This is a genomic window from Nostoc mirabile CHAB5784 (assembly GCF_020829645.1).
Taxonomy (GTDB): Bacteria; Cyanobacteriota; Cyanobacteriia; order Cyanobacteriales; family Nostocaceae; genus Nostoc; species Nostoc mirabile.
The window spans coordinates 1-98,501 of record NZ_JAIVFS010000027.1 but is presented as its reverse complement, the minus strand read 5'-3'; the positions used below and the strand labels follow the sequence as shown (position 1 = coordinate 98,501).

Below are 98,501 nucleotides of genomic sequence, written 5' to 3'. Positions count from 1 at the left end.
CGGCTACCTAGAACATCGAAGCAAAACACCAATTGGTATCCAGGTACTGTGGCGAGGTTGGTTAAAATTACACGACCTCTGTGAAGGTTGGCAGCTTGCAAAACAGACTTAACGGGAAAAGTCAGTTTTAGCGATGGGTCGTCGTCCCCTAATTGGCACAGCACTCCTGGAAGATTATCATCTCAGCATCGATTTTTGTGAGGAAGGGACAGTGCTGGTAGATGATATCATCTAAAAAAAATCCCTATGACCTGCTATTAGTCAAGGTCTTAAGGATTTCTTTGCTTACGGGACTGGTGCGGCTCGAACGCACGACCTGACGCTTAGGAGGCGTCCGCTCTATCCAACTGAGCTACAACCCCAACTATGAAGCATATATAATTATAGCAGTACTTTTACCGAGACTGCCAAAAATTATCCCAACTGCCGCCTACTTCTAAACCACAAAGAAAACTTTCTGCTTTCAAGATTATTTTAGATTTTCTCCCATTTAGTTCTCGTAACTCTAAATTTAACTTTCCTTGCATGGTGTCTCGGCAACAGTATTTTAAACCATCCTCTGTGGGCGCACGCAGAGGTGTACCAGGTAAATCTGTGGTTCCTGTCAATTCAATTTCATAATTAGAGTTAGTAGCTTTCATTTGCCATCTACCCCAAGGCTGAATTTCCCAGTCTACTTGTGAATTCCAGGGAACGAATTCATAAAACTTGCCTTGATAGTGCAACCCAATCATCGCTACAGATTCCATCCACCACAGCACACCCCGCCGTCCACCGCCAGCAGTTAATGCTAAATCGGGTTCGCCTTCAAAGCAATTACAATTTAGCCAAAACCATTTTTGAGGAAAAGCACCACCCCAATTTTTCTCGCCGTAGGCTGGGGCGTTGGTGAATTCGTAAATTTTACCATTCCAGTCAATTTTTCCACTGGCTAAACCGTGAGCCATCAAAATTTGCCATCCAGGTTCAAAAATCTGCAAAAATGACAGCCAGCCTGCGGTTGATTGCTGAATGCTATTTTGATTACCCCAACCGTATACAGGTTGAATTTCATACTCCCAACGGCAATAATTATTGGTGGCGCGATCGCCCTTGGCGTTGGCGAAGCCATCGCGAATTATTCCCTGATTCAAGGTGGCTGTAGCTTGATAACCCTCTTGAACATGATGCTCAAACTCTGCTGGGAGCAAGTATAGAGGAGAAATTTGCAAATCTGTTTTACCCCAATGGCCTAAACCTAAGACATCTCGACTACCCCAAAATTTATTCACATCAGGAAAAGTACGGCATAAATACTCATCATTCGGGCCGAGGATTTGGGCTGCACCACCACTGTGGGGTTTACCGCCAATGGGATCTTCGATGGAGTACATAAAGGCGAATGTTTGCCCAATTTCCGGTAAAGTGACGCGGTAATACCAACCTTCAAAAAAGCGGCGACTACTACCATCCCAGTGATAACCAGAATGGGGCGTTTGAATTGATTGGAGGAGATTTAGAGGAATAGTTAACATATATCTATATAGTTGCCGATTTTTTCAGTATGCGCGATGACCTCGATATCAATCATGCTTATGAAATTCTTGGGTTGGAACCGGGTGCATCACAAGCACAAGTAAAGCGAGCTTACCGTCAACTGGTGAAAATTTGGCATCCCGATCGCTTTCTTGAGCAAAAGCAAAAACAGGAAGCTGAGGAAAAAATCAAATCAATCAACTCAGCTTACAACAAGCTCAAATCAGAAAGTCCATCTGAGCCTCCTATTCCTGAAAATCCATCTTCATCTTCGCCTAAAAATCCTACAAAAATATCTGTGAATCGTTGGGATGCTGAAACTTTCTATAGTTTAGGAGTAGAGAATGCTACAGAAGGAAGGTATGAGGATGCGATCGCAGATTTTACCCATGCAATTCGTCTCAATCCTCACTATGTTGAGGCGTATAAATATCGTGGGCTAGTTTGCTCTCAACTGGGATACGAATATAGAGCCGCTTCCGATTTAAATAAAGCTGCACAAATAGAAGAAGAGTTAAGAAATCCGGGCGCTGCACGTACATCGCGATCGCCTAGATATGTATCCAAACCTAGACCTCTGCTAGAAAGATTTTGTCAGAGGATTAAAAAGATATTGCGGCTAAATCGGCGTTGGAGATAATAAGTTGCGTAGAATACATATCATTAGTAGGGGCACAGCATTGCTCATTGGTGTCAACTTAAGCTAAAAATAGCTTAACTGCTGGGCTTCCTCAACCGCCTGGAACTAAAGTTCTTTGGCTTTTAGCTAAAGTCTACTGAACTAGACTAAAGATTTTTGCGGATATTTAGTAATCTTTAGATTACTTTTGCTATTAGCAAGGAACTTAAGTTCCTTGCGGGACATAACTTTTACATTAAGTTGACACGTATGAGCAATGCTGTGCCCCTACTGCGTGTTGATTTAGACGGTGACACCATACCTTGAGTTAGAGAATACTTATACTTGGGAATACTAAGTAAAGTTATATTTGCTGCTGATTTATTTAGTATTCTTAAATATGCAACGCCTAATATCTGTACGCACCCTCAAAGGGCATTCAAATAAGGTGATGTCCGTCGTCTTCAGTCCTGATGGGCAGACTTTAGCTAGTGGTAGTGATGACAAAACCATAAAAATTTGGCATTTAACTAACCAGGAATCACGCACCCTCAAGGGACATGGAGAGTCTTCTTGGTCTGGAGGGGTAAATTCTGTTGCTTTCAGCCCTAATGGCAAGATTCTAGCCAGTGCTAGTGATGACAAAACTATTAAATTATGGGAAGTTCTAACAGGAAATGAAATCTGTACCTTCACAGGACATGAAGAAAAGGTTTACTCTGTTGCCTTTAGCGCGGATGGAAAAACTTTAGCCAGTAGCAGTAAAGACAAGACGATCCAACTTTGGTCAATAGAGACAGGGAAGAAAATACACACACTCAAAGGGCATTCAGATGACGTTTTATGCGTCGCTTTCAGCCCAGATGGAAAAACTTTAGCCAGTGGTGGTGCTGGTAATGACAAAACCATCAATATTTGGCATCTGGATAAACAGAAAGTTCTTACCCTTACGGGGCATTCCGATTGGTTTGGAGGGATAAATTCGGTTGCTTTCAACCCAAATGGCAAGACTTTAGCAAGTGGTAGCTGGGACAAGACGATTAAGCTATGGCATCTAGAAAGCGGTCAAGAACTTCGTACCCTAACTGGGCACTCTGATCATGTTTGTTCTGTCGCTTTTAGCCCCAATGGCAAAATTATAGCTAGCGGTAGTAAAGACAAAACGATCAAGTTATGGCAGCTAGATACAGGCAATGAACTCTGTACTTTTTCAGGATCTGAAGATGCGGTTTACTCCGTTGCCTTTAGCCCAGATGGTAAGACGCTGGCTAGTGGCAGTGGGGATAAAACTATTACCCTATTCCCCGTTAGCAAGGCTGTCATTCTTTTATAAATGACCTATAAGCATAATCTATTCAAGTTGATTAAAAATTTAGATAACTGAAGTAAATTGCGAATTTCTTATCAATGCATCACCTAACAGTTTAATAACATCTATCTTTGGGATAATCTTTCTTTCGATTAAGTATTAACTTCCTGGAGATAGAGCCACTTGTCTGATCTCAGAGGTTATCCTGAGAATTACCAACAGTTGAGTAGCAAATAAAACTCAATATTTATCAGCAACATAAATTTTTAAGCTCATTAAAACCTCTTGTTCTTACAAAACTTTAGTTTGTCAAAATCATATCGAGGAGTTAAATCAACAGCTATGTCTATTCCCAATGAACGCGAAAGCAAAAACAGTGAAATCAAGCAAGAATCTTACACTGATACTAATGGTAATATTCACACTGACTTAACGCGAACCACTGAAACAGTCAAGAACAGCACAGCTAATCCCAACTCTTACAGTAACGGTTACGTACAAGGTCGAAATACTGAGCGTAACTACCAGCAAGCTGATTTAGCCGAGCGTGACAATAACAATGCTAGTCGTGGTTTGCTGTTGGGTATTATCATTACTTCCCTACTTAGTTTGATTGTAGGTGGCGTCTGGTACTTCAACCAGCAGAATAACGCAGCCGTTGACAATACTGTGCCTGTCGCCGTTCCTGTACCAAGTAATAGTAGTCCAACTCCTAGTGCTTCTCCTCAAACAAAAACGACGATAATCGAAAGAACCAGGGAAGTACCTGTTCCTGTTGCTGTTCCTGTTCCACAACAGCAGGTTACACCTCCATCTGCACCTCGCCAACCGGATATTAACATTACTATTCCACCCCAGCAGCCTGCCGCAGAAAAAGCGCCTTCTGCAATCCAGCCAACCCCTAAAGCGACACAAAGTCCAACTACTAATACTGTTGCGCCAGGTACGAAAAGCGACACCTCTAAAACCACTCCACCTCAAGGAGTAGACCAGTCAAACAGTACATCTAATAGCGGTTCTTCTACCGCAGATGATACTACTACAGGCGGTTCTGCTCAATAACGGCTTCTGAATCAGCCCACTTGATAATGCTGGCATTAACGTCAACATCTAACAAGTGGGAATATTTTTAAGAAAGATTTCTGAATTGTTGCGAAAAATTAATGGTACTCAAGTTTAGTAAACGTGTCTTGTAGCTAAACAAACATGATGCTAGATTAAGAGCAAGGTACAAACAGGTTAAGAGTTAAAGAAAAACTTTCCAGTTAGAGCCTGTACCTCCTGCTCTAATGTTCTTGCGATCGCTATGCTTGGTTGTGGCATCCATTGAATGAATGTGTTTTCGCCTTAAGTTCAATGAGTTGTTTTGGAGGTTTTAAAACGCACAGCCAGAAAATGCCTGCCTAATTGGAATGTAAGGATGTGCAATTCTGAGTAGAGCGATCGCCAATGCTGTTCACCTTAGTTTGAGTTAGTTACTTCTGAATTCTCCAATCTTCAAGAAACCGCCCCAAGCTGCTGATATTTATCCACCGTAGCTTCAGGCGGTTTCTGCTTTGAGTGTTATGCATTTAAATTGCACATTGATCAGTAAGGGCTGTCCTTTGTCATTTATTTAGACCAATGACCAATGACCAATGACCAATGACCAATGACTAATGACTAATGACTAATGACTAACTAACGTAATTACAGTCACTTCTGGCGGACAAAATAAACGTCCTGGTTTATAAGTTCCTAAGCCCCGATTGACATATAGTTGATTTTCTTCTACTTTGTGAAACCCTTGCGCCCACTCCCAATATCGCACGACTTTAGAACAGTCTCCTAAGAAAAATGTTACCCAACGCCGTAATTTTTTGGGAATTTGTTTGAGTAGCTTTTTATAATAAAATACTACAGGGCCAATGCCTGGAATTACGATGTGACCACCGTGGGTATGACCAGATAGTTGCAAATCTACCCGCCATTGTTGCAATATCTTTGCTGTATCTGGGTTATGAGATAAAACGATACGCGGTGTAACCGAGTCTAGTTGATTCATGACTGGTGCAGGGTAGAATTCCCGTGACCAATAATCAGCTAGCCCAACAAGGGGTAATTCTTTTCCTAATGGATAGGCGATTTCATTCCAAAGCACATGCACGCCAATGCTAGTTAACGCCTGTGTAACTTCTGCTTTTGAGTGGCTGTAATAGATATCGTGATTACCAAGTACGGCGTAGATACCACAGCGACTTTGCAGATGTTTGAGTCGATGCACCAATTGGTGAATCGGCGTCGGATCGTCAGTTACGTAGTCACCAGTTAATAGAATTAAATCTGGTTCAGCTTCATTAGTAAGTGCGATCGCTTTTTCTAACATGTCTTCCGACAGGCGCAAACCATCGTAGTGAAAATCTGACAACTGCACTAGCGTTGTACCTTGTAAAGATGCTGGAAGTTCCGCAATCTTAACCGTGATTTTATCTACTCTTAAATGTCCCGTAAACAACCAATGCATAAGGCAACCGATACTCCTCATACCAGCGCTTATAGCTTACCAAAATTAAAATGTAACTTGATAAACTGCAATAATTTATGTCATCTACTCCAGATACAATTAACTAATTGATTGAAATTCTGAAACTAAACTAAGCAGGACTCACTCGAATTTGCAGGTACTCATTAGCCAGAATACCTGCTGTGATTCTGTTCTTGAATTTTTAAATTTGGATTACTTATTCACCCTGTAGGGTGATTATAGTAACTTCTGGGCGGCAAAATAAGCGTCCTGGGAGGTAAGTTCCCAAACCACGATTGACATATAGCTGATTTTTTCCCAGATGATGTAAACCCTGTGCCCATTCCCAATGGCTGACTACAGAAACATTTTCTGACAAAAATGGAAATCGACGCTGCACTTTTTTAGGTATTTTTTCTGCAAGCTTGTCGTAAAAAAACATTGCAGGGCCAATTCCGGGAATCACGATTTGACCACCGTGAGTATGACCAGATAATTGTAAGTCAACTCGCCATGCTTGCAGTATCTCCGCAGTATCTGGGTTGTGGGATAAAACGATGCGGGGTGTGTCGGGGTTTAGTTGATTCATAACTGGTACAGGATCAAATTCCCGTGACCAATAATCAGCTAGCCCAACAAGGGGTAATTCTTTTCCTAGTGGATAGGCAATTTCATTCCAAAGGACGTGGATTCCAATGCTAGTAAGGGCATCGGTAACTTCTGTTTTTGCGTTTTTGTAATGTATATCGTGATTGCCAAGAATAGCATAGATACCACTGCGACTTTGCAGATGTTTGAGTCGAAGTATCAGTTGGTGAATCGGCGCCGGATCGTCAGTTACGTAGTCACCAGTTAATAAAATTAAATCTGGTTTAGCTTCATTAGTAAATGCGATCGCTTTTTCTAGCATTTCTTCCGATAGCCGCAAACCGTCGTAGTGAAAATCTGACAACTGCACCAGCTTCTGACCTTGTAACGATGCAGGCAACCCTGTAATGTTAACCGTCAATTTCTCTATACTCAACGGCCCAGATAACAACCAATGCATAAGACGTTCACTAAAGCTCAATCATAGCGCTAACAGCTTAACGAAACATCCTCGATTTGTGTGTAGAGATTCAGTACAACTTATTAAAAATTTAATGAAAACTAATCAAAAGCCTGAAATCTATACATAGTAAAACTTTTCAGCCTAAATTCCACTTTTTTGCACAGATAATTCGATTCAACCCAAATAAGAAAACCCCTCTGCTTTCGTCGTAGTAAAGTCATTACAACGCAGAGGGATTTCATTTTTTATTTTTGTATAGCGTATAGGCAGATTTTAAAGATAATGCTGGCAAAAAACCAGTTTCTCTGATGTTGTGTTTATTCTAACCTGCCTACTCAGTTCAGCCTAGTACAGTACGGCGTAAATAAACCACCCATTCCAAATCGCCAAAAAGTCTGCCCTATAAGCTTTTTGACTTTTGACACTTCGACTCCTTTCGACTGTGCCCTTACTTCGACGCCGCTCAGTACAAGTCGGCTACGCTCAGGACAGGCTCAAGGCAAGTCGCTCAGTGTTAACTTTTGACTTTCGCCTTGCGGTACTAGTCCCAATCAGGAATCTCAGCATCTTCTCCACCAACCCCGATTCCAGTGTTAAAGATTTCGGCATCAGTAAGATTGAGATCATTCATTGATGCTTTATACACATTAGAATCGTGAATCGTAGCGCGAGTAAAATTTACCCCGTTGAGATTGGTTTGCTTCAAATTCACATTGGTTACATAAGCTGATGTTAGGTTAGCACCTGCCAAGTTTGCACCAGTTAAGTCAGCACCTTCGAGGTTAGCCCCTACAAGGTTGGCTCCTTGAAGCTTCGAGCCTCTCAAGTCAGCACCAATTAAATGAGCGCCACTGAGGTTAGCTCCCGATAGATCACACTTGATACATGTCCCAGTTGAAAGCAGCTTTTCTAAGTCCTGCGGATTCTCGGCTCTAACCGAGGTAGTGAAAAATAGGGGAGTTGCTAAGGCCATGGCCGCTAATAGCTGGAGTTTCATAATTTTCCCCCTTAAATAATCAAGTTGCGTCCGTTCTGTCCCTCACAACTCTATTATCTCATTAAACTTCTTTAGGTCAATCTATCTCCTGACAAGTTAGTTGTGATATGAGACAGGGATAACGGTAATCTAAATATGCCGTTAATTCTGATTTTTGGCGATTTTTACTTGACAATCCTGCAAAAACTGCCAGTGTTAAATCACTGTTAAATCTTTTTAAAAGTTGCACTACTCGCCATAATTTGGCTATTTTGATAAGTATTTATACTTTTTAGTAAATACTGTTAGTTTTAGTCCTCAGAAATTCTCGCATATACTGATTAACCAATTCAGGTTGTTCTTGCTGCACCCAATGGCCACAATTGGGTATGTACTTGATTTGAAAATCCCTGACGTATGCTGCGGTGTCGTAGGTTAGTTCCTTGCCGAGTGCAGTGTCATTTTCTCCCCAAATCATCAGTGTTGGCACTTCCAGAACGCCCCAACTTGGATTTAGCATTCTCTGTTGAAAAATATTACGGTAGTAGTTCAACATTGCTGTGAGGGCACCGCGTTTTGCAGCAGCATTTTTATAAGCGTCAATATCCGCTTTGGTGAAAGCACTTTTGTTAACTGCTGTACCTTTAAAAACTGTTTCAATTGCTTGGTAGTCTGAAGATTGTAAAAGTAATTCTGGTACCCACGGTAGTTGAAAGAGGAATATGTAGTTGCTACGTAGCAACTGTTGAGGAGTGCGTAAGCCTTGGGCAAATTTCGCAGGATGAGGCAGGTTAAGAATAATTAATTGTGCTAACATTTCGGGGTAAGTGTATGCAAAATTCCAAGCGATCGCACCTCCCCAATCATGTCCAACTAATACACATTTTTGGTATCCTAATCCTTTAATTACTCCCTCAACATCTTTGATAAACTCATTCATTACATAAGCTGATTGCTCATTTGGTTTATCACTATCGTTGTAGCCACGCAAGTCAAGGGCGACGACTTTAAAATCTTGGGCAAATTCTGGTATTTGATGCCGCCAAGAGTACCAAAACTCAGGAAACCCATGCAACATCAACATTAAGGGGCCTTCACCTTGGGTAACGTAGTGTAGTTTTACCCCATTGGTAGTTATATATTCGTGTTTCCAAGAACTTTCTATTAGAGACATAATTAATCCCAATTCAGCATTAAAAAACACTAAATGATAATAATTTACTTAGCAAGTGTAATATTATTTTGATCAGCCTCACATCTATTGAAAGACAGTATTACGATAGTGATTTTTTGCAAAAATATTAGACAATTTGCCCTGCGGTAGATGTGAATCGTGGGTAAATTTTGGTAAAAGGTAGATATAATACTTCTCCCCAATTACCATGACACAACAGTTGACAAACCATGCTTCATTGTGGGTTGAGCGACTGGGACGATTTGGCTATATTTCCAAGGGAGTAGTTTACGGTATAGTTGGACTACTGGCAGCACAGGCAGCTTTTGGCAGGGGTGGTAAAACAACTGATACCCAAGGCGCTCTCCAAACAATTGTCAACCAGCCGTTTGGTAAATTTTTGCTGGCTTTAGTTGCAATTGGCTTGATTGGATACGTAATCTGGCGTTTTGTACAGGCAATTAAAGACCCAGAAAATAAAGGTAATGATGCCAAAGGTTTGGCAGTACGAATTGGTTACGCAGTTAATGGCTTGATTTATGCAAGTTTAGCATTAAGTGCTGTGAAAATCGTTATGGGTACAGGCATCGGTAAAAATAGTAGTGATTCTACTGAAGATTCGACAGCACGTTTGCTTTCTCAACCCTTTGGTCAATGGTTAGTTGGAACTGTGGGGGTGTTTGTAATTGCTCTAGGCTTCTATCAGTTTTATCAAGCTTTTAGTGGCAAATTTTGTAAAGAACTCAATTTAACTGAATTAAGCAACACAGAAGCCCAATGGGTAATGAGGATTTCCAGATTTGGTTTAGCGGCACGGGGTATAGTATTTTGTATTATCGGCTGGTTTTTAATCGAAGCTGCTAGACAATCGAACGCCGCTACCGCACAAGGTTTGGATGAAGTATTACAGACGCTAGCGCGACAGCCTAATGGAGCATGGCTTTTAGGTATTGTGGCGTTAGGTTTGGTTGCCTATGCCATTTACACAATAATACAGGCGCGGTATCGTCGGCTAGTCAATGTTTAGATGGTGCAGTGCCGAGAATTTCAATTTATAGAAATGGCAATAATAGAAACCCGTGGTATTTGGCTGACTACTACTGATAGTAAGGTTCTCAGGTCAAAGCAACGCATTGCTGAGGCGATGGATTTTCTGGCCGAGACGGGATTTAATGTGGTGTTTCCCGTTGTTTGGAACAAGGCAGTAACTTTATATCCTAGTCAAACAATGCAGCAGACATTTGGAGTCGAAATTGACCCTATGTCTGTAGGTCGTGACCCTTTAGAAGAAGTGATAGTTGAGGCGCGGCGAGTTGGGTTGAAAGTCATTCCTTGGTTTGAATACGGTTTTGCCAGTTCCTACAATTTGAATGGTGGTGTACTTTTACAAAAAAAACCGGAATGGGCTGCGCGTGATTGTAACGGCAATTTACTGAAGAAAAACGGCTTTGAGTGGTTGAATGCACTCGACTTACAGGTGCAGGAATTCTTCTTGAACTTGGTGCTGGAAGTTGTAAAGAATTATGATGTGGATGGTGTTCAAGGAGACGATCGCTTCCCTGCATTCCCCTCTGAAGGTGGCTATGATGAGGGAACTGTAGCACGTTATCATCAGCAATTTAATCACAATCCGCCACAGAACCCCAAAGATAGGCAATGGTTACAGTGGCGTGCAGATATTCTCAGTGATTTTTTAGCGCGTCTCTACCGGGAGGTGAAAGCGGTGAATCCTAATTTGCTAGTAGCGATCGCACCTAATATTCATGATTGGGCATTTCAGGAATATCTGCAAGACTCACCCACATGGCTGAAACGGGGAATAGTTGATATGATTCAGCCGCAGATTTATCGCCGTGACTTTAGGAGTTATTCTGCGATCGCTGATAAACTGGTAAACCAGCAGTTCACAGATGCGACGCTGCCCAAGTTAGCGCCGGGAATACTGATGAAGCTTGGCAGTTATTGTATTAGTCCAGAATATTTGGTGCAGGCAATTGAATACAATCGTCAACTTGGCATTCAAGGAGAGGTATTCTTTTTTTACGAAGGTTTGCGCGAGAATAACAATACCCTAGCTAAAGTTTTGCGAAATGGGCCTTATGCTAAGTCTGCATCATTTCCTACTCTGTCAGATTTGAGTGCGGGTGGTGTGAGTAACAAGAGGACATCTTCTATTTGGCAAAAGGTGGAAAGGTTTTTGAGAAATCTTTAGTAGATTGCAGTCGGTCTGTGATGGTCTTTATCGGGCTATTTCTCTTTAATATCAGGTTTATCCTCTTCATAAACCAATAAGTCCCCTGGCTGACACTTCAGGGCTTTGCAAAGTGCATTCAACGTGGTTTCGTCAATTCTGGTGAGGTGGCGACGAACTTTTAGCCTGGAAACCGATCGAGGATTCATTCCAGTTAAGAGAGCCAGTTCTTTGTTACTAATATTGCGTTCAGCCATCATGACTGCCAATTTCCATCGAATCACTACTTAAATGCTCAGTTAATATCCGTGATCTAGCAAGGCAGATGCTAACACTTTGTTTCAGCAATTATTATTTATTAGACCGTTAAAGTCTTTTATTAGACCGCAACGGTTGTAAAAATCCTCGATTCCGAATAAACTTGGTATGTACATATGACAAAGCGATCGCGCCTCTCGCCTGGACAACTTGAGTGCGATCGCTTGCTCACCAACTATAAATAAGGTGATACTAACTATGATAGAACCTCTTTCAGTTCCAGATTTACTCAAAGCGCCTATACCTGATGCACCTCAAGGCAAACAACCCGTCCGCCTTATAGCTTGCGGTGCTACCAAAAGCGTGAATAGTATTGTTCACCACTTGCATGTTCTTGGCTTTGCCGAAGTGAGCGAATGGACTCCACTTTTACCATCTCCTGTCAGTGGTGAGGTAATTAGAATCTTAATTCGTTACATTAATGTTAGCGGTTAAGACTTAAGTGCTTTCGCCTCTAGCTGATAGTGCTTAGGGGCGATTGCCAAAATTGAAACTACACAGTCACTTGCAAATGGAACGAGTAATTAAGACTCTCAAACAGGATTTACCTACACTTTTTAAAAAAGACATTTCCTATGACATTTATACACAGGATATTTATTTTAAAGACCCGGTAAATACATTCAAATATAAATTTAACTATCGCATTATATTTTGGACATTGCGATTTCACGCTCGGCTATTTTTTACCCAAATTTACTTTGATGTGCATGAGGTTTATCAGTCAGCCGAAGATACGATTTTAGCAAAGTGGACAGTGCGGGGAGTGTTACGCGTTCCCTGGAAAGCTGGTTTGCTTTTTAATGGCTATTCAACGTATAAACTCAACCAAGATAATTTGATATACGAGCATATCGACACTTGGGATAGAAAACCAGGGGAGATTTTACAACAGTTTTGGCAAAGGGGAGGAGAGAGCTAATTAGCTGTTAAATATTCGTTTTTGAGACGAAGAATAATTAAGATTGAAATAGTTTGTGAAATTTAGTTTAAATCACCTCTTCCTCTTGACTAAGATAATGATAAACTGTTGATAAAAGTTAAGGTCAGACAAAATGGAGAAAGCAGTAAAGTTAGAAGAAGCTCTGGAATTAGTAAAGCAGCTTTCATTAGTAGATAAGGTACGCTTGATTGAGCAAGTCGCACCACAAATCGAAAGAGAGTTGGCAATGATTCAGCCTAAAATGCGAAAGTCTTTGAGAGGGTTGTGGCGAGGTAGCAATATCAGTGAGTCAGACATTTCAGAAATTAGAGAGCAAATGTGGGCAAACTTCCCTCGAAAGGACGTTTGATGTCTAATTTGGTAACGGATACTCATGCTCTGATTTGGTATTTAGAAGATAGTTCGCGTCTTAGTCCTGCTGCTAACCAGGCTTTTGAGGAGTGCGAAGGCGGTGAAATTGTTATTTACATACCAACCATTTGCCTTGTAGAAATTGTTTATTTACAGGAAAAAGGACGTATATCAGCGGATATGAAGTCTCAGTTAGATGCTGCATTAATAGCTGGGACTAGTGGGATGATTCTAGCAAATCTTACAGATGAGATAGTTACAGCATTGGCAACAATACCACGAGACAGTGTTCCTGATATGCCTGACAGAATTATTGCAGCCACTGCTAAGTATTTGGGTTTACCTCTAATTAGTAGAGACAGTAGAATGCCTTTATCTGGGGTAGCTATAATCTGGTAGGATGAGAATCTTTGTAATTGGGTATGGCAAAGACTATTGGAAAAATGACCCTTACTTTTAACTCAGATATTTACAGTCAATTGCTGTCTCAACATCAACCTCGGATTATCAAGACAGAAGAGAAAAACGAGAAATTTTTAGAAACTGTTGAAGAACTGCTTTCTCGTTCCCATCTGACTCCTGAAGAAGATGCTTTGTTGGAATTATTGGTAAAACTGATTGAAGATTTTGAAGAGAAACACTATCAGCTTAATGTTTCAACACCTCAATCAAGGCTCAAGCATTTGATGGAAGCCAGGAGTTTGGAACAAGCTGATTTAGTAGAAATTCTTGGTTCGAGGGAGATTGTTGCTAAAGTCATTAATGGTGAGTTAGAAATGACGAAAGAACAAGCTGAGGCTTTGGGAAAGTTTTTGCACGTTGATGCAAGTTTGTTTATTTGTTGATTTTCTTTTCCCTATACCGCCAAATCTCGACAAAACCCTCAGAGTGCTTAGTCTTTGAGGGTTTTGTTATGTGAAAAATACTGAACTAAAAGTTACCAGTTAAAAGCTTTTTTCATGCCATAAGCTGCCAACCCTATAACAGCACCCGCTGCTACAACTGGAGCTGCCCCAATACCAATAGCAATACCAGCAGCAGGAGCGAGTACACCAATACCCCCTATGTAGCCGCAGCACCACCTCCTAGCACAGCACCACCTGCTGCAAATCCTGCTGCTTCTCCAAAATTATTGTCATCATTTTTTGTACTCATTATTAACACCTCAATGTTTTCTGTATCTATTCTCTATAGTAGTAGCTTTTATATCCAACAGTATTATTACTGTACTGAATATATTTTTTTATTAACTAACAAAACCTTTGGTCTATAAGCACTCTGAGGGTTTTACTGTAGAGAATTAGCTATATCGCTATAATCCCGCCCTCTCAGAACAAGATGTGGTGTGGGTGTTGAGGCGACCTCAAAAGTACCGTAGGGAGGGCAGTTAAACCAATAATGTTTTCCCACCAATTGGTTGATGATATAAAGTCATTAGCTTACTAGCATTTAAAGTTTCAACGGCATAAGCTTTTCCTGTTAAGTCGCTGAATTCTACTTCAAAAACTCCAGGTTCATATTCTTCTACAATCGTTCCTACTTGACCGCGATGCAATCCCAATTCTGGTAAGTCTTCGGTTAGGGCAACCACATCTAATAATTTCATTGGTATTACCTCATTGCTTAGATTATATAACAGGTGACTAGACGGGGGAAGCCTTCATTATTACGCACTATCCAAACGCTTTGAATAATTGCTTGTTTATCTGAACGATTCAGGAGAAAATCAATAATGTATTTTTGACCGTATGGATTCCTTTTACCAGGGATAGCATCATAATTTGCTACTGCTTGTAAAAGTATGGCTTGTAATTCTTCTGCATCATCTAAATTTAAGTCTAGTGCAGATTTAAATACACGGGCTTTGTGTTTTCTCTCTGGATGTTCTGGGTTGAGACAGTAACCCGCGATTTTATCTATTTCAACGATAGCGCATTCAGGGTTAGGAAGTTTCATAATACGTTTGCTACAACCTTTGACTCACCCATACTACAATTCAACAGTTAAATAAAAATTAAATAGTCTCAAACTAGGGATAAAATTTAGAGATAGGATGGTTTAGTTTTATATAATGCACCCTACTTTGAAAAGACTAAGATTTCATCGCCGGATACTGTTTCAAAACCTGCTGCAAATATTGCCCAGTATAAGACCTGGGATTTTTTGCAACTTCCTCCGGTGTTCCCACAGCAATCAATTCTCCGCCTTTGTCGCCACCTTCTGGCCCCAAATCTATCACCCAATCAGAACAACGAATTACATCTAAGTTGTGTTCAATTACTAAAATCGAATTACCTTTATCTACCAATCGTTGCAACACATCCAATAATTTGTGGACATCGTAAAAAGATAACCCTGTTGTCGGTTCATCTATTAAATAAAGTGTCTTACCTGTGGCGCGTCGAGATAGTTCTGTTGCCAATTTCACCCGTTGCGCTTCACCTCCAGATAAGGTAGTTGCAGGTTGTCCTAGTTGGACATAACCCAACCCGACATCAAATAAAGTTTGCAAACGCGCGATCGCTTTGGGAATATTCTGGAAAAAGTCTAAACTTTCTTCAACTGTCATTCTCAGTACATCAGAAATTGACTTATCTTTGTACTTCACTTGCAAAGTTTCGCGGTTGTATCTTGCACCTTTACAAATTTCGCATTGCACGTAAACATCCGGGAGAAAGTTCATTTCAATAACATTCACACCCTGTCCGCTACAAGCTTCGCAACGTCCACCTTTAACGTTGAAGGAAAATTGTCCAGGTTTGTAGCCCCTAGCTTTCGCTTCTACTGTTTGGGAAAATACATCTCGAATCGCATCGAAAATTCCTGTGTAAGTTGCAGGGTTAGAACGTGGTGTGCGTCCAATGGGAGATTGATCGATAACGATCGCTTTATCAATTGCATTCAATCCCTGAATTTTATCCAAATGTCTGGGTAAGGGAACTTTCTTAGTTAAATGGTGTTGCAGAGATGGGTACAGTAATTCGTTAATTAGGGTAGATTTGCCAGAACCAGACACACCTGTAATGGAGACGAGTTTACCTAGTGGAATGTCTACATCTATATTTTGTAAATTGTTACGATGGGCATTTTTAATTCCCAAACTGCGCCCATTTCCTTCTCGACGTTCTGCTGGTGTGGTAATTACTCGCCTTCCTGATAAATATGCACCCGTCAAGGAATCTTCTGCTGCTAATAACGCCTGAAAATCACCTTGGGCGATAATATTTCCGCCGTGAATTCCTGCACCAGGGCCAATATCAACTATATGGTTAGCTGCGCGAATTGTTTCTTCATCATGTTCAACGACAATTAATGTATTACCCAAATCGCGCAATTTAGTTAAGGTTTTGAGCAACCTGCCATTATCTCGTTGATGCAAACCAATACTCGGTTCATCTAAAACGTAGAGAACTCCTGTTAAACCAGAACCAATTTGCGTTGCTAGACGAATTCGTTGGGCTTCGCCACCAGAAAGGGTCATGGCGGGACGATCAAGGGTGAGATAATCTAAACCTACATCTAACAAAAATTGCAATCTTGCTTTGATTTCCCGGAGAACTAAATCAGCAATTTGTAACTGACGATCGCTCAACTTAAATTGCTCAATTCTCTCTCGACAATCTCGAATTGATACAGTCGTCAATTCTAAAATTCCATATTGTCCCAACTTCACCGCCAAGGCTTCCGGTTTTAACCGTTTTCCCAGACAAACTTCACACGGTTGATCAATTAAATACTGCTCTAATTTTTGCTTAACTAATTCAGAACCACCCTCATATTGCCGTTGCAAAATTGGAATAGCACCTTTAAAACTCTGCTTCCTCTGTGCCTCTGCGGTTCGTTCATCTTTCTCTCCAAACAAAATAATTTGCTGCTGTTCTTCTGTCAGCTTGCTCCAATTTGTCTGTAACTCAAATCCATAAATCTGTCCTACACTATAGAGTAATTCCAAATAATAAGAATTATCTTTTTCTGACCAAGGCGCGATCGCAGCATAAACTGGTGCTTCCCAGTCGGGTACTATCAAGTCTGGCGCAAATCTTCTTAAAGTCCCGATGCCATGACAGTGCGGACAAGCACCATAAGGTGAGTTAAAGGAGAATAATCGCGGCGATAATTCCTCCATTACCGCCCCATGTTCTGGACAAGCAAAGTTTTCCGAAAATACTAATTCTTCGTCATTAATCATTTGTCCTTTGTCATTAGTCATTTGTCCTTCGTTGGGACTAACAACAATGTTTGCAATACCACCCGATTGCTTAAGACACGTAGACAGAGAATCAACCAAACGCTCCTGAATATCAGGCTTTTTCACCAAGCGGTCAATTACCACTTCGATGGTGTGGGTAAAGTTTTTATCCAATTCAATGGAATCTGACAGTTCGCGGATCTCGCCATTGATCCGCACGCGGACAAAACCTTGAGAAGCCAGACTTGACAAAAGCTTACGGTGTGTGCCTTTTTTCCCACGGACAACGGGTGCAAGAATTTGGAAGCGGGTGCGTTCTGGTAATTCCATGATGCGATCGCACATCTCATCGATTGTCTGGGGTGCAATACAGCGATCGCATATCGGACAATGGGGTTCGCCAGCCCTACCAAACAACAGCCGCAAATAGTCATAAATCTCCGTCACCGTACCGACAGTGGAACGCGGGTTATGAGACGTTGACTTTTGGTCAATAGAAATTGCTGGACTTAAGCCTTCAATCGCCTCCACATCCGGCTTATCCAACTGTCCTAAAAATTGCCGTGCGTAGGCGCTGAGGGATTCCACATAGCGACGTTGCCCTTCAGCGAAAATGGTATCAAAGGCTAGAGAAGACTTACCAGAACCAGAAACGCCAGTGAATACGATTAGGCGATCGCGTGGCAATTCCAAGTCAATATTTTTCAGATTATGCTGCCTAGCACCCCGAATCCGAATGGTATTCTGGCTGTTGTGGCTGGGGTAGGGAAGATGTCCATTCAAGGATGCTGCTAGCTGTTTGTCTGACATATTGGGCGGCAAAGAAGGAGTTTCTTATGAAACAGTCCTTAATAATACTATCTTTAATCGGTTTATTGTAGAACAATAGTACTGTTTTAGTTAGTTGTCATTCCAGATTCATGGCGCAGACATCCTTAAGAGTCTGCTAATTTGGAAGCATCCCGATTAAATATCCTTCTGAGGGCGAAGCTATGGTATCGCAAATCCAACCGCCGACCCAGCCAGAGGTCATCTACCCAGATAGTGACGGACAACCAGTGGCTAATAATACCATACAGTTTGGCTGGATTGTAGAAATTAAGCAGAATCTAGATTGGCTATTTGCTGACGATCCAAATGTATTTGTCGCAGGGGATTTGTTTTGGTATCCGGTAGAGGGACGCAACAAAATTGTTAACGCCCCAGATGTGCTGGTGGTATTAGGTAGACCAAAAGGCGATCGCTTATGCTACCAACAATGGAAAGAAGAGGGAGTTGCACCACAAGTGGTGTTTGAAATTCTTTCTCCCAGCAACACCCAAACTGAAATGGATAAGAAATTACTTTTCTACGATCGCTATGGTGTGGAAGAGTACTACATTTACGATCCCGATCGCAATAATTTGCATGGATGGTTGCGTAGCGAGGACGGTTTAGATGTCATCCCCCAAATGGAAGATTGGGTGAGTCCTCGTTTAAAAATCAGGTTTGCTCCATCACCAGAGGGTTTACAGTTATATCGCCCTGATGGAGAACGGTTTTTAACTTATACAGAAATTTCTCGCAACGCCGAACAAGAACGGCAACGGGCTGAACAAGAACGGCAACGAGCTGAACAAGAACGCCAACGGGCAGAACTTGCAGAACAAGCCAGAAGAGATGCCATACCCCGATTATTGCAAATGAATTTGAGCATTGAACAGATTGCCCAAGCTTTGGCATTGTCAGTGGAAGAAGTGCGAACCCTTGCTCAGGAGTAATGCCGTGTGCAATTTTTTAATCGGGCCATTAGAAATTGAAGTTGTAGTTGAGATATTGTGATTATGCTAGCCAATACAGCCAGTTATGAAATCACTTGGGAAAAGTTACCTGATGATTTTGTTTTAGACAACGAGCCAGTGGATAACATTAATCAGCCACTCTTGGCTGCTGCTTTAACAGAAAGCTTGGAACTTGCCAGTAGACTACCCGCCGATGCTTTAACCATCACTAACTACGGTATCTGCGCCACCTTGAATAATCGATTTGTGGTCAAAGCACCAGATTGGGGATATGTATCATCTATTCGAGTCTCACGAGAAGAAGTGAAGCGCAGTTATACCCCACGACTCCAAGGTGATATTCCCCTAATTGTGATGGAATTTCTCTCAGATACCGAAGGTGGAGAGTATTCGAGTAAACCGACCTATCCCCCTGGTAAATGGTTTTATTATGAGCAGATTTTACAAGTGCCAAACTATGCCATTTTTGAACCAGACGGCGGAGTGTTAGAAGTTTATCGGCGAGATAATTTAGGATATTATCAACTGCAAACACCGGATGCAAACAATCGTCACTGGATTGCTGAAATTAATTTGTTTTTAGGCGTATGGCAAGGGAGCCGAGAAAACCGCACAGGTTATTGGTTGCGTTGGTGGGATGACAACGGCGAACTATTACTGTGGGGTTTGGAGTTAGCAGCAAAAGAACGCCAGCGTGCAGAGAGATTGGCCGCTCAGTTAAAAGCGCTGGGAGTCGAACCGGAGGTTTAACTCGGAAGTTCGACCTTTTTGCTCGGACATTGGTGTTTGGAACTCGGAACTTCCACCTTTTTGCTCGGCCATTGGTGTTCGGAACTCGGAACTTCCACCTTTTTGCTCGGCCATTGGTGTTCGGAACTCGGAACTTCCACCTTTTTGCTCGGACATTGGTGTTCGGAACTCGGAACTTCCACCTTTTTGCTCGGCCATTGGTGTTCGGAACTCGGAAGTTCGACCTTTTTGCTCGACCATTGGTGTTCAGAACTCGAAACACCGAGTTCTAAACCAATACAGTTCAGTTAGCGGCAAAAACCATAAACTGCGTAGGTTGGGTGGAGGAACGAAACCCAACCTACGACGCGGGTTTGTTGGGTAACACTTAAGTTCCACCCAACCTACGATTATCCTTAACTGTAGATTTCAGCTTAGAATCACTGCAACAATTAGGTTATAAAGTGCGATCGCATTTCTAATTTACCAAGCGATGTCTACGACGGGCTATTCGGCGTCGCCTGTTATGAATATTAAAGGGCGATCGCTTCCTCATCCTCCTCATCTCCCTCATCTCCCTACCGCCCCGGACACACCTTAGCCGCACCAGGATGGCTAGCCAAATAACCTTTAAGCCAACTGCAACCCTGCACCAGTAAATTATCTAAATTCAGATTCCACAGAATTATTGTGCTGTCTAAACTACCAGAAGCAAGAGTTTGTCCATCCGGGCTGAAGACGACGCTGTTGACCAAACTGCTATGCCCAATCAGGGTGGAAATTTCTTTGCCTGTGTCCCGATTCCACAATTTGATGGTGTTGTCATCACTGGCGGAAGCTAAAGTTTTGCCATCCGGGCTGAAGACGACGCTGTTGACCAAACTGCTATGCCCTCTCAGGGTGGAAATTTCTTTGCCTGTGTCCCGATTCCACAATTTGATGGTGTTGTCAGCACTAGCACTAGCGGAAGCTAAAGTTTTGCCATCCGGGCTGAAGACGACGCTCATGACCGGATTGCTATGCCCAGTCAGGGTGGTAATTTCTTTGCCTGTGTCCCGATTCCACAATTTGATGGTGTCGTCAGCACTAGCGGAAGCTAAAGTTTTGCCATCCGGGCTGAAGACGACACTGTTGACCGAACTGCTATGCCCTTCCAAGCGATTTTGTTCACGAATATTAGATAAAATTCTCTGTAAACTAAGCAAAGGGCTGTATGCTGGATAGTCTGCTAAAGATTGTTTATCCTTAACCAGACTTTTTAATGTTCCTGCCGTATCCATTGCTAATAACAGACCATCTATTTCCCTTTCATCAAATACTCGCAACGCATTTGTTCCGTCTTGTTCCAATCGCGTAGCCGTTAAAGCAACTTTTCTGTCTGCATCTGCCTTCTTTAGTTCCTCAAGAGAAGTTTTACGGGCATTGACTGCTACATTCAGAGCAGTTTGAGCAGTTTGTAATTCTTGTCGCGCCTGCTTTTGTTCTTGCCTTGCCCGATTTAAATCTGCAACAGCTTTTTCACGCTGCTGTTGTGCCTCTTGCCGTTGTTGAATTGCTTGATTTGCCTGTACTTCAGCTTGACTAGCCTTTTCGCTAGCTGCTACCACTTTGTTTTGGGCCACTTTCAGGTTTTGCTGTGCCTGATTCACATTGGCATTTGCGGCATTCAGTTTTGAGGTGGCATTACTAAGATTCCGTTTTACCTGTGCAGCTTGTTCCGATATCCTTTGATTGTCGCGTGATATTTTTTTATTGTCTGCTGATATCCGTTGGTTATCTTGCCTGGTTGCTGCGGTTTCTGTTTTTGCTTTTTTTAATTCGGTTTGGGCATTATCTCTTTCTGCCTTTGCTGTTCCTGCTTGTCCCAATTGATATTGAGCAAATATTAATGATGTAACTGCCCCCAGCACAGTCAGTCCTAACACCAAAGAACCAATGCGAATCCGTTGATTAGCTTTGTGGTTCGCCTCTGCTAAAACTTGCTTTGCCTGTTCCTCTGCTTCCAGCCTTTTCTGCACATCGCGCTTTTCTAATTCTTGGCTAGCAGCTAAAAACTGATAATCCAAATCACTTAAACTTTTACCGACTGCCCATTCTTGGGCATCGTGCAAAGTCTGTCCCCGTAACAAGCGCGACTCATCTTGACGTTCCGACTCAACCCAAGCCTTCAATGTATCGGAGTAGGGGCGCAAGTTTGCTAAAATCTTTTCGCACCATTCCTGTTTAAACACCTCCTTATATATACGGTTATAAATTCGCAGCTTCCCCTCCCGCTTCACCACCAAACCCGTCAACCGCAGTTGAGTTTGTTCAGGACTATCATCAGCTACTATCTCTCCCTGCTGCAAATGCTGATACAACCCCAACAATCGCCCAGTCCTCTGTTCCCCACTTTGCAAAATTCTGTCTCGAATCGTCTTCAAATGCTCCGGCTCATCCTGCGTCTCCCAATACTCAATAATCCGCTTTCTTACCACCCCTGCCACCAACCCCTCAATTTGGGATTTCTCCTCGTCTCCACGAGACGCGATAAATCGCGTCTCTACAGGGCATTCCTCAATTAACAACTTACAAACTTTTTGTGTCAAAAACGGCTGTCCTCCCGTCCAATTCAACACCGCTTGCATCAACTCTTGAGAATCACCCAGTTCTGCTAATCCCTGTGCTAAGGGTTGCGCCTCTTGGAGTTGAAAGCCAGTTAAATCAATTGCCTGCCCAATATTAAAAGGTGTCCGGCGTTTGTCTTGAATCAAATCTGAAGGTGTAGATACGCCAATTAAAGCAAAGGTGAGGCGGTTATATTCAGGATGGTCTGCTCGTCGGTTGTAGCAATCGCGGATAACGGCAAAAAAGTCATCCAAATTGAATGAAAGACTCAGAACGCTGTCAATTTCATCAATAAAAATAACAATCTTTTCAGTAATTGTTTTTAGTAATATTGTTTCAATAAACTTGCTCAAGTGCTGTACTGGTGAAAGCAACCCGTTATCAGTCCACCAAGTATCTAAATCAAAAGTTGTATAAATATTCAAACTTCCCACCAGAGTATCAATCACCCCGGCATACCACTGTTCTGGCGTAATATCTGCCGTCCCAATAGCTGTAAAATCAACAACAGCACAAGCAAATCCCTCTGTTTGCAACTGCTGCATTACCTGCACCCGCAAGCTAGATTTCCCCATCTGCCGGGAGTTGAGTACATAACAAAAATCCCCAGCCTTCAAGCCTTCATAGAGGTCATCGTCAGCTTGCCGTCTAACATAAGTTGGGGCATTTTGAGGTAGGCTACCACCGACTTGATATTGGTACTGGGTCATAAACAATTCAAAATTAAAAATTCCAAGCTAGTTTGGTAAAGGAGCATCCCAATGCAAGCAAATTTACCAAAATCGTTACAAGTCAATTGCGAATGAAGCGGAGCGGAATGTTCGCGCAGCGTGTCGCAGACAAGCAATCGCAACATCTGTACTTTGCGATTGCTTTGCTTCACTGCGTTCCGTACCCTTCGGGAACGCCAAGGGCGAACGCAATGACAAATTATGCTTTTCCATATTTTAGGATGCTTCTGTTTGGTAAAGTGTGTTAGTAGGTTGGGTTGAGGAACGAAACCCAACATTTTCCGGGCTTTGTTGGGTTTCACTTCGTTCAACCCAACCTACAATTATTCTTAACTTGAACTGTATTGAGTTTGGTAAAGTGTGTTAGCGCAGGAAATACGGCATTGAAAGTATTGGGATGGCGCGTTAGCCAAGGGCATAACACACCCTACTAGCGTGGCAAGCTTAAAATAGTGCATTAAACGTAGACGTAGGTTGGGTGGAGCGGAGCGCAACCCAACATATATCAGGATGTTGGGTTACGCAAAGCCTCCACCCAACCTACATTATTTTTGCAACATTTTAGCCTTGCCACGCCACTACAAGATTACGAATTACGAATTACGAATTAAATAAGCTAAGTGCTTTAAGACTTTAACGACAGTTTGTATGTCATCCCGACTATCTAAAGCAAACAAATCAGATAGAGCGTATTGTGTAGTTTCAGTTTTTAACAGTTTGATAAATCTAAATTCATTACCATTGGTGATAAACCCAAAAACAGGTTTTGCCGAAGTTGCATCTGCCAACATATAAGCCAATGCTTGTGGAATTGCTGGCACTAACGAGTAATCTGCTCGTTTTGCCTCAATAACGAGAACCCAAAGTGGAGGATGAAACACCAAGATATCAATACGTCCTCTGATAATTGTGCCTTCGTCTTCAGAAGAAATTCTTACCTCTTCTTCCGACGCGATGTAAAAAGGCGGTTGATAAAAACCTGCTAGACGTAATAGTGGAGATAGCACCACCATTTTGACTACAGGTTCTAAAATTTGGTAGCGGGATAAATGCAAATATTCTGCCTTGACTTGGTTGAGAGATTGCTTTTCTAAGTCACTCAACTCAGATAAATCTTGCTGCCACTCTGAAAAAAACTGTTCGTTGTCTGTACGTTGTAGCCCAAATTGCTCGATGAGTTGGGCTAAGGTTATATCTCTTCCTTGAATAAATTGAACCATTGTTAATCCTTTTAGTTATAGCGATTCAAAAAATGTTTGCGATAGATTACCCCACCCTAACCCTCCCTTTAGAAAGGGGAGGGAACCAGATTTCTGATCTCCCCCCTTAACAAGGGGGGATTAAGGGGGGTGATACCTGGATAAGCGGTGGGTTTTGTCTATGTGTCGCATTCTTTTTTCAAATTGGTATTAAATGCTAATTGGAGATGAAAGTCCTATTGCACTCCTAATGTACTTTTTTAATTTTTAATTCCCAACCGATTCAAAAAATATTGACGGTACAATTCACACAGAGGTATCACTTCATTACCTTGAAACTTAACTAACCCCATACTGCGGAGTTTAAACGCTTCAGTTGTGCCTACATCTACGGGGCGATTTGCCATCATCACTTGTTTAACCGCAGTTAGCAATTCTGCATCCTCTTGCAAATTCAGCCAATGGCGGCGTAAATGGTCACTGTAAGGCCCTTCTTGAGTTGCAGCGATTTTTTGCAGATTTTCCAACGTCATCCTACCACGGGCAATTTCATAAAGCGCTACCCGCACTAAATAAGGATGACCACCGACGAGTGTCATTAATTCTTCAATTTGTGAGTTAGACCAATTGAGTCTATGACGCTGTACCAAGTTTTGTACTTGTACTTGATTTAAGTCTGGCAACTCAATGGGTAAACCGACATTAAAAGGCGACTGATTTATATTGAGTGGAATATAAACTTCCTTAGAATGCACAATCACCAACCGGAGATTTTTCCAAACTGTCTCATTCTTTGACCGCTCATGCCAAGCTCGTAGTAATCCAAAAAAATCAGCCGCAATTATGGGATGCTTGAAGACTTCATCGACTTCATCCAAACCCAAAGCTATGGGGCTATTAATCGCGGGTAATAAATACCGTTGGAAATAATTTGTACATTTATTCTTGCTACCTAAAACACCTTTCCAATACTCGTCTAACTTATCGGGTAGATTCAATTCGTAGGTAATGCTGGCACAGAACCACTGCAAAAATTGATCTAAATTAGCGAGAAATTCTGCATCGGCTGACTGGAAATTCACAGGTGCTGTCTGATAATCATGTTGACTAGCATGATTGAGAACCCGCGACATCAGCGAAGTTTTGCCCATCTGCCGGGGAGCTTTGATGCGAATTAAGGCCCCTGGTTGAAGAATCGCTTCATAACAGTCTACCTCAATAGGCGATCGCTCTACATAAAATGCAGAGTTTAGAGATACCTGCCCTTCTGGATTTTCTAAGGATACTGCTGTTTTTATCTCAATATCTGGAATCGTTTCGTTAGCAGAGATAGCACCTTGGGGATTGTTCCGACTTTTCAGTACTGGGGTGGAAGACTCTGGAATACTTTCTAAATCAATAGCGCTACAGCCAAACTCGTAAGCATCCTCATAAGACCTATCAGCGCCCAGTGCATCATAAAAGCCTACCGCAAATTTAATCGCCGCCTTATCCCCAATTGCCCGATTCATCCCAACCACACAATTAATGTGTTGGTAAATTGCCTCAGCTTGTACCTCGCTATAGCAGGCATTTAATAATACACACTCAACTTTGTCTTTAAATAATTTAAATAGCCTTGCCAGTGACTCTGTACTCACCAGCTGCATTTGCCCTGTATTATTTTCCAAGGCTAAACCTTGATTTCCTCCACCATGTCCAGAAAAATGGATGATATGAGGATTATGATCTAAAAGCGCACGCCGCAAATCGTCAGGCCGCACTGCCCATTTAGTAATCAGTTCAAACTTATCTCGGCTGCGAGAGCGTTGCAACCCTTCCTGAATTTCCCTTACTTCCTCGTCCAAGCGTAGTTTATCCGTCGTCGTGGGATTAGCTGACACAATCAGGATTCTTTTCACAGCGCTATCAACTATTGAATGCAGGCTTCTGGCTTAGATGTAGTTTACTACAGCAGATAACAAGACTATTACTGATAGTGCATTACCGTTAACGAGTATTTGAACTGGATTAATCCACCTCTGAACTCCGTTGACGAGTATTTGAACTGGATGAATCCACCTTTGAACTGGGTTAACGAGTCTTTGAACTGGATGAATCCACCTCTGAACTGGGTTAACGAGTCTTTGAACTGGATGAATCCACCTCTGAACTGGGTTAACGAGTCTTTGAACTGGATGAATCCACCTCTGAACTGGGTTAACGAGTCTTTGAACTGGATGAATCCACCTTTGAACTCCGTTGACGAGTCTTGGAACTGGATTCATCCACCTTTGAACTCGGTTAATGAGTTGTTTATACTCCAATACAGTTCAGTTAGTGATGTTTGACCTCGGAAGATCCCCCCAACCCCCCTTAAAAAAGGGGGCTTAGTTCCCTCCTTTTTAAGGAGGGTTAGGGAGGATCAAGCCTTAACTGAACTGTATTGGTTTATACTCATGAAAATAACAGCAATTTTCAGAAGTGTGGAATACACATAATTGTAGGGGCACAATATATTGTGCCCCTACAGGTGTACTCTGTTCAATTGAAAACCGCTGTAATCCTTAGCCAGATGCGACCTAATTAATCTTAATCTCCGGTTTTTTCTTGGCAACCTGAGCTTAAATCAAAACTTTGACATTCTGTAGCTTCCAGTAATTGCCTAACCGGATTACCAGGCTGACAACTCATCAAAGTTGCCCCCATCGCAGCCAGTGTAACAACAGTAGCTAGTCCCAACCAAGTAGCTCGTTTTCTAGGTTTGATTGTCCTGATTAAATTATCTATCCCAGTGGCACTACCAACAACTTCAATTGACCCAAGTGCTTTTAAAGCAATAGCCGCATTAGCATAGCGACGTTTTCGGTTGCGTTCCACCATTTTCATCAACCACCGCCGGAAACGGGGACTGATTTGAGGAACTAATTGCTGGAAATTAAAGCGATAGTTATCATCAATTAATTTCCCAATTTCAACAGAACGAGTATTAGTAAGTAAGCAAATCAGCGTTGCTCCTAAACTATATAAATCTGATGCCTCAGTCAGGGAATGACCAAACTGTTCCTCTGGTGGCATAAAACCTGGGGTTCCTGCTACAAAGCTGCTCAGAGCTACTTTTGCACCCTGTATTCTAGCCAAACCAAAATCAACCAGATAAGCATTTAGTTGCTCATCAACCAAAATATTCTCTGGCTTAATATCCCGATGAATAATTGGCGGAATTTGCTTTTGTAGATAAACCAAAATCTCTAAAATTGACAAAGCAATTTGCTTTATTTCTTCTGGATTAAAGCCGCTCGTTAAGCTTAAAGATGGGGCATTTTTGTATTCCTGCACCAGATAAAAAGCCCCTGGTATTTCAAAAGAATCTACATAGCGAGGGATGCGAGAATGATTGAGTTGCTGCAAAATTTCGATTTCGCGCTGATATGCTTTCACACCTGACAAATCAGCATCCGCACGAGCAAAACAAAACTCTTTAATCACCACCTGTTGCTTAGAGTTGAGGACATTAGCTAAGTAAGTAATGCGTCCCCCTTCTCGGTTGCGTCCTAGTTCGCTGATAACTTGATAGCCTTGTTTGGAAAAATCTGGATGGTGATTTAAGGGAATTACCCCTTTATGTCCATTACGCACATCAAGCTCCATTACACACCATACGAGTTTGATAAGAGGCAGGGGGCAGGGGGTAAGGGAAAAGGTACAAACCTTGCCGAATTGTGGGCAAAAGTCCCCCGGCTCCTTTTCTCACTCTTGGTTGAAGCCCCACCCGCTTTTTGAAAAGTTTTTCTCCCCTGCTCCCTGCTCCCTGCTCCCCTGCTTTTTCATTCTGTCAAGGTGCAATTATAAAGATTAAGATCCACTCACCCAGATTGTTAGCCCCATTTCTACCCTGCATGGGTCAAGGCGCATCAGCAGAAAGTGCCTTTGGATTTGCGTCTTGGCGCGAAATTCTTAACTTTGCGCTAGCCAATCGACAATCTGGGCATTAACAATATCTGGAACTTCATCGTGGGGACAATGACCGGCATTGGGAATGGGAACAATTTTGATTTCTTTGCCATTCTCACGCGCCTCTTCGTAAATCTTTGCCCCAGTAATTGGTGTCCAAGGATCGTCAGCACCCCAAATTACTAATAAAGGACGTTCTACTTTGGGCAAAAGTTCCTCTGGGCTTGGGCCAGGAGGGGCTGTGAGAATGGAGGCGAAAACTTGTTGCGCTCCTGGGTCGCAAGAGGGAGTATAAAGTAAATCGACTAATTCATCGGTGACGGCTTCACGGTTTTTGTAAACTTGGTAGAGGGTGCGGCGAATTTGGGCTTTTTGGCGGATGCGGTTATAGACAAATTTACCTGTAATTGGCGATCGCACAAACCGATTAAAAGTTGCCATTACAATCCGTAGCGGCGGGTTAAATTCGTGGGGACGATGACTCAAGCCACCCGCAGAGTTAATTAAAATACCACCAGCAGCAATTTCTGGATGTTCTACCAGTACAATCAAGCTCAAAAGTGCGCCGATGGAGTTGCCAATAAATACAGCAGGTTCGTGTATGTGTGCTGTGCAGAAATCTTTTAGCAGTTCCACCCAAACTTCCACACTGTAATCAATCGGCGCTTTATCGGAACCGCCAAAACCTAAAAGGTCTATAGCAAACACCTGGTAGCCAGCATGAGCTAAAACTGGAATATTTTTGCGCCAGTGTCCAATGGAAGCACCGAAGCCGTGAACCAGTACCAGAGGGCGTCCTGTGCCCATGACAGTGTACTGGATTTTGTAGCCCTGCCAAGTCCAAATGAATTTTTCAAAGGCGTCTTGAGTTGCAAGCTGCTGTGTAGTTACAGTCATTATGAAGATTAATAAAGTCTTTCTTAAATATATTAATGTTCTCTGACCTAAAATCAAGTTTGAACAAAATCCTATTTTTGAACTTTATACGACCGTTAAAAGAAGTGCGTGTGTAGACTTGACCGGACGAATACAAGTATTGGCCTCATTGCTTACTAAGAAAGCTGACACGATTGATAATGAAGGTAGGCGTTATCTTCACAAATTTTATGTTTTTAACTTGGTTCGACAGCAACTCTTGGCTGCTGGAAATCGGCAGGAAACGAATACTAATTGACCCTTGGTTGGTTGGTTCGTTAATTTTCAGCAATTTGGATTGGTTATTTAAAGGTTCGCGATCGCAAAATCGCCCAATACCAGATAACATTGATCTGATTCTGCTGTCTCAAGGTTTAGAAGACCACGCTCATCCACCAACGCTCAAGCTGCTGGATCACAGCATCAAAGTTGTAGCTTCTCCCAATGCTGCGAAGGTTGTACAGCAGTTAGGTTACACCCAAGTAACAGTATTGGCTCATGGTGAAACTTTCACTTTAAATAATCAAGTTGAAATTAAGGCTTTTCCAGGCTCTCCAATTGGCCCCACTCTGGTAGAAAATAGTTATCTCCTCAAAGAATTGGAGAGTGGTTTAACTGTATACTACGAGCCTCACGGGTATCATTCCCCAGAACTTAAGCAAGCTGTACCTATAGATGTAGTGATTACACCGTTTATTGACATGACATTGCCTTTGCTTGGGCCGATTATTAAAGGACAAAATAGTGCTTTAGAAGTAGTAAAGTCATTACAGCCTCAAGTAATAATACCTACTGCGGCTGGTGGTGATGTGGCGTTTGAGGGATTGCTGATGAAATTGATTCAGACTAAAGGAACTGCTGAGGAATTTCGTTCGTTAGTAGAGAAAAACAATCTTTCGACGCGGATACTTGAGCCAAAACCAGGCGATCGCTTTGAACTACCATTAGAAAAACGAGCATTAGCAATCTAAGTTTGAGAGTAGATACTGGTTGCCATATTGCTGAACCCCACCCCCAACCCCCTAAGAGCAAGCGAAGAGCTTGCTCTCATGTATCTCATTTGATTAGGAAAAGCTATAGCGTTTGTGCAACTTTTTAATCAATATATGTTTACCTTATATGTTTACCTGACGTTGGGTACTTAGGATTTATTAGAGAAAATTGTCTCATAGTTTGCCATCAGACTATGGTTAAAAATTAATAACATGGACTTGCCAATTATTTACCACCCAGATTACGTTGCTCCGCTACCTGAAGGACATCGTTTCCCGATGTCTAAATTCCGGCAACTTTACCAATTGTTGTTAGCTGATGGTGTAGCGAATCAAGAGCAATTTCACACCCCCAAACGTCCCTCGTCAGAGTTGATAGAATTAGTCCACACTCCAAGCTACGTTCAAGCTTACTATGAGGGAACCCTAGATTCCAAAGCACAGCGTCGCATTGGTTTGCCTTGGAGTCCAGCATTAGCGAATCGTACCTGTGTGGCGGTAGGTGGTACGATACTTACTGCTAAACTGGCACTAAGTCAGGGTTTAGCTTGTAATACGGCTGGTGGAACTCATCATGCTTTTCCTAGTTATGGATCTGGTTTTTGTATTTTCAACGATTTAGCGATCGCCTGTCGCGTTTTACAAAAATTCGGACTCGTCCAAAAAATCCTAATTGTAGATTTGGATGTGCATCAAGGAGACGGCACCGCTTTTATCTTCCAAGACGACAACAGCGTTTTTACTTTTTCCATGCACTGCCAAGTCAATTTCCCCGGTACTAAACAAAACAGCGATTTGGATGTTCCTTTGCCGGTGGGAATGGAGGATGATGCTTATTTACAAACTTTAGCGAATTATCTATCAGATTTATTATCTAAAGTCAAGCCAGACTTAGTATTTTATGATGCAGGTGTTGACCCTCACATAGGCGATCGCTTGGGCAAATTAGCCCTTACTGATGCTGGCATTTTCCGCCGAGAAATGCAGGTTTTGAGTACCTGTATAAGTAGCGGTTATCCAGTCGCCTGCGTTATTGGCGGCGGTTATGCTGATGATATGAAATCCTTAGTATGGCGACACTCCCTGCTGCATCGCGCCGCCAGTGAAGTTTACCAGCAGTATAAACTTTGATGCAGCCGCTTAGTTAAGCAATTTTTCCTTTTATTTCTTCTCTCTGTGTACTCTGCGTCTCTGCGGTTAATTAAAAAAATGACTTTGACAACCAGCACTAGCCTTAACTGAATCGTATTGAGTTCTAAAATATAAAAACCTTGTGTGCAAAGGCAGTACTGGATGAACAACGGCAAACTTAGAATCTACGAACTAGCAAAAGAATTGAATTTAGATAACAAGAAGCTATTATTAATTTGCGAAAAGCTCAAAATTGTAGTCAAAAGCCATACCAGTACCATCTCAGAATCCGATGCAGAACGTATTCGTTCAGTAGCAAATAAACTAACAGCAAAATCCTCGAAAGCTAAAACAAACTCTGAAGATTGGGGCTATATGTTTATAGCTTCAGCAATTGATAGTTTCATCCGCCATCTTGAAAGTGAAGCTGCCCTGAAATCATATCCCGAATTTAGGGAGCGGCGCGATCGCGCCAATGAGTTAATGTATGAATGTGTCGGTAAAAAGCCTTCTCTATTTTATGTGCGTCGCAAAGGTGCGGGGAAAGAAGCAAGAGAAGAAATTTGGGATTTGACAATAGCAGCAGACTCCGATGATTTTCCATTACCCGCAAGACTTGAGAAGCTCAAAAAAACATTAGGATTTAGAGCGGCTGTACCAAAAGATGGACGCGGCGGTATAAAAATACTTTCGGCTCAGTTGTTACAACCCTCACGGGGACACGCTGATAGCTATGCTATACCTTGTCGCTTGCGTTTGCTACCTAATCATCAGCATCATCTCGACATTCCACCCGCAACATTGAAACGCATCGCAGCCGCACCAGTTTGTGGCGAAAATGTGCCTACAGAAGAACAGCTTAAAGCTTGGAAAGCATTTTTGCAAATTGAGGAAAAAATCGCGAAAGCACGTCAGTTTTGCGTGCGTTATGTAAGTCATAACTATAACTTCAAAAGACGAATCAGTTTTGAAATAGATGTAACTTCAGCCACCCTTGACGGGTTTTATCAAAATTCTCTCGATGTAGACAATTTTTGGGAACGAGCAAGACGCACAAAAAACGAAGATTTAAAACTTTTTGAAACTGCTCCCGTCGGCAAAAATTGGATTAGTGGTCGTCAATTAGGGACTGTTGAGGAAGTTGACCCCAACCGTTGTATTATCAGCCTCAGATTAGAACGTGACTTAGCTGAATTCATGGCAACAGAGCGTTATAAGTTGCCAGATACCGGATTTTTGTGTTTTGAAGCAGTTGGTGATATTCAGCAGATTCAGCGCAAGAAAAAAGCTTTAGATGATTTAAATAATGGTTACACCCAAAATCCATATTTGGGTAACTTTTTATTCGATGCTTCCCAGGCTAGACAAATCAAAACAACTATCGAAATTCAACCACAGGATTTGTTATTATCTTCTGCTAATCCTGGTCAAAAAGCAGCAGTAGAAAAGGTACTTGCCGCTAAGGATCTTGTTCTTATCCAAGGGCCACCAGGTACTGGTAAAACTACCGTAATTGCCGAGATTTGCTATCAAATTGCGCTTCGCGGTGGACGTACCTTAATCGCATCTCAAGCCAATTTAGCAGTAGATAATGCCCTGAGTCGATTAGTTCACAACCCCGTAATTCGCGCTGTACGAAAAGGCAGAGCCGAGAAAGTTGGCGAAGAAGGACAGCCATTTTTAGAAGACCAAGTGATTGGCAGATGGCTAGAAAATACAGCTTATGACTGCGAAAATAATCTCACTCAACGGCTCGAAAATATCCAAGTTTTCAGTCAATTACTCGCATCATCACAAAGATTTACAGCCTACTTCCAAGCCGAGGAAGAATTCAATCGGCAACAAATTAAATTCAAGAAAAATAAGTTAAAAGTAGAGAGCGACTTTAAAAACCAAGAAAAATATTACAACGAAACTGTAGAAAAACAAAACGAGGTTGAATCCCTAATTGCAGGACTAGAAAATATACTAAATACTGCACCAAATATAAACTGGAAAGCTCCAGAAGTTACAGATTTTTTGCCGCTTCTTAAGCCATATACAGAAGGTAACAGTTTAGTAGAAGAATTTTTAGCAAACGTTCGTCAAACTATCAAATATACTGATGAACTTGGCTTTGTGCGTCCGGCGCTTGGTGCTTTTGGTTTAGCGGTTTGGTTGCATGAAACTGTAGCAAGAGAAATTTCTGGATTTAAAACAGCTTTGACTTCTGCTCAAGAGGCAAGTAAAGCCATTTTAGAAGTTGCAGTATCAGTTGAGGTTGTTAAACAGAATTTCGCCTCGTTAAATCAGCTACAACCAGATTATCATGAATATCTTGCCAAACTGCAAAACATACAGCAAACAATCCAGATATGGGAAAACCGCAAGCGCGAAATAGATTATATTATCTCAGCAGTTAAGGAATGGAAATCTACAGCACCTTCTCATCTTTATCAAACTTTGAAAGATTGTCAGCAATCAGGTTTACCACTAACAGAAAATTTAGTTGACTTGCCGTTAGGTTTGTTGATGTTTGCGAATACCTTGAAATTACCAATAGTACCAAAAGTTTACAAAATTAATCTGCCAGAATGGGAGTTATTGACAAAGGCGATCGCTTATGAAATAGACGGAAGTTTTACTGACAGGCGGGGTAAACAGCATAATTTTAGTTATTTTTTACAACAAAATTTTAGTCAGATTCCAATGGTGCTATCAAAGAGCGATCGCACCCAATGGCAAGAAACCTATCAACAGTTTAATAATTATCAGCTACTCAACCCCAAACAGCGAAAATTATTAGTTGAAAATACCCAGGTTTTTTTAATTAGAATGCAACGGACTTATGGCGCATCGTGGGAATGGAATAACATCGACTCTACTCTCACCCAGATGACACAAGAATTGCTAGATACTATTCTTGTAAATGCACGTCAATGCGTTTTAAAAGTCAAAACAGAAACTGATCAACAGCTTCAGCATCTGCAATGCCAATTAAATGAACTTCAAAAAAATGAAGTTAGCCAGCAGCAAATATCCATTACTCAAGCGGAAGCCGAAAAAGCACAGCAAGATGCTAATTTGCAACTTGGACGAGTTATTAATATTTTACAAGAACTTAACCAACAAAATATACCTGCTCAATTACGCATTCTAACTGAAAAATATTTCGCAACACAATCAAATATTTGGGAGCAACCGCAAGAGTTTTCAAATCAAGTGCATTCTTGGGAAACTTGCATCAGTCAACTTGAAACCTTAATTTCATTATTAGAACCTTTTGCTGTGTTGGAGATAATTAAAAACTCTCTTTATGAGCATTTATCAAAGCTACAGCAAGAAACCGAAACTTCTGTACAGCAGCTTCAAAAATTCCGAATTAGCCTACGTGAAATAGAAGAGAAATTACAACCACACCCATCAGAAATTTTGATAGAAGAAAGAAGCTGGTGGTTGGCAGAATGGCAAAGAATACCAGATAAGTTTAAACCAGAAAAGTTTGCTAATGACTTGTTTAACATAGAGTTACTACGTAGCATAAACATTAGCTTTGAATCTTGGCAACAGCAACTCCAAAAAGATGAAATTTATCTTAATAAATATCAAAATTTTGTACAAGATTGGATAGGAAAATTAAGAAATCCAACAGAGCGCGATGCCTGCGGCGAGCTACGCCTACACAACGATTTAAGGCGCATATATTTAGATAATGCCAATGTCGTCGGTATCACCTGTGTTCAAGCTGCAAATAGAGGCTTTTCTGAAGAATTCAAATCCTTTGATGTTGTCATTATTGATGAGGTTAGTAAGTGTACTCCACCAGAGTTACTAATCCCAGCATTGAAAGGTAAAAAGTTAGTCATGGTAGGCGATCATCGGCAATTACCACCCATGCTTGATACCAGCACTTTGGAAGAAGTTGCTCAAACAATTGGCAACACACGAGAAGAACTACAATTCTTAGAAGAATCACTATTTAAAAGTCAGTTTGAATCTGCTGATGAAAGCATCAAACAAATGCTAATTACACAATATCGAATGCACCCATTTATTATGGGAGCAATCAATCAGTTTTATGATGGTAAACTAAAATCTGGTATTTTAGAGCCGGATACAAAACGCGCACATCATCTAGCAGGCGAAATCATCCAAGAATCTCAGCATCTTATTTGGGTAAAAACGCCTATAGAGAATCAGTTTTTAGAGCAAAGAAACGGAACTTCTTACTTCAATACTCAAGAAATTGATGCGATTGAACGTCTGTGTCAACAGTTCGAGACTACTTGGGCTTCTAAAGTTGCTAATGGTGAACCGAAAAAAGAAATTGCCGTAATTACATTTTATGGCGCTCAATTAAGAAAAATTGATGAGCGGCTGCAATCTGAACTTTTCCCTTCATTAGAAATTCGTACTGGTACAGTAGACCGATTTCAAGGTATGGAAAGACCTGTTGTAATTGTAAGTATGGTTCGCAACAATAGTAAAGGAGATGTAGGATTTGCTAAGAAGCCAGAACGGGTAAATGTTGCTTTTTCTCGCGCTCAAGAACTCTTGATAATTGTGGGTTGTCATAATTTGTTTACCCATCAATCAGGTAAAGTCGGAAGTATGTATTCTGAAGTTTCAAATATTGTCAGTCTTCATGGAGGTTTCGTTGATGTTTCTCTAATTATTTGAAAAGTTATTTTGTTGTTAATTAAAGGCTTAGGTGAGAAACAGCAAATATAAAAAGGTGAGAAAAAGTAATTTTTAAGCTCCTAGAAAGAAGTTACAATTAACAAACTGCCCTTCAAAACTGATTATTTTTCATTTAGAAACAGACTGGAGACTTTTATGACCCCAGCAGCGATAGCTACACCCACAAAAGAATCACCACTTTTGTTTGAAGGACTGACTTGGAGAGAATTCAAAGCAGTTGAGCAGTTATTAGACCGTCCAGGATATCGGCTGTCTTTCCTGGATGGTGTTTTGGAGATCCGAAGAATGCCTGGAGAACCCCACGAAACTGTTAAGGAAAGACTCGGCGCATTGTTAGAACTTTACTTGCTCATGGCAGGGTTTGACTTTACTCCAACTGGGTCAATGACCTTAGAAAGTGAATCGGGTGCTGTAAAGCGAGAAGCAGATAAATCTTATAAACTTGCCCCTGGTCGAGTGCGTCCCGATTTGGCAATAGAGGTGGTGTTTACCAGTGGCGGTATCAACAAACTGGAGGCATACAAACGGCTGTTGATTCCAGAAGTGTGGTTCTGGGAAGATGGAGTGTTAGAAGTTTATCACCTGCAAAAAGAAGGCAACGTACTTCACTATGAAAGGGTTTCCAGTAGTGAGGAGGTTAAAGGTATCGATCTGGATTTGTTGTTACGCTGCATTAATATGGTGAATCATGTTGATGCTATCAAGACTTTTCAGCAGGCGCTTCACAAATAGCTGGCGATTTCTGCTAAACCAATTGATGACAATCTCAAAAATTTGGGGAATGAAATTGAGGCGAAATACTGAGCAAATTAACGATTTTAAAAGCCGACACTTTTTGTCGTAAAATTTTGCTTTTGAGGAACTATAAAAAGGAGTTAAAAATGACTAAAGGTTTTGAAAAGCCAGAAAAAAACATACCAAAACAAGATTACCACAATAGAACTTTAGCACCAGGTTTTTGGGTTGCGTTGACCATCAAAAAAGGGATAGCACCCTTAGCTAGCTATGTCGGAGAAATACAAGCTGTTGATGAGCATGGTATCCGAATAACTCATATTGACTGGGCTATAGGAATAGCTTCAGGATACGATTTCTTCTTTCCGTGGTCAAATATTGAGGCTGCAACTATTGCAACTCAAGAGCATGACATAACAGGATTTGGAAGTCGTGCTGAAAAGTGGCAAAACTCAATAATATCTCAAGAAGAGGCCCATCAAAAGCCGCACTAACATAAACATTAGAGGAAGTTTTTCAAGAGATTAACAGCACAAATACAGAACTACATTCAAATCGTGCGTCTACATGGAGGTTTCGTTGATATTTATCGCCTCTTCTGCTAAACCGATTGATGACAATCTCAAAAAATTGGTAGACGAAATAGAAGCGCAAAGTCCTAGTCTATCAGTTTTAGCAGCGCGTGAATTCCGTTATAGTTTGCGTCAAACTCAGGTAGAAGTAAATATCAAGGAACCCCGCCAGTTTAACGTACTTGAAGAATTTATTATCCGCGCCGCTATTGAATTTCAACCTCCGCCAACAGAAGATGAATTAGCCTCTGTACTTGGGCTTGATTCTGTATTTATTAAAACTACTACTACAACTCTTCGTTCATTACAAACTCTATCACCAACATCGCCACTAACAGTTACTCCTGAAGGTCGCTCATTTTATGAAAAAGGGTCTGTACCACAGCCGCCATATCCTATACAAATTTATGCTATTACAGACCCTTTAAGCGACAAGATAACCTTTCAATCTGAATCCTTAAATGAGACAACGATAACTTTGCCTGACTTGGCAGACTTTATCACTCTTGATCATACAATTGCTGATATCTCTTCCTTACCGCTTGAGGAAATCCAAAAAAGTATTCAAGCTTCAGGTTTAGCACTTCATGTACCAGAAGAGGGAAAAATCGTCACTTCCTGTAGGGTACTAGCTTCAACTCAAAAAATTTGGAGAAAGATATCGCTTTTCGTTATATTTGATGCTCTTGAAGAGAAATTGACCATTCAAATAAGAAATGGAAAGCAAATTTTAGAGTCAGCATCAAATTGGTTAGAACTGCTACATACTGAAGGTAAAATATCTTTGCAAGCATTATGCAAATTGTCAACCGAAACCATCAATTTTCAACGTGAAGCCATTCTCAAGCAGAAAAATACTGAAATAGAAGCTAGGCTCGAAAAGATTCGCCAAAAGGCGCTAGAGGCTGCCACAAAAGCCACTGATGAGGGAGATAACTATAAAGCGTTAGGTGAAGCCGTACAGTTACGCGATGCACAAATTAGCCTAGCTTTTTCAGAAGTTTTAAATTCGGCTAAAAGTCAGATTCTAATTTATTCTCCTTGGGTGAATCAGGCAGTTGTCAATGAAAAATTTCTAACTTTGTTACAGAAATTAGCTAATCGCGGAGTTTGGATTTTAATTGGACATGGAATTGCGCGGCGACAAGAAGATGAAGATAAACTAATTCCACCAGAACTAGAGAAAAAACTTCGAGCGATCAAAACACCTGATGGTTTACCATCTGTACAGGTTTTTTGGTTGGGAGATTCCCATGTTAAAGAAGTAATAGTTGATAAAGAAATTCATCTTTGCGGATCTCATAACTGGTTATCCTATCGCGGCGATTACCTACCACGAGGTGAGTCAGTTTATAAAGTTACAATTCCACATCAAGTCCAGGAAGCTTATCAATTTCTTGCTAATCGCTTCCAAAATCATGCTCAAAAATTATGGCAAAATGCTCTAGAAAACCGTGATTATAAACTTGCTATAGAGTCTTTATGTGTGTGGGGTGCGCTAGGTATGGAAGATATTGCACTCAAAGAGATACAAAAAAATAATTGGTTTGAACTTCTGGCTGTATGGTTGAATGTAGCACTACAGGGATTAAAATCGAAAAATTTATCAGGTGATTCAGCAACTTTTAAAACTGCACTTTCGTTGCTGAGTCAAGTTTCTATTGAAGAAGCTTTTATTGAGCAATTGCAACAGGGATGGCGGAAAGTTATGGGCGCGATCGCAATTAATAATTCCAAAACTGCTTTAAACTTACTTAGTGATGAAGTCTGGGCGCAGTTTATACGCCTCAATATTGCCCAAAAGAGTGATTCACCTGATAATTTTATTTCGCAATATACCTAAAAAAACAAACATAGTATGAGACTTTTCGGTTTCAATTAACTGTTTGAAGTAACCAAATTTCTGAACATGCATGATGCCGAATTATACAGTGCGTAAATTTAATTAGTATATTTTCATACTTCAGTAGTAATAATTCTCCGAAAGACAGCCAATAAATCCGTCGTCCTGATTTGGGATGAATTATCAACAAAATGATTCTTAACCTTTGATTGACTTAAAGATAGATCCAGAGATTCGTCTTATTCGATACAATTTATAGGCAGAGAGAGCCGAGGAGAACAAGGTGGTTTTATTAAAAGGCTTTGAGATTGAGATGTACACTGGCACACCTCAAGGTGAAATCGTCGGTCTCTCCGACAAAATTGTTGCGGATTTGGATGGATTTATGCGGGAGCCAGATAGCCGCAACGTGGAATATATAACCGAACCATCCCATAATTACGAAAATTTATTGTGTGCCTTGCTGCGTCCGAGGCGGGTGTTGCGAAACTACCTCAATCGTTTGGGCGATTATACCTTGATACCGGGGAGTACTTTATCTTTGGGTGGGAGCGATCGCTTTCTCCGTTCCGATCCAGCAAACCCTTATCATGACTACATTGAGAACACCTACGGGACAAAAGTAGTCACCGCCAGCGTACACATCAATGTAGGCATCAGCGACCCAGAAGTATTAATGCGGGTGTGTCGGGTGATCCGTATGGAAGCACCTCTATTTCTCGCCCTCAGCGCCTCATCCCCCTTCCTAGATGGCAAAGCTACTGGCTATCACTCCACCCGCTGGGGCGTATTTCCGCAAACGCCTAGCCATGTACCGTTATTTGCCAGCCACGCCGATCATATCCAGTGGGTGGAAGATCAACTCGTTGCCGGAACCATGCAAAACGTGCGGCATTTGTGGGCATCAGTGCGACCAAATGGCGATCGCCGTCCTTATGACCTAAATCGCCTAGAATTGCGAATTTGCGATTTAGTCACAGATCCTATTGCCTTGCTAGCCATTACTGCCTTATTAGAAGCGCGTTTGTTGCAAATAATCGAAAATCCCAGCATTGATCCGTTAACTCAAAGTACCTTCTCTGGCGAAGAACTCGTCACCCTGACTGCTGACAACGAAGCTGCTGCTGCTGCTGGTAGTCTCGATGCTCATTTGAGGCATTGGCAAGATGGCAGAAGTATCCTAGCCAGAGATTGGATTTCTGAAATGTACCAGGATGTTTGGGCGATCGCTAAACAACAAGGCTTTAGTTGTTTCCTTTCCCCTTTGCACAAAATCCTCCGCGAAGGTAATGAAGCTCAACAGTGGTTGCAATTACACGCAGTCGGTTTTGACAGCCACCGCGTCATCACCCAGGCTATTGTCGTCACCCAAGAACGCGAAATCGAACTCGAAGACAAATTATGTTCGTCCCTCCTGGCTTAACCAAGACGCATTGGGGCTTGGGCATGGGGCATTGAGCATGGGGCATTGGGAAAACACTTTATTTATCCCCTTGTCCCCTCATCCCCCTCATCCCCTCACTCCAAATACGGTTCGGTTAAGGCAAGAGACGCGATAATTCGCCGTCAAGACAAAGGACTGATTATTGTAAAGACAGCGATTTATCGCGTCTTTGTGATCTAGGGCGTGTCATTAAAAAACCTTATCCGAACCGTATTGCCCCCACTCCCCACTCCCCACTCCCTACTCCCCTCTTCAGACAAATGGTAGATTTTCTTGGAGACACTACTAGCCCTAAAAGACATAAGCCCTTTCTATTTCCACATAAAACTTAATATTTACTGATTTTAGCCAAACATCCTCTCAGGCATTGTTCTGGGAGGGTTTACGCTTCGTTTTAAAAATCTAATCGATGGAGGATGCTTGATTATTATTAATAAAACCTATGAATACCCTCTACCCTTTGGTAGATTTTACATGGACAATAGATTGTTTGATACAATACGTAGATTATACGGACAATGCCTCAGGTAGTTTTAGTTAACCCGCAAATCCCTCCTAATACAGGCAATATTGCCCGTACTTGTGCAGCTACGGGTACAGAGTTGCATTTAGTGGGCCCTTTGGGGTTTGAAATTAGCGATCGCTACCTCAAAAGGGCTGGCTTAGATTATTGGTCTTACGTCAAGCTGCACTATCACGAATCGCTAGAAGCCTTTAAAACCGTACATCAGGAGCGTGGAGGCAGATGGTTGGGTTTTACTGTCGGTGGAAATTGTAATTATGTCAGCTTTCAGTTTCAACCTGATGATTGGTTGCTGTTTGGTAGTGAAACTACCGGCTTACCACCAGCAATTCTGTCAGATTGTGATGCTACTGTCTATATTCCCATGAGCCAACCGGGGGTTCGCAGCTTGAACCTGTCAGTCAGTGTAGCAATTAGCTTATTTGAAACCCGTCGTCAGTTAGGCTATTTACAATAGCTGTTTACCTAGATTACCATAAGTATATTTACTTATAATATTCCCAGATATCTATTAGATGAACGATTTCTGGCAGCAAAAATTTTCTTTATTACTGCAATAATATGTAAAACAAGATACCTAAAATTGGGTTATTTAGTAAATTGTAGTGGAAGATACTTACAAGGAGAGGAAGGTTGTTATAAGAAATTTGTATATAAAACTTGGGATATTGCCAAATTTGAATGATAGATTTTGATGAATTTGAAACATCCTAAATTGGGGAACAAAAGGGCTAAACCCCAGTCATATTGAAGATTTGGGCCATTTTAGTTCCAGCAACGCTAGAAAGTAGCCCCAAAGTAGCCGATAGATCATACGGTTGTTTTTTAGGGAATAATCAACGTAAAGTCTCGTGTTGAGAAGACTGATTGGGTAGAAATATCTTGAAGATATCTACAGTGGGGGGCATCACTTTTCCAGAAGTCGCAGCAATTTAATTCTCGGCAGCGACTATGGACTTGGCAAATAGTTTGTCCAGTCCCCGCGATTGACGCAAGACAAGCGCGGACAATGGTAAAAAGTAAAACGTCCTAAGTGGTGTGAGGAGTGGTTCGGACAAGTAAACACAGCAAAATTTAAGTTTTGCTAATGCGTGTGAACTTGTTTAAATCAGAGAAGCAGGTTAATCTTGCGTAAGCATCTCTGGTGAATGTGATCTTGATCTATCATTCGTTGTGATCTAAATCATTGACTAGTATCCAACTGAAAAATCGAGGTCAGTTAAGCGCTAGTGATCATAGGAGGTCGTCTTTGAAACGAGCATTAAAAAAGAGAGTAAAAGCTGTGTTGAACAATAACCCCAACAGCGATGATGCCCCGGTAGAACTGCTAAATGTGATAAATCCAAAAGTTAACCGCCGGGTGCGGACAAAAGCCGCCATGATTGGCTTGGCAATCTCTATGGGAGCAACCAGCCTTTTGGTGACTCGACAAAGCGATCAAGCCCAAGCAGCAGTGCCTGTAGGTAGCCAAAAGGCAACTTCAACGATTCCTGCTGTTGCTGACACTGAGGTGAAATTCGCCTCCACAAAGCTGGAGTCCCAAGCAGTCTCATCAGCGAGCGTGCCGGAAAATCCTGTTATCGTGGAACCAACGGCAGTCTCACAAGTGCCTGGGCTTGAAGCTAAATGGCAAGTCGCGGCAAATGGAATGTCTTTGCAAGTTCCTGCATCAGAAAGATTTTCTCAAGGAACAGCAGGTTATAAAAATTCCACCTACCTGAAGCCCCAAGTGGCACAGGGATTAAACAATACCTTAGCTGAAACTAGTTTCCCAACAGTCAATAATCTGTCTGAGTCTAGTGCTGATAGTGTTGGTATTGGAAATGCATCACTAACTGCCCAGCCACAAACAGTGGCAACGTCAACCGCAGCCAACAATGAAATAAATGCACAACTTAAGGCGCAACAAGAGTTCGCACTGAATCGCTTACAAGAAAAATCGAACCGTTTAAGAAATAGTCTGGCACAGTTGCGGTCTGGCGAGACTAAAGATTTATCACAAGCTGATATGGGGTTGGCTGCGCCGACGACTGTAGTTGAGAAGACTGTATTAGCCCAGTCGGACACTTCTGACGATGCAAGCAAAGCGAAGTTGATATCGAAGTTAAAACAGAAGACACAGACAACTGCACTAACACCAGCTAAACCAACAGTTATTGCGTCCTCGACTCGAACAGCATACGAAGTTAAGCCTGGAGATACACTAGCAGCGATCGCCAGCAGGTATAACACTTCCGTATCAGAACTAGTCAAGGCAAATAACCTCAATAATCCAAATGAACTGAAAATTAGTCAACAACTAATTATTCCTGCTGTTCAAATTGAGGCAACTGTAGCAAGTAACCCCACTGTAGCGAGTACTACTTTTGTAGAGTCCAGCAAAACTCCAAAAGTAGCCAACTCCCCTATAAATATTGGTAGTGCCAACTCATATCTACCTAGTTCACAATCACCAACTATTGCCGACAACAGTAACATTACCGTCCCTACACCGGTAACTGTTCAGATTCAGGCAAATAGTGCGACCGACTTAGAAACAGCCCCCCCCACAGCTAGTTCTTCTGGCGTCGGTGGTGACATTCCAATGCCAACAGCTTTTGCCGAAATCCAACAGCCTAAAACACCAGGAAATAGGGTAGCAAGGGTAAACAATAACAAGAATGACCGTTTGCGGGGCTTACAAGCGGAAATCCAGAGATTACAGCAGAAATATCGCGCTCAACAGTCTGGAAACTTAGTTGTGTCAGCAGCAGCTACCGAAACAAATAATGCTGCGATGCTCACTCCTATTTCTACTCCCAATAATTTCACTGCACCTAACTCTGCCGCTCGACCGAATAGTGTAGCGATCCAAATTCCAGTTCCTACACCGATTCAGTCTAATTATACTGCTCAACCAATTAAGACCCAATTCCGTACTACTGTACGCCCTAGCGAGGCAGTAAACCCAGAGTTCTTGCCTAATCTAGGTTCTGCTAGTCAGTGGACTCCCCCCCGCACTCCATCTGCTACAAAGGTCGCAACGCCTCCTGGAAAAGTAAATGCCTCTGACTCCTTAGGAAAGATGCGGGGAACTAGAGTTTCTCCACAGATAGTACCGCCTTTGGCAGCAGTGGATCAATATTTGCCCAGACCCATTGACGAACTTACACCTCCTCCATCTTCCTCAACCATAGCTTACACATGGCCGGCGAAAGGTACTCTCACTTCTGGCTATGGCTGGCGCTGGGGTAGAATGCACAAAGGAATTGACGTTGCTAACTCCACTGGCACGCCAGTTGTCGCCTCAGCTGAGGGGACAATAGAAAAAGCAGGCTGGAACAATGGTGGCTACGGCAACCTTGTGGAAATCCGCCATCCTGATGGCAGCACGACTCGCTATGCTCATAACAGCAAGATTCTGGTGCAACCTGGTCAGCAGGTGAATCAAGGAGAAACAATTGCTTTAATGGGTAGTACTGGTCACAGTACTGGGCCACACACCCACTTTGAAATCCATCCATCAGGCAAGGGTGCTGTTAACCCAATAGCTATGTTACCGGATCGCCTGTAAATCTTGGCTGTCTGTAACTAAGTTATTACCTTGTTAATTGAGGGAGTTTAACCTCCCTCTTTTGCTTTTTATCACCTTAACAGGGATGAAAACTGTAATAAAATTGCAAAAGGGGCTAGTCTTAAGCAAATTTGTATGCTATATTAGTTAATGATTTGGAAAGATATGGCTCAGTAGCTCAGTTGGTTAGAGCACGGGACTCATAAGCCTGGGGTCGTTGGTTCAACTCCGACCTGAGCCACTTTAAAATTTATAAGTAGTGAGCGATAAGTGAAGTTAGATAGAGTAACTTTGACTGCTCTGTAAGAGGCAGGTTTGACCTCTAATTCTCAGGACTCAGCACTAACTGTTTGATGAGTTTGTAACCAGTTGAGCAAATCAGCGATCGCACTAAAATCTAACAAAGCCTCACCCAGTGCTTCCAATTGTTCTAGAGAAAGACCCTGAATCTGTTCTCGAACCTGTTGTGGTAACTCTCCTACCCGTTTTTGTAGCTGTCGGAGTACAAGTGTTTGTGCTTGTTCCTGTTGTCCTTCCTCCTTCCCTCGCTCGTAGCCAATGCGCTCGCCTGTGGTAATGTAACTCATAGTACGCTCCTGCTCGAATTGTTTAAACTCCTGCCAAAATTCTGCTTCTAATCCTTTTGGTAAAATCATAACCCAATCGATAAAACGATAGAGATTACGAATATCCCTTTCTTGCAGCCCTTGTTCATACAATCGCCGAATTAAACTAAATTTCCACGTTTTCCTTTCTCCCAACTGTTTAGTAGTTTGCTGGGTTTTCAAATGTGCCATTACTACCGTCGCAAAGGGATTATCGCTCTTTTCTAACTCTGTCCATCGATTTTGATAATCGAGCAGTTTGACGGTTCCAAATCTAAAATGCAGACCACAATCGGGATAATTATAACTGTATTGATTTGGTCTCCAAGTCAAGTCAGCATCGCATAAAATTGCTAGGCTAATGGCTGGTTTAGCAAATTTGTCAAAAATTCGCAGGTTGTAGGAAAACATCCTTTGAGCAAAATTATCTTCCGATTTTGCCTGAATTTCAACATGAATCAACAGCCAAATTTCCTCTCCTTGAATTTGCCAGACTTTGACCAATTTATCTGCATATCTTCTGCCAAGTTCTGCTTCCCGAACTATTTGTTGAAATTCCTTATCAAGAAACTCGTGGGGACGTTCCCAATTAATTAGTGCTGCTGTTTGCGGAAAGAAAAATTGCATTGCTTGTGGGAAGTAAGCTTCTAGGATTTCTTTCCAGGGGGAATCATTATCGGCTCTTTCTCGTTCCTCGCTCATGAATTGATTGGTAGATTCATGTTCTTGATAATAAGATGGGAGCAACCGATATTTTTCAGCAGGTTAGAAGTTCCTCGGTCAAGAAAATTATATACAAAAGTCAGCAAACATAGATTTTGGGATCAAAACCACCTTTTGATGGTGCTATTTTACTTGAACAACTAAATACTTTATCGCTGAAAAATTTTTATCAGAACAACTGGAAATTCAGCTTTTTGTTACACTTTTGGGATAAAAATTTACAAGTAATCAGTGGTGAGCTATAGCTATCTCTTATATTCAGCACTATTTAATGTGGCGAATTACTTCGGCAACTGACCAAGCTTGAGCGATCGCTCCTCTGGGCTTGTGAGGTGCATCGCCATCAAAAATCTCAGAAATAGAACCAAGACAAGCGTCAAATAAGAAGTGATCTAGCAGAGGTTGCCAATCAAAAGGCAGCGATCGCTGTGGATAAAAACGTTGCCAAGCCCGAATATATGGCCCAATTAGCCAAGCCCAAACAGTGCCTTGGTGATAAGCGCGATCGCGTTGCTCTTGATTACCCTCATATCTGCCTTTGTATTCGGGATCTCCTGGATCAAGACTGCGAAGCCCATAGGGGGTGAGTAAGCTGACAGTTGCCAAATCTAATACTTGGCACCCTTGCTGTTCAGAAAAGGCGCAATGGTGCAGCGACAGCGCCAAAACGGCATTGGGACGAATTTGAAAATTCCGGCGATCGTCCGGCTCAATAGTATCGTACAAATAACCCAGATGAGGATTCCAGAACTTTTGCAGCGAGGTTTTCACGCGTTGTGCTTGTTGAGCATAACGCTGTGCTTGCTTAGTGAGACGCACTGGCGAGCCATACTCAAGCTGGCTCAATTGTTCTGCCCACTGACTCAGCCAACATAAAGCTGAATACCACAGCGCATTGATTTCCACTGGCTTACCGTAACGGGGAGTAACAGGATGCGCCCCAATAACTACATCCATCCAGGTAAGGGCTACACCAGGAGCATCCCAACTAACTAGCCCATCGGTAGCATCGACCTGGATATTGAAATGTGTACCACCAACAAATGCTTTGTAGATTTGCTGTACTACAGGAAATTGCTCCGCCAAAAATTCCCAGTCTTGGGTAGCTTCTAAATAAAGTCCTAAAGTTTCAATCCACCACAACGCTGCATCAATACTGTTATAAATTGGTTCTCCATTGACATCAGGAAATGCATTAGGAATCAAACCGTGGCGGCAATAATACCCAAAAGTCCGCAATACTCCTTTTGCCAGGTCAAAACGTTGTGGAACTAGTGCCAATCCTGGTAAGGCGATTAATGTGTCACGTCCCCAGTCATTAAACCAGTGATAACCAGCAATTACCGTAGGGCCAGCAATTGAGGCTCGATAGACGATAAACTGATCGCTTGCTTTGAGTAGTTGTTGCCAGAGTAGGGAGTGGGGAGTGGGGAGTGGGGAGTGGGGAAGAAGCAGGGGAGCTCTTAGCTGGGAGCAGGGGGAAAATTCCTCTCCTCTACACCCTTCCCCTTGTTCCTCTCCCTCTTCTGCTTCTTTGCCTCCCTCTCTCCATCCAAAAATCTGGGAGAGCCGTTTTTGCTCTGCCTCTACTGCTTCTGCAAAGGTTTCGGAGGTAAGAACACCTGGCATCGGGTCGGGAAAACCTACTCGTGCTTCTAGAGTAACTGTATCTCCTGGTTGCAGTGTGACTACCAAGTAACCAGGACTGTAGAGGTCTTCCTTGTCGCCTAATCCCCGTTTTCTCTCCTCAGGGAATCCATAATTCCAATACCAAACTGCATCTGTTTGATATATTCCTTGTGTCCAGCGTAAGTGCCAAGGTATACCTAAATGCCCAGAATTTTTTGCTTGCAGACAGACTTGCTGTTCCCCAAGCAATTGTAAGAACTGTAATCTTGGACTAGCAGTTTGCTGGTGGTGAAAGTCACGTTCTGCTATTAGCAGTCGCAGCCGTAAAATCGCTGTATGACTTCCGTTATAGCGATATTGGATTAAAATTCGATGGCAAAATTGGGAGTGAGAAGTATGATTCTCTTCCCTACTCCCTACTCCCCATTCCCTACTCCCTTCCCAACCATAAGGCATCAGCAATTGTCTAGTTAACTGCCAGTTATCTTGACCCCAAATCCATTTTGGAACTGGGTTAATATCAAAGCAGCGTAGCAGTTCGTAGCCTGTCGGCTCAATCTGACCATTACCCCAAAAATTTGTCCCCAGTGCCACAACGCTTCCTAATACTTCCAAGCTAGCTTCTAGGTGCGAAAACAGCAGAGTGCGATCGCAAGGAGGGTTTGTAGCGGCAAACAGCCAACCGTGATAAGTGCGCGTGCGGACATCCGAAACTGTACCACTGGCAAAACTTCCTAAGCCATTGGTAAGTAACCATTCTCTTGTATCTAAATCAAGCATTTGTTACTCAAAATCGTTATGAGTATGATATAGTCGTAACAGATCGTAATTAAACTGTGAGAGCGTGGATGGGTGAATTTTACTTGACCCGAATTCCAACGCTACTAAACGAATAAAGGAGAATTAGGTTAATGTCCCTCACTTACGGAACCGAAGGAAGCCTCCGCGTTGGTCAACAAGCTCCCGATTTCACAGCAACGGCTGTGGTAGATCAGGAATTTAAGACAATCAAACTTTCCGATTATCGCGGTAAGTATGTCGTCCTGTTTTTCTACCCACTAGACTTTACCTTTGTTTGTCCCACTGAAATCACAGCATTTAGCGATCGCTACGAAGAATTCAAGAAAATCAATACTGAAATCCTTGGGGCTTCTGTTGATAGTGAATTCTCCCACCTCGCTTGGATTCAAACAGATCGTAAGTCTGGTGGCGTCGGCGACCTGAATTATCCTCTAGTCTCCGACATCAAAAAAGAGATTAGCGCCGCTTACAACGTTCTCGATCCAGCAGCAGGCATTGCCTTGCGTGGTCTGTTCCTCATAGATAAAGATGGTATCATACAGCACGCCACCATCAACAATCTAGCTTTTGGTCGCAGCGTTGATGAAACCTTGCGGACACTGCAAGCAATTCAGTATGTTCAGTCTCACCCCGATGAAGTTTGCCCAGCTGGTTGGCAACCTGGTGACAAGACAATGAATCCTGACCCAGTGAAGTCTAAAGTCTACTTCTCTGCTGTCTAAATTTCCCTAGCTAGGATCTAATCCATCCTGTTGGAGTTGAAATCAACGAAAACCACAGATGAACAGAGATACACATTAAACAGTGTCAACCTCGGTATCTATCTGTGGTTTTTTCATAAAATAGTATTAAATAATCAGGGATAAAAATATGCTTAGTTCAACTGATTTTAGTGGGTTATTAAATGAGCGATTCTTCCGCAATTTTTTACCAGTTCCAGCGACAAATAAACTCAGGTTGGGAGTAGGAACGCCAGATTTTCAACTGCCAGATATTACCAATGGAACTTTAGTAAAATTGTCTGATTATAAAGGCAAGCAACCAGTCTTACTCGCCTTTACTCGCATCTTTACTGAAAAACAATATTGCCCCTTTTGTTTTCCTGACATCAAAGCTTTAAATGAAAACTATGAGCAGTTTAAAAATCGCGGTATAGAAGTTTTAATGATTAGTAGTACCGATGAACGGCAGAGTCAAATTGTTGTGAGGGATTTAGGCTTACAAATGCCTTTGTTGAGTGACCCCAGTTGTCGAGTTTTTCGTACCTATCAAGTAGGACAAGCACTGGGAGCGCCTTTACCAGCCCAGTTTGTATTAGATAAAGAAGGGAAACTCCAGTACTGGCATTTATTTTCTTTTTTGGATCACAATGCTAGCGTTGAGACTTTGTTAAAACAATTCAATTGAGTGTAATGTGTAAATGGCCAGGGCTATTTCGTTCTAAACATAAACCGCCCAGAACTAAAGTTCCGGGCTAATAGCTTAAGTCCACTAAAGTGGACTAAAAGCCTTTCTTAGTCGTCTTTAGACGAATGAGTGCTATTAGCCTCAGAATTTATTCTGAGGCGGGCTAGATGAGAATGAAATAGCCCTGGTAAATGGCAATGCCCACCCTACTAATAAAATTGTGAGGTTTTATGGCGCTGACCCTTTATCACTCACCGATTTCTCCTAACTCCCGCCGCGTCTGGATTACTCTGCTAGAAAAAGGACTTGAGTTTGAATTAGTAGAGATAAAACTGGATGGGGAGCAGTTTAAACCAGAGTTTTTGGCAATTAGTCCCTTCCATCACATTCCAGCTTTGGTGGATGATGGCTTTAATGCAATACGCTTGGGTTAAGCCAGAAAAATAAATTTGCGTAGGTTGGGGAGCCACTGCGCCCTTGCGGTTTCCCGACTTGAAGCATGTGGCGTTTGAGGAACGAAACCCAACATTTTCGGGCATTTGTTGGGTAACACTAAAGTTCAACCCAACCTACAATTATCCTTAACCCAAGCGTATTGGGCTTTAATGTAGTGGAATCTTTGGCAATTTTGGACTATTTAGAGGCAAAATATCCCACACCTGCGATGTTGCCTAAAGATGCCAAGGATTTAGCGATCGCACGCATGGTACAACTGGTAACTGTGAATGAGCTTTTGCCAGCAACCACCACGTTTTTACCTCAGATATTAGGCTTACCTGCGGAAGATCCAGAAAAAATCGAGCAGGCAAAGCAAACAATTTCAACAGTGCTGAAGCTTTTTGAGAATTTACTTGACGATCGCCCTTACTTTGGGAGTCAAAACCTAACTCTAGCTGAGGTTGTGGCTGGAACTGTAGTAATATGGCTGCCGGAAATAAGCATTTCCCTAAGTGATTATCCAAAGCTGAATGCTTGGCACGACCGATTAGCTACACGGACAACATGGCAAGCTACCGAGGCTACACCAGAGGCAATGGAAGCGTTTAAGTCAATCATAGAAGCGAGAAATAAGCAGCAAATTCATAACTAGTCAATGTAGAGACGGTAAATTTCCCGCCTCTACAAAACTAAATTTTTACAGCTTGACTTGCTGTAAATGACTGCGGGGATTATAAGTACGTATAGCCCGGATTTTTTCATAATATTCCCGCTCTTGCTGGCTGAGGTCTTTTGGTGGTGCGATCGCTACCTTCACCAACTGATCGCCACGTCCACCTTTGGCGAGAGGCCAACCTTTGCCACGTAAACGCAGCGATTGACCAGAACGCACTCCTGCTGGTAGCTTGACATTAACTAAACCATCGGGAGTGGGTACATCAATAGATGCTCCCAAGGTAGCTTCATCTGGTGTGATTGGCACTTCGCACACCAAGTTATCACCTTCCATTTGGAAGAACGAGTGCGGCTGAAGTTCGACTTTCAAGTACAAATCCCCTCGTTGTTGAGTCATCGGGTTGATTTGACCTTTGCCCCGCACGCGCAGACGAGTACCAGGTTTAGCGCCAGATGGGATACGAACATCAATTGTTTCGTTACCTAAACTAAAGCGCTTTTGCACACCGTTAAATGCTTCAGCAAAAGTTAGAGCGATCGCAGCTTCACTATCTTGGGAAGTACCCGTACTTGCATCACCAAACCCATAATCGTTAAAGCTGCTGCTAAAACCACTTGTACCACCTGTAGAACTGCGGTAAGAGTAATTTTGTGAGTAATTAGAGTAATTATTTTGTTGTGAGTAACTTTGTCGCCCACCACGAGGAGTAGCACCACCAAAGCGTCCTAGCAACTCATTAATGAACTCATCAAAATTGCCGTATTGACTGAAGTCAAAGCCACCCATATCAACACCAACGCCGCCAGATGAGAAACCTTCACCAGCCTGTTTCCAATATTGACCGAATTGGTCGTATTTTTTGCGTTTATCTGGGTCTGACACAACTTCGTAGGCTTCACTAACTTCTTTGAAGCGTGCTTCTGCCTGTTTGTTATTTGGGTTGACATCGGGGTGATATTTGCGGGCTAGTTTACGAAAGGCTTGCTTAATCTCCTCTTGAGTGGCAGTCTTACTAACTCCCAAAATTGCGTAATAGTCTTTGAAGTCGGTTGCAGCCATCTATCTACCAGCCTCCTATAGAAATTCCTGTTATGTTTTTTTTAAGATAAAAGATGTTAATTTGCTCGGTATAGTGCCAAGCAAACAGAATCTGACTTTAAATTAACAAAGAATATAGAAAATCAAGTGTGGTTCTCGCTCAACAAGCGATCGCAATTTCCGTACTCCGATTTTTCTGATAAGCGGATCAGCCTGTCTAGTCCCTCTTCCAGGCTTGGGGGAGCATCCCGAAGTTGACGGTGCATCCGCAAAATAATTTCTTCAGGAACCTGACGCGATCGCCTTTTATTACGTGCTAAACACAGCCACACTGGCGTATCCACCCAAATTCCCGTAATGTGGGTAAAACCCAAGTCACGGGCTAAAGCAATAACTTCACGGCGATGGCGGCGCTGGACATTGGTAGCATCGAAAATAGCTGTATTATTTGTAGAAATAGCTTGCTGAAATTGCCGTCCTACTTCTTGCCAAATTACCAGCCACGGCCCCTGAATGGCTTGGGAACCGAACAGTTGCCCCCGGATGCCATCCGTAGAAATCAGTGGCATCTGGGGGCATTCTGTCAGTAATTGTTTAGCGAAAGTTGACTTACCGCTACCTGGAAGACCAATCAACAAAATGAGTTTAGTCATTAGTCCTTTGTCCTTTGTCCTTTGTCACTTGTAACTATTAACCAATGACTAATGACTAATGACTAATGACTAATGACTAAATAATCGTTCCATCAGGAATTACAGCATTTTTCAGCACAACGACGATGCCACTGCGGATGTAGAAACCTTGACTTTCGCGGTCAGCTTCTTGCACGTTATCTTTATTGATAATTTTGACATCGTGACCGATACTGGCGTTTTTATCGATGATGGCACCGCGAATAATCGAGTCAGCACCAATACCTACAGGAATGTCACCTTGTTCTACGTTGGATTGGCGTTCTACAGAAGCTTGGTAAAAATCTGCACCCATGAGCAAAGATTCTTCAATGAGGCAGCCAGATTCAATTCGCGATCGCACTCCCAAAACTGAATGTTGGATGCGGCAATTTTTCAAAATGCAACCTTCGCCGATAATTGATTCTGTGATCTGGCAATCTAAGAGTTTACTCGGAGGTAAGTAACGAGCGCGGGTATAAATTGGTGCTTTTTCATCGTAGAAACTAAAAGGTGGCTGGGGCTGCTGAGTCAGTGCTAAGTTTGCATGATAAAATGCCTCGATTGTCCCAATATCTTCCCAGTAGTCATCAAAAAGGTAAGCTTGAACGTTGTAATCTTTAGAGGCATCAGGAATAATTTCTTTGCCGAAATCAGTCCTTTCTATACCTTCTCTCAACAACTTGAACAAAACCTCTTTTTTAAAGACATAAATCCCCATTGAGGCGATGTAAGGCTGTTGCTGGGCAAGTTCATTTGATAATCCCAGTACGCTTGTATCAACGCGCATTTGGATTAACGCTTCACCTTTTGGTTTTTCGCTAAAATCGATTACTCTACCAGAATCGTCAATTTTCATCAAGCCAAAATCTGAGGCGCGGCGCTCATCAATGGGGATGACTGAAAGAGTAATATCAGCCCCCGTTTCCCTATGGCGCTGGATAAACTGGCGATAATCCATCCGGTAGAGGTGATCGCCTGAGAGAATTAGATATTCTTCTACATCCCATTCTTCCATTAACCACAGATACTGACGCACAGCATCGGCTGTACCTTGGAACCAGTTAGGGTTTTCTGGTGTTTGTTGTGCCGCTAGCACTTCCACAAAGCCTTCATTGAAGCCAGTAAAGTTGTAAGTACGGGCGATGTGACGATTCAGGGAAGCTGAGTTGAATTGTGTCAGGACGTAGATTTTGAATATTTCGGAATTGATGCAGTTACTGACAGGGATATCGATTAGGCGGTACTTCCCCGCTACTGGTACTGCTGGTTTAGCACGGAGTTTGGTTAGTGGGTAAAGTCGAGTACCCGCGCCACCACCAAGAATGATTGATAATACTTTTTTCACAAAATTTCTCCCGACTGCCTTTCAACTCTCATCTTCAGTTTAGGACTGTCTGCCACCACAGGTAAGGGGGGATCAAATATTCTCTCTTATGAATTTTACAGAATGCTACTAATGATGGATAGTGGGGCTGATAAGGAGAAAAATAGAACATTTGTATTAATTTAGGTAAAAAATATAGGAAGTTTTGGCTACACCGCCCTCGCGTAGGATTTTATATCTGTGAGAGACAGCTTGCAAGGGGAGAGGTAAGTAGTCTGTGACAAACCTCGTTATAAAAATAAATCTAAAAAAGTTATATGTGTAATCCGTAAAACATTATTTTTATAGTGTATTCACTTACAGTCAGCTAAAAGCCACATATTAAGGTAACTTCCTTAAGATATTTTAAACAGGGTAACAGATATATGCCGAACTTTAGAATGGGTTGGTTGCCAGATCGTCCAGATTTTAGAGACTATTGCCTAGAGAAGATAATCAAAGACTCTAAGAACATAGAAGGAATTAGACTCGAAAAAGCAACTTTAGTAAATGATTGCAAGTTACAAATAGAGAACGGGACAGGGGTTCAAAAGAACGGGAGGGAAGATAAAAAGCAAACTAGGCTGCTCTTACCTTTCAAAGAACCAACAGACCAAAGTTCGGCAAGTTTGCAATATCCAATAAATATACATTTACCTTCCCATGTCGATTTGCGGCAATGGTGTTCTCCAATTGAGCAGCAAGGAAACCTTAAGTCATGCACTGCAATAGCTGGCGTTGCCTTAGTAGAATATTTTCAAAGAAAGATAATGGGCGAAGATATAGATGTCTCCAGCCTCTTTCTCTACAAAGTTGCACGTAAATTGATGCACTTAACTGGAGACACTGGAGCATCTACGCGCTTCACAATGAAAGCAATGGCACTTTTTGGCATACCTCCAGAGGAATATTGGCCTTATGAAATTGAGAATTTTGACGAAGAACCACCTGCTTTTTGCTATGCCTATGCCCAGAATTATCAAGCACTTCAGTATTTTAGGCTTGACTTACCTCAACTTTCAAAAAAACAAGCATTAGTTCAAATCAAAGCTTTTTTAGCTGCTGAATTTCCTGTAATGTTTGGGTTTACAACTTATAGTTCTCTTTTTAATAAGAAAACTGTAAAAACAGGAAAAATTCCTTATCCTACTATAGGCGAAAAGATGCTGGGTGGTCATGCAGTTGTTGCCGTTGGTTATGACGACAATAAGGTAATTGACCATCCCAAGGATAAGTTAATTAAGGATTATAACAAAAATTTTCCAACTCAAGGAGCTTTCCGAATTAGAAACTGTTGGGGTGAAGATTGGGGTAAGGACGGTTATGGTTGGCTACCCTATGACTATGTGTTACAGGGGTTAGCTACTGACTGGTGGTCATTACTGAAGAATGAGTGGATTGATGAGGGGCAGTTTGGCTTGATAGCTAAGGATGGTGTTCTCCTCAACGGAAGTCCTAATACAAATAATCAAGGAGATCCCAATGAACATACTCAAGGAGAAGACGATCAAGCCATTATCAAAGAATCAAGCAAGAATCAAGGATCAAATTCACGACGAAAACAGCATTCTAAATAGTTAAGTTGTTAAGTTTTAGTTAAAAGAGCATGTACCAGATTGGTAATTCAAATAATCTGATATATTTTTATTGGTTTGTAAATATTCTTCTAAGAATTTACAGCTATACTTTAACAAGTTTTCCACTTCGGGGGTAACATCTGTTCTAGAACTGCTTTGCCACTTCCACAGTCTTACAGTTCCATCATTACTGGAAGAAGCAATTATATAGCCATCACGACTAAACTCTAGCCGATTAACTTGCTGAGTGTGTGCTTTCAGAGTTGCTATTAAAGAACTTTCTCCATTAATAGCTTTATCTACATCCCAAACCTTTACAGTTTCATCAGTACCGCCAGAAGCGAGCATTTTACCATCAGGACTAAAATCTAAGCCGTATATTATGTTTTCGTGAGCATTCTGGATTATTGCTATCGGTTTTTTCTGTGGATTTTTAGTATTCCAAATAAATATATTACCCTTAGCGCCGGCAGAAGCCAGCAAATTTTTTCTCTTTAAACTGTATCTAACTATGTGCAAATCCTCTTGACCATGTGTACCAATCTTTCCTGGGGGAGTATCATTTTTTTTCCAATCCCAAATTCTGACACTACCATCATCACCGACGTAAGCAATTTTTGAACTGTCATTAGGGTCAATGTCTAGACTGTTAACTCGATGTCTTAGATTTACACCATATCTCTCCTTTTGAAGTAATTCTTTGATATTTAATGTGTTAAGGGGTTGAGGTGGATTCTCTTGAATATCAGTGTGCCAAACTTTTATGATTCCATCCCGATCGCCAGAAGCAATAATTTCATCATCTTGACTAAAACTAACATCATAAACAGTATTATTATGACCTTGAAAATTTTTTATTAGTTTATCTTCTTTCGCATCTATATTCCAAAGTTTGAACGTTGTATCTTGACTTGTAGAGGCTAAAATTTTACCATTATGGCTAAATCTTACACTCCAAACTCCCTTATTATGTCCGGGCAGATCGTATAATAACTTGCCATTCTTATCCCAAATCTTGATTTGCTGGTTGAAACTAGCAGAGGCAATTTTCCCGTCAGGACTAAAACTCACACCCCAAACCTTATCTTTATGACCTTCTAATCGATTATGCTCTTTCACTGAGTCAATTACTACTTTCAGTTGATTGAGTGCTTTAGAATTTTCTCCACCCAAACGCTGCAACTCTTTGAGCGCTTGGACACTTGCGATCATTGCCTCAAGCTGATTCCCTGTAGCTAAAAGTAGCTCAGATTTTCCAACTAATGCTCCAGAAGCAATCGCATCCCCTTGTTTCTTCTCTACTATCCGTTGTTGCAGCCGTAATCCCAATCCCAGAGATAAGACTATAAGTATTGCAGAAGCGATCGCAAATCTAGTTCTTTGTGATTCAGCTTTGGCTTTGGCTTCTGCTTGCTGTTGGAGTTTTTTGGCTTGCTCTAATTCTGCACGATTTTGGCGATCGCGCCTCTCCAAACTCTTATGCAAAAATTCTGTTTCTAATGGCGTAAGTCTTGGCTGAGTCTTATTCACCCACTCAGAAATTACAGCCAAGTTTGCACCCGCCAATAGTGCTTCATCTGATTTATTAAACCTTTGTTGCCATTCCTGACAATCTTCTTCTAAAGAACGACTGAGACGAATATTCTCCAGATTTTCAGAAATCCAAGTATTTAATAATTTCCACTCAGATAAAAGTGCTTCATGAGCAACTTCTATTGTCTTTTCATCAGTGATAATCAAACGTTGTTGAGAACCTGCCAGCAATCCTACAACCCGTTGTAATTGTTGTGAAGAATCTGAAATTGCTTCTAATCTATCCCAGCTAGCACGCCGCCGCGTCACTTCTCCAGCTTCACCTAACTGCACCAATTCCATAAATAAGCGACGCGCAAAGGCTTGATCTATAGTTGTTAAACTTTGATACAAAATTGTCGCTCGTTTATCTAAAGCTCCTTTAACTCCACCAATTTCTTCATAACCTTTGCGAGTTAAAAGCGGTTCTGGCGATTCAGGTTCTTCAATGCAAACTCGCCATAATTCCTTGAGCGCGTATTGCAGTATAGGTAATGCACCCGGACGGTTGACTACATCAGCGGAAATTTGCGAAACTAAACCATGCTCAAAGGTGACACCATGTAATTTTGCTGGTTTTTCTATTGCTTCTTCTAACTCAGTAAAAGACATCGGTGTGACGATGAATGATGTGGGAGGAATCCTATTGATGAGAGTAATAATTTCTATATAGTCAGCACAACGATTTAAGAAATCACCGCGAATTGTCAAAATTATCCGGCTTTCTCCCCCAGTGTTTTTTACTTCCTGTGCTACTAAGCGGATAAAAGCTTTGCGTTCCTCATCGTCTTGACAAAGTGTAAATACTTCTTCAAACTGATCGATAAACAATAAGTGCGGCTGATTTTGCTGTTGTTGTCGAGCTAAAATATCAACTAATTTTCCTAAAGGGTGTTCTCCTGGTGTAAAAGATGCGATCGCCCATTGACTGCTTCCTGGGAGGCGATCGCCTTTTAGTTGCGGCAACAAACCTGCTTTTACTAAGGAAGATTTACCACTACCTGAATAGCCAATTACAGCCAAAAACCGACTCTCTGCTAAACGCGAAATTAGGGTACGAACTGCTTCATCTCGTCCACAAAAATATTGCGCTTGCTCTGATTCAAAAGCATAAAGTCCCCGATAAGGATTTTCCTGATTGAAAGCAATTTTTTCACCTGTAGTAATATCTAATTGGGGATAAGTAACTAGGGTAATCGAACGTCCCCAACCCATGCGAATCGGCTCCTGTACCGAACCTTTAAGTTCGTTGCTGACAAAATCAAACAAGCGATCGCCACTAATTCGCCTACTACTACCTACATTTTCTACCGCCAATCCCTTAACAACTGCACCTGTGAAAATACTATATTCTTCACTTTTAATCACTCCGGCGCGTTCAAAGCCACGACAAGCTGTAATTAAGTAATAATCTTTTTGCGAACTGAAAGCGTTAAGAGTTCTTTCTATTAATTGTCTTTCTAAGAAATCTCCGCTATGACAGCAATCGAGTAGCATCACTAAACTACTCAACTGCGAATCTCGAATTAAGTCGTTAAGGCTATCTAGGGGAATACCATATTTTTGTTCAACATTTTCGTTATCCTTAAATTCAATCTGACAATCGGAACTTGCTAAATATCCCTTTTGTTGTCCCAAATTGTCGGAAATAGTAAAACCGTGTCCGCTAAAATAAATCAGCGCTTCATTATTAGCAGCTTGCTCTAGCAGGAATGTTCTCAAATCTTGGCCAAGTTGAGCGCCAGTAACTTTTGACGCTGCCATTTCATAGCCGTTTTTATCTTTATTCCAGCGCTGTGGTAGTCTTTGCACAGACTGAAAATCACCATATTGCTCTAATAGTTGCGCGATCGCCTCAGCATCATTTGTAGTCTTCGACAAACGCGCTAATGATGGGCTAAGATACTCGGCGATGCCAATAACAAGCGCGTATCGTGCCATTTAACACACCTTGGGTTGGTAAATGCGGGATAATCTTGACAGACACAATGATGGCTGTGTTACTAGAAACAACACCATCTGTTATTTTTCCGCAAGCAAGCTGAAATTTTTCAGACACGATACAAAAATTTAACCGAGGTAGCCCATGTCAGAAGTACAGCAACTCTTTTTCCAAGCAGATGGGGAGATTGAGCAGATTGAGATTAACGTCACAGCCACCGAAATAACTCAGGAAATTGACGAGGAAGATGATGGCATAGAATACAAGGATGTGCGAGCAGATGCGATCGCTCGGATGCAACAAGCTCGTCAAATGATTCGCTCTTATACTATCTATGCTCTAAGTGCTTTTAAAGACTTCAATACTGCTGAGATTGAGGAAGTAAGACTTAAATTTGGCATTAAGCTGGGTGGTAAGGCAGGTATTCCTTACATTACCGAAGGCTCTGCTGAAAGTAATCTGGAAATTGAGGTGAAGTGTAAGTTTCCAGAAAAACCAAAACCTGATTCACAGTAATAGCAAAAAATTATCTGCACATTATAGGGTTAGGTAATGCCCATTAAACACCTAACTTCGGTGTATTTATTCTCCTATTAACCAAACTATGCCTATTTGATTCAAAGGAACATTAAAGCGCATACCATGAGTGCATCCACTGGGTATTGTCGCTTGACCATGAATATTGGCGTTCCCGTATATTGCCAAATCCAACTCGCAATGACAAACACCTTTGTGCAAAATTGGGATGCTCTCAATTTGCCCGTACTATTCAAGACGTGGGGATAGGAAGACACAAGGATGCAGTATTATAGTTTTGGGCAAAGTGCGATCGCCTGCTAGGTTTTGCCTACGCAGCAATATTTACTAATAAATTGAATTGCTTTGCGTCTATGCACTCTCCAACAAGCGGGAGCGGTCTACATTCAAGCGGGAGCGGTCTACCTTCAAGCGGGAGCGGTCTACCTTCAAGCGGGAGCGGTCTACCTTCAAGCGGGAGCGGTCTACATTCAAGCGGGAGCGGTCTACCTTCAAGCGGGAGCGGTCTACCTTCAAACGGGAGCGGTCTACCTTCAAACGGGAGCGGTCTACATTCAAGCGGGAGCGGTCTACATTCAAACGGGAGCGGTCTACCTTCAAGCGGGAGCGGTCTACCTTCAAGCTTTTAAGCTGTTACGTATACAACTTGCATTATCAGGGCGGGCAAGATGCCCACCCCACAATCATATTGAAAAAAATATTAGTGCAAATTGAAGGCGCAACAGCTTATCAAGATTAAACATATTATTTTTATCAATATTTTCTTCATTGAAAGCGACGGGAAACTCCATCCCGCAAGTGGCGTGGAGAGGGATAGTCGCCCCGTCGCTTGGGGCATTGGGCACTTGTACTGCCCTTCTCTACGAGAGGCTGCGCCAACGACTACGCTCAGGAACCGCGACTTGTGCCGAGCGGAGCCGAGGTAAGCCGAAGTATTGAGCATTGCTAGTTTCTTCCCCATGCCCAAAAACTCCATCCCGCAAGTGGCGTGGAGTTTTTTATTCTCTATTCCTCTTATGTTGTGTTTAATTTAGTAAACACATATTTTGCTATGGTTTCTGTGACGCTAAACTATCTTATAATGCTCATACCATTTCTTTTTGAAGAGGCGCTTATAGCAATCCGATTTTAGATTTTAGCAGAGAAAAATAGGGAAGGCTTATGAATAAGACATCCTACAGAACGTACTGTTCACAACTCATTTAGGATTGCTATAGAATCATTTAGGATTGCTATAAGAGGTAGTGTATGGATATTTTAGTAGATAACTTGTTTATTGAGCCGAACAGCGCTCCAGAACACCAAAGTATTCCAGGATACCTGATCCGCAGTACAGCACGAGCGAACGTTGAAGATTTACAGGATATTAAAGAAGATAATACGCGCCCAACCATTCAAACGATAGTTGATCTCCTTTATGCAAAAAGTAAAAATTACCCCAAAAATTCTGACGATCTAGGGGTGGTAATTGCTATTCATGGATACAACACAGGAGGTGCAGATATTGATTTAAATACATTACCCGTAACCAATGAGGCGATCACAGATGGAATTTGGAAAAACTATCAAAAACTCTGTAAGTGTATCAAGAGTGATACCTTAATTTCTCAAAAGTCAGATAGTTTAGTGTTTCTTGGTTATCGCTGGCCTTCGGAAACTATTACAGGCCAAAATATTACTACTTCCCTAAGTACTTTACCCTTTCTACTGAAGGTTCTGCTAGGGGGAAGCTTAATTGTGGCGATCGCATGTGTGTTGCTGTTTTTCTGGTTATCTTCCCCAATCCTCGTTGTTCCGATTATTTTGGGAACATTCGGATTTGGTATTGTTTTTAGCCTGATTATTTTGCGCGTAATTGTATATTTTCGTGACTCTTATCGAGCAATCAACTACGGAGTTCACGATTTGGTTGAACTGATTCGCCAACTAGATAAAGGTTTGATAGAATGCTGCCTTCAGGAAGTTCAATCGGAGGAGAAGGCTGAAAACTATTGGAAACAACACCCGATTAAACTCTCTTTCATTGGGCATAGTTTGGGTAGTCAGGTAACTACACAAGCAGTCCGAATTCTCTCTGATGTCTTTGACCCTAATTCTATAGGCAACATCAATGACCAAAAAGCTGGGAAAGGGAAAATACCCCCTTCGCGAATTGGGCAGGTTTTTAGTTTAGGTCGCTTAATTCTTGTTGCACCAGATATTCCTCTACTGGCAATTACTTCTGGAAGATCCAATTTTTTACGGTCATCGTTACGAAGATTTGAAGAGGCGTATCTATTCAGTAACGAAGGGGATTTAGCCCTACGTCTTGCTTCTACGGCTGCTAATTACTTTTCCTTTCCAGCTAAGACCCGAACACAAGGGTATCGGCTGGGTAATGTTACTGTTCGTTCCAATAGCTATCACAGCAGTAAGTCAAACAAGGTAAGAGGGCAATTGCAGAGTAAGTATGGAATTGTCAACTGGAAGGATCAGAACTTACGCAAGCCGTTACATGAGATTAGTTCATTACTTAATTATTTAGAAATTAATGTTTTGAATAAAATGCGAAACCAGGGATTAGATCCAGCTAACCAAGAATATCAGTCCACAGTTGCCACAGCAATTAAAGATCAGGAGTCGTTGGCTGACTTATTTACTTACTTTGATTGTACTGAATATAAAGACCGAACAGATTATGCTAATGCACCCAATCGCGATCGCTACGTCATGATTCTGGACAAACAAACCTCGCCCTTAACTCTTTTAGAGTACCTGCAACTCGGTTGGGTATATTATCGTAGCAATACACCAGATGTTCACAGTGGCTATTTCTGGGGAAAATTTAGTCAGCAGCTAATTTGTCAACTAGCGTTTGTTGGCTTCGAGGAGTTTCTGGAGTTTCTGCTGGTTACCCCACCGCAAGATGTGGGAATCGAAGAACTGCCACCACTGGAACTTGAGGATAAGATTGCTTGGGCGAACAACCTTCAAACAGAGGCAGTTTCTGACAGACTACGTACCGAACAAAGGCAGATTGCGCTCAATTATCTCTCATGGATCATCGAGAAAAAGCAAATCCAAGCAGTATTATCACCGGAACGTTACTATATTGATGTCATGGGGGAAAAACGCGAAGAAGTTCGCTTTACAATTCTGTCAAAAAAATTACAGCAGCAGAAGGTCTAGATATCTATGAGCTGGCGTTGCTACAATAGAAAGTACAAGCGCACAGGCAGGTTAATCCTGCGCTTGTTCTGATTCAAAAGCATAAAGTCCCCGATAAGGATTTTCCTGATTGAAAGCAATTTTTTCGCCTTTAGGAATGTCTAATTGGGGATAAGTAACTAGAGTAATCAATCTATGCTTTTAGTGCTTTTAAAGACTCAATACTGCTGAGATTGAGGAGGTAAGACTTAAATTTGGCATTAAGCTACGTGGTAAAGCAGGTATTCCTTACATTACCGAATGTTCTGCTGAAAGTAATCTGGAAATTGAGGTGAAGTGTAAGTTTCCAGAAAAACCAAAACCTGATTTACAGTAACAGCAAAAAATTATTCGCACATTGTAGGATTAGACAATGCCCATTAAACACCCAACTTCGGTGTATTTATTCTCCTATTAACCAAACCTAATTGCTGCGATCGCTTCAAAGACTTCACCCAAGGTTGCTCTGACAACTGGGAAATGGCATTTGGTGACAGTGTTGCCGTGAAAATATCTTTGCCACTGCTAACACCATTGACACCAAAACTCTCTAAAACAGCAGTTGCAGCAGAGTTTAAAATTGGTTCAGTGTGGATGAAAACTGCCAAACTGGTTTCTTCTGAATCTTGAACATCATTCAGCACTGTAGCAAGAGCGGCATCTAGTTTCTGATAATTCATCAGCAACTCCTTGGTAAAGAGGGTAGACAATAGACCTCTTGCAAAAGTCGAACATCCGCCCGAAAATTTATTTTCGGGCTAATAGCTCAAGTCGGTTTAAACCGACTAATAACAATAATTTTAGTCCGTTTAAACGGACTTTTGCTATAAGAGAGGGACTTGAGTCCCTGGCGGATCAAGGATTTTCGCAAGAGGTTTAATTTCTGTCTACCCTAACTTATCAAATTTATAGGTTTTTATTGCCTACCCTTGTACAGAAATAATATCTACCTTTCTCAGTCTAATTACAGATTCAAAGCGTTAATCACTCCATAACCCCATTTCTCATCAAAGGTGCCTGGGGGTTTTCCAGGAATTGCACTATTTTTACGTAGCAAGTCTTTCACAGCAGCCGGATCAAGTTTAGGATCTCGCTGCAACAGCAGTGCCACTAATCCACTAACAAAGGGTGTCGCCATACTCGTACCAGCCTGCACCACAAACTTAGAATTAATCATCGATGAGCGGTCAAAATTTGCATCGGCGGAAAGGGTAGAAATAATCATTGCTCCTGGTGCTGCTACATCCGGCTTCTGTCCATCATTCCGTAGTGGCCCTTCACTACTGAACTCCGAAATAGTATGCAATTCTAAGCCCATTTCTCGCACTTGGTCATCAATATCTGTGTACTTGGTTCTAGTAGTATAGGCGGTAACAGTAATTGCACTGCTGGCGGCTCCTGGCGAACCAATTTTTACCGCATCCTTCACACTTTTACCTGTGAAAAACACTGATGAACTGTCATCTAGTGTCCACACATTCAAACATGTGTCAGTTGAAGAACAGTTGCGGACTCGCAGCTGCCAAATACCTCCCATGACTTGCGAGGGGCCAATACCGCGTATTTGCACAAAGAAATTATGGTCGCCGTTGGCTTTATCTGGCGCTGGTGTCGCTAATTGCACCCGTGCATCTGGTAACTGGTAATCTTGTGCGGCATTACCCTGAGTAATTATTTTTTGGAAGGGGGTGACAAAACCGTTAGGACTCCGCACAGACACTTCCAATTCGCTGTCTTTGGAATACCAAGCGTTTAACCAAACTATGCCTATTTGATTCAAAGGAACATTAAAGCGCATACCACGAGTGCGTCCACTGGGTATTGTCGCTTGACCATGAATATTGGCGTTCCCTTCGTTACCCGCAGCACAGCAAACAATTCTTCCTGGGCCAGTTTCGGCGTCAATAACTTTGGATAAAGAATCGCTACCATCATGGGCATCAGCGTGTCCACCCAAGCTGAGATTTACCACTGCTGGGCGTCCCAACTCTCTAGCAATTCGGAAAATGTAACGCACACCATCAGCAATGTGGGCATCCTGTAAATCTGACCTGACAACAACTAATTCCGCCTCTGGTGCGACACCGCCATAGTTAGCATCGGCACCGGCAGCAATTCCCGCAACGTGAGTACCATGACCGCTAGTATCCTGAGAAATTGTCAGTTGCGCTCCTGTAAATTCACCCCCATAGCGGCCTTCCGTCACTCCTGGCCCTGGCAGTGTTTGATCCCAAATGTGTAAAATTCGTCCGGCAAAAGCGGGGTGTTTCGGATCAATACCACTGTCTATAATGCCGATGATTACTCCTTTACCAGTCAGTCCGGTTTGATTCTTGAACTCCGGCAGTTTGACTGTTCCTAGTGCAGTGTCCATCCTCAAATGAAGTTTGCGTGATGGCTTAATGCGTTGGATAATATCTTCTTCAGATAAGACATCTAAACTCTCTATCGGTAAGAAAGCCGTCCGCACACTCCCTGAGTTTTGATTGACTTCAATATTATATTGTGATAGATAACTCAAGTCTGCATCAGGTTCGCAGTAGATAAAAACGACGCTTTTAGTGGGCTTGACTGGGCTTTTGTGAGCAATGATGCCAAGCGATCGCTTGTGTGTAACTAAAGCTTGATCTCCTTCGCTTTGATAGTCTTGAAATGCCAAAAGTAATCCGGGAGAAAGTTTTTCGTGTCTCATTTTTACCTCAAATAAGCTTAGGAGGCAGGTAGTTAACCAACTGAGTACTGAGTACTCAGTGCCCAGTAAAGTAAAAATATACTCAGTACTGAAGCACTTGGTATATGACCCGCTTTGAAAGTGGGCGGTCTTTTAACTAGCACTCTTAAGAGTAACCGCGCTCGTGGTGACTTTTACTAGGAGCGTCTAAAAGCACTCTCTCGACGGTAAATTAACAGATAATTAAGGATTGTGAAAAATAATCGTAATATGTCAAATAACAGTATAGTAAATAACTAGTTGATGTTTAAAAGCTGTACATAGCTTTCGTTACTGTCAATGATTACAAAACAAAAGATTGGAGAACTATGAGTATGAAAATTCCTCGTAGAGGTTTTTTTATAAAAGGTGGTTTAGCCCTTACTGGGTTAGCATTACCTAATCTTGTTCAGAAAGCTTACGCTCAAAGAATACTCGAGTATCCTGAAGCCGAGCCTAGTAAAAAAGCTGTTATTGAGTATACGGCTCATCTACAGGATCTCGGCGACACGAACTTTATTAAGCAACCTCTTTTATGTGGAACAACAGGGCAAAGTAGAAGGTTGGAAGGATTTTTAATTAGACTTGCACCTGGTTCTCAAAATGTGGGTTTGCGATACTTCGCACACATACAAGACCAAGGAGACACAAGCTGGAAATTTTTGAATCAGTATTGTGGTACTAAAGGCCAGAGCCTTCGATTAGAGGGATTTGCAATAGAACTTACGGGATTGTCCATCCTAAATTATGATGTTTACTACTCCGCACATCTTCAGGGCACAGGAGATACACCTTGGTATAGAAACGGCGAGTTTTGTGGTACGAGGGGGCAAAGTATAAGGGTAGAAGCAATTTCTATCTTTATTGCAGACAAAATTTGATATTCTGTGATTAACCCGGCGTTGCTAGGGAGCATCCCAATTTAGCAAAAATAGGACTTACGCAAAAATCGCCAACTGCGCTTAATTTATCGAACCGCCTTTGCTTCTCTACAAGAGGCTGCGCCAACAGAACCTGCGCGTTCGGGTAGCATCTGGTAGAGAAGAATCGGAAAGTGTGCGTAAGTCCTATTGCGTATAAAATAGCAGCAGAAAGGTGAAATCGCTAATGAATATTCACAGATAACAGATTCTCTATCATAAGTAAGAGCCATAAAGAAGCTAATATTTGCAACGATCGCTTCTGAAGCTACAAAAAATTATTCATGCAAATTCAAACACCAGACTGGGTGAAACACGCGGTTTTCTACCAAATCTTTCCAGACCGCTTTGCTAGAAGCAAAAAACCCCGCAAACGGCTGCTGCGTGAAGCCCGTTGGGAAGATTGGGACTCTATGCCAACACTCCAGGGTTATAAAGGCGGCGATTTATGGGGCATCATGGAGGGTTTAGACTACATCCAGGATTTGGGGATTAACGCGATTTACTTCACACCCATTTTTCAATCCGCTAGCAATCATCGCTATCATACCCACGATTATTATGAAGTTGACCCGATGCTGGGGGGCAACGAGGCTTTTAAGGAATTATTAGATGCAGCCCATCAACGGAATATCAAAGTTGTTCTGGATGGCGTGTTTAACCATTCCAGCCGTGGTTTTTTCTTCTTCCATGACGTTTTAGAGAATGGCCCCCATTCGCCTTGGGTAAATTGGTTCAAAATAGAAGGCTGGCCCCTTTCACCCTACAATGGGGAATTTCCTGCAAATTACGTGGGTTGGGCAGGAAATCGTGCTTTACCAGAATTTAACCACGACAATCCAGAAGTGCGAGAATACATTATGGAAATTGCCGAATATTGGATAAAATTCGGCATCGACGGTTGGCGATTAGATGTACCATTTGAAATAAAAACTCCTGGATTTTGGCAGGAATTCCGCGATCGCGTCAAGGCAGTCAATCCCGAAGCTTACATTGTCGGCGAAGTGTGGGGAGATTCCCGCGAGTGGTTGGATGGAACGCAATTTGATGGGGTGATGAATTATCTATTTGCTGGGCCGACAATTGCCTTTGCAGCAGGCGATCGCGTAGTCTTAGAACAAGTCCAAAGCCGCGACTATCAACCCTACCCACCCTTATTTGCCACCGAGTACGCCACCAAAATTCAAGAAGTACTGCAACTTTACCCTTGGGAAATTCAGCTAACTCAACTCAATTTGTTAGCAAGTCACGATACAGCCCGATTGATGACTATTGCAGGCGGTGATATAGGTAGTATAGAATTATCAACTTTACTGCTACTCACCTTTCCCGGTGCGCCCAGCATTTACTATGGTGATGAAGTTGGTTTACCTGGTGCAATAGATCCAGACTCACGCCGTAGTTTTCCTTTAGAGAGTAACTGGAATCAAGAAATTTTCAATACTCATCGTCAATTAATTGCCCTGCGCCACACATACCCAGCCTTGCGTACAGGTGATTACCAAGTCCTCCATGCTCAAGGACAAATTTATATCTTTGCGCGAACTTTAGGGACAGAGGAATTGATAATTGCCGTCAACGCTGGCACAAGTTCGGTAACAGCCAATGCAGATGTAGTCAGTTTGCGTACTCAACCCAACAAACTGTTATATGGTACTGCTGAAGTTGAGTGGAATAGTGAAGGAGAAACTCACCAATTGACGTTGACTATTCCCGCACGCAGTGGCTGCATTCTGGGAGTAGGGAATTGAGGGGACAAGGGCAGGGCTATTTTATTCTCATCTAGTCCGCCTCAGAATGAATTCTGAGTCTAATAGCCAAAGTCGTCTAAAGACGACTGAGAAAAGGTTATAGTCCAATACGCTTGGGTTAAGGCTAAAACCCTTTGTGAAATCAATTTTTTTAATGAACCTTATTAGGCGCAGAGAACACAGAGAGAAGGAAAAAATGCTTAACTGAACTGTATTGGGTTATAGTCCGTTTTAACGGACTTTAGCTAAAAGCCAAAGAACTTCAGTTCTAGGCGGTTTCTGTCTAGAACCAAATAGCCCTGAGGACAAGGAGAATAACCAATGCTCAATGCCCCATGCCCAATGCCCTTATTTCCCCGCAACCATTGCAGGCATTAACACCGCATCAATAATATGGATCACGCCATTGTCTGTCAAAATGTCCGTTTTGATGACATTGGCGTTATTAACCTTAAATTTACCGTTGGCAGATTCAATGGCGACAATTGACCCTTCAAGCGTCTCTGCCTCATTAATCTGTACCAAATCATCAGACCTAACATCCCCACTAGCGATATGATATGCAACAATTTTCTGAAGCTTGGGGATATCTTGTAGTAGCGAGTCTAAAGTTCCCTCTGGCAGATTGGCAAAAGCTTCGTCAGTTGGTGCAAATAGCGTGAAAGAACCAGGACTTTTTAAAGTTTCTATGAAATTTGCAGCTTCAGCAGCCTTCACCAGGTTATTGAAATTTCCCGCGTTGATAGCAGTTTCCACAAGGTCAGCCATAAGGGTGTGTGACTTTAGTCAGGTAATATTATAAGTAACTTATATTGACTAAAACACTCTCAACCTCTATCAAGAGAGAGGTTGCTTGCGATTAAATACACAGCAGCAGATTTATCGGTACTGCTACACTGGGGAATAACCCCAAGAACCACTGATTATGCTAAAGCGTTCTAAGTTCGAGACAACTCAATCTCAGATTATGCACCGTTCTGAGGAGCTGATTAGTGCAGCCTCAAATCGTTACCGCATTACGGTTCAGGTGGCAAATCGTGCTAAACGTCGGCGTTATGAAGACTTTGAAAATAACGAAGATGCGATGATGAAGCCAGTGTTAAGGGCAATTATCGAAATGTCTGATGAATTGACTCAGCCAGAAATTATTGGCGAACTATAAGATTGAGTGCTGAGTGCTGAGTTAGGAGTAGAGACGCGATTAATCGCGTCTGTACAGGAGTTCTGAGTTCTGAGTTCTGAATAAGGCAGATTCATATTTTCACTCAGCAACGCCTAAAATATAGCTTTTCCTAATCAAATGAGGTAGATCATAGCCCCCTCATCGCTTGCGGGGAGGGGGTTGGGGGTGGGGTTCTTGTACCTACTCAACTAAGAACCGCTATACCGTTCTATGAAAAAGAAAAAATTTCTGTTTAAATCAATTTTCTCAAAACTCAAAACTCAGTACGGGCTAAACGCCCCGCTAACGCTAACAGCAATACTGCTTACCTTAATGATAGTAGGTGTAATTGTTTTGGGTTCAGGGGCGAGCAAATCGATATATACAACTTTATTTAGTATTCAACCTGCTGATGCTCAGAGAATCACACCTAGCGATGTTTGGCAGCTAGTATATCAGCAATTGCCTTCTTTACCACGAGAAAATAAGTATATTAGCAAAGAAGATGGTCAAGTTGCCGAAAACAACACCTTAGTAAGTCGCCTGATTAGATATCACATTTATACCAAAGGGCGGGCCCCAATTTATCGCTTAGATTGGAAGCTGACTTTAGCTGATTACCTGGGTGCGAACGAAATTATGTATGATACTCCCTATCCAGGCAATGATACACTACGGGAAAATCCGATGGAAGGCGATCGCAAAGCCGTTACTCGTCTCACCCGCAGCCAACGAAATGCCCTAGTCCAAGTCTTAGTCAATATATTTAACCCTACCCAAAATACCCAATCTCCCACCCCCAACACCACACCCAGCCCTAACACATCAACCACCCCACAGCCACCCCAACGAGGAGGTGCCGAACTACTGAAATGACCAAACCCAGAGTCCAAAATCTTCCTTTGCGTTCCTCTGCGTTAAACCTCAGCGTCCCTCTGCGTTTAAAAAACTAAGCTATGGAACGCCTTGTAAAAACTGGATTTGGCTGGCGTATAGGCCAGAACCCCGATGCACCAGAATTTAAAGCTTTAATCGGTACAGATGATTGGGCAATTGAGTTAACCGAAGCCGAGTTGAATGATTTTTGCCGTCTACTAGCACAGCTAGCAGACACCATGAAACAACTCGCAACAGAATTAATGGAAGAGGAAAAAATTGCTTGTGAAGCCGAAAGCGATTTATTATGGATGGAGGTAGAAGGCTATCCTCATGCTTACAGTCTGCGCTTCATCTTGAATACAGGGCGATGTGTAGAAGGTAAATGGGATGCTTCTGCTGTTCCTGATTTACTGCAAGCGACTGGGATGCTTAAGGTTTTTTAAATTAGCCTCTTGCTTATCCTAGAGTTTTGCTGTATGATAGTAATTCTGACCGGGGCGTAGCGCAGCTTGGTAGCGCGCCACTTTGGGGTAGTGGAGGTCGTGGGTTCGAATCCCGCCGCTCCGATTGATGATAAGCCATGCCTGCTAGTCTTTTCAAAAGATTGGCAGGTTTTTCAATCAGGTCTGCGAGACGATAACAAATCCTTAGCACAAAATCATTCCAAAACTTCACTACAAATAATAATTGGAATTGGCACAGACATTGCAGGTAAACTATTATTATTATTCAGCCATTCGTGCATATTATGTTGCCGGTAAATTTGCACCAATTGATTAAACAATTCCTGACCGACGAAACCATTACGTCGCAGTATATTTAACTCTCGGTTAATTACTTGAGTTATAGAACTACGAAACGCCTTTTCTAGAATATTAACTTCACCTTTTACTTCTTCGTCAGTAATTAATTTAAAAAATATTCTCAGTTCACGGAGAATATACAGTTGTCCTTGAGTCAAACGCTGATTAAATTCCCGTTCTGCTTGGCGATGCTTCACTTCTTCTGCAAATTGAGATTTGACACGCATCACAGCAGAGTTATGCTCTTTGCTAACTCTTAAGGTAGGAGTAGTAGAATCAGCTTTAATTGCACCCAAAATGCGGGGGATATCCCTAGAAACTATATTTCCCTTATCGTCTAATAAAAACAACTGCTGATAGCCTTTGATTTCAGGTCGAGCTAGAAAGGAAGAAGTAACCTACCGCAAAATGGGCTGCTGCTGATGAGTCGAGAATGCAGTTGATTTGGTCTACTAATTTTTGATTGCGATTATCTATAATATCATGTATAGGCATAAGTTCTATAACTAGTAGTTGAATAAAATTATGAGCGATTCAGAAGGTATAGAAAAACTGGTTGAATCTAACGCTAAAGCAATTCAAGCATTGACAGAGCAATCGAATCAACTCATTCAATCTAACGCCAAAGCAATTCAAGCATTGACTGATTTATCTAGTAGCATTTTACCGAGGCTAGATGAGATGCAACGGCAAATGGTTAATACACAACGCCAAATGATTGATAATCAAAGAAGAATTGATGATAATACGGCAGATATAAGAGAGTTAACCCTAGAAAATCAGAGAATTTTGAAATATCTAGAATCTGGGAAAAAATAATTTTGCTAAAGCTGATAGATAATCTATGCTTCCTTGGAATTTTAACCAACCTTTTTTCTGGATAAATCCAATGAACATTAGACGGTTAAATAATTTTTGAGTAAATAACCGTTTACGTTCCTTCTCTGTGTTCCACTCAATTAATCCTTCAACTTTCTCAAAGGTTTTACGATACTCTTTAAAAAACTCTTGGGTGACAGCTTCAACATCAAACGCCTCATCATGTCGTGTCTGAATATCTAAGGGTGATGCGTTTGGATGAATATTTTCCAAATCCAACAGACTGATTCTTTCTGTGGCTGTGCGTAATTGTTCACCTTCTCCAACGGTAATCCGGCGGAACAGCTTTCGTTTTTGCAGGGTGTTGTCATATTTGACATTAATAAAGTGCCACTGCGATCGCAATTTATTAGAAAATACAAATAGTGCATAAGGATGTTCCTTCAAAAGATAATCAACGACTCTTCTTTCACCTTGTCTTGACAACTCTTCTGAACTCAAACGCGCATAAATAATATGAAAAGCATTATTAGCACCACCAGACGCTAATAACAAGGGTTCATCTATCAGTTCATTAGCAACTACATCAGTCAATTTTCGACGAGAAAGTTCTTTATTTACTCGTTCGTAGTTCAATTGACTCCAAAACAATTTTTTGAGTGCATCAAGACTTTTCAGGTTTTGGAGTAAATTTAATATAGACTCTTGCAGTTCTAATACAGGCATAAATATAAGACTTTTAGCAGATGTGTATTTTTACCAAAAACCGCGCAGTAAACTCTGACTACGAGGCTTACACCTCGCAGCATTTCTAAAGTTTTTAAGATATGAAAAATTGCCGCAACTCAGATAAATATCTGCTGCGTTTAAATTGTTCTATACCTCTAAATTAAAAAGAATTAATCTGTAATGAGATATTTATAGAAGTAGGATGTTTCCACAAAGCTACAAATTATATAAATTTAATTTACCTGGATGTTATTTTGTTCAGTAAATACACTGGATTAACTAAGATTTACCCCACCCTAACCCTCCCCTTATCAAGGGGAGGGAACTAAATTTTCTGTTTCCCCCCAATATATCGGGGGGATTAAGGGGGGTAATATTCAAAGCTTCTTTCTTAAAAGGAGAGAGGTTAGGGTGTATTGCATATACGAGAAACGCTATAGGTAAGCTTGTAGGCAGAAAGGAGTAATAATAAAATTGCGTTCAGTCGGTGAATACCCTAAAAAATTTGGTATGTTACTCATGCTCAGACACTTACGCAACCGTAAAATTTTCTCGGTGGCTATGCTTGTGCTTGTTATATGCTTTACTCTGTTAAGTGTGCGTTCATTTGGGCAAAGAATTATGACATCAGCACCCCAATTGCTCACCGACCCATTTTTACAACTGCCAACTGAAACCTCAGTGCGAGTAGTTTGGTTTACTGAGTTTGCTGGTGTTAATCATACAGTAACCTACGGTGAAAATCTCAAACAAACTGCTAAGGCAAATACTACCAAACTCACTCGCACTCGTGAAGACCAACACTCAAGAGTTGCAAACCAAATCAAAGACGAACAAGTTTATCAAAAACCCGTCCAACGCGACATTTGGCGGCATGAGGCTGAGGTGATTGGGTTAACTCTTGGTTTGCGGGTAAACTATCGCATTACGAGTGTGCGAGAAGACGGCGAAACTGTTAGCAGTGATATTTTTAGCCTCGCAGCTACTCCAAAACCGGATACACCACTAAAAATTTTACTCACCTCTGACCATCAATTAAAGCCGATGACGGCAGCAAATCTGCAAAAGGTGGTAGAAACAGTTGGACGGGTTGATGGAGTGTGGTTTGCCGGTGATTTGGTAAATGTTAGCGATCGCGCCTCAGAATGGTTTGATGATAATAGTGGTGGTGCGTTATTTCCCGGTTTACAAGGTCGTGCTAAATATGACATGACGCACGACGGTGTTAAAACAACCTATACTGGTGGACAAATAATTCAACATGCACCCATGTTTACTTGCATTGGCAATCATGAGGTGATGGGGCGATTTGCCAGGAGGGGAAGTTTAAATGATGAATTTGATGATACAATTCCCCGTGCCGTCGCTCAAAAAATCTACCGGGACAAATCTTTAATAGATAATTCTTTTAATACTAATACCTACGAAGAGATTTTCTCTTTACCAAAAAGTAGAGAGGGTGGAAAAAGATATTATGCAGTCAGCTTTGGTGATGTGCGTTTGGTGGTACTCTACGCTACGAATATGTGGCGGACTCCCAGTTTAAATGGAAAGCATAGGGGTAGATATCGAGAAGCCGAAAAGGATTTAAATAATCCTGAAGATTGGGGTTATGGACAGCTGATTTATGAGCCAATTGCTAAAGGTAGCAAGCAGTATAATTGGTTAGAGGCAGAACTCAACAGTCCTGAGTTTCAACAAGCAAAATACAAAGTTGTGATGTTCCATCATCCGCCCCATACTCTGGGTGATAATATAGTTCCTGCTTATACAGAACCAGTTCAAATAATTGAACGGGATGATAATAATATCAAAGCAGTGCGTTATGAGTACCCAAAAGACGCAGATTATATTATCCGCGATGTTGTCCCAATACTTGAAGCGGCTGATGTGCAATTGGTATTCTATGGGCATTCCCATTTGTGGAACCGCTTTGTTAGTCAGAGTGGAATGCACTTTCTAGAAACATCTAATGTGGGCAATACTTACGGCGCTGCTTGGGGTGATAGAAAGCGAGAAGTGCCAATTGGATATCAAGAGGATTATGTTAAGCTTGGTGATCCTAATGGGTTAGAACCGATAGTGCCAACAATTTCCCCCTTGTTGGGTGAAGATGGAAAGCCGATGCCTTATATTTCGAGTAATGATATTACGGTTTTTAGTATCTTTGACACGGGGACGGGTACGATAAGTAGTTATCGTTTTGATACTCGCAAGCCTGATTCGGAAGTATTGAAGTTTGATGAATTTAAGTTGAAATAGTGTCATAAGAGAAATCTAGGTTACGCATTGAAAACCTGAAACCTCGTTTGCGTAGCGTGCGCGAAGCGCATTCCCCCTTAAAAAGGCTTGTCATTACATTACTCTCATTTGTTAAATCTTGGGCTTGGTTACTATTCCCGCCTCGGAATAAATTCCAAGGCTAATAGCTTGCATTCCTCTCAAGAGGACTAAATACAAAATTTTCAGCCATGTAGATGACTATCATAATTGAAAACCTGAAACCTCGTTCGCGTAGCGTGCGCTTCGCGCACTCCCCCTTAAAAAGGCTTGTCATTAGATTACCATCATTTGTTAAATCTTGGGCTTGGTTGCCATTCCTGCCTCGGAATAAATTCCAAGGCTAATAGCTTGCATTCCTCTCAAGAGGACTAAATACAAAATTTTCAGCCATGTAGATGGCTATCATGTCTAAAATGGAGAATTTCAGTCCACGCTTAGTGGACTTTAGCTGTTAGCCCAGAACTGAAGTTCTGGGCGGGATGTCGGGTGAGTGCGATACTGTAAAAAAAGGGGGGATATCTTCTGCGTAAGTCCTAAGATCATAGACTAGCGATCGCTTCGGCAACTAGCTTAGAAACAAAGGGCAAAATTGCCTGACTCTTAGCTTGCGCTTTACCTTCAGTAAATACCACTAAAAGGTAAGGGCGCTGCTCTGGTAACTCAATATACGCGGCATCATGGCGAACTTGACTTGTCCAACCTGCTTTTGACCAAATTTGAGCATTTTCAGTCAGTCCACCACCTAAAAAACCGGTTACCTGATTTTCCTCGGTGTCAGTGGGTAAATCGTTGAGAGGACGTTTGAGTAAAGCCATCATTGCTTGCGATCGCACACTTGAAACCGCCACCCCACCTACAATACTATGCAGTAACCTGGCGATCGCATTTGTGGTCAACATATTGCGATTTTCCAGTAACTCTCCCACAAACGCCCGTTCTCGTCCATAAGGGCCATCACCCCAAGTTTTTTGACAGACGTTAATTGTCTCCATTTCTTCCCAACCCAAAGATTGGTAATAGCGGTTAACAATATTACGCTGATATTTCCAGGTTTCAAAGGGCCCAGTTGGTAATTCTGGCCCTGATGTGGTACCACTGAGAATATCCACAACCAAGCTGGTAGCATCATTACTAGAATCTATAATCATATCCCGCAAGGCTCGCTCCAACTCTTTGGAAGTTTGAGTCATGCCTTTTTCTAGCCATTCATTTACCGCCACCAGGTAAAATAGCTTGACTACACTGGCGGGATAAATCCGCTCAACACCACGATAAGTAAAACCACGGACTGGATGATCCCAAAAAGCGTTGGGAGTCAGCGCACCACCAGTATTTACTAGCACTGGTGGATCGTAAACAACCCAAGTCAATGCAATTTGGTTACGGGCTAACGTCGGAAATGCTGCCCAAGTTGCATCTAAAATGCCTAACCCATGATTTTCGAGTTGTTCGTCTTTATTAAAAAAAATCATTCTCGAATAATGTCCTTTAATCTAAAATCCCAAATCCCAAATCTAAAATCAGGGGAGTATCAGTGTTTAGCTAACCTAAATTTATATGATTCTCCTGAATGTACACGCTTGGCAACTCAAGCCGCATCTGGGCGGCATTTGTGGGTAACATCAAATCATCAAAATTTAGCGGTTGAGGTGTATTTGTGTGAAGATGACTATCCCGGATGGGTATCCCTTTCAGATTTTGATTCATTACAATCTGCTACTGTACCTTATCAAGCTGCAACATTTTCTGAATCTGAGATTCAAAAACTGCTAGCGGAGATTATCGCCTTTACCCAAAAAGCGATGCAACAATCCAATTATTACCTTTGGGGTGGTACGGTTGGGCCAAATTATGACTGTTCTGGGTTGATGCAGGCGGCGTTTGCTTCGGTGGGTATTTGGCTACCTAGAGATGCCTATCAACAGGAAGGATTCACTCAACCAATTACTATTGCAGAATTAGTAGCCGGGGATCTGGTATTTTTTGGAACTAGCCAAAAAGCAACCCATGTCGGGCTTTATTTGGCGGATGGTTATTACATCCATAGTTCTGGGAAAGATCAGGGACGGGATGGGATTGGAATTGATATTCTCTCGGAACAGCGAGATGCTGTTAGTCAGTCGTACTATCAGCAGGTGCGAGGTGCTGGTAGAGTTATCAAGAGTTACGAACCACGGAGACGCTGAGGGCGCTGAGGCTTATGAGGAGTGGGAAGGTTTATCAAGGGTTGAGTGAAGAGAATGGGGCGATTTCAGCTATTGTCCCAGATGTTTCGGTGGTGCTGCCGATACATGACGAGGTGGAAAGTTTGCCGCTTTTACTAGAAGCGATCGCATCTACTTTATCCTCTCGTCAAATAAATTATGAAATCATTTGTGTGGATGATGGTTCTACAGATGGTTCCGGGGATTTTCTTAAAGAACAGGCGCAAATCCGCACTAATTTAAAGGCGGTGATTTTGCGTCGTAACTACGGGCAAACTGCGGCGATGGCTGCTGGATTTTATTATGCAGTCGGTAAAGCGATCGTCACTTTAGATGCTGATCTCCAGAATGATCCGGCTGATATCCCCATGTTATTAGCAAAGCTGGATGAGGGTTACGATTTGGTGAGTGGTTGGCGGCAAAAACGCCAAGATGGTGCTGTAAATCGGTTACTTCCTTCCAAAATAGCCAATTGGCTAATTCGTCATACTACTAGCGTAAATATTCATGACTATGGCTGTTCGCTGAAAGCCTATCGTGCAGAACTGCTAGCAGATATGAACCTCTACGGAGAATTACACCGATTTTTACCCACTTTGGCGTACATCGAAGGAGCTAGAATTACTGAAGTACCAGTGCGTCATCACGCCCGTCGCTTTGGTCGCAGTAAATATGGGATTTGGCGGACATTCCGCGTGTTGATGGATTTGTTAACCATCCTGTTTATGAAAAAATTCCTCACCCGCCCAATGCACGTTTTTGGGCTGTTGGGCTTGATTTCAATGGTTTCGGGAACTGCGATCGGAATTTACTTGACTTTCGTCAAATTGGCTTTAGGTGAGATGATTGGCAATCGCCCTTTGCTAATTTTGGCAGTGCTCCTACTGGTAACTGGAGTGCAGTTGTTTTGCTTCGGTCTTTTAGCAGAATTGCTCATGCGTACATACCATGAATCCCAAGGACGCCCTATCTATCGCGTGCGAGAGGTGGTAGCAAAAAAGGTTAAGTAACGTAACAATGGTAGTCATTGGTCATTGGTCATTAGTCATTAGTAAATAGTTAAGGGTAAATATTGGTTGACTCTAGACAAAGGACAAAGGACAAATGACAAATGACACAAAACTCATTAAATAGCATCTACCTTGAAAGCATTTAATACCTTTGATACCGAACTGCGACGGAACCTGCTGATTTTATTTACGGCAGGTTTATTATTCTGGTCGAGCATGTCTTCGCTCTTACCAACCCTACCGCTTTACATCGATGATGTGGGCGCAAGCAAGCAAGAAATTGGGATTGTGATGGGCAGTTTCGCTATTGGGTTATTGCTATCTCGCCCGATGCTGGGACGGTTAGCCGATGAACGTGGTCGAAAAATTACCTTATTGATTGGTACGATAGTAGCTGCGATCGCACCCTTCGGTTACTTAGCAACTCAATCTCTTGGGTTATTAATCCTGGTGCGGATTTTTCACGGGATTAGTGTTGCCGCTTTTACCACTGGCTACAGTGCCTTAGTCGCAGATTTAGCTCCCACTAAAACTCGTGGCGAAATCATTGGTTACATGACCCTAGCAACTCCCCTTGGTTTAGCAATTGGCCCTGCCTTGGGTGGGTATTTGGAAGCTACAAGTAGTTACGGGATATTATTTCTCTTCTGTGCCGAATTGGGTTTTGTCGCTCTCTTGGAGATTGTACAAGTCACGAATCCGCCAGTACAGACACAACAGCAAACTGAAGAAAACGATCACAACTTTTGGCAAATTTTGGTCAGTCCACGGGTGAGAGTTCCAACGATAGTTATGTTGTTGGTTGGTTTGTCCCTCGGTGCTGTACATACTTTTGTGTCGTTATTCCTCAAATCCACTGATGTAGACTTCAATGGCGGACTGTTTTTTACAGTTGCGGCAATTTCTAGTTTTAGTATCAGAGTCTTTGCTGGTAAGGCAAGCGATCGCTTTGGTCGTGGTTTGTTTATCACCTTTGGTATTTTTTGCTACGTTTTAGCGTTAATACTGCTGTGGCAGGCTCACAGCGCGATGTTTTTCTTACTGGCTGCGATCGCTGAAGGTGCTGGTGGTGGTACACTCATCTCCATGATGGTCACGATGATGGCAGACCGCTCACTGCCACAAGAACGGGGTCAAATTTTTGCTATATGTATAGCTGGACTTGACCTGGGAATTGCGATCGCTGCTCCTCTTCTGGGTATCATCGCAGAACTTGTAGGCTACCGCGATATGTTTGGCTACGGTGCTGTGATCACTTCTGTTGCACTTATTCTTTTCCTCACCCAGTCGAGCAAAAACCTATCCAACTCCCTGCGCTTTGCACTAGGTCTAGCTCCAGATGCTTACGCCTTGAACAACCTAAAAGTTAGGAGCGAGGAACTTTAACTCCTCACTCCTAACTTTCAACTCTTAACTTTTAAAAACGGGCGAGGAGGGATTCGAACCCCCGACACCGTGGTCCGTAGCCACGTGCTCTAGTCCACTGAGCTACACGCCCTCACCGACAATCTATATTAACACGTTCTAACTAAATGGCGCAAGATAATTTTCCATCTAATTTTGCCAACTTAACCCATCTGGATCACCAAGGACAGGCGCAGATGGTAGATGTATCTGATAAAGCACCCACCGTCCGCCAAGCAGTAGCCGCGGCCAATGTGCGGATGCTGCCAGCCACCTTCGCTGCCATTCAAGCCGGAAATGTTCCAAAAGGGGATGTATTGGCAACTGCAAGATTGGCTGGGATTATGGCAGCCAAGCAAACAGCCAGTTTAATTCCCCTGTGTCATCCGTTGCCTTTGCAAAAAATCGCAGTCGAAATTATACCCGATCCCCAACTACCTGGTTATCAAATTCAAGCCACAGTCAAAACCAAAGCCGAAACTGGTGTCGAGATGGAAGCCTTAACTGCCGTTTCTGTGGCTGCCCTGACTTTATACGATATGGCAAAAGCCTTAGAAAAGTCGATTCAAATTGAGTCAATTCGTTTAATAAGTAAGAGTGGCGGTAAATCAGGAGATTATTAAGAGCCAGAGCAATAACAATTCAAAATTCAAAATGACGCTCTCTACGAGACGCTGCACGAACGCGGACTCGCTCTAAGCGAAGCCATGCCGAAGGCTTTACGCTGCGCTAACAAAATTCAAAATTAAAGACTCCTCATCATCTGGTAGTTTCTCTTACAGAGAGATCATCTCCCTCATCCCCAGTTATGGAAGATTATCAGGATCAATGCCGAGATTACGCAAATATGCTGCTAACTGTTGGGCGCGTTGACGTTCTTGTTCAGCGCGTTGACGTTCTTCTTCTACCAATAACTCAGCCTGTTCTACCCGTTGATTGAGTTCCAGGGAATTCAAAAATCTCTGTCCATCTGGACGGTAAATTACTAACTCCCCTTGCCCAGTTTGAAATCTAATTCCCAAACGGGGACTGACCCAACCATCCATTTGCCATAGCTTATTCAAATGGTTGTTTTGCCGCAACCAACCATCTAGTTGAAAACTTTCAGGGTCGTATAAATAGTATTCTTCAACACCATAGGTATCGTAAAACTCCAGTTTACGCTCCATCTCTTTGGTATCATTACTATAAGAAAGAATCTCAAATACTACTTGTGGTGGAATATTATCTTCTTGCCACTGGCGATAGGAACGACGTTTACCCTTTGGTCTACCGAAGACAACCATCACATCAGGTGCAGTCGGTGTAATCAGCCGAGAACGGACAGGATACCAGAGCAAATCTCCCGCAATCAAAACACGATCATTATTAGCAAACAGAATCTCTAAATTCTCCTTAATCAGGACAATCCAACGATATTGCTCTGTATTGTCTGCCATTGGTTTGCCATCGCTATCTGGATAGAGGAGATCGGGGTCTATTTGCTCAAAGATCGTCATAGGATTTAACCTAGCTGCTCTTGACTTCCAGTTCAATTATGACTGGTTGTAAGGGTCTAATAGCAACCACTGCCACAAAAACCTTAGAATGAATAGGGTGTATTTAAATCTGTAACAAATATTTATGCCTCCTCGTTGGCCTCGCAAACCCGATCGCAAAGATCCTGATTACCGCAAGATCGATGACCGGATGAATTTTGCCGTGCATGTAGCGATCGCTGCTACTATCAATTCTGGCTTGTGGTTTTTCCACATATTGAAAGACACTCCTTGGGAGTGGCTGCCTTGGGTGACTTTAAGTTGGACAGGAATAGTGTTGGTGCATCTGATTTATATTAGTGCGATCGCTAACTACACCGAAACTCCACCAAAATCCACCTGAAGATGGATTACTCATGCTGGGGCGATTGTAACCTCTGGTAGTAGGATTAGGCTGTTAATTGAGCCATAATGTAAAAAAGCCTGAGATTTCGCACTTTTTCTTAATGTAGGGTTATTTTTATGGCTAAGACTAACACCACAGAACTACTAGAAGCCCTAGCAGCTGAAATTGGCGAAAGCGTCTACATAGACGTTGCCAAATGGCATCTTTATTTATCTAATGCCAAACTGCATACAGTTGTTGCCGAGCAACTGTATCCCTTAATTACTTCCAACGCTGTCAATGAAGACCGAGTTTTACAAGTCTTGGGATCGATTCCAGTAAAAATTGGCGGCGGGAAACGTGAAGTTCCTTTAATCGATCTACTACCCCTGCAATGCCAGGTGAATTTAGTAGATATTTTGGAAAAATATCAACGTGATTTCTAATCGCTAAAACCAAGATTATCTTAGTTGGACAATTTTATTAATCAGCATTCCCTGATTCGATTTTAGCTTCGGGATTAGGTATCTATTTGCTGTGTCTATTTTATAAAAATGAACTCCACAGATACACAGAGATAAATCTTGTGTAATTTATGTGTGGATATCTAATAAAAATTTCCTTTAACAATTAAGGAATTTCCGCGTTCAAAATCGGTTGAGATTTGAGCGAGTTTATATTGAGACTCGCTTTGAACTTCCATGCAAACTCATTGAGGCAATTTCTATGCTTTTACAAGTCAAAGATAGTGGCGAATTGGTAAAGATTGTTGAAATTCAGGAATTAATTGACCCGAATAATGATGTTGTTCACGCAAAAGACCAAGAAGGTCAAGAAGAACAGCAACCTGAAACTTTTAAAAAAGAAAATCTCGTTTTTCCTTCAGGTGAAGTTTTACCACGCTGTTGGTTAGATGCTGACTATAGACACGACAACGCTTAATGATTTTAAAATCAGGTAATTTGTAATAGTAGGGTAGCACATCTGTGCTACCCTACTATGTGCCAGATTATGACGCAGCTTTTTCTCCTACCGTCACCGTTTCATTCTGCTGAGATTTAGGGAAAAATGTCTTAGTAATCCAGTCAGTCAAGATGTGAGACAGTAATCCCATAGGGCCAGCAAACAAACACAGTGCAAGGGAATGAATTGTCCAAATACCTGTTTTTTGTCCTTCCCAATAAATCCATCGGCCGACGAATAAATCCATCACTAAAAAATGAATCCAACCCGTTGCAGCAGCCGTTTCATCTGTAAAAAATCGCGCAATATCGGCTAATTGGGGATTCGATAAAGCTTGGGCGTTTTCTGGTGTAATACTCCTGACAAACAAATACAAATACGCCCCAGCTAACAGCACAAAAGGCAAATATGATGACATAATCTGCCGTGTAACTTTCCAATTTGGCAATAAAATCATCAACGCCCAAAAAGGCAATACGAAAAGATTGGCAACGTTAAATAGTTGAGAGATGGTCATACTTTTCTAAAGTGCAAGATTTTCAGCTATTATTGTTTTTTACTTGGAATTAACTAATTATTCATAACTCGTAACTTTCAGAAGATAGATCCACGACAACTTTTACGAAGTCGGGGATCTGGGTATACTTATAAAGCTACAAGTTGTGATTCGATTTCTGAAGACTTCAAATCACGTCCAATGAAAACTAAGCGGGTTTGCCGGGCCTCTTCGGGTTTCCAGGGGCGATCGTAAAATTTATCAAATCGAGTTCCCACGCCTTGCATCACTAGGCGCATGGATTTATTTGGCACTGCCACAAAGCCTTTAATCCGGTAAATCTCTTGTTGTTGTGCTAATTTCTCTAATTGCTGTTGCAACTTTTCAGGGTCAAAGGTACGATCCAAAATTAAATTAGCTGAGGTAATTTCTTCGTCGTGCTTGTGGTCTTCTTCTGTATCGTGATGACTGGGACGAGAATCTAAATTGTCTTCCACTGCGGCTTGGAATCCTAATAATATAGATGCATCGAGTTGAGAACGTAGGCGTAGCCCGCCGGAGGCATCGCTCTCGACAATCTTCACCACTCTGGGCAATTCTTGCTTAATCAATTCCTCAACTCTGGCTTTTGTCTCGGCATCTACCAAGTCAATTTTATTTAACACCACTAAGTCTGCACAAGCAAGTTGGTCTTCAAACAGTTCTTGCAAGGGTGTTTCGTGTTCTAGATTATCATCTGCTTGGCGCTGGGCTGCGATCGCCTCTGGATCGCTAGCAAATGTCCCTGCTGCTACCGCCGCACAATCTACCACGGTAATTACAGCATCCACAGTGGCGGCGTTGCGAATTTCTTGCCAGCGAAAAGCCTTCACCAGTGGTTTTGGCAAGGCTAAACCAGAGGTTTCAATCAAAATGCAGTCGATGCTATCCCGCCGCTTGATTAACTCTTGCATCGTCGGGTAAAACTCTTCCTGCACGGTGCAGCATAAGCAGCCGTTAGTTAATTCAAAGATATTAGTGTCGCCCTCACCATCTTCCGGGCAAACTTGACAGGATTTTAACAATTCGCCATCAATACCGAGTTCACCAAATTCATTGACTAAAACGGCAATGCGGCGTCCTTGATTGTTTTGTAGCAGGTGGCGAATTAGGCTGGTTTTTCCACTACCTAAGAAGCCTGTGATCACTGTGACAGGAATTTTCGTAGCCATATTTTTGCCTGATTTACTCAGTATGGTAAGTTTTACGGGTTACAAACTTAAATACTGAGATTAAGCTTGGTGTAAAGATTGATATCATGTCCGCATAAATAGTTATGCTAACCACAGTCATTACACCCCACCCCCAACCCCTCCCCGCAAGCGGGGAGGGGAGACAAAGCGACGATTGTCGGGGTGGGGTTCTTCGGATTTAATAAGCAATCAAGCGGACATGATATGACTTAGTTATTTTAAACTGAAAAATACTGATAAATCCTAACTATTAAACATAATTGAGGGGCAATCTCCCCATGCTTGCTTTCACCAATAGAAAGCAGTCACAAGGCTATTGCCCCTAAATATTTTGAGCGTTGATTGCTCTTTCCCCAGAAACACCTATGAATTATCCTTCATCAGGCTATCTGAATTTATCGCTCCACACACTATACTCCGCAATCTCAACACAGTTACTCAGCTGTGACGAGTTCAGTACTGCCGCGTGTCCGTCGCCGTGTGAGGCTATTGTACAGCATTACCCCGATCGCCTTAATCAAATTGCCTTCCAATTCCTGGAACATCGTCATGTTTACGCCAAAAGCAGCGTTAGCTTCATCAACGATGCGATCGGTTGTAGCCTCGTCGAGGGGTAATTCATCCAAAACTTGACGATATTTGGCTTTGAATGCCTTCTCGTCAGGAATCTCTGGAAACTCATAAAAGGCTGTTCCTTGTCCATCAGACAAATTCATCGCCGTTACAGCAATATTTTTGAGAATTTGTCCCCCGGATAAGTCACCCAAGTAACGAGTATATGAATGAGCAATTAACAGTTCCGGTTCTGTGGCAGATATTTCTCGGATGCGTTGTACATAAGCTTCACCTGCGGGAGATAGCTTGATTTGCTCTCTCCAGTTAGCACCAAAGTAATAACTCAGGTCTTGCTCTAGGCTATACTTGCGGTTTAGCTGGGGAAAGTTAATTTTAGAAAGAATTGGGTGCTGGCGATGCTTTTCCATTTCCTCTTCCATCGCTGAGTAGACGAAGTAGAAATTAGCAACAAGTTTCCGGTAAGAGTTTTTCTCGACTACTCCTCTTAAAAAGCACTTGACAAAACCTACATTTTCTGCCATTGTGTGGGCTTTCTTAGTGCCTACACGTAATTTGGTTGCTAAATTGCTGCTCATGCTAAATTTCTCAACTTTTAATAAAGTTAACTGCCGAAGTTTTAATTCACTAACGGCTAAAAAAGCCATTAAAACGTTACCTTAAAACTATTTGATGAGAATTTATATTAAAATTTTTTAAGTTAAAAAGTTTTGTATTTTTTTACACGCTAAATAGACTCAGTGGATATAATTTTACATTCTAGCGTTTTGATATTTTTGTTGGTATTAGCTAAATTTCGCTTTCATTCTCAGCTTTACAGAAAAACACTTGTGATTAAATACGGGTTGTATTTATTACTAGTAACCATCGGTTGGTAGCATTGCAAAGTGTGAACTAATTACAGATAACAAATCAAGACTAAGGTTGAGGGCATAAAAGGAATAATTAGCTAAGATGTGAAGACTTTACTGATAATGTAAAAACCAATACTGGCTTCATGAAAACTTTACAATAAAAGGGCATAAATTACGTATTATTACGTAATAGGAGCTTGATTTAGAATGAATTTCTAAAGAAAAAAAGCATGTCGAAATTGCTGAATAAAGTCTTAGGTGCTATTTTTCAGTGTGATTGTGTGGAGTGTTTAAAAATATGGTTTCATCTATAACTCGGACACCGGGCATTTCTGGGGGTTCTGCTTCCGAAGTTGATGCATTGGGCAAAGGCATTGAGAGCAGTTTTGCACTGAATTTAATCCCATTACCAGCAAATCCCTTATTTGGTACAGATGGGATTCGCGGACGAGTCGGAGAATTACTGAGTGCGCCCCTAGCATTACAAGTTGGTTTTTGGACGGGGATTGTTTTACGTAACCATGCAACTCAAGTAGGGCCAGTCATTCTTGGACAGGACTCTAGAAACTCTAGCGATATGCTGGCAATGGCTTTGAGTGCAGGGTTAACAGCAGCAGGATTAGAGGTCTGGTATTTGGGATTATGTCCCACTCCTTGCATTGCCTATCTCACCAGCATCAGTGATGCCATCGGTGGAGTGATGATTTCTGCCAGCCACAATCCCCCAGAAGACAATGGGATTAAGATTTTTGGTGCGAATGGTGGAAAGTTACCGCAAATATTGCAAGCAGAAATTGAAGCGGGACTGCGTGGCAAGATATCACCGATCGCTACAGTCAGTAATTGCGGACGGCATTACTCACGTTTTGAGTTAGTGGAACATTATGGCGAGGCGTTGAAAAAACCCTTAAATGGTGCCCTAAATCTTCAGGGAATGAAGATTGTTTTAGACTTGGCGTGGGGGGCAGCAGTCGGGTTAGCACCATCAGTATTTACAGAAATGGGGGCAGAGGTGATCTGCTTACATAACGAAGCAGATGGCGATCGCATTAATGTTAACTGCGGTTCCACCCACCTAGATATTCTTGCAGCCACAGTACAAGAACACAACGCCGACATCGGCTTTGCCTTCGATGGCGATGCCGATCGCGTCTTAGCAGTAGACAATACTGGCAGGCAAGTTAACGGCGATTACATTCTCTACCTATGGGGACGCCACTTACAACAAAATCACCAACTGCCAGACAACCTGATTGTATCTACAGTCATGGCCAACTTAGGCTTTGAGAAAGCTTGGCAAAAAATTGGGGGTAACTTAATTCGTACCGCAGTCGGCGACCAATATGTGCAAGCCGAAATGCAGCGAACTGGGGGAATGCTAGGTGGCGAACAATCAGGTCATATTCTTTGCCGTCACTACGCAGTTACTGGAGATGGCTTGTTAACAGCATTACATATAGCAGCTTTGGTGAGAGAGGCGGGTGTTCCCCTTAGCGAATTAGTAGATCAAAGCTTCCAGACCTATCCACAATTATTGCAGAACGTGCGAGTTGTCGATCGCGATCGCCGTTTAAAATGGCAAGATTGCCAACCTGTGCAACAAGCGATCGCTCTTGCTGAAGCTGCAATGGGTGATTCCGGCAGAATTTTGGTTCGCGCCTCTGGCACAGAACCAGTGATCAGGGTTATGGTAGAAGCTGCCAATGCTGAACTTACCAACTACTGGACAAATGAATTAGTTTCAAAAGTCCAGCAACACATAGCAGTCTAAGTTACTCCCTTCCCCGTGTAAGATTACTTAATTTTCTGTCTTTCGTGTCTTCATGGTTCATTAAATTAAGTAGTCTTTGCGTGAAAGGGATTAGCTACTATCTCACCTTTCAAAAATGCAACTTTTTCGTCGTCACAGCTTCTGCAAATTAACCAGCTTTGGTCATCTGCGGAAAATTTAGTATTTGCATTTGCACTTTTACGTACTATTGTAAACCTCCTTATATAACAAAGAGGTCTGTGTATGTTCATTGATTATAGAGGTTCTCGTAAAGAGCGGGAAGCCGCTAGGCGTCTATGGATGCAATACACTTTGACCTCACTTCCATTCCTTTCTCCTAAAACGAGAAAGGCTTTAAATCTTACTCCCCTTCCCTTGCAGGGAAGGGGCTGGGGGTTAGGTCTGTATTACACTCAACAGAGAAGCGCTATATCTTCTATAAGGTAATATAATGCTTGTTTTTATTATCCCACTTAAAAGTGCTAAAGTTTCCAACTCCTGGGAGCGTGTCACCCAATCATTTGAAAGATGCATCAAATCAATTTGCAATCAAACCTGTTCTGATTTTCACGCTATTGTCGTTTGCCATGAACAGCCAAAAATAGATTTTAATCATCCCCAGATTACGTACATTACAGTTGATTTTCCTCCTCCCAACGAGACAAACCCTATAGCTAGAGGAGACACAGATAAAGGGCGAAAAATCTTGAAGGGATTAATGTATGCTCATCAATTTTCTCCAACTCACACTATGGCAGTTGATGCAGATGATTGCATCAGTAACAAATTAGCCGCATTTATTAAGCAACATCCTAACTCTAATGGATGGTTTATCAATAAAGGTTATAAATATAAAGAAGGTAGTAAATATATATATATTAAAAGAAAAAATTTCTATTCAATGTGCGGCACATCCAATATTATCCGATATGACTTAAATTTCTTACCAGAAAATGCCGAATATAATCGGGGTTATGGATACTACAAGTATTATATAGACCACGGTAAAGTCAGAGGCGTATTAGAAGACAAAGCTAAACCTATTGAACCATTACCATTTCCCGGAGCAGTTTACATTGTAGAAACAGGAGAAAATCTTTTTTATGGTTCAATGAAGTTAAACTTCAATATTTTTGATCGAAAATCCCTAACTCAATCAGTTAAGGATGAATTCGGCTTGTACACGCTATAGCCATTGCAATCCATTTGTATGTAAGCTATAGATTATTTTTTAAGGCTGATAGGCTACAGCGCCACTATGCCGAAATCAAAGTCAAAAAATCAAAAATCAAAAAAACAGGGTGAAAAAGAAGCTCCTAGTCTTAGCCTCAAAGAACAGTTAGCCCAAAAGCGCAAAGCAGCCCAAGCACGTAAAGAACTCACTAGCTTAGTCACCACCGCCACCTTTGGCAGTGTTTTAGTTGGCATTCTACTTTTTTTCGTAGGTGGAATAAAAGTGGCAGTCCCTGGCGTCTTAGGGATATTCATCATATCCCTTTCCTACAAATACCCGCGTCAAGCGCTATATGCCTTCATCATTTACGTACCTATTGGAGGTACTATCACCTACTACTTGGGCAATAGTCCCATACTCCAATTAGCTAAAGATGCCTTTTATGTTCCAGCCCTAATTGGACTTTGGCAGACTTGTCGTAAACAGGGGCTACCCCTAATTATTCCCCAAGGCATTAAAACCCCACTTTATATTGTCTTGGGTTGTAGTCTGCTAACGCTGTTGTTTATCAATGGTGGACAGCAGTTTAACCCGCCTAGTGTAGGACTATTGGAAAAAGCACCCCAAGAAATACCATTAGGCATGGGCATTCTGGGACTGAAAGTATTTTTAGGCTATGTCCCCCTACTTGGTTGTGCCTACTATCTAATTCGAGATAAGCGGGATTTTCTATTTTTATCGCGCCTCCAGATTGTCCTAATAGTGATTTGCTGTGTGTTGGGATTTATTCAATACCTGTTACTACTAACTGGTGTATGTCAAGGCACTAGAGGTCTTGAAGGAAATGCCCTATTTGTCACATCACTAGAAGCCCGGTGTTATTTTGGTGGAGCGCTCTTATATAGTCCCGAAGAAGGAGTCATTCGCCTACCAGGGACATTTGTAGCTCCTTGGCAGTGGGCATGGTTCTTAATTTCCAGCACCTTTTTTACCTTTGCCACCGGCTTCACCGACCCCTCCCCAATATGGCGACTGATCGGTTTAGGTTCTTTAGTAACAGTCTTTATTAATGCTGTAATCTCTGGACAAAGAATCGCCTTAGCTTTAGTACCAACCTGCTTCGGGATTTTGCTATTGCTCACTGGTCAACTTGGCAACCTTAAACGATTTATCCCCATAGGGATAGGACTTGCCCTAGTTCTGGGAATAGCAATGGTGACTAACCCTGATGTAGTGCAACAGAGAAGCGAGAGTTTTACAGGTCGATGGGAGGCTTCGCCACCTCAAGATTTTATCGTCCAGCAATTTGAAGAGAATTGGAAAAACGTAGACGGCCCACTGGGAAGTGGTTTAGGACGAGCAACTAACTCTGCCCGCGTAATGGGTAAAACTAAGCTGGTGGAAACCTACTACCCCAAAGTACTTTTTGAAGTTGGAATTTTTGGAGTGCTAGCTTTTCTGGCTTTGGTAACAAGTTTAACAATTATTGGCTTTAAAACCTATCGCTCCATAAAGAACCGTAATTTCCGCAGTTACGGAGCAGCTTTGTGGGTGTTTATATTGTTTATTAGCTACAACACCTACTACTATCCTCTGGATGTTGATCCGGTTGCTGTCTATTATTGGTTTTTTGCGGGAGTTCTTTTTAAATTGCCAGAACTGGAGAAACAAGATATAGAAGATGCCAATCCTCAGCAAAAAAACAAGAAAAAACGTCTAAAAACAATTTAAATGAAATAAAAATGGCAAAAGTTATCATAGGAGGTCAAAAACACCTCAGCATTCCCAACCTACCTCGAAATTCTCGGCATACACTTATCCGCCCCAAGCCTTTCCCCGCAGGCAGATATCCTATAGATAAAATTTGGTATCCTTTAGGCAGCTTTATGGCTTGGCAACCTGTATGGGGAAGATACCAGGCTATTCATTCTTTCAACAAAATTTTATATACAAACAAACCTTGGTTTCTCACCTTTGAAGATCATCGTGTTTTATATAGAAATCCTCAAAATCAAGGCGAAGCTGCAATTTATGAGTTATTAAATAATCGTTTAGCGCTAGATAATTGCCAAAAAATTATCGCTATTTCTGATTATGCCAAGTTGAGATTAATTAACCGGATACAAGGTTGGAAAATAGAACAAAAAGTAAGTAAAAAATTAGATGTTATTCATCCAAATTTTCCAGTTAGGGTTAACCAATCAAAGCTTTATCAGCAACAGCAAAATCTCCAGCTTGTATTTATAGGAAATCACATTGCCCGCAAAGGCGGAGTTGTTGCTTTAAGACTCGCTAAAAAAGCTGAGAAATTAGGTTTACCTATTACTTTACATATAATTTCAGAACTGGGACATGGTTCAGGAGTGCCGACGGATTTCCCCGATCGCACCAAATATGTAGAGGATTTAAAGTTATTGAATTTAAATAACGTTGTCTTTCATAAAAATATTCCTAATGAAAAAGTTATTGAGTTATTATCGCAAAGTCATTTTCAATTAATGGCGACATTACATGATACTTACGGTTATAGTATCATAGAAGGTTTTTCAGTTGCAACCCCTGCGATTACAACAAATGTATGCGCTTTACCAGAGTTTATTCGTCATGGCGAAAATGGCTATATTTTACAGTTACCAATTAATGAAATTAGGCACTGGAGTAATTGGCTACATGGAGAAAAAACTAAAACTGATGAATATTGGGAAATTTTAAATAGCACTTATGATTATTTGGCAGAGCAAGCATTGCAACAAATAATTCAATTTCTTGATAGAAGTGATAAGCGAGAACATTACGAATTTTTAAGTGCAGGAGCGTTAGCTCAAGCGCAAATTGTGCATAACTCTGAAAAGCAAAATGAGTTATTTGATGATCTTTATGCAGCAGCAGGAGTTTGAACAATAATTCAGAATAGGACTTACACAAAAACCCTCTCAAACTCTCATTCCTCGGTGACCTCTGCGCCCTCTGTGGTTCGTTTTCCGTTACCCGTGCGTAAGTCCTAAGGTTATTATCAAAGTAGAAAAATCACTTAATAAAAATCATGGATAATTGCCCATTAATTACTGTGGTTATCCCGACCTATGGTCGAGAGGAAGCCCTACGGGATAGCATTGTAGATGTCCTGAAACAAGACTATCCAAATTTTGAAGTTTTAGTAGTAGACCAAACCGCAAAACACCAGCCAGAAATTCAAGCCTACCTAGAAGAGATGGCGGGGGCAGGTAAAATTAAGTGGTTGCGCTTAGATTGGGCAAGTTTGCCAGGGGCGCGAAATTATGCTGTGCGGCGGTCATCTGGTGAAATAATATTATTTATTGATGATGATGTTCAGCTAACCCGAGAATTGTTAGCAGCCCATGCGAAAAATTATTTGCAAAATCCAGAAGTGGGAGCTGTAGCCGGACGGGTATTTGACAGAATGAAATTGGGTGATTCTGGAGGAGATTTACAGATTGAATATCTGCCTCCCCAAGCTATGGACCCAGGAATTGCTTGGTATCATATTGATTTAGTACATACCATCAAACCTCAGCAAGTACTGACAGCGAGGGGTTGCAATATGTCATTTCGCCGCGAAATCTTTACTAAGTATGGGCTAAGGTTTGATGAGAGGTTTCGTGGTAGTGCAGTGCGCGAAGAGTCAGATTTTTGTTTGCGGGTGCGACAGACGGGGTATAAAATTTGGTACGACCCAGAAGCCCATTTGGTGCATTTAGGCGAAGAAACAGGGGGTTGTCATGATATTAGTATGCGATCGCTCAAATATCAACTCACCTTTTATCACAACCATTTCCTACTAGGGCTGAAAAACCTTACTGCTACTCAAGCTTTACGCTTATACGCCCGTTTATTTGACTGTCACGTTCTTGGACGCCCACCTTGTAACAAAAGCGGTTCGCCCATAAAAATTGCCACTCGCGCTATTTTTTACACTTTGGGTTTTTTCAAAGCCTTGGGTACTGTCATTCAATCACTATGGAACGATGGTCAAATTTACAGCCGATTGGATGAACAAGTTTAGGTATTAGTCATTTGTCATTGGTCATTAGTCATTAGTGAATAACAAAGAATAAATGAAAAATGAGAATTTTAGTTGCTAGTCACACTTATATCGTAGACCTCAACTGTGAAAAACTACGTGCTTTATCTCAACTAGAACCGGAAATTGAAGTAACAGTTGTAGTCCCAAAACGCTGGAAACCAGGTGGCGTACAAAATAGAATTATTGAAACTGAATACCGCGATGAAGGCACATTTAAAATAGTTCCCGTTTCTAATTTCAGTCAAAATCATCAGGGACTCCTTACCTTTGGTGCTGATTTGATATCTTTGTTAAAAGAATTTCGTCCCAAAATCATCCAAGTTGAACAAGGGTCTAGGGGGTTAGCTTATACTCAGATGATTGTCTTAAATCAGCTATTAGGACTCAAGGCAAAAAATGTATTTTTTACCTGGTGGAATTTACCATATCATCTGAAATTACCAGTTGCTTTATTAGAAAAATATAACCTCAATCACAGTCACGGCATTATTTCTGGCAATCAAGATGGAGCAGAAGTTTTAAGGCAACGGGGATATAAAGGGGCAATTAAAGTTATGCCGCAACTGGGTGTAGACGAAAGTTTATTTACTCCCAAAGCTCAACCAGAGTTAACAGCTAAGTTTGATATTAAAAAAGGAGATTTTGTTGTAGGTTTTGTTGGGCGATTTGTGCAAGAGAAGGGTTTATTAACGCTTTTGCAAGCCTTAATCACTTTGAAAGATAAACCTTGGAAATTACTTCTACTGGGACGAGGAGAGTTGCAAAGTCAATTAATCAAAATCGCGGCAGAAAACAATATTGAAGAACGATTAATTTTGTTAGAAAGTGTTCCCCATAACGAAGTTGCAAACTATATTAATTTAATGAGTACTTTAGTATTACCTTCAGAAACAACTTACAAGTTTAAAACCTTAACTTCTGTTGGCTGGAAAGAGCAATTTGGTCATGTGCTAATTGAGGCAATGGCTTGCCAAGTACCTGTAATTGGTTCTGATTCTGGTGAAATTCCCTATGTAATTGGCGATGCTGGTTTAGTGTTTCCTGAAGGTGATGCTCAAGCCCTTGCTAATTGTTTAGTTCAATTAATGGATAAACCATATTTTGCTCATACTTTGGGTGAAATGGGTTATCAGAAAGCAATGATTAAATATACAAATAAAGCTTTGGCTAAACAGCAATTAGAGTTTTATCAAGAGTTAGTGATTAGTCATTAGTAGACTTCTTGCATAAATCACAAATAAGAACTCCACCCCGCCAAAGCTACGCTTTGTCTCCCCTCCCCGCAGGCGGGGAGGGGATTAAGGGGTGGGGTGGACTTTTGCAAGATATCTAGTGAATAAAAAATGACAAATAACAAACGACAAAAAAATGAAAATATTACAAATTGTTCCCTCAATTTCTCTGATTTATGGCGGCCCCAGTCAAATGGTACTAGGATTAGCTCCAGCTTTGGTAAAAGAGGGAGTGGAAGTTACAATTCTCACAACTGATAGTAATGGTGATAATGGTCAAACACCTCTGGATGTTCCTTTAAATTGCCCAATTAAACAAGATGGTTATGAAATAATTTACTTTCGTTGCGCCCCATTTCGTCGCTACAAATTTTCCCTAGATTTATTAAACTGGCTAAAACCTCATGCTCACGAGTTTGATATAGCACATATTCATGCTCTATTCTCTCCCATAAGTAGTGCTGCTGCTATTGTGTGTCGTCAACAAAAGCTACCTTATATTTTCCGTCCTTTAGGTACTCTCGATCCGGCTGATTTACGGAAGAAAAAACAATTAAAACAGCTTTATGTCGCAATCATAGAACGTCAAAATTTAGCTGGTGCAGCAGCAATTCATTTTACCAGCGAGCAAGAAGCTAAAATATCAGAAAGATTTGGAGTATCTACGCCAGATTTGGTGATTCCGTTGGGTGTGATTCCCCCTCAATCACCCGTTAAAAATGTATATAGTCAGTTAGAAATACCAGAGGATGTGCCTTTAGTATTGTTTATGTCACGAATTGACCTGAAAAAGGGGTTAAATTTGCTGATTCCGGCGCTAGAGAAGCTATTAGCGGTTGGTTATAAGTTTCATTTTGTCTTAGCTGGGACAAATCCCCAAGATCCAGATTATGAAAAAAAGATAATATCCCAAATTCAAAATTCACCACTGCGATCGCACACTACAATTACTGGCTTTGTCACTGGTGAACTCAAAGTTAGTTTACTACAAGCTGCTGATTTATTTGTCTTGCCTTCCTACTACGAAAATTTTGGAATTGCTGTAGCTGAAGCAATGGTAGCAGGTGTAGCCGTAGTCATTTCTGACCAAGTGCATATTTGTCAACAGATACGTGATAGTGAGTCGGGTTGGGTGGGTGCAACAGATGTTCAAGCACTGTTAGAGTTACTACAAGAAGCTTTGCAAAATCCCGCAGAACGCCAACGACGCGGATTAAACGCCCAAAAATATGCATTGGAAAATTTTAGCTGGGATGCGATCGCTCGGCAAACAATCCAAGCCTACCAAAAAATTCTGGCAAACAAATTAATTTAACCCAACGCAGACAACAGCTGTACTTTAGTCAATAATTTTTACCTACCTCTTGTCCCTTATCCAAGAGTGCTGACAACCTAAAATTTTGTTTCAAACTGCTAAACTCCGATTGGGGAATAGGGGTTTTATGTCATGATGGCAAAGTAGAACACGTATGATCTTCTAACTACAGGGAATCTCTCATGGCTCTCCGTCTAGGTGACACAGTACCCAACTTTACGCAAGCCTCAACACACGGCGACATCGATTTTTACCAATGGGCAGGTGACAGCTGGGTTGTGCTGTTCTCTCACCCTGCTGATTTTACACCTGTTTGCACAACAGAACTCGGCACAGTTGCCAAGCTAAAACCAGAATTTGACAAGCGCAATGTTAAAGCGATCGCACTCAGCGTTGATGACGTAGAATCTCACAAAGGCTGGGTGGGAGACATTGAAGAAACTCAAAGCACCACCCTCAACTACCCAATTTTGGCGGATGCTGATCGCAAGGTTTCTGAGCTTTACGACATGATCCACCCGAATGCTAATGCGGCTGTGACAGTGCGATCGGTTTTCGTAATTGACCCTAATAAGAAACTCCGCCTAAGTTTCACCTATCCTCCCAGCACGGGACGTAACTTTGATGAACTTTTGCGGGTAATTGATTCTCTGCAATTGACTGATAACTACAGCGTGGCGACACCAGCTGACTGGAAAGATGGAGAGGATGTTGTAATTGTCCCCTCACTGAAAGATCCAGAAGTACTCAAAGAAAAATTCCCCAAAGGTTACGAGGAAGTCAAACCCTATCTGCGGCTAACTCCTCAGCCTAACAAGTAAATCTGAAAATGATTTCGGATAAAAAAGCAAAGGCGCAAAGATATAACTTTGCGTCTTTGTTTATTTGGGTGAGAATATAGTCAGTGGGCTAGCTGACAATTCAGGTCATCTGGAAAACCTCACCGAAGAGGCAGGGGGAAAGGGAGCTATTAGCTGGGGGAGTAAGCCCTTCCCAAGAGCGTGGAGCAGAGCGAAACACGGGTACGAAGCCCCGTCATAAAGGACGCTTGAACTGGGGCGGAGTACAAGCTCCGTCTCAGTCTTTCCCCCTGCCCCCCGCCCCCTGCTCCCTTGCCTCTTTTGACTTCTATTTCTCTCTTCCTTTAAGGAGAAAGACTTTGAATTTTCCCCTTCCCGCGTCGGGAAGGGGGTTAGGGGGTTAGGTTTTCGTGGGCTTTTGCACATGACCTGAATTGTCAGTGGGCTAGGCATCATAACCTGGAGGAAATCCCGATGTTTTCATCCCCTTTGGTTTTGCAAATTCCGTCATCAATGCAAATGACAGACGAACAATTTTTTGAGTTCTGTCAAGTGAATCGTGATTTACGCATTGAGCGAAATAAATTTGGAGAATTGGTAATTATGCCTCCTACTGGTTCAGAGACAGGAAACCGAGAAGTTAATATCTCAGGACAGCTATGGGTGTGGTCAGAACAAGATGGTACAGGTATAACTTTTAGCTCTAGTACAGGATTTAAGTTATCAACAGGTGCAGAACGCTCTCCAGATGCCTCCTGGATTAAACTAGAACGGTGGAATGCTCTATCTCCAGAACAACAGCGAAAGTTTGCACCCATTTGTCCAGATTTTGTAGTCGAACTCAAATCTCCCAGCGACAACCTCCAGACTTTGAAGGAAAAAATGGAGGAATATATGAATGAGCCAGGAATACAGTTAGGCTGGTTGATTGACCGTAAGCAGCGTAAAGTTTATATTTATCGTCCTGGATTGTCAGAGGAATGTTTGGATAATCCTGCTACCGTTAGCGGCGAGTTGGTATTACCTGAGTTTATTTTGAATATGAGTAAAGTTTGGTAAGAAAATTTTACTTAAATTTAAATTTAGGCTGGCGACGATACAGCAATTGAAATTGGTAAATTGGCGTGACATCTAAGGGTAATTGAATGGTAAAAGTGCTACCTTTACCTAATTGACTCTGTACGTTCAACCTACCTTGATGTGCCTGAATAATTGCCTGAGCGATCGCTAACCCTAATCCAGAACCGCCAGTTTTACGAGAGCGTAGGCGCAGCCCGCCGTAGGCATCGCTATTCACTCGATAAAAGCGATCAAAAATCCGAGTTAGTTCCTGGTGGGGAATACCAATACCTGTATCTTGAACCTAAATCACAGCATAATTTTCACTGCGAGCTAAGACAACAGTTACCTTTCCGAATTGTGGCGTGTATTGAATTGCATTGATAATTAAATTAGAAACCAGACGATAAAGTTGCTCAGAATCACCTACGATATTTAGAGGTTGCTCGACTCGGATTGCAGATGTCAGTGTTACTTTAGCAGAAAAGGCGATCGCTGCAAATTCCTCTATTAAGTCGCTGACAATATCATTTAAGCAACATTCATGAGTTATCAAAAATAATCCAAGTGCATCCTGTACCAATGGCAGATGTTAAAAAAATTAAATCTGTACAAAATAATGGCTCAAGCATATTTGACAATAGAGAATGCAGCAGCAGAAATTGACAGAGTTTTAGGTATCTGTCTTCTCCAGAAATTACCTGTTTACATCTCCATACCGATGGATGTTGCTTCCCATGAAGTGGCTATACCGTCTGATTCATTGATACCCCCTATCTTCCAAAGCGCGATCGCTACTTTAGCTGAGGCAGTTGATGCCTGTGTAACTATACTGGAGAAAGCCCAAAAACCAGTGATTCTTGCTGATGTTGGTGTAGATCGTGAGCGCCTGCATGGGGAATTGCGAGAGTTACTGGCAGCTACCGGATACCCTTATGCCACCATGAACATGGGAAAAGGACTGCTGGAAGAGACGCACCCCCAATTTATCGGCATATATAATGGTGCTGCCAGTGAGGAATATGTCAGAAAACATATTGAAGAGGCAGATTGTGTCTTGAGTATTGGTGCTTTGATGACTGATTTCAACACAGGAAAGTTTTCTGCCAAACTCGATCCAGGTCGAACTATTGAAGTGCATGGGCAGTATCTAAAGATTAGACGTGCGCTGTACAACAATGTAGCAATGGGGGATGTGTTATCTGGTTTAAGCAAACGCTTGCAGCGCCGCGATGCTCAAACGCTAGACTTCAAGTCTGCAATGGAAAATTTGGATGCTGGCTTCACAACTCCCTTCAATCCCAAAACAGATGCAGCTATTACACAACAGCGTTTTTGGTATAGCCTAGCTCATTTCCTCAAAGAAGATGACATTATCGTTACTGAGACTGGAACTTGTCTATTTGGAGCCTCAGTAATTCCTTTGCCAAAAAGAAGCACCTTCGTTGGGCAAGTCCTTTGGGGTTCGATTGGCTATTCAGTTGGCTCATTACTTGGCTGTTGCGTCGCAGCGCCACAACGACGAGCTATTCTACTAGTGGGTGACGGTTCTTTTCAAATGACAGCACAAGAACTGTCAACAATATTACGCTATAACTTGAAGCCAATTATTTTTCTGATTAACAATGATGGATACACTATAGAGCGTGAGTGCGATTCGTTAAGCCTAAATCCAAAAGGAGGGACGGCTTGCATTGGTAAAGTAACCCGAAAGGGTAGAGTTCGCACTTTAAAATCCTTTACCAATGACAACTCAATGACCATGAGGGTGACTC

At 41.9% G+C, this 98,501-nt stretch carries 84 protein-coding genes, 4 tRNA genes and 3 pseudogenes; 56 read left to right on the top strand and 35 right to left on the bottom strand.

What is annotated here, in order from left to right:
- Positions 1-288: 288 nt before the first annotated feature.
- Positions 289-362 (bottom strand) — tRNA-Arg (locus tag LC653_RS18935).
- Positions 363-395: 33 nt separating this feature from the next.
- Positions 396-1,514 (bottom strand): tocopherol cyclase family protein, encoded by a 1,119-nt coding sequence (locus LC653_RS18930; RefSeq protein ID WP_229496103.1) that lies wholly within the window; start codon positions 1,512-1,514, stop codon positions 396-398.
- 29 nt (positions 1,515-1,543) lie between these two features.
- Between LC653_RS18930 and LC653_RS18925 the strand changes: the two genes are divergently transcribed.
- From LC653_RS18925 to LC653_RS18915, 3 genes are all read left to right on the top strand, one after another.
- Positions 1,544-2,155 carry a J domain-containing protein gene (locus tag LC653_RS18925; RefSeq protein ID WP_229496101.1) on the top strand — a complete coding sequence of 204 codons (612 nt, stop codon included), beginning with the start codon at positions 1,544-1,546 and terminating at the stop codon, positions 2,153-2,155.
- Positions 2,156-2,534: 379 nt separating this feature from the next.
- A complete protein-coding gene (locus tag LC653_RS18920; protein WP_229496099.1) occupies positions 2,535-3,467 on the top strand; it encodes a WD40 repeat domain-containing protein in 933 nt (310 codons plus the stop codon).
- A 318-nt stretch (positions 3,468-3,785) separates the two neighbouring features.
- Positions 3,786-4,505 carry a hypothetical protein gene (locus tag LC653_RS18915; protein WP_229496097.1) on the top strand — a complete coding sequence of 240 codons (720 nt, stop codon included), beginning with the start codon at positions 3,786-3,788 and terminating at the stop codon, positions 4,503-4,505.
- A 607-nt stretch (positions 4,506-5,112) separates the two neighbouring features.
- Here LC653_RS18915 and LC653_RS18910 read toward each other — a convergent pair.
- From LC653_RS18910 to LC653_RS18895, 4 genes are all read right to left on the bottom strand, one after another.
- A complete protein-coding gene (locus LC653_RS18910; protein WP_229496095.1) occupies positions 5,113-5,946 on the bottom strand; it encodes a metallophosphoesterase in 834 nt (277 codons plus the stop codon).
- A gap of 217 nt (positions 5,947-6,163) precedes the next feature.
- The gene (locus LC653_RS18905) at positions 6,164-6,994 is read right to left on the bottom strand and encodes a metallophosphoesterase (protein ID WP_229496093.1); all 831 of its coding nucleotides are present in this window, start codon (positions 6,992-6,994) and stop codon (positions 6,164-6,166) included.
- Between the two features lie 544 nt (positions 6,995-7,538).
- Positions 7,539-7,994: a pentapeptide repeat-containing protein gene (locus LC653_RS18900; RefSeq protein ID WP_229496091.1), complete on the bottom strand. Its 456-nt coding sequence runs from the start codon at positions 7,992-7,994 to the stop codon at positions 7,539-7,541.
- A 271-nt stretch (positions 7,995-8,265) separates the two neighbouring features.
- Positions 8,266-9,147: an alpha/beta fold hydrolase gene (locus LC653_RS18895; protein ID WP_229496089.1), complete on the bottom strand. Its 882-nt coding sequence runs from the start codon at positions 9,145-9,147 to the stop codon at positions 8,266-8,268.
- 208 nt (positions 9,148-9,355) lie between these two features.
- Between LC653_RS18895 and LC653_RS18890 the strand changes: the two genes are divergently transcribed.
- Together LC653_RS18890 and LC653_RS18885 are read left to right on the top strand one after the other, a co-directional pair.
- Positions 9,356-10,174 carry a DUF1206 domain-containing protein gene (locus LC653_RS18890; protein WP_229496087.1) on the top strand — a complete coding sequence of 273 codons (819 nt, stop codon included), beginning with the start codon at positions 9,356-9,358 and terminating at the stop codon, positions 10,172-10,174.
- 33 nt (positions 10,175-10,207) lie between these two features.
- On the top strand, positions 10,208-11,359 hold the full coding sequence (locus tag LC653_RS18885) for a glycoside hydrolase family 10-like protein (RefSeq protein ID WP_229496085.1): 1,152 nt from the start codon (positions 10,208-10,210) through the stop codon (positions 11,357-11,359).
- A 35-nt stretch (positions 11,360-11,394) separates the two neighbouring features.
- On the opposite strand, the gene LC653_RS18880 is transcribed toward LC653_RS18885, so the two are convergent.
- Positions 11,395-11,622, bottom strand: a complete 228-nt coding sequence (locus tag LC653_RS18880) for a helix-turn-helix domain-containing protein (RefSeq protein WP_229458305.1) — start codon at positions 11,620-11,622, stop codon at positions 11,395-11,397.
- A 232-nt stretch (positions 11,623-11,854) separates the two neighbouring features.
- On the opposite strand from LC653_RS18880, the gene LC653_RS18875 reads away from it, so the two are divergent.
- From LC653_RS18875 to LC653_RS18855, 5 genes are all read left to right on the top strand, one after another.
- A complete protein-coding gene (locus LC653_RS18875; RefSeq protein ID WP_229496083.1) occupies positions 11,855-12,091 on the top strand; it encodes a hypothetical protein in 237 nt (78 codons plus the stop codon).
- 76 nt (positions 12,092-12,167) lie between these two features.
- Entirely contained in the window at positions 12,168-12,578 is a 411-nt protein-coding gene (locus LC653_RS18870) for a C6orf136 family protein (RefSeq protein WP_229496115.1), read from the top strand.
- A 133-nt stretch (positions 12,579-12,711) separates the two neighbouring features.
- Positions 12,712-12,948 (top strand): hypothetical protein, encoded by a 237-nt coding sequence (locus LC653_RS18865; RefSeq protein ID WP_229496082.1) that lies wholly within the window; start codon positions 12,712-12,714, stop codon positions 12,946-12,948.
- Positions 12,948-13,349 carry a type II toxin-antitoxin system VapC family toxin gene (locus LC653_RS18860; RefSeq protein ID WP_229496081.1) on the top strand — a complete coding sequence of 134 codons (402 nt, stop codon included), beginning with the start codon at positions 12,948-12,950 and terminating at the stop codon, positions 13,347-13,349. The genes LC653_RS18865 and LC653_RS18860 overlap by 1 nt, the downstream gene beginning before the upstream one ends.
- A 44-nt stretch (positions 13,350-13,393) precedes the next feature.
- A complete protein-coding gene (locus tag LC653_RS18855; RefSeq protein WP_229496080.1) occupies positions 13,394-13,795 on the top strand; it encodes a helix-turn-helix domain-containing protein in 402 nt (133 codons plus the stop codon).
- Between the two features lie 542 nt (positions 13,796-14,337).
- Here LC653_RS18855 and LC653_RS18850 read toward each other — a convergent pair.
- From LC653_RS18850 to uvrA, 3 genes are all read right to left on the bottom strand, one after another.
- Positions 14,338-14,556 (bottom strand): DUF4926 domain-containing protein, encoded by a 219-nt coding sequence (locus LC653_RS18850; RefSeq protein ID WP_229496079.1) that lies wholly within the window; start codon positions 14,554-14,556, stop codon positions 14,338-14,340.
- A gap of 17 nt (positions 14,557-14,573) precedes the next feature.
- On the bottom strand, positions 14,574-14,906 hold the full coding sequence (locus LC653_RS18845) for a DUF6883 domain-containing protein (RefSeq protein ID WP_229496078.1): 333 nt from the start codon (positions 14,904-14,906) through the stop codon (positions 14,574-14,576).
- A 136-nt stretch (positions 14,907-15,042) separates the two neighbouring features.
- A complete protein-coding gene (uvrA, locus tag LC653_RS18840; RefSeq protein ID WP_229496077.1) occupies positions 15,043-17,949 on the bottom strand; it encodes an excinuclease ABC subunit UvrA in 2,907 nt (968 codons plus the stop codon).
- 182 nt (positions 17,950-18,131) lie between these two features.
- On the opposite strand from uvrA, the gene LC653_RS18835 reads away from it, so the two are divergent.
- The 3 genes from LC653_RS18835 (at position 18,132) to LC653_RS18825 (ending at position 19,961) form a co-directional block, all read left to right on the top strand.
- Positions 18,132-18,899 carry a Uma2 family endonuclease gene (locus LC653_RS18835; RefSeq protein WP_229496076.1) on the top strand — a complete coding sequence of 256 codons (768 nt, stop codon included), beginning with the start codon at positions 18,132-18,134 and terminating at the stop codon, positions 18,897-18,899.
- Between the two features lie 63 nt (positions 18,900-18,962).
- Positions 18,963-19,670, top strand: a complete 708-nt coding sequence (locus LC653_RS18830) for a Uma2 family endonuclease (protein WP_229496075.1) — start codon at positions 18,963-18,965, stop codon at positions 19,668-19,670.
- Positions 19,671-19,706: 36 nt separating this feature from the next.
- Entirely contained in the window at positions 19,707-19,961 is a 255-nt protein-coding gene (locus tag LC653_RS18825; protein WP_229496074.1) for a hypothetical protein, read from the top strand.
- A gap of 266 nt (positions 19,962-20,227) precedes the next feature.
- Here the strand turns inward: LC653_RS18825 and LC653_RS18820 are convergent, their stop codons facing one another.
- The 6 genes from LC653_RS18820 to LC653_RS18795 form a co-directional block, all read right to left on the bottom strand.
- Positions 20,228-22,966, bottom strand: a complete 2,739-nt coding sequence (locus LC653_RS18820; RefSeq protein ID WP_308189102.1) for an AAA-like domain-containing protein — start codon at positions 22,964-22,966, stop codon at positions 20,228-20,230.
- Between the two features lie 614 nt (positions 22,967-23,580).
- Positions 23,581-24,207 (bottom strand): type I restriction enzyme HsdR N-terminal domain-containing protein, encoded by a 627-nt coding sequence (locus LC653_RS18815; protein WP_229496073.1) that lies wholly within the window; start codon positions 24,205-24,207, stop codon positions 23,581-23,583.
- Between the two features lie 239 nt (positions 24,208-24,446).
- Entirely contained in the window at positions 24,447-26,087 is a 1,641-nt protein-coding gene (locus LC653_RS18810; protein WP_229496072.1) for an AAA-like domain-containing protein, read from the bottom strand.
- Positions 26,088-26,120: 33 nt separating this feature from the next.
- Entirely contained in the window at positions 26,121-26,453 is a 333-nt protein-coding gene (locus LC653_RS18805) for a hypothetical protein (protein WP_229496070.1), read from the bottom strand.
- Positions 26,454-26,757: 304 nt separating this feature from the next.
- Positions 26,758-27,816: a serine/threonine protein kinase gene (locus LC653_RS18800; protein ID WP_229496069.1), complete on the bottom strand. Its 1,059-nt coding sequence runs from the start codon at positions 27,814-27,816 to the stop codon at positions 26,758-26,760.
- A gap of 306 nt (positions 27,817-28,122) precedes the next feature.
- Entirely contained in the window at positions 28,123-29,016 is an 894-nt protein-coding gene (locus LC653_RS18795) for an alpha/beta fold hydrolase (protein WP_229496067.1), read from the bottom strand.
- Positions 29,017-29,225: 209 nt separating this feature from the next.
- Between LC653_RS18795 and LC653_RS18790 the strand changes: the two genes are divergently transcribed.
- The 10 genes from LC653_RS18790 (at position 29,226) to LC653_RS18745 (ending at position 44,748) form a co-directional block, all read left to right on the top strand.
- A complete protein-coding gene (locus LC653_RS18790) occupies positions 29,226-30,005 on the top strand; it encodes an MBL fold metallo-hydrolase (RefSeq protein ID WP_229496065.1) in 780 nt (259 codons plus the stop codon).
- Between the two features lie 234 nt (positions 30,006-30,239).
- Entirely contained in the window at positions 30,240-31,157 is a 918-nt protein-coding gene (locus tag LC653_RS18785) for a histone deacetylase family protein (protein WP_229496063.1), read from the top strand.
- A gap of 162 nt (positions 31,158-31,319) precedes the next feature.
- Positions 31,320-35,816: a translation initiation factor IF-2 N-terminal domain-containing protein gene (locus LC653_RS18780; RefSeq protein ID WP_229496113.1), complete on the top strand. Its 4,497-nt coding sequence runs from the start codon at positions 31,320-31,322 to the stop codon at positions 35,814-35,816.
- A 156-nt stretch (positions 35,817-35,972) separates the two neighbouring features.
- Positions 35,973-36,569, top strand: coding sequence for a Uma2 family endonuclease (locus LC653_RS18775; protein ID WP_229496061.1), 597 nt, complete (start codon positions 35,973-35,975; stop codon positions 36,567-36,569).
- Positions 36,570-36,718: 149 nt separating this feature from the next.
- A complete protein-coding gene (locus tag LC653_RS18770; RefSeq protein WP_229496059.1) occupies positions 36,719-37,066 on the top strand; it encodes a hypothetical protein in 348 nt (115 codons plus the stop codon).
- A gap of 85 nt (positions 37,067-37,151) precedes the next feature.
- Complete coding sequence (locus LC653_RS18765; protein WP_229496057.1) at positions 37,152-38,987, top strand: phospholipase D-like domain-containing protein; 1,836 nt, start codon at positions 37,152-37,154, stop codon at positions 38,985-38,987.
- Between the two features lie 283 nt (positions 38,988-39,270).
- Positions 39,271-40,410 carry a glutamate--cysteine ligase gene (gshA, locus tag LC653_RS18760; RefSeq protein ID WP_229496055.1) on the top strand — a complete coding sequence of 380 codons (1,140 nt, stop codon included), beginning with the start codon at positions 39,271-39,273 and terminating at the stop codon, positions 40,408-40,410.
- A 539-nt stretch (positions 40,411-40,949) separates the two neighbouring features.
- Positions 40,950-41,411, top strand: coding sequence for a tRNA (cytidine(34)-2'-O)-methyltransferase (locus LC653_RS18755; protein WP_229496053.1), 462 nt, complete (start codon positions 40,950-40,952; stop codon positions 41,409-41,411).
- Between the two features lie 792 nt (positions 41,412-42,203).
- Complete coding sequence (locus tag LC653_RS18750) at positions 42,204-44,507, top strand: peptidoglycan DD-metalloendopeptidase family protein (protein WP_229496051.1); 2,304 nt, start codon at positions 42,204-42,206, stop codon at positions 44,505-44,507.
- Positions 44,508-44,674: 167 nt separating this feature from the next.
- Positions 44,675-44,748 (top strand) — tRNA-Met (locus LC653_RS18745).
- A gap of 88 nt (positions 44,749-44,836) precedes the next feature.
- Here the strand turns inward: LC653_RS18745 and LC653_RS18740 are convergent.
- Both LC653_RS18740 and LC653_RS18735 read right to left on the bottom strand, forming a co-directional pair.
- Positions 44,837-45,814, bottom strand: coding sequence for a DUF4351 domain-containing protein (locus tag LC653_RS18740; RefSeq protein WP_229496111.1), 978 nt, complete (start codon positions 45,812-45,814; stop codon positions 44,837-44,839).
- Between the two features lie 285 nt (positions 45,815-46,099).
- The gene (locus LC653_RS18735; RefSeq protein WP_229496049.1) at positions 46,100-48,244 is read right to left on the bottom strand and encodes an amylo-alpha-1,6-glucosidase; all 2,145 of its coding nucleotides are present in this window, start codon (positions 48,242-48,244) and stop codon (positions 46,100-46,102) included.
- A 131-nt stretch (positions 48,245-48,375) separates the two neighbouring features.
- On the opposite strand from LC653_RS18735, the gene LC653_RS18730 reads away from it, so the two are divergent.
- The 4 genes and pseudogenes from LC653_RS18730 to LC653_RS18715 form a co-directional block, all read left to right on the top strand.
- Entirely contained in the window at positions 48,376-48,987 is a 612-nt protein-coding gene (locus LC653_RS18730) for a peroxiredoxin (RefSeq protein ID WP_229496047.1), read from the top strand.
- Between the two features lie 148 nt (positions 48,988-49,135).
- On the top strand, positions 49,136-49,672 hold the full coding sequence (locus LC653_RS18725; protein ID WP_229496046.1) for a peroxiredoxin family protein: 537 nt from the start codon (positions 49,136-49,138) through the stop codon (positions 49,670-49,672).
- Between the two features lie 230 nt (positions 49,673-49,902).
- Positions 49,903-50,079 (top strand): annotated as a pseudogene (locus LC653_RS18720) (glutathione S-transferase family protein); the annotation flags it as partial.
- 191 nt (positions 50,080-50,270) lie between these two features.
- A pseudogene (locus LC653_RS18715) lies at positions 50,271-50,762 on the top strand (glutathione S-transferase family protein); the annotation flags it as partial.
- Positions 50,763-50,807: 45 nt separating this feature from the next.
- Here LC653_RS18715 and LC653_RS18710 read toward each other — a convergent pair.
- The 3 genes from LC653_RS18710 to LC653_RS18700 all read right to left on the bottom strand — a co-directional run bounded on the left by LC653_RS18710 (position 50,808) and on the right by LC653_RS18700 (position 53,843).
- Positions 50,808-51,845 carry a DnaJ C-terminal domain-containing protein gene (locus LC653_RS18710; protein WP_229496044.1) on the bottom strand — a complete coding sequence of 346 codons (1,038 nt, stop codon included), beginning with the start codon at positions 51,843-51,845 and terminating at the stop codon, positions 50,808-50,810.
- A gap of 122 nt (positions 51,846-51,967) precedes the next feature.
- Positions 51,968-52,477, bottom strand: coding sequence for an AAA family ATPase (locus tag LC653_RS18705; protein ID WP_229496042.1), 510 nt, complete (start codon positions 52,475-52,477; stop codon positions 51,968-51,970).
- Between the two features lie 76 nt (positions 52,478-52,553).
- Complete coding sequence (locus LC653_RS18700; RefSeq protein WP_229496040.1) at positions 52,554-53,843, bottom strand: glucose-1-phosphate adenylyltransferase; 1,290 nt, start codon at positions 53,841-53,843, stop codon at positions 52,554-52,556.
- Positions 53,844-54,247: 404 nt separating this feature from the next.
- Between LC653_RS18700 and LC653_RS18695 the strand changes: the two genes are divergently transcribed.
- The gene (locus LC653_RS18695) at positions 54,248-55,438 is read left to right on the top strand and encodes a C1 family peptidase (RefSeq protein ID WP_229496038.1); all 1,191 of its coding nucleotides are present in this window, start codon (positions 54,248-54,250) and stop codon (positions 55,436-55,438) included.
- Positions 55,439-55,453: 15 nt separating this feature from the next.
- On the opposite strand, the gene LC653_RS18690 is transcribed toward LC653_RS18695, so the two are convergent.
- Positions 55,454-58,951, bottom strand: a complete 3,498-nt coding sequence (locus LC653_RS18690; RefSeq protein ID WP_229496036.1) for an nSTAND1 domain-containing NTPase — start codon at positions 58,949-58,951, stop codon at positions 55,454-55,456.
- Positions 58,952-59,096: 145 nt separating this feature from the next.
- On the opposite strand from LC653_RS18690, the gene LC653_RS18685 reads away from it, so the two are divergent.
- On the top strand, positions 59,097-59,468 hold the full coding sequence (locus LC653_RS18685) for a CU044_2847 family protein (protein WP_229496034.1): 372 nt from the start codon (positions 59,097-59,099) through the stop codon (positions 59,466-59,468).
- Positions 59,469-59,840: 372 nt separating this feature from the next.
- Here LC653_RS18685 and LC653_RS18680 read toward each other — a convergent pair whose 3' ends face one another.
- On the bottom strand, positions 59,841-60,110 hold the full coding sequence (locus tag LC653_RS18680; protein WP_229496032.1) for a hypothetical protein: 270 nt from the start codon (positions 60,108-60,110) through the stop codon (positions 59,841-59,843).
- A 627-nt stretch (positions 60,111-60,737) separates the two neighbouring features.
- Between LC653_RS18680 and LC653_RS18675 the strand changes: the two genes are divergently transcribed.
- Together LC653_RS18675 and LC653_RS47365 are read left to right on the top strand one after the other, a co-directional pair.
- Positions 60,738-62,657, top strand: coding sequence for an MFS transporter (locus tag LC653_RS18675; RefSeq protein ID WP_229496030.1), 1,920 nt, complete (start codon positions 60,738-60,740; stop codon positions 62,655-62,657).
- A gap of 211 nt (positions 62,658-62,868) precedes the next feature.
- The gene (locus LC653_RS47365) at positions 62,869-63,012 is read left to right on the top strand and encodes a CU044_2847 family protein (protein ID WP_372478190.1); all 144 of its coding nucleotides are present in this window, start codon (positions 62,869-62,871) and stop codon (positions 63,010-63,012) included.
- 43 nt (positions 63,013-63,055) lie between these two features.
- Here the strand turns inward: LC653_RS47365 and LC653_RS18665 are convergent, their stop codons facing one another.
- Both LC653_RS18665 and LC653_RS18660 read right to left on the bottom strand, forming a co-directional pair.
- Positions 63,056-63,355, bottom strand: a complete 300-nt coding sequence (locus LC653_RS18665) for a hypothetical protein (protein ID WP_229496028.1) — start codon at positions 63,353-63,355, stop codon at positions 63,056-63,058.
- 284 nt (positions 63,356-63,639) lie between these two features.
- On the bottom strand, positions 63,640-65,367 hold the full coding sequence (locus LC653_RS18660) for a S8 family peptidase (protein ID WP_229496026.1): 1,728 nt from the start codon (positions 65,365-65,367) through the stop codon (positions 63,640-63,642).
- 353 nt (positions 65,368-65,720) lie between these two features.
- On the opposite strand from LC653_RS18660, the gene LC653_RS18655 reads away from it, so the two are divergent.
- Positions 65,721-66,266 carry a hypothetical protein gene (locus LC653_RS18655; RefSeq protein ID WP_229496024.1) on the top strand — a complete coding sequence of 182 codons (546 nt, stop codon included), beginning with the start codon at positions 65,721-65,723 and terminating at the stop codon, positions 66,264-66,266.
- Between the two features lie 323 nt (positions 66,267-66,589).
- A complete protein-coding gene (locus LC653_RS18650) occupies positions 66,590-68,056 on the top strand; it encodes a glycoside hydrolase family 13 protein (protein WP_229496022.1) in 1,467 nt (488 codons plus the stop codon).
- Positions 68,057-68,404: 348 nt separating this feature from the next.
- On the opposite strand, the gene LC653_RS18645 is transcribed toward LC653_RS18650, so the two are convergent.
- Positions 68,405-68,824 (bottom strand): fasciclin domain-containing protein, encoded by a 420-nt coding sequence (locus LC653_RS18645; RefSeq protein WP_229496020.1) that lies wholly within the window; start codon positions 68,822-68,824, stop codon positions 68,405-68,407.
- A gap of 157 nt (positions 68,825-68,981) precedes the next feature.
- Between LC653_RS18645 and LC653_RS18640 the strand changes: the two genes are divergently transcribed.
- The 4 genes from LC653_RS18640 to LC653_RS18625 all read left to right on the top strand — a co-directional run bounded on the left by LC653_RS18640 (position 68,982) and on the right by LC653_RS18625 (position 70,664).
- Positions 68,982-69,218 carry a DNA-directed RNA polymerase subunit omega gene (locus tag LC653_RS18640; protein ID WP_100900204.1) on the top strand — a complete coding sequence of 79 codons (237 nt, stop codon included), beginning with the start codon at positions 68,982-68,984 and terminating at the stop codon, positions 69,216-69,218.
- Between the two features lie 333 nt (positions 69,219-69,551).
- Positions 69,552-70,094 carry a hypothetical protein gene (locus LC653_RS18635; protein WP_229496107.1) on the top strand — a complete coding sequence of 181 codons (543 nt, stop codon included), beginning with the start codon at positions 69,552-69,554 and terminating at the stop codon, positions 70,092-70,094.
- An 80-nt stretch (positions 70,095-70,174) separates the two neighbouring features.
- Positions 70,175-70,540: a DUF1818 family protein gene (locus tag LC653_RS18630; RefSeq protein WP_229496018.1), complete on the top strand. Its 366-nt coding sequence runs from the start codon at positions 70,175-70,177 to the stop codon at positions 70,538-70,540.
- A gap of 50 nt (positions 70,541-70,590) precedes the next feature.
- Positions 70,591-70,664, top strand: a tRNA-Pro gene (locus LC653_RS18625).
- Between the two features lie 91 nt (positions 70,665-70,755).
- On the opposite strand, the gene LC653_RS18620 is transcribed toward LC653_RS18625, so the two are convergent.
- Positions 70,756-71,250, bottom strand: coding sequence for a hypothetical protein (locus LC653_RS18620; RefSeq protein WP_229496016.1), 495 nt, complete (start codon positions 71,248-71,250; stop codon positions 70,756-70,758).
- 175 nt (positions 71,251-71,425) lie between these two features.
- On the opposite strand from LC653_RS18620, the gene LC653_RS18615 reads away from it, so the two are divergent.
- Complete coding sequence (locus LC653_RS18615; protein ID WP_229496014.1) at positions 71,426-71,719, top strand: hypothetical protein; 294 nt, start codon at positions 71,426-71,428, stop codon at positions 71,717-71,719.
- Here the strand turns inward: LC653_RS18615 and LC653_RS18610 are convergent.
- The gene (locus LC653_RS18610; RefSeq protein WP_229496012.1) at positions 71,699-72,445 is read right to left on the bottom strand and encodes a hypothetical protein; all 747 of its coding nucleotides are present in this window, start codon (positions 72,443-72,445) and stop codon (positions 71,699-71,701) included. The two genes, LC653_RS18615 and LC653_RS18610, sit on opposite strands and share 21 nt — an antisense overlap.
- Positions 72,446-73,069: 624 nt before the next feature.
- On the opposite strand from LC653_RS18610, the gene LC653_RS18605 reads away from it, so the two are divergent.
- The gene (locus tag LC653_RS18605) at positions 73,070-74,710 is read left to right on the top strand and encodes a metallophosphoesterase family protein (protein WP_229496011.1); all 1,641 of its coding nucleotides are present in this window, start codon (positions 73,070-73,072) and stop codon (positions 74,708-74,710) included.
- Positions 74,711-75,270: 560 nt separating this feature from the next.
- Here the strand turns inward: LC653_RS18605 and LC653_RS18600 are convergent.
- Entirely contained in the window at positions 75,271-76,203 is a 933-nt protein-coding gene (locus LC653_RS18600) for a serine hydrolase (protein ID WP_229496010.1), read from the bottom strand.
- A gap of 9 nt (positions 76,204-76,212) precedes the next feature.
- Here LC653_RS18600 and LC653_RS18595 point away from each other — a divergent pair, with 9 nt between their 5' ends.
- The 3 genes from LC653_RS18595 to LC653_RS18585 all read left to right on the top strand — a co-directional run bounded on the left by LC653_RS18595 (position 76,213) and on the right by LC653_RS18585 (position 79,331).
- Positions 76,213-76,917 (top strand): C40 family peptidase, encoded by a 705-nt coding sequence (locus LC653_RS18595; protein WP_229496009.1) that lies wholly within the window; start codon positions 76,213-76,215, stop codon positions 76,915-76,917.
- A gap of 14 nt (positions 76,918-76,931) precedes the next feature.
- Entirely contained in the window at positions 76,932-77,945 is a 1,014-nt protein-coding gene (locus LC653_RS18590; protein WP_229496008.1) for a glycosyltransferase family 2 protein, read from the top strand.
- Positions 77,946-78,077: 132 nt separating this feature from the next.
- The gene (locus LC653_RS18585; protein ID WP_229496007.1) at positions 78,078-79,331 is read left to right on the top strand and encodes an MFS transporter; all 1,254 of its coding nucleotides are present in this window, start codon (positions 78,078-78,080) and stop codon (positions 79,329-79,331) included.
- Between the two features lie 38 nt (positions 79,332-79,369).
- Here the strand turns inward: LC653_RS18585 and LC653_RS18580 are convergent.
- Positions 79,370-79,443 (bottom strand) — tRNA-Arg (locus LC653_RS18580).
- 34 nt (positions 79,444-79,477) lie between these two features.
- Between LC653_RS18580 and moaC the strand changes: the two genes are divergently transcribed.
- The gene (gene moaC / locus LC653_RS18575; RefSeq protein WP_229496006.1) at positions 79,478-79,972 is read left to right on the top strand and encodes a cyclic pyranopterin monophosphate synthase MoaC; all 495 of its coding nucleotides are present in this window, start codon (positions 79,478-79,480) and stop codon (positions 79,970-79,972) included.
- 183 nt (positions 79,973-80,155) lie between these two features.
- Here moaC and LC653_RS18570 read toward each other — a convergent pair whose 3' ends face one another.
- On the bottom strand, positions 80,156-80,848 hold the full coding sequence (locus tag LC653_RS18570) for a Uma2 family endonuclease (RefSeq protein ID WP_229496005.1): 693 nt from the start codon (positions 80,846-80,848) through the stop codon (positions 80,156-80,158).
- A 124-nt stretch (positions 80,849-80,972) separates the two neighbouring features.
- Between LC653_RS18570 and LC653_RS18565 the strand changes: the two genes are divergently transcribed.
- From LC653_RS18565 to LC653_RS18555, 3 genes are all read left to right on the top strand, one after another.
- Entirely contained in the window at positions 80,973-81,230 is a 258-nt protein-coding gene (locus tag LC653_RS18565) for a hypothetical protein (RefSeq protein ID WP_229496004.1), read from the top strand.
- Between the two features lie 119 nt (positions 81,231-81,349).
- Positions 81,350-81,658, top strand: coding sequence for a DUF3181 family protein (locus LC653_RS18560; RefSeq protein WP_229482455.1), 309 nt, complete (start codon positions 81,350-81,352; stop codon positions 81,656-81,658).
- A 280-nt stretch (positions 81,659-81,938) separates the two neighbouring features.
- Positions 81,939-82,154: an acetyltransferase gene (locus tag LC653_RS18555; RefSeq protein WP_229496003.1), complete on the top strand. Its 216-nt coding sequence runs from the start codon at positions 81,939-81,941 to the stop codon at positions 82,152-82,154.
- Positions 82,155-82,221: 67 nt separating this feature from the next.
- On the opposite strand, the gene LC653_RS18550 is transcribed toward LC653_RS18555, so the two are convergent.
- The 3 genes from LC653_RS18550 to LC653_RS18540 form a co-directional block, all read right to left on the bottom strand.
- On the bottom strand, positions 82,222-82,692 hold the full coding sequence (locus LC653_RS18550) for an ABA4-like family protein (RefSeq protein WP_229496002.1): 471 nt from the start codon (positions 82,690-82,692) through the stop codon (positions 82,222-82,224).
- 128 nt (positions 82,693-82,820) lie between these two features.
- A complete protein-coding gene (gene cobW / locus LC653_RS18545) occupies positions 82,821-83,882 on the bottom strand; it encodes a cobalamin biosynthesis protein CobW (RefSeq protein WP_229496000.1) in 1,062 nt (353 codons plus the stop codon).
- Between the two features lie 455 nt (positions 83,883-84,337).
- Positions 84,338-85,054, bottom strand: a complete 717-nt coding sequence (locus LC653_RS18540; protein WP_229496105.1) for a biliverdin-producing heme oxygenase — start codon at positions 85,052-85,054, stop codon at positions 84,338-84,340.
- Positions 85,055-85,628: 574 nt separating this feature from the next.
- On the opposite strand from LC653_RS18540, the gene glmM reads away from it, so the two are divergent.
- The 9 genes from glmM to LC653_RS18495 all read left to right on the top strand — a co-directional run bounded on the left by glmM (position 85,629) and on the right by LC653_RS18495 (position 96,726).
- On the top strand, positions 85,629-87,101 hold the full coding sequence (gene glmM / locus LC653_RS18535; RefSeq protein WP_229495998.1) for a phosphoglucosamine mutase: 1,473 nt from the start codon (positions 85,629-85,631) through the stop codon (positions 87,099-87,101).
- A gap of 451 nt (positions 87,102-87,552) precedes the next feature.
- Positions 87,553-88,293: a glycosyltransferase family 2 protein gene (locus tag LC653_RS18530; protein WP_229495997.1), complete on the top strand. Its 741-nt coding sequence runs from the start codon at positions 87,553-87,555 to the stop codon at positions 88,291-88,293.
- A 66-nt stretch (positions 88,294-88,359) separates the two neighbouring features.
- Entirely contained in the window at positions 88,360-90,006 is a 1,647-nt protein-coding gene (gene hpsL, locus LC653_RS18525) for a hormogonium polysaccharide biosynthesis protein HpsL (protein WP_229495996.1), read from the top strand.
- An 11-nt stretch (positions 90,007-90,017) separates the two neighbouring features.
- Positions 90,018-91,172 carry a glycosyltransferase family 4 protein gene (locus LC653_RS18520; protein ID WP_229495995.1) on the top strand — a complete coding sequence of 385 codons (1,155 nt, stop codon included), beginning with the start codon at positions 90,018-90,020 and terminating at the stop codon, positions 91,170-91,172.
- A 146-nt stretch (positions 91,173-91,318) separates the two neighbouring features.
- Positions 91,319-92,299: a hormogonium polysaccharide biosynthesis glycosyltransferase HpsN gene (gene hpsN, locus LC653_RS18515; RefSeq protein ID WP_229495994.1), complete on the top strand. Its 981-nt coding sequence runs from the start codon at positions 91,319-91,321 to the stop codon at positions 92,297-92,299.
- A 59-nt stretch (positions 92,300-92,358) separates the two neighbouring features.
- Positions 92,359-93,534, top strand: a complete 1,176-nt coding sequence (hpsO, locus tag LC653_RS18510; protein WP_229495993.1) for a hormogonium polysaccharide biosynthesis glycosyltransferase HpsO — start codon at positions 92,359-92,361, stop codon at positions 93,532-93,534.
- 154 nt (positions 93,535-93,688) lie between these two features.
- Positions 93,689-94,867: a hormogonium polysaccharide biosynthesis glycosyltransferase HpsP gene (gene hpsP, locus LC653_RS18505; protein WP_229495992.1), complete on the top strand. Its 1,179-nt coding sequence runs from the start codon at positions 93,689-93,691 to the stop codon at positions 94,865-94,867.
- A 182-nt stretch (positions 94,868-95,049) separates the two neighbouring features.
- Positions 95,050-95,688: a peroxiredoxin gene (locus LC653_RS18500; protein WP_229495991.1), complete on the top strand. Its 639-nt coding sequence runs from the start codon at positions 95,050-95,052 to the stop codon at positions 95,686-95,688.
- A gap of 453 nt (positions 95,689-96,141) precedes the next feature.
- A complete protein-coding gene (locus tag LC653_RS18495; protein WP_229495990.1) occupies positions 96,142-96,726 on the top strand; it encodes a Uma2 family endonuclease in 585 nt (194 codons plus the stop codon).
- Positions 96,727-96,733: 7 nt separating this feature from the next.
- Here LC653_RS18495 and LC653_RS18490 read toward each other — a convergent pair.
- A pseudogene (locus LC653_RS18490) lies at positions 96,734-97,267 on the bottom strand (sensor histidine kinase); the annotation flags it as partial.
- 78 nt (positions 97,268-97,345) lie between these two features.
- Between LC653_RS18490 and LC653_RS18485 the strand changes: the two are divergent.
- The coding region (locus tag LC653_RS18485) for a thiamine pyrophosphate-dependent enzyme (RefSeq protein ID WP_229495989.1) at positions 97,346-98,501 on the top strand (1,156 nt) is incomplete at its 3' end.

Excerpts from the sequence above, each read along its gene's own strand:
- LC653_RS18930 (WP_229496103.1), bottom strand. The coding sequence starts at position 1,514 with ATGTTAACTATTCCTCTAAATCTCCTCCAATCAATTCAAACGCCCCAT.
- LC653_RS18925 (WP_229496101.1), top strand. The coding sequence starts at position 1,544 with ATGCGCGATGACCTCGATATCAATCATGCTTATGAAATTCTTGGGTTG.
- LC653_RS18920 (WP_229496099.1), top strand. The coding sequence starts at position 2,535 with ATGCAACGCCTAATATCTGTACGCACCCTCAAAGGGCATTCAAATAAG.
- LC653_RS18915 (WP_229496097.1), top strand. The coding sequence starts at position 3,786 with ATGTCTATTCCCAATGAACGCGAAAGCAAAAACAGTGAAATCAAGCAA.
- LC653_RS18910 (WP_229496095.1), bottom strand. The coding sequence starts at position 5,946 with ATGCATTGGTTGTTTACGGGACATTTAAGAGTAGATAAAATCACGGTT.
- LC653_RS18905 (WP_229496093.1), bottom strand. The coding sequence starts at position 6,994 with ATGCATTGGTTGTTATCTGGGCCGTTGAGTATAGAGAAATTGACGGTT.
- LC653_RS18900 (WP_229496091.1), bottom strand. The coding sequence starts at position 7,994 with ATGAAACTCCAGCTATTAGCGGCCATGGCCTTAGCAACTCCCCTATTT.
- LC653_RS18895 (WP_229496089.1), bottom strand. The coding sequence starts at position 9,147 with ATGTCTCTAATAGAAAGTTCTTGGAAACACGAATATATAACTACCAAT.
- LC653_RS18890 (WP_229496087.1), top strand. The coding sequence starts at position 9,356 with ATGACACAACAGTTGACAAACCATGCTTCATTGTGGGTTGAGCGACTG.
- LC653_RS18885 (WP_229496085.1), top strand. The coding sequence starts at position 10,208 with ATGGCAATAATAGAAACCCGTGGTATTTGGCTGACTACTACTGATAGT.
- LC653_RS18875 (WP_229496083.1), top strand. The coding sequence starts at position 11,855 with ATGATAGAACCTCTTTCAGTTCCAGATTTACTCAAAGCGCCTATACCT.
- LC653_RS18870 (WP_229496115.1), top strand. The coding sequence starts at position 12,168 with ATGGAACGAGTAATTAAGACTCTCAAACAGGATTTACCTACACTTTTT.
- LC653_RS18865 (WP_229496082.1), top strand. The coding sequence starts at position 12,712 with ATGGAGAAAGCAGTAAAGTTAGAAGAAGCTCTGGAATTAGTAAAGCAG.
- LC653_RS18860 (WP_229496081.1), top strand. The coding sequence starts at position 12,948 with ATGTCTAATTTGGTAACGGATACTCATGCTCTGATTTGGTATTTAGAA.
- LC653_RS18855 (WP_229496080.1), top strand. The coding sequence starts at position 13,394 with ATGACCCTTACTTTTAACTCAGATATTTACAGTCAATTGCTGTCTCAA.
- LC653_RS18850 (WP_229496079.1), bottom strand. The coding sequence starts at position 14,556 with ATGAAATTATTAGATGTGGTTGCCCTAACCGAAGACTTACCAGAATTG.
- LC653_RS18845 (WP_229496078.1), bottom strand. The coding sequence starts at position 14,906 with ATGAAACTTCCTAACCCTGAATGCGCTATCGTTGAAATAGATAAAATC.
- uvrA (WP_229496077.1), bottom strand. The coding sequence starts at position 17,949 with ATGTCAGACAAACAGCTAGCAGCATCCTTGAATGGACATCTTCCCTAC.
- LC653_RS18835 (WP_229496076.1), top strand. The coding sequence starts at position 18,132 with ATGGTATCGCAAATCCAACCGCCGACCCAGCCAGAGGTCATCTACCCA.
- LC653_RS18830 (WP_229496075.1), top strand. The coding sequence starts at position 18,963 with ATGCTAGCCAATACAGCCAGTTATGAAATCACTTGGGAAAAGTTACCT.
- LC653_RS18820 (WP_308189102.1), bottom strand. The coding sequence starts at position 22,966 with ATGACCCAGTACCAATATCAAGTCGGTGGTAGCCTACCTCAAAATGCC.
- LC653_RS18815 (WP_229496073.1), bottom strand. The coding sequence starts at position 24,207 with ATGGTTCAATTTATTCAAGGAAGAGATATAACCTTAGCCCAACTCATC.
- LC653_RS18805 (WP_229496070.1), bottom strand. The coding sequence starts at position 26,453 with ATGAATCCAGTTCCAAGACTCGTCAACGGAGTTCAAAGGTGGATTCAT.
- LC653_RS18800 (WP_229496069.1), bottom strand. The coding sequence starts at position 27,816 with ATGGAGCTTGATGTGCGTAATGGACATAAAGGGGTAATTCCCTTAAAT.
- LC653_RS18795 (WP_229496067.1), bottom strand. The coding sequence starts at position 29,016 with ATGACTGTAACTACACAGCAGCTTGCAACTCAAGACGCCTTTGAAAAA.
- LC653_RS18790 (WP_229496065.1), top strand. The coding sequence starts at position 29,226 with ATGTTTTTAACTTGGTTCGACAGCAACTCTTGGCTGCTGGAAATCGGC.
- LC653_RS18785 (WP_229496063.1), top strand. The coding sequence starts at position 30,240 with ATGGACTTGCCAATTATTTACCACCCAGATTACGTTGCTCCGCTACCT.
- LC653_RS18780 (WP_229496113.1), top strand. The coding sequence starts at position 31,320 with ATGAACAACGGCAAACTTAGAATCTACGAACTAGCAAAAGAATTGAAT.
- LC653_RS18775 (WP_229496061.1), top strand. The coding sequence starts at position 35,973 with ATGACCCCAGCAGCGATAGCTACACCCACAAAAGAATCACCACTTTTG.
- LC653_RS18770 (WP_229496059.1), top strand. The coding sequence starts at position 36,719 with ATGACTAAAGGTTTTGAAAAGCCAGAAAAAAACATACCAAAACAAGAT.
- LC653_RS18755 (WP_229496053.1), top strand. The coding sequence starts at position 40,950 with ATGCCTCAGGTAGTTTTAGTTAACCCGCAAATCCCTCCTAATACAGGC.
- LC653_RS18740 (WP_229496111.1), bottom strand. The coding sequence starts at position 45,814 with ATGAGCGAGGAACGAGAAAGAGCCGATAATGATTCCCCCTGGAAAGAA.
- LC653_RS18735 (WP_229496049.1), bottom strand. The coding sequence starts at position 48,244 with ATGCTTGATTTAGATACAAGAGAATGGTTACTTACCAATGGCTTAGGA.
- LC653_RS18730 (WP_229496047.1), top strand. The coding sequence starts at position 48,376 with ATGTCCCTCACTTACGGAACCGAAGGAAGCCTCCGCGTTGGTCAACAA.
- LC653_RS18725 (WP_229496046.1), top strand. The coding sequence starts at position 49,136 with ATGCTTAGTTCAACTGATTTTAGTGGGTTATTAAATGAGCGATTCTTC.
- LC653_RS18710 (WP_229496044.1), bottom strand. The coding sequence starts at position 51,845 with ATGGCTGCAACCGACTTCAAAGACTATTACGCAATTTTGGGAGTTAGT.
- LC653_RS18705 (WP_229496042.1), bottom strand. The coding sequence starts at position 52,477 with ATGACTAAACTCATTTTGTTGATTGGTCTTCCAGGTAGCGGTAAGTCA.
- LC653_RS18695 (WP_229496038.1), top strand. The coding sequence starts at position 54,248 with ATGCCGAACTTTAGAATGGGTTGGTTGCCAGATCGTCCAGATTTTAGA.
- LC653_RS18690 (WP_229496036.1), bottom strand. The coding sequence starts at position 58,951 with ATGGCACGATACGCGCTTGTTATTGGCATCGCCGAGTATCTTAGCCCA.
- LC653_RS18685 (WP_229496034.1), top strand. The coding sequence starts at position 59,097 with ATGTCAGAAGTACAGCAACTCTTTTTCCAAGCAGATGGGGAGATTGAG.
- LC653_RS18675 (WP_229496030.1), top strand. The coding sequence starts at position 60,738 with ATGGATATTTTAGTAGATAACTTGTTTATTGAGCCGAACAGCGCTCCA.
- LC653_RS18665 (WP_229496028.1), bottom strand. The coding sequence starts at position 63,355 with ATGAATTATCAGAAACTAGATGCCGCTCTTGCTACAGTGCTGAATGAT.
- LC653_RS18660 (WP_229496026.1), bottom strand. The coding sequence starts at position 65,367 with ATGAGACACGAAAAACTTTCTCCCGGATTACTTTTGGCATTTCAAGAC.
- LC653_RS18655 (WP_229496024.1), top strand. The coding sequence starts at position 65,721 with ATGAAAATTCCTCGTAGAGGTTTTTTTATAAAAGGTGGTTTAGCCCTT.
- LC653_RS18650 (WP_229496022.1), top strand. The coding sequence starts at position 66,590 with ATGCAAATTCAAACACCAGACTGGGTGAAACACGCGGTTTTCTACCAA.
- LC653_RS18645 (WP_229496020.1), bottom strand. The coding sequence starts at position 68,824 with ATGGCTGACCTTGTGGAAACTGCTATCAACGCGGGAAATTTCAATAAC.
- LC653_RS18640 (WP_100900204.1), top strand. The coding sequence starts at position 68,982 with ATGCTAAAGCGTTCTAAGTTCGAGACAACTCAATCTCAGATTATGCAC.
- LC653_RS18635 (WP_229496107.1), top strand. The coding sequence starts at position 69,552 with ATGATAGTAGGTGTAATTGTTTTGGGTTCAGGGGCGAGCAAATCGATA.
- LC653_RS18630 (WP_229496018.1), top strand. The coding sequence starts at position 70,175 with ATGGAACGCCTTGTAAAAACTGGATTTGGCTGGCGTATAGGCCAGAAC.
- LC653_RS18615 (WP_229496014.1), top strand. The coding sequence starts at position 71,426 with ATGAGCGATTCAGAAGGTATAGAAAAACTGGTTGAATCTAACGCTAAA.
- LC653_RS18610 (WP_229496012.1), bottom strand. The coding sequence starts at position 72,445 with ATGCCTGTATTAGAACTGCAAGAGTCTATATTAAATTTACTCCAAAAC.
- LC653_RS18605 (WP_229496011.1), top strand. The coding sequence starts at position 73,070 with ATGACATCAGCACCCCAATTGCTCACCGACCCATTTTTACAACTGCCA.
- LC653_RS18600 (WP_229496010.1), bottom strand. The coding sequence starts at position 76,203 with ATGATTTTTTTTAATAAAGACGAACAACTCGAAAATCATGGGTTAGGC.
- LC653_RS18595 (WP_229496009.1), top strand. The coding sequence starts at position 76,213 with ATGTCCTTTAATCTAAAATCCCAAATCCCAAATCTAAAATCAGGGGAG.
- LC653_RS18590 (WP_229496008.1), top strand. The coding sequence starts at position 76,932 with ATGAGGAGTGGGAAGGTTTATCAAGGGTTGAGTGAAGAGAATGGGGCG.
- moaC (WP_229496006.1), top strand. The coding sequence starts at position 79,478 with ATGGCGCAAGATAATTTTCCATCTAATTTTGCCAACTTAACCCATCTG.
- LC653_RS18570 (WP_229496005.1), bottom strand. The coding sequence starts at position 80,848 with ATGACGATCTTTGAGCAAATAGACCCCGATCTCCTCTATCCAGATAGC.
- LC653_RS18565 (WP_229496004.1), top strand. The coding sequence starts at position 80,973 with ATGCCTCCTCGTTGGCCTCGCAAACCCGATCGCAAAGATCCTGATTAC.
- LC653_RS18560 (WP_229482455.1), top strand. The coding sequence starts at position 81,350 with ATGGCTAAGACTAACACCACAGAACTACTAGAAGCCCTAGCAGCTGAA.
- LC653_RS18555 (WP_229496003.1), top strand. The coding sequence starts at position 81,939 with ATGCTTTTACAAGTCAAAGATAGTGGCGAATTGGTAAAGATTGTTGAA.
- LC653_RS18550 (WP_229496002.1), bottom strand. The coding sequence starts at position 82,692 with ATGACCATCTCTCAACTATTTAACGTTGCCAATCTTTTCGTATTGCCT.
- cobW (WP_229496000.1), bottom strand. The coding sequence starts at position 83,882 with ATGGCTACGAAAATTCCTGTCACAGTGATCACAGGCTTCTTAGGTAGT.
- LC653_RS18540 (WP_229496105.1), bottom strand. The coding sequence starts at position 85,054 with ATGAGCAGCAATTTAGCAACCAAATTACGTGTAGGCACTAAGAAAGCC.
- glmM (WP_229495998.1), top strand. The coding sequence starts at position 85,629 with ATGGTTTCATCTATAACTCGGACACCGGGCATTTCTGGGGGTTCTGCT.
- LC653_RS18530 (WP_229495997.1), top strand. The coding sequence starts at position 87,553 with ATGCTTGTTTTTATTATCCCACTTAAAAGTGCTAAAGTTTCCAACTCC.
- hpsL (WP_229495996.1), top strand. The coding sequence starts at position 88,360 with ATGCCGAAATCAAAGTCAAAAAATCAAAAATCAAAAAAACAGGGTGAA.
- LC653_RS18520 (WP_229495995.1), top strand. The coding sequence starts at position 90,018 with ATGGCAAAAGTTATCATAGGAGGTCAAAAACACCTCAGCATTCCCAAC.
- hpsN (WP_229495994.1), top strand. The coding sequence starts at position 91,319 with ATGGATAATTGCCCATTAATTACTGTGGTTATCCCGACCTATGGTCGA.
- hpsO (WP_229495993.1), top strand. The coding sequence starts at position 92,359 with ATGAGAATTTTAGTTGCTAGTCACACTTATATCGTAGACCTCAACTGT.
- hpsP (WP_229495992.1), top strand. The coding sequence starts at position 93,689 with ATGAAAATATTACAAATTGTTCCCTCAATTTCTCTGATTTATGGCGGC.
- LC653_RS18500 (WP_229495991.1), top strand. The coding sequence starts at position 95,050 with ATGGCTCTCCGTCTAGGTGACACAGTACCCAACTTTACGCAAGCCTCA.
- LC653_RS18495 (WP_229495990.1), top strand. The coding sequence starts at position 96,142 with ATGTTTTCATCCCCTTTGGTTTTGCAAATTCCGTCATCAATGCAAATG.